This window comes from Lentilactobacillus kribbianus, from assembly GCF_013184075.1.
GTDB classification, from domain to species: Bacteria; Bacillota; Bacilli; order Lactobacillales; family Lactobacillaceae; genus Lentilactobacillus; species Lentilactobacillus kribbianus.
Genome location: NZ_JABEQQ010000002.1, coordinates 57,544 through 172,886, shown reverse-complemented (window position 1 = coordinate 172,886; position 115,343 = coordinate 57,544). Strand labels below are relative to the sequence as shown.

Sequence of the window (115,343 nt, the reverse complement as noted above, 5' to 3'; positions counted from 1 at the left end):
ACTAGGTGCTATTAGACACCAAGGGTTTATTCCTTGGGACGATGATATGGATGTAGCCTTATTACGTCCAGATTACGAAAAGTTACTTAAATTAGCCCCAAACTTGCTTATTGATCAACCATTCTTTTTACAAACACCAGTATCTGATCCTAATTATGCGTTGAGCTACGCCAAGTTATTGAATCAAAATACGTATATCGAAGAAAAAAATAATTTTAATTTTGCACGAAAAGGAATTTTTATAGATATTTTTCCATTAGATATAATTCCCAATTCAACCGCTCAATTAAAAAAACAAATTAATGATATTAAAATAATAGATAGTCGTCTTTTTATAAAATTGCGCTACAATCTAATTGAGACCCCTATTAGACGGTTTAAGACTGACTTAACTACCGAACAGCAAGAGTCTGCTAGCATACTTAAAAAAAGACGTAAACTTCTCTTTAACGAATATAATCAGCAACCCATTGAAGACAATACGCATTTTAAAAATTTAGCTTCTCAGTATAATTATGATCAAGAAATTTTCACTTATCAACAAGTAACTGATACGATAAAAGTTCCATTTGAAGATACTGAAATCACCATTCCAGCTGACTATGATGCAATTCTAACACAATTATATGGCGATTATATGAAGCTACCACCGGAAAATCATCGGGTTGCTAAACATATTTCCAAATTAATTATGGACAACCAAGAATTTTTAGCCTAAATCGAAAGGAAACCTATCCATGTTTAATAAAAATGATGCTCGTTTTGCCAGTTATGGAATTGTCAATACATTACCTGATGACGCCATTGATTTTATTTGGCACATAATTGACAATGATTTACAGGGTATTTTTCCACTCTCTAATTTAGTAAAATTAGACCTAGTTAATTTTCAAAATAAATTATCCTATGACTACATTGATGGTGATAATTTAGTAGCCACTTTTGATTCACCATATCCATTCAGTAACGATTATCCTCAATCGATAGTTGTTTATGACAATGGTAACCAACAAATCATTGCTTTGCCTAATGAATTAAATCTATAAGGCCTATCCTAAATGATTTTCTTTTAAGATAGTATCCACTTCCGCTTGAGCTTCAGGAGTTTTAACCCACTCTTCAAAGTGATCCATAGATTCATCTGGCATGGTAAAATTTTGATTAACCCACTTCTCATATTTAATGACATGTGCAGAGTGAGGAATGTTTAACTGCAAAATGCGAACGCTTTTAATAAATCCTCGTTCTGCTGCTAATTCAGCACGACCATTTTGAACCATATTACTAATTTCGATGTATGAACTACCATCATTTCTGGTAATTTCTTCAATCAACGTTAGAACTTCATGACTTTTCATTATTCAACCTTCTTCCAAGTTAAAATATTAAACGAAAATAAGACGGTGGTCAATCGACCACCGTCTTATTTTTAGAGAGAAAGAGAATTGATTAAAAGGTATTATTTATTACCCTAGTAACAATATAACGAACTATGAAAGCGCTGTCAATAGTTAATGTTAAAAAATCGCTTTTCAGCGACTTTATTTAAACATCAAGTGTTGCAACGGATGCAGAATTAATGAAGGATCAGTAATTACATGTCCCAATGAGTAACCTGAAAAATTAACTAGACAGAAGAAAATTAAAGCAATCAATACTCCCCAAGTTAATATTTGAGAACTAACTGGCATCTTTTCACTAATCACTGAACCATAAAAGGTTTTATGAACCTCAGCCGGAACTTTTTTGTTACCGGGTTCCTCGGCCTGTAATTGCTCAGTAACCTGTTTTTCATATGCTTGAATACTGAAGTTTTTTTGAATATTTTTTTGTTCACGTTGAAATTTAGATTTTTCCTTCTTAGAAAGGCCTCTAAACATCTTAATAAACTTACGATATTCACCAGTAACTTCTTTAGTTTCACCAATCATCTTTAGTTGACCATAATTAATCCAAGCAACTCGATCACAAAGTAATTCAATTTGCTTTAATGAATGACTAACAAAAATGATGGTTTTACCTTTAGCTTTAAACTCATTGATTTTATCCACACATTTTTGATAAAAAGTATCATCACCCACCGACAAAGCTTCATCGATGATTAAAATATCGGGTTCAATATGAACCGCAATAGAAAATCCTAACCGTGACTTCATCCCACTAGAATAACTTTTTACTGGTTGATCCACAAAATCACCGATATCAGCAAAAGCAATGATGTCAGGCATCATTTCATCAATTTGCTCATTGGTTAATCCTTGCATCAATGATTTTAATCGAATGTTTTCTCTTCCCGTTAAGTTACCACGTAGCCCAGCATTGATAGCAACAATTGAAGTTTCTCCCCGAACGTCCACTGTTCCAGTTGTTTGAGGAATAATACCGGAAATAATGTTGGATAAGGTGGATTTACCAGATCCGTTCACCCCGATTAACCCAACGGCTTCACCAGGCATAATCGTCATAGTAACTCCCATTAAAGACCAGAAATTAGGAATTTCATGATTATTCAGTGAGAAAAAAGAACGTAGTTTTTCAGACTGAGTTTTAAATAATTGGTACTTTTTTGTTACATTTTCAACTTTTATTTTATAGTCAGTAGTTTCAGTTGTCATTTTTTCTTCCTATAATCATTTTTTGTCTTATTTTTTACTCTATTAGATTATACCAAACCTACTTAAATTAAAAGGTTTTCAGGTGATTTTTTAATCTTTTAATAACTTATTTTCCAGCTTGAATTCTTTACCTTGCTGATCAGCTTTTTTAGCACTATCCTCTTTAAATAGTTGCTCGGTTTTATCAATTTCTTTTAAATCATCTGGATTAGCAGTTATTCGGCGCATATTAGTTTGGACGGTTTTATTAGTTGTATCATCACCGATAGAATCATCCACTCCGGCAGCAATTTGTTGATTAATATCTAACGAACCGCTACTGGTGCTGGAATCTAACTTAGTTAAATCATACTTTTGAATCACCTTAGTTAATTTATTACCATAATTCATATCAGTTGCATATTTGGAAGATAATGCTGTGGCAGCATCAACGTAACTAACCGTATTTTCTGTCCAAGTTCCATCATAGTAATCCGGATCAGAATCAATGCCGTTACGCAATATTTTAGCATTATCCTCAATCGATTCCTTGACTGATGGATATTTCTTGAACTGTGCATTAACGGTATATCGTTTGCCTTTTCCAGTGTATTCTGCCGTATTCATCGTTACTGAATTACCTTCAAAGGCCCCTTTAATTCCAAAGTAATTATTACCATCAAGAGCTAATTCTGATTGCCCCCAATTACTCTCTAAAATAGCTTGAGCCATCATTACCGACGCATATAAGTGATTTTTATGACTAACAGTAACTACAGGTTCCTTTATGCTGTTAATAAAATCTGTTTCAGTACTAGCATGAGAAGCTACTGGCATAAAGGCTGCCAATATCATTCCAGCCATACCGGAGAAGCAGACTAATGTTTTAAATAAACGCTTTTTCATCAAATAAAAAAACCTCCGTTAAAAATCGTACGTTATGTTCACTAAACTATTATAGCATAACGTCAAATCGATAACTTTGGTTCTGTTTGATAAATTTCTTAATGGATATTTTGCAATTCACTGGCAGCAGCTTCATCTAAAATGACAGTCACATTAGGATGATTTTGCAATACACTAGCAGGTACATCTTCTGTTACTGGACCTTGAAGCGCCTCTTTAATAATATGTGCCTTTTCTGTTCCGTAGGCTTCTAATAAAATATGCTTAGCACCCATAATCGAAGCAATTCCCATAGAATATGCTTTTTGTGGCACATCTTCTTTTCGTTCAAAGAAACGTGCATTAGCTTCAATTGTTGATGGAGTTAAATTTACTTCGTGAGTTAGTGAATCAAATGGTGTACCAGGTTCATTAAAACCAATGTGTCCATTATGTCCAATCCCTAAAATTTGTAAATCAATTGGATGAGTTTCAATTAAATGATTGTAATCATTAATCACTTTAGTAGCATCGGGGTTGGTACCATCAGGAACATAGGAATGTTTGAAGGGTTTTTGATCAAATAAATGCTTTTGCATAAAATAACGATAGCTTTGATCATTATCTGGAGTTAAGCCAACATATTCATCTAAATTAATGGAAATTGCTTGACTAAAATCCACATCACTATTAACCAAGGCATCATAGGTAGTCATCGGGGTACTACCAGTAGCAAGTCCAAAAACTGTGGCTCCTTGTGCTAAAGCATCTTTAAATACTTTGGCTCCAACTTGACCACCTAACTGTGCATTTTTTTCAACAATGATTTTCATAAAGTCATCCGCCCCTCTTATTTCGGTATAGTCCAATAATAAAACATCTAGACCATTTTTGCAAATAAAAAAGAATCCAAAACGGATTCTTTTTTTTTTATTCAACGGTAACACTCTTAGCTAAGTTACGTGGACGATCAACATCCAAGCCCTTATTAAGACTAGTGTAGTATGCCAGTAATTGTGCTGGTACCACACTTAATAATGGCATGATTAACTCATCAACGTCAGCAATTACGATAGTATCGTCAGCATTGGCCACCCCTTGGCGAGCAATAGTCATCACCTTGGCACCACGAGACAATGTTTCCTGTAAATTACTGCGAGTTAAGCTAGCAGTATCATCTTGAGTAATAATACCCACAACTGGAGTATTTTCTTCAATTAAGGCAATTGTTCCATGCTTTAATTCCCCGGAAGCAAAACCTTCAGCTTGAACATAAGAAATTTCTTTAAGTTTAAGGGCTGCCTCAAGTGAAACAAAGTAATCAATTCCGCGACCAATATAAAAGGCTCTAGTAGCTGGTACAAAATATTCTTTAGCTAATTCTTCAACTTGATCTTTTTCATCGATAATAGCTTGCATCCCAGTAGCCACTAGTCCTAATTGTTGTCGTAAATCAAATTCTTCAGCAACAATTTGTTCCTTAGCCATACCAACCGCCTTAGCTAAAATAGCTTCAACTGCAATTTGAGCCGTATAAGCCTTAGTGGAAGCTACGGAGATTTCTGGACCAGCACCCAATAGCATAGTATAAGTTGCTTCTCGTGATAAGGTTGAATTTTGAACATTGGTAATAGTTAAACTCTTGTAGTCACCAGCATTAACGTTAACTAGTACTTCACGACTATCTGCCGTTTCACCACTTTGAGTCAAGAAAATAAAGAATGGATGTTCACTAAGCAATGGCTTTTCGTAAGCAAATTCTGAAGCAACGTGGACTTCAGTTGGAATATGGGTTAATTTTTCAAATAATTTTTTACCCACTAATCCAGCATGGTAACTAGTACCAGCACCAATAATGTACAAGCGATCAGCTTGATTAATATCTTCAATTAAAGCTGGATCAACGGTGGTTTTTCCAGATTCAAGTAGGTATGTTTGTGCTAACTTACGCATTACGTTTGGTTGTTCATCAATTTCTTTTAACATGTAGTATGGGTAAGTACCTTTATCAGTATCTTGAGCGTCCATTTCTACATGGAAACTATCACGATCAACTTGGTTACCAGCTTGATCAATAATTTCAACAGATTGTGGTTTGATAGTAACCACTTCGCCATCTTTTAATTCCAAAAATTCATGAGTAACGTTAATCATTGCTAAAGCATCGGAACAAACAACGTTGCAACCTTCGCCTAATCCAACTAATAATGGACTCTTATTTTTAGCTACGTATAAAGTATCTGGATCATTACTATCAATAAGCAAGAAAGCGTATGAAGATCCTTTCTTCAGTAGAGAAATTGATTTTAAGAAAGCTTCTTTAGTAGTTAAATTCTCTTCACGAACAAATTTATCAACTAATTGAACAAAGACTTCCGTATCAGTTTGGCTGGTAAAAGTTACGTCGCTTAAGTATTCTGCCTTAAGTTCCTTAAAGTTTTCAATCACACCATTGTGTACCAAATAAAAACGATGATCTTCAGAAACTTGGGGATGAGCATTAGCAACACTAACACCACCATGAGTGGCCCATCGAGTATGACCAATTCCTGTTGACCCGTGAACTTCTGGTCCAACGGCAGCAGTTAAATTAGCAATTCGACCTTTTTCTTTAACTAAATAATCTTCACCATGTAAATCATTAACATAAATACCAGCTGAATCATAACCCCGGTATTCCAATTTTTGTAATCCCTCTAATAAAATAGAAACTGCATTGTCATTTCCTGTAACTCCAACAATTCCACACATAATCAATTCTCCTAGTATTAAAGATTGGTATATACACTTATCATTAGTTAACTTTACTTCGATATGTTTAATTTAACCACATAAATAGCTTTTGTCAATCTTTATCATAATTATCATTATAGATCATCGTAAATTGGTCTACATCATGCAAAAATAGCATTAAAAAAAGCAATCGGTTTCAATTTGCTATAAAAAAAGATTAATCAATTACTTGATTAATCCTTTAAAATAATTTATTCAATGCCAATTTCTTTAGCAACTACATCGGCAATTCTTTGAGTATAACTGTCGACCAAGTCTTGGGTTGGAGCTTCAGTCATTACGCGCAATAATGGCTCAGTTCCACTAGGCCGTACCAGAACCCGTCCGTCACCGTTCATTTCTGTTTCAACATCGTTAATTACTTGTTTGATAGCTGGATTATCCAAGGCATGTTTTTTATCACTAACCTTAACGTTAATCAGGCGTTGTGGATAAACTTTGACTTCACCAGCTAGTTCAGAAAGTGGTTTGCCAGTTTCTTTCAAAATAGCTAATAATTGAAGACTAGTTAACATGCCATCACCAGTGGTATTAAAATCTAGAAACACTATATGCCCTGATTGTTCGCCACCTAAGTTATAACCGTCTTCATTCATCTTTTCAACAACGTAACGATCACCAACTTGAGTTTTAACACCCTTTAGGCCTTCTCGTTCCATTGCTTTATACATTCCCAAATTACTCATAACCGTGGTAACAATTGTATCTTTTTTCAATCGACCACGTTCAGCCAGGTATTTACCACAAATGTACATAATGGTATCACCATTGATCAAATTACCTTTTTCATCCACTGCAATACAGCGATCACCATCACCATCAAAGGCAATTCCTACTTGAGCGCCTTCTTCAACTACCATTTTTTGCAGTTGCTCTGGATGAGTAGACCCCACTTGATCATTAATATTTAAACCATTAGGCGTGGTGGCCATGGTTTTAAAATCTAATTCCAAATCAGCATATAGATTGGTAACTAACTTGCTAGTAGCACCATTAGCTGCATCTACTGCTACTTTAAGACCAGTCAGATCAGTTGAAATAGTTTGTTCCAAAAAGTGAATATACTTCTGGCTACCTTCCCGATAATCATTAATAGTTCCTAAGCCTTCAGCAGCTGGCTTGGGTAAGTTATCTACTGGATTTTCTAAAATGGCTTCAATTTCTTCTTCCATAGCATCAGATAATTTATAACCATCACCACCAAAAAACTTAATTCCATTATATTCAACTGGATTATGAGAAGCGGTAATCATGACCCCGGCGTCTGCTTCTTGGTTTCTCACTAGATATGCCACCCCCGGAGTGGTGATTACCCCTAAATCTAGGACTTCGATACCAACCGATAGTAATCCGGCTACCAAAGATTCTTTTAACATTTGACCAGAAATACGAGTATCTCGAGCAACTAAAACTTGTGGTTGCTTACGTTCAGAGTGGCTAGTCAATACATAACCACCAGCTCTTCCACAACGATATGCTAGATCTGGCGTCAATTCTTGATTGGCGATCCCGCGAACACCATCAGTTCCAAAATATTTCATCTTTAATTCCTCAATTTCTTCATTAATTATTCAGTTGATTTTTCAATCTTAACTTGGATTGAGTCTGGTTCAAAACCAGCAACTTTATTTAGTTTAGCGTCCAATGTGACTCGCTTAGTTTTGGTCTGAGAAACATCACTAGTATTGACCTTAACTAATACTTCCTTTAGGTCAGCTAATTGACTATCAGTTCCAAAAACCTTTACCCGTTCAGTAGTGGTCGATAATTTTACTTTATCGCTAGAACCAGTTTGTCCTTTAGGCTCTAATTTAACTGGTACTTCCTTACTTTCACCAGACGCAATTGGTAATTTAATATTAGTCGTCGCTGGTGTAATGACTACATTGACGGTTTTTCCATTCGCGTCCAATGCTTCAATCACTGCTTGACTATCAACCGTTGTTTTAGCATTTTGCGGTATATTTAGTTTAGCAACCACTGAGGTCACTTTATTAATAGAATCTTGTGCCCCTGTCACCTTTACAGTTTTAGTATCAGTAGTAACCTTGCCAGCCGTGTAACCGGTAGCGATATTATTTTTATCATATTTTACTGTCAACGGATAGCTAACCGTCTTTCGCGGTTGCACATCAACATTAATCTTAGCTGGTTCAAAACGATAACGCAACTCACTATTGAGACCTTCTTGCTGAATCGAAACTGTATGATGCCCAATTCCCAGCTTTGACAAATCAGCATAAACCTTGAAATTTTGCGTATTAGCCGTTGTTGTCACCAATGCAGCTGGTCCCGTTAAATGAACTAAAACTTTTTCTGGATAACCAGTCACAAAATATTTGTTACTATTAACCGTCAATGATAATGGTACCGAAACGGTAGCACTCTTCGTGGAACTCAACTTAATAATTTGATTTTTTCTATTAGGATCTCTAGTGGAATTAACTTTTGAACTGTCGGCATAGACAAATAATAAAATGGCAAAAATTAAAGCTAAAATTCGCATAGACCACTTATTATTAAACATATTCTTCAAATTAATTCCCCCCTCTAAAATGAGTATCAATGTAATTCGAAATGGTTTCTAATAAATTTTTATGACCACTATCACTCGGTGCCTTAAGTAATTGCGTTCTAAAGTATTTCAAATAATCTTCTTGAGTCATGCCTCTAAACAACTCATTATTTTGGGTAATTGAAACCTCACCAGTTTCTTCAGACACCACCACCGTCATGGCGTCAGTCAATTCAGAAATGCCAACCGCTGCTCTATGTCTAGTCCCTAATTCTTTAGGAATTAAATTACTTTGTGATAAAGGCAAATAAGCTGCTGCTACGGCAATTCGATTTCCTTGAATAATAACTGCCCCATCGTGCAAAGGCGTGTTGGGAATAAAAATATTAATTAATAATTCGCCACTTACATCAGCGTCTAAAGTAATACCGGTCTCAATATAGTCTTCCAAACCAGTATTCATTTGGACTGTAATTAAAGCACCGATGCGTCGCTTAGACATATATTGAATCGCCTTATCCAAAGCCTCAATTAATTGATTAGCTGCCTCATTTTCTTTATTAGTTTTGGCAAATAAGGAGCCTCGACCTAAGTGTTCCAAGCCTCGTCTAATTTCCGGTTGAAAAATAATAACAATTGCAATAACACCCCAATTAATTACTTGGTCCATAATCCACGACACAGTGGTTAAGCCAACGTACCAACTAACTAATTTAAAAATGACAATAATAATGATACCTCGAAGTAATTGAACGGCCTTTGTCCCCTGAACCATTAAAATTAGTTCATAAAGTATAAACCACACCACTAAGATATCGATTAAGTTGATTAAATTTTGTAGGTTAAAAATACTGGACCAGTCCATGGCAACGCTCCTTTTATTTTCTTCAGATTTATTATATCATTGGAACGCTAGTCCACGAAATTTATCCATTGATTTTAATCGATTTATCAAGATTTTATAAAAAATAGTTATTATCGAACCAATCATTAGCAATTTAGTACCATATAGCGTTTAATAGGAGTTGCAGAGAGAAGGTCTACTTATGAATACACAATTGAAATGGTCAATCAGATTGTTTTACGTAATTTGGTTAATTATTTTATTTTTATTGGCTAAACCACCCTTTAATTTCTTAGTTTTGAATACCTTTTTGGCATATATACCAATTGAACTAAGTTTTCATATCGGCGTTAATAAACCCAAAAGCGGAATTCTCTTTTGGCCGTTAGTAATTATTTGGCTATTATTCTATCCCAACGCTCCTTATTTATTAACTGACTTATTTCACCTCTCCTTGTTACAACCATACGGGGCTAATGGTTTATTACGCTTAGATTTAAACATGTGGCTAAACTTTACCCTTTTAATCGTTAGTGCTATTCCGGCCACGATTATTGGCATGTGGGGAGTTAAACAAATTAACGACGGCGTCATTAGTAGATTACATATGAATCAAAAAATAGCTCCCTTAGGAATTACCATTATTTCTATATTGTCAGCTATTGGTATTTTTATTGGCCGCTTTTTAAGAATTCATACCGTTTACTTATTTATTACTCCGGAACTTTTTATTAAACCCATTTTAAATATGTGGAACCAAAGTTCTATTATTTTTATTGGATTATTAACTATTGTACAATTAGTAATTTATTGGGCCTTGTTTATCTTTAAAAATGGACAAATTAATCAACCTACCAAATAAAAAAGCCTCATATCAAATGATATGAGGCTTTTTTCTATTCAGAACTATCTTCAGACGAACTCATAATCAATACAGTTTCCGAGTAATTAATATATTGTCTTAACTTAGTAGCCATCGACCAGTTAATTCGGCCTTGTTCCAGCAAAATTTGAACCCCTTCTCGTTCAGCCGACAAAGCACGCACTCGTAAGGCTTGGTATAATTCCTCGCTTTGCACATTTTCAGCCTGTTGTCTCGGATTATCATCAGCACGTTCAATTTGATTTCGATAACGAACAATCAAATGATAAACTGATTGACTTTCAAAACGATGGTTATCAATATCTTCGCGGGCTAAGTATTTGGCCAAGCTTTTAATAGCTCCCTTAGCTTGTTCCCGTTGAGCTAGAGCTAATTCAGTTAGTTCGGCATCACTACGTTTTTTACGATAAAATCGAATTAACACCCATTTTCTTAATTGTCTAAACCAATAAAATAGATCACTCCGGCGATGATTACGACGTTGAATATAAGAATCCATCAACTTATTTTCCTGATGATTTAATTGTTTTGTAGCAATTTGAAAAGCTTTTTCTGAAATTCGTTTATCGTGCCACAGCTGTTCTAATGCTTGATGTTCACCAGCTAAGGCCACTCGACGTAAGGCCACCTCATCAGATAGCACGCGATTCATGGTTTCCTTATCTTTCATTTGTAATTGCAAATTTCTGATTAAAAATTGATAATCCAAGATCAAGTCAAAAACTTCACGAGAATTATAATCGCGACGTTCTTCTTCAATTCGTTGAACTGCCAATTGCATAATATAAATTCGGGCTTCATCTTCACTAATCAAGTTAGCAGTCTCAGCCGGATCAGCATCAGGATGATTAGCTTCATCATCTGCAGCAGACGCTCTAGTTAAAAAGCCGGTAGTTCCGGCTGATACTAATGGCAACGTAATCGTAGCTGCTACTAAACTAATAATGATTACACCAGCCGCGATGAATAGCATTAATGACCGTGATGGAAAATCTGCTCCGGAATTTAATACAATTGGTACTGATAAGACTCCGGCCATCGTTACGGCACCACGAACTCCAGATAATCCAGCCAACAAAGCCGTTCTAAAGCTATCCCGAACCGTCTGTTGCCCCTTAAAATTCTTTTTAGTGAAATGATTCCATAGTTGGTAAATAAAAATCCAAGCCACTCGAATTAATAAAATTACCAGCCACACTATGAATGATAAAAAGATCGCTCCAAAAGTGTTAATCTGATCATTTTTAATTAAATTAGTAGTAGCTAATGGTAATTCAACACCTAAAATTAGAAAAACTACTCCGTTTAACGTGTAAATAATAATATCCCAGGTCCGCTCTCTAACTAACGTTAATTCCGGTTCGTTTTTAATGCCACCATTATAAATATGAGAAATAATACCCGCCGTTACGACCGCAATGACCCCAGAAGCATGCGTTAATATTTCGGTTAGTAAGTAAATAACAAATGGGGTTGTAATTTGTAATACCGTGATAAAGATAACATCGTTAATGCCTTCTTGATAGAGCCACTCTTCTAGTAATAAAATAGCGATCATGATAACAGCACCCATGATGAACCCCATAATACTGATATAGCCAAAATCTAAAGTGGCGGCTTGTAACGAAAAGAACCCTGTCACTGTTGCCGCAATAGCATATTTAAACGCAATCAATCCACTTGCATCATTAATGAGACTTTCACCACTTACTAAATGCATAACGTTATCCGGTAATTTTACTCGTTGCGAAATAGATTGAACTGCCATCGGATCAGTTGGTGATAAAATAGCGGCCAAAGCAATAGTCACCGATAACGGCATCGTTGGAATTAACCAATGAAAAATAAATCCACCAGCGACCGTGGTTAAAAATACTAACCAAATAGCGTTAGCCATAATTGGCCCTCTTAGTTCCCAAAGTTCTTTTTTAGGAAATCGACGACCATCATTAAACAATAACGGCGCCACAAATAGCAGTAAGAACCAATCAGTATTCAGTTGAATATCTGTGTGGAAAAAAAGAGCCGCCAATAATCCTAATACTACTTGAATTAAACTAACTGGAATCATTGGAATGAAGTGATCCAAAATATTGGATAATAACACTAAACAAATTAGTAAAATTGCTCCTTCAATAATTTCCAATTTGGATTCCTCCCTTATTTTTTAGCAGGATCAGTTCCCAAAATCCGGACTTCTGTTTCCAAATGAACTTGAAATTTATCATAAACGGTTTCTTGAACGTGTTTAATAACATTCATATAATCTGTTGCGGTGGCACCACCAACATTAACAATAAAACCAGCATGTTTAGTAGATACCTGAGCACCACCAATTTGAAATCCTTGTAAGTCTGAATCATGAATCAACTTACCAGCATAGTATCCTTCTGGACGTTTAAACACACTACCACAAGATGGTAATTCTAATGGTTGGCGAGCTGCTCGACGAGCATTTAATTCATCCATTTCGGCTTGAATATCAATTGGATTACCTGGTTGTAACGCAAAAGTAGCGGTTAAAACAATTTCGTGGTCATCTTGGACGCTACTATGACGATATCCAAAATCTAGTTCTTGATTATTCAGCTCTCTTATTTCGCCAGTTTCAGTAATCACTTTGGCCGCACTAACGACATTTTTGATTTCACCACCATAAGCCCCGGCGTTCATAAAAGTTGCACCACCAACACTACCTGGAATTCCTGCGGCAAATTCTAATCCAGTTAATGAAAAACTTTGCGCAATTTTAGTAACCTCAATAATAGCAGCACCAGCTTGAGCGATTAATTGATTACCATCATGAATAACTTTAATCATTTTGGTTAAAATCATTACTAATCCGCGAATGCCACCATCTCTCACAATTAGATTACTGGCGTTACCAATAACCGTCACGGGAATAGCTTGATCTTTAGCTGCCTCTAAAATTTCCTGCACTTCTGTTTCAGTTTCGGGAAAAGCCACAATATCGGCGGGCCCTCCGGTTTTAGTATGGGTGTATTTGGATAATGGTTGGTCTAAATACATTTCGATATTAGAAAATTGGTCTTTAAATGATTGATAATTTTTCATTGCCTTCGTCCCTTATTTTATTATTATTCTATTTTACTTGATTTTAACTGCTAATCAAACTGTTCCTGTTTAAAACTTGCTTCTACTGCCAAAAATTACTATAATTTTTAAGATACGAGGTGATAATATTGAATTTTGTTGCACTAGATTTTGAAACCGCAGCTAGTAAACGTGCTAGTGCCTGTTCTATCGCTTTAACTGTGGTTGAAAATGATCAAATTGAGGCTAAATTTTACTCATTAATTAATCCGGAAATGGATTTTAACTGGCGTAATATTCAAGTACACGGAATTACAGCTAATGATGTAGCTGATGCCCCAACGTTTCCAGAGGTTTGGCAACACATCTCAGCATTATTTGAAACCCAACAATTAATTGTAGCCCACAACGCTACCTTTGATAATAGCGTTTTAAAACAAACACTGCTGCGTTATGATTTACCAACTTTTAGCTATCCAACCCTAGATACCGTTAAAACCTCTCGCAATTTATATCCGGGATTTAGTAATTATAAGTTAAATACCGTTTGTGATGAATTAAATATTGAGCTAACTCATCATCACAATGCCCTAGATGATAGTATCGCTTGTGCTAATATTTTAATTAATCAGGACCAAAAATTCGGTACCGATAGGCTGAAACCATTTATCAAAATGCAAAAAAACTAGTAATGATTTAATCATTGCTAGTTTTTTTTCGCAACATATTAAAAATCACTTGTTCATTTTTAGATTGCTTATTAATCATTTCAAAATCAAAACGTTTATATAAATTAACCGCCACCGTATTAGTCTCATATACTTGCAAACTTAGTTCATTTAATTGACTAAATGAATCAAACCAATCAACCGCCAAATCAACTAAAGCCGTCCCAATTCCATTGTGTTGGAAGTCAGCAAGAACCGCCACGCCTAATTCACCTTCAACGCAATTAACCTGATCTACTGTTACGATACCGATTAATTGGTTATCATATTCTGCTACTGCTAATAGATTGGTTTTGGTTTGATTAATTAAATCAATTTGACGTGCTTCCGTAGCAACATCAATTTGACGTAAATCCGTATCAACCATAAAAGTATCTGATTCTTGCGTTAACTGCTTTAATAATGTCAGCACTTGACTTGCATCAACTGCATCTGCTAATCGTAATTCAACCTCAGCCATTTTATTTATCCTCGATTAATTGATCAATTAAATCTTCATAGTGTTTGCCAAATGGTTCAATAATAAGTTGTCGATAATTTTCTCCTTGAGTATCATCCCGTCGAAATGATAATTTTAAATAATTATCTGGTAACTCCTCTTGGACAAATTGTGACCATTCAATAACAACTACCCCATCACCATTAATGTATTCTTCTAATCCCAGTTCATCACCACCACCATTTTCTAGGCGGTAAACATCCATATGATAAAGCGGCATTCTACCAGTTTGATATTCTCGAACAATGGTAAATGTGGGACTTTTAACCGGACGTTTAATCCCTAGTCCAACGGCTAAACCTTTAGTAAAGGTAGTCTTGCCGGCCCCCAAATCACCATCCAATAATAATAAGTCTCCTGGTTGTAATTTATCGGCTAATTGCTCACCCAAATGGGTAGTTTCTGCGGCCGAATTTAATTGTATTATTTTTTTCATTTAGTGTTCCTCGATTACTTATAAATAGTAAAATCCGAACCTCCCGAAATCGGGCTGTTCGGATTTTTATTTTACACGTTATTAAAGCGCTTGGGTAGCAGTAATGATTGCTACTTTATAAACGTCTTCTTCATTAGCACCACGTGACAAATCAGAAACTGGTTGGTTAAGACCTTGTAAGATAGGACCAATAGCTTCAAAGCCTCCCAAACGCTGAGCAATCTTATAACCAATGTTACCTGATTGAAGTTCTGGGAAAACAAAAACATTAGCGTGACCTGCTACCTTAGAACCAGGTGCTTTCTTTTCTCCGACAGATGGTACAAAAGCGGCATCAAATTGTAATTCACCATCTAATGGTAATTCTGGTGCCTTTTCTTGAGCAATCTTAGTGGCTTCTTGTACTTTAGTAACCATATCACCCTTAGCTGAACCCTTAGTAGAAAAGCTTAACATAGCAACCTTAGGATCAATATCAAATAATTTGGCAGTATTAGCACTTTCTATCGCTACTTCTGCCATTCCATTAGCATCTAAATCAATATTAATGGCACAATCAGCAAATAAATAGCGTTCCGCATCCCGTTGCATAATAAAGGCGCCACTAATGAGCTTAACTCCTGGCTTAGTTTTAATGATTTGAAGAGCTGGCCGAACGGTGTCTCCAGTGGGATGGTTAGCTCCTGAAACCATTCCATCTACCTTGCCCATATAAACCATAGTAGTTCCAAAATAATTAGGATCTTGAAGCCACTGACGAGCCTTAGCTTCATCAGTCTTTCCCTTACGACGTTCAACAATAGCATTCACCATTGTATCAATCACGTCACTAGGTTGGTGCAAATAATCAACTACTTCCAATTGAGTAGTATTAATTTTATTATCAGTCGCAATTTGGTTAATTTGATCAGGATTACCCAATACAACTGGAGTAACTAAATTATCACTTGCTAAACGTGCGGCGGCACCTAAAATTCTAACATCGTCGCCTTCTGGAAAAACAATTTTGATATTCTTGCCATAAATTTTGGCCTTCATACTCTCAAATAGTTCCATCGTAAATCCCTCCATGATAAATAGTAAGTTTTAAATTATTGGTTCACTCGTTCAGGTAATTGCCAATTAATTGGCGTTTCACCATAATTAATCAATGCTTGGTTAGTTTTAGAAAATGGTTTAGATCCAAAAAAACCGCGATATGCAGATAATGGGCTGGGATGAGCAGATTCAATAACCGTATTTTTAGTAGTATCGATTAATTTAATTTTATTACGGGCCGCTCTGCCCCATAAAATAAAGACAACTGGTTCTGATCGCTCGGAAAGCTTTTGAATGGCATAATCAGTAATTTGTTCCCAGCCTTTCCCCTGGTGGGAATATGCTTGCCCATCTCTTACCGTGAGTACCGAATTCATCATCAATACCCCTTGCTTGGCCCAATCTACTAAATAACCATCTTGAACCGGTTGAACCCCCACATCTGCTTGTAGTTCCTTGTAAATATTTAACAATGAGGGTGGAATTGCCACTCCTGGTTGCACTGAAAAGCTTAATCCGTGCGCTTGATGGTAACCGTGGTATGGATCTTGTCCTAAAATAACTACCTTAACCTGACTAAATGGAGTTAAATTAAAGGCTTCAAAAATATGATTCATATCGGGATGAATATTTTGAGTATTATATTCATGAACCAAAAACTTGCGTAACTGTTGATAATTATCTTTTTCAAATTCTGGTTCCAAAATTGGCCACCAATCATTATGAATAAACGGTTTCATCCTTAACACCTCGCCTTTTATTGTACCATAATCATAAATCATTTTCAGTCCAGAAATTATTTAGAGAACGTGTTAGAATTAAGCCCAAAAGGAGGACTAGCAAAAATGACGCGAGCGTTGACTTTTAACCAAACCGAATTGGATCAAACCCAATTTGCCAAAGTAGCTGATGGCTACCACGACACCAAATATTTCATTATGGGAACATGGGGATTAATTGGTGATGGCTTCATTGTTTACTCATTAACTGGTGATCCTCTGGCCGAAATTAAACAACTGACCATTGGTAATAATGCCAAATTCGAATTGAGCATTGAAAATCAAACCATCGCAATTGCTAGGCTACACATTACTGTTTTAAATCAAGAATTTATTTACCTGAAACACGAAAACATCTTGGTAACAGGTAATTCTGTCACCCAAAAATATAATTTTTTCAAAGGTCGACATCAAATAACTAAATTAGAGCGACTGGATAATGATGCTACTTTTATTCGTGAAATAACTACTGATCAAATTGAGACAGAGCCAACCACTATCTGTATTGCAGCAATGCTAGGTCATCCTAGAATGAAAATCTCTCCCCACCATAAAATGAATAATCAAGTTAATTATGGTATCTAAAAATAACATTCAATCAAAATCAAATCACGACTACATCACTGTTTTGTATATAAAATATAAAAAGGTTACGGCAAATTATCAGTTTTGCCGTAACCTTTTTAATAATGCTTCAACACTCGATCAATTTGTCGCTTTTGATCACGTTTTTTAATATCTTCTCGTTTGTCGTATTCGTGCTTTCCAGTAGCTACTCCAATTAATACTTTAGCAAAACCATCTTTAATGTACATTTTCAAAGGGACAATAGTAACACCTTTGTCCTTAGTATCATTGCCTAGCTGTTTAATTTGCTTTTTATGCAGAAGTAGTTTGCGATTTCGCAAAGGATCATGGTTAAACTGGTTACCTTGTGCATACTCACTGATATGCACATTCATCAACCAAGCTTCTCCATTTCTTACCTGCACAAAACCGTCTTTTAAGTTCACCCGTCGATCTCTAAGAGACTTGATTTCCGTACCAGTTAATACCATCCCAGCTTCATAAGTATCGCTAATGGCATAATCATGACGTGCTTTTTTATTTTGAGTAATTAAATTATCATCTTTAGGATTAGATTTATGTTTAACCATACACTCACATCCCTTCACTCATTAATGTTTAGAGCGATTATTTGATTGACGCTTATTGTTACTATTACGGTTACCATTATTATTGCGGTGTTGATTATGTCCATTGTGATTATTATGTCCACGATGGTCATTATTACGCCGTTGGTGGGTTCGTTTCGGCAAGATATCACTAACCGGCGTATCTTCTGGATTAACAATATCAAAATCAACTGCACTGTGTTCAACGTCAACATTAACCACTTTCACCCGAATTGGTTGTCCCATTTTATAAGTTCGGTGGGTATTACGACCAGACAAGGCCATAAATTGTTCAACGTATTCATAGTAATCGTCCTTCATACGACTGATGTGAACTAATCCTTCAACCGTGTTAGGTAATTCCACAAACATTCCGAATTTCAACACAGAGCTAATGACAGCATCAAATTCTTCGCCAACATGATCAGCCATGTATTCTGCTTTCTTCATCGCATCAGTATCTCGTTCGGCATCTATGGCTCGTCGTTCAGTTTCAGAAGTATGCACAGCAATTTCATCTAAAACATTGGCAAATTTTTGCTTGGTTTCATCGTTAATACCATTATCTTCGTAGTAATGAATCATCCGGTGAACCATAGTATCTGGGTAACGTCGAATTGGTGATGTAAAGTGGGTATAATATGGCGCTGCCAACCCAAAATGTCCTAACGACTGATCTGAGTACTTAGCTTGTTTTAGACTTCTTAACATCATAACTGAAACCATCGTTTCCTCAGGTTGACCAGCTACTTTTTTCAAAATATTTTGTAATGTTTTAGGCCGAATGTGTTCTGGATCACCTTTAACATTAATACCAAATGCCGTTAAGAACTCATAGAATTTTCTGATTCGATCAGCATCAGGAGTTTCATGTACTCGATAAATAAATGGTACATGAGCTTCGAAATAATGTTGAGCGACAGTTTCATTAGCAGCAAGCATGAATGATTCAATCATTCGTTCTGCCAAGCCCCGTACTCGAACCTTAATATCAATAGCATGTCCTTTTTCATCAACAATGATTTCTGCTTCTCGATCATCAAAGTCAATGGCACCATGCATTTTACGATTCTTGTAAAGAATACGGTGTAAATCAGCCATATCATCAAACATTGGGACGAGTTCTTCATATTTTTGTCTAGTTTTTTCGTCATGAGCTTCAATGATCTTATTCACATCAGTATAAGTCATCCGAGCTTTAGACTTCATTACACTAGGATGAATCCGTTCTTTAACTACGTTACCATTAGGGTCAATTTCCATTTCACAACTCATGCATAGTCGTAAAACCCCTTCATTAAGAGAACAAATACCATTAGAAAGTCGTCTTGGCAACATTGGAATTACTCGATCAGTTAGATAAACTGATGTTCCTCGGCGATAAGCTTCCTTATCAATGGGACTACCAGGAGTAACATAATGACTCACGTCAGCAATATGAACTCCTAAATGATAGTTACCATTTGGTAATTTCCAAACGGTAACGGCATCATCCAAATCTTTAGAAGATTCACCATCAATGGTCACTAAGTTTTGGTCGGTAATATCTTCTCGGCCTTCCATTTCTTCTGGTAAAACATGATCAGGAATTCGATCGGCAGCTTCCAAAACATCGGTAGGAAATTCTGCCGGAATATCGTGGGCATAAACGACCTGTAAAATATCAATACCGGGATCATCAACAGAGCCAATCACTTGATTAGCAATTCCGACCATATAATCAGGATGGTCAGCATTGGGATATTCTGTAATTTGGGCAGTAACGACTTCTCCCGGTGTTGGTTTAATTCCAATATCATTAATATAAAAATGATACTTAGAAATCTTTTTATCCGTTAATTTGACTTGACCATAGTAGCCATGATCATCATCAGTTTGATCAAAAGAACCCACTACCGTTTCATATTTATGTTCAGTAATCGCTACCACTTTACCTTCTGGGCCACGATCGGATCCCGCTGCAGCTGGACGAGTAATCTCGAACTGCACTGTATCACCATTTAAAGCGTACATTGTATTATCAGGTGCCACGTATGCATCTGGTTGGTTTTCATCATAAGCGATGAAACCAAAACCTTTATCATTTGCGTGAAAAACTCCTTCTAACTTACGTTGTTCTGGATTTAACTGGAAGCTACCATTATCGGTAACTACCACAATTTTTTCGCGTTCCATTGTAGCTAATTCTTGAATAATTAGCTTAAAAGCTGCCGAACCATGATACTTTAATACATCCGCAATTTTTTCTACGGAAAAAGTATTGTCCGGATAACTTCGGAGCACGTTTTCTATTTCTAATTTTAAATTATTATCTTGCAATCAATTATCCTCATTTACTTATAATTTTGATTAATAAATTCACTTAAATCGTTTTCTAATTGTTGATGAGCTGAATTTACAGTTAACATATGACCTGCAGGGTAGGTATGAAATGTAACTTGGTTTGCTGGTAATGCCTCAACAACCCGCTGTCCACTATTAGGGTTAATAACTTCATCTGCTAATCCCTGCCCCACAAAATAAGGTTGTTTCATTAAATCTAAGTCATTAGCTACTTGATGCGCAAATTGGGCAATTTCAGTCAAACGTTTATCAACATTTTCTTCTAACCACTTCAACTTTGTTGCTGCAATTTGTTCATTGACTTGATATTTTTGATAATTAGCTTTTGCCATACTCATAAAAAGATTATGAACGTTAAAATGATCATCACTAATGATTGGTGAACCAAATTCGCCACCCATTAATAAGTCCGGATTATGCTCTAAAGCCCAGGTAGCAAAAATACCACCTAATGATATTCCGAAAACACTAATAGAATCCATTTTTTCTGATTTCATAAATTCAATAGCTCGTTGTGTATCCTGACACCAGGATTTCACAGAACCATTGGCTAATATATCGATAAAATCGCCAGTTCCATGGCCAGTAAACATTGGAGCATAAACGGAATAATTTTGCCTTTCTAAGTGTCGTCCTAACATACGAACATCATTAGGATTACTAGCAAAAGCATGTAGTAAAATAATCCCTTTTGATCCATGTTTAAAATAAAATGAATTCGGTTTTTGAATCATCATTAAGCCCCCAGTCATCCAACACTTCTAATTATAATAAAAAACCTCCCGTATTGAAACAGGAGGCTTTCACTAATGTGATGATAACCAAGCTAGTCCTAATGCTAGGGCAAAGAAAAGAATTCCTAACACAAGAGTAACTTTTTGCATAAATGCTTCAAACCCACGCGGCTTTTGTTTAGCAAATAAATCATCTGCTCCACCTGTTAAAGCTGACATGGCATCATTAGTTTTTGAAGGTTGCATTAATACTGCAATTATGATCAACACGCAGTCAATCAACAATAATGTTAACAATAAATTATACAAATTGAAGCCTCCTAAAAATCACTCGGCCGTTCTCTACTCTGTTCAATTTACCACATTTCGGTTCTTTTAGCTACTATTTTATTCGATTAATGAATTAAAGCCATAATCGTTTTTCGTGCTTTAGAAACATCAGCATCTTGAATTTCAATGGTTAACAGGTCCCCTGCATGGATTTGAGAAGACCCAGTCGGCGCAAATTCTTTTTCACTTCGTTTCACTTTAGTAACTAAACAGTGCTCTGGCCAAGCAATATCTTTCATTAACTTACCATCAGCTAACGCCCCTACAAACACAGATTGTGAGATGGTAATGGTTTTGGTTCCTGGTAAACGTTTATTCAGTAATTGATGCAACAAAGAATAATAAATTGGGGCACCACTCAACAGGTCAACTACTAAGTAAGCTACTAGACTCACTAAAGCTAAACTAACTAAATGAGTTAATGATCCCACCATTTCAGTAATTAGTAATACTGCCGTAAACGGAGCCTTACTAACACCAGCAAAAAAGCCTACCATTCCTAAAATAATGAAGCTAGTAATTAAGCTGGCACTAATTAAATTAGCTCGAACTAACACCGTCGCAACGATTTCTCCAGTAATGGCACCAATACAAAGCATCGGCAAAAAGATGCCACCGGGCATTCCCGATCCATATGAAAAAACCGAAAAGATAAATCTAAGCACTAAAACGCCAAACAAGGTGGTTAAAGCTGGTATATGAACCTGGTTAGCCGATTGCAAAATAATTTGACTACCGCCACCTAACAAATAAGGGACATAAAAGCCAACTGGGATAACTAATATCAATGGAACGAGTCCCCAATATTGATTAGGTAAATGTTTTAAGCGCCGGTAAATCCAAGCGACATTTAATGTAGCCCATTGATATAATCGTCCTAATAAGCCTAAAACAATCCCTAAAGTAACCACCCAGCCTAGTTGACCTACAGCCAAGCTATGACTAGGCATTGCTAGTACTGGCTTTAAGCCAAATACTTTCAAAGCAACGCCATCAGCTACTACCGCTGATGTTAGTGACACCACCCAAATATTGGTCGAAAAATTAGTAAAGATTTCTTCCAAAACAAACATCACACTGGCTAAAGGAGCATTAAAAGCAGCACTTAACCCAGCAGCAGCCCCACTGGAAATCAGTACCTTGCGATCACTGTTTTTAACCTTTAAAGTTTCGGCAATTCCTTGCCCCACTGTTGATCCTAATTGAATAGAAGGCCCCTCTCGACCCAAAAACAGACCACTACCAATAGCTAAAATACCACCAATAAACTTTCGCCATAAAACTGACCACCAATGGTAATGATATTCATCCCGTAATTGTCCTTCTACTTGAGGAATACCAGAACCCTTAATTGCTGGTTCTTGTTTTTCCAAATTTCCCACAATAATAACAACAGCAACATTAATCATCCAAATAATTACCAGCCACCACCAATTATGATGAGCCCTTTGAAAAGCTTGGTGAAACCAGCTAAGATTGGTTTGAATAGTTAACCGAAATATAGAAACAATAATACCACTTATAATACCAATAATTATTCCTAGACAAACCAGTTTTAATTGATGAAATTTTTTCTCATTCAATTTGTCTTCATTCCTTCACTTAGGTTTCTAGAATATAATCATACCATAAAATTAACTAAACTTATGTCGAACTCCGCCTAATATCAATAATCCGATGAAAATTAATTTTATCCAACCGGGAACCACTCGCTCGTTTGTTTGCGGCAATTTTTGCTGATGTCCTTTATTAGAAATATTCTTTTTAAGTTGTTCATCTTTTTTGAGCGTTCGTTCTTTTCTAGCTTTTGCCAATTTATCCGTCCTTAAATTAATTTGGTGTGGCTTGATGTTTTTATTTGCTGCTTGTTTAAGCGTATTTTTGGATTTTATTTTAGTGTATTCAAATTCTACCGGTTTTGACTTTAACGAATTAAGTTGAATTTGTTGTTGAGGTTGTTTACAAAAATAACCATTTATTTTCTTCGCGGAAATTGTAATCAGATCATCAAAATTCCCCTTAACGGTTTGATAAAATAGTTCTTTGTCTTTATATCGACCAGTTACCACAACCGCCATCTGCTGTGGTTGATAAAATACTTGCAGTGTACTGGTTAAAGGCTGGTATTTACTATGATTAAACAAATAACCTTCAAAAGAGGTTACCATATTTTGTTGCAATTGTTTCATTTCTATCTTGGTAACCAGTTGCTGTTCTTGTTTTAATAATTTACCAGTCGTACTCAGATATTTAATAGTAATTAACAATCGTTTTGGTTCAACTGGCTGTTCTGGCAATGGTAATTCTGGTAATTGGGGTAATTCCGGATCAATGGGTCGCTCTGGAATTTCTGGTGTAATAGGTTCAACTGGTTTTTCCGGCTCAACCGGCGGAGTAATCGGCTCACTGTCACCATCTGTTATCTTATCTTTATGGTAGTTAATGTTTAATATCAAATTGGCGTTATCAATAACTCCAGTTAAGTGTTTAAAATCATCCAACTGATAACCCGTCACTTCTGGAGCCATAATTTTATACTGACCATCGATGGTTCCCAGCGTTAATACTTGCGGGGTAGCAATATCCGCTATTTCATCATTATTAAAGTGAGCCGTCACTGTAGCAGAATGCCCTCGATAGTGAGCATCTAAACGACCACTGGTTCCCGGTAACAAAAACGGTGGAAAATGATCTAGTAAATCGTAGCCTTCGATTTGAGGTACTGGAAATGGGTCCCCATAATGACACGAAACAGGCTTACTAAAACGCATATTGGTCTTTTCTTGACCATCGGTATCAGTGGTAGTTAAATATTCACGAAAAATCAAACGCACGTCTTTTTCTGAATTAGTGGCCGCCTGTACCGATAATCCAGAACTGGTCAATGATAAGAAAAAGATTAACCAAATAAATATTTTCTTCAAAATAAAAAACCTCCTTTTCGTCTTAAAGTTAAGTACGCAAAAGGAGGTTTAATGCTGCAAAAAAGAACGACCAAAAGTCGTTCTTTTAGATTAATTATTTGTTGATAATATCTTGACGAGCTTCTTCAGACAAGTTGTAGAATGCATTGATTCCCTTGTATTCAGAAACTGTACCAAGTTGATCTTCAATTCTCATCAATTGGTTGTACTTAGCGATACGTTCACCACGGCTCATTGAACCAGTCTTAATTTGACCAGCGTTAAGAGCAACAACCAAGTCAGAAATAGTAGTGTCTTCAGTTTCACCAGAACGGTGAGAAATGATAGCTGTGTAACCAGCTTCACGAGCCATTTCTACGGCATTAACAGTTTCAGTTAAAGTACCGATTTGGTTAAGCTTGATTAAGATAGAGTTGGCAACGCCACTCTTGATACCTTTTTTAAGGTAATCAGTGTTGGTAACAAACAAATCATCACCGACGATTTGAACTTTTTTACCAAGGCGTTCAGTAGCCATTTGCCAATCAGCCCATTCATTTTCATCCAATGGATCTTCGATAGAAATAACTGGGTACTTGTCAACGATGCTTTCAAGCAAGCCAACAAATTCATCAGCAGTGTATGACTTACCGTCACCAACAAGGTCATACTTCTTAGTTTCAGCATTGTAAAATTCTGATGCGGCACAGTCAAAGGCAATAGCAAAATCTTTACCCGGTTTGTAACCAGCACGTTGAATAGCTTCAACCAAGATTTCAAATGGTTCTTCGTTGTTCTTCAAGTCAGGAGCAAAGCCACCTTCATCACCAACAGCAGTTGAGTAACCGCGTTCGTTCAACAAGCTCTTCAAGTTGTGGAATACTTCTGAACTCCAACGAATTGCTTCAGTTACTGAAGGAGCACCAACAGGCATGATCATAAATTCTTGGAAATCAACCTTGTTGTTAGCGTGCTTACCACCATTAATAACGTTAAGCATTGGAGTTGGCAATACGTGAGCGTTGAAACCACCAAGGTAGTTGTATAAAGGCATGCCAAGTTCATCAGCAGCAGCACGAGCAGCAGCTAAAGAAACACCTAAAATGGCATTAGCACCTAACTTACCTTTGTTAGGAGTACCATCTAACTCAATCATAGCCTTATCAATAGCTAGTTGGTCAGTTACATCGTAGCCAATGATTTCTTTAGCAATGACGTTGTTAACATTATCAACTGCTTTAGAAACTCCCTTACCCATGTAACGATTCTTGTCGCCATCACGAAGTTCAACAGCTTCGTGTTCACCAGTAGAAGCACCGGATGGAACGATTCCTCGACCCATTGCACCTGCTTCAGTATAAAGTTCAACTTCAACAGTTGGATTACCGCGAGAGTCTAAGACTTCACGAGCATAAATATCAGAAATAATTGACATATTTTTTTCTCTCCTTAACCAAAGTCATGATCTTAAACAAGGTTCAGTTCAATTCTATTAGTTTGTGCAAAAAGTTTCAATACAAAAGTATTCAAATCCTAATTATTTTCTTGAAAATTAGCCAAACGGACGAATGAATCCGGTTTCAAACTAGCGCCACCGGCTAATACTCCATCAATATCTTTTTGAGCCAAGATCTTGTTAGCATTATCATCATTAACACTACCACCATAAAGTACCCGAACTTGATTGGCTACTTCGTCAGAATATAAATCAGCAATCGTTTGACGAATCAAATAACAACCTTCTTCGGCTTCTTCAGTACTGGCTGTTTTACCACTACCAATAGCCCAACTAGGTTCATAAGCAATAATTACTTGACGCGCTTGTTCAATATCAACACCTTTCAAAGCAGCAGTAACTTGACTAACTACCCAAGAAATATGATTAGAAGACTCACGTCGACCCATTGTTTCATCACAACAAACAATCGGAATCATATGATTTCTAAAAACTGCTTGAACTTTTTTGTTGATGACATCATCAGTTTCATTAAAATACTTGCGCCGTTCAGAATGACCCACAATTACATGGGTAATTCCCATTTCAGCTAATGCTTTAGGGCTAGTTTCACCAGTATAGGCCCCTTCATCTTCATAAAAACAATTTTCGGCACTGATAATCAGCGGTGAACCCTGATTATTTCGCAACATCGTCTCCAAAAATAACGGCGAGGCTGCAATGGCTGTTTGAACCTCATCGGGATTAGGTAACTTTCCCCGAATTGCATCCAAAAATTCAACCGATTCAGTAACCGAAAGATTCATCTTCCAGTTTCCAGCAATAAATGGTATTCGCATAATTTATCATCCTTAGTTTTAGACTATACAGCTAATTCTACCATAAATTACAAAAACTTATTTTTAGATGCACAAAAAGGCGCGGAAATACCGCGCCTTTTGTAGCTTAATTTAATTAATTATTTATTATCAATGGCTGCAATTCCTGGCAAGGTCTTACCTTCAAGGTATTCAAGAGAAGCACCACCACCAGTAGAGATATGAGTCAATTGACTAGCAACGCCTAATTGTTTAACTGCGGCAGTAGAATCACCACCACCAACAATTGTAGTTGCATTTGATAATGTACCAAGGTATTCTCCGATTTCAAGAGTTCCCTTAGCGTAGTTAGGCATTTCAAAGACACCCATTGGTCCGTTCCAAACAACAGTCTTAGCATCTTTAAGCACGTCCTTAAATTCAGCTACTGACTTAGGACCGATATCTAGAGCCATCCAACCATCAGGAATTTCGCCTTCTACAACCATGTGTTCAGCGTCATTACTAAAGCTCTTAGCTACAACACTATCAACGGGAAGCACAATCTTGTCGCCACCCTTTTCAAGAATGTTTTTAGCCATTTCGATCTTATCTTTTTCAACAAGTGAATCACCAATATTCATGCCCTTAGCAGCATAGAATGTGTAAGTCATTCCACCACCGATAATAATCTTATCAGCTTTTTCGATCAAGTTTTCGATAACACCGATCTTATCAGAAACCTTAGCACCACCCAAGATAGCAACAAATGGACGTTCAGGATTATTAACCGCATCACCTAAGAATTGGATTTCTTTTTCCATTAAGAAACCGGCAGCTACTGGCTTGCCGTCTTTACGCATAGCATCAGCGATACCAGCGTTTGATGCGTGAGAACGGTGAGCAGTACCAAACGCATCGTTAATGAATTCATCACCTAATGAAGCCCAGTATTCACCCAATTTAGGATCATTACCGGATTCACGTTTAACGTATTCACCGTTAACAACATCTTCATAACGAGTATTTTCTACTAATAAAATACTGCCATCAGTCAAATTATCAATGGCTGCTTCCAATTGAGGTCCTTCAGTAACTGGAACAAATGTTACTGGCTTATTCAAAAGGTTTGAAAGTCGTTCTGCTACTGGACGAAGTGACAAGGCTGGCTTATCATCTTCTTTTTTAATTCGGCCTAAGTGTGAAAATAAGATTGCTTTACCATTGTGGTCAAGCACATATTGAATAGTTGGTAAGGCTGCTTGGATTCGATTATCGTCACCAATTACCCCATCTTTAATAGGAACATTAAAATCAACACGCATTAACACTTTTTTGCCATTTAAGTCCAAATCGGACACAGTAAGTTTAGCCAAAACGTCAACCTCCTAGTTTTATATAATTGTTGTAATAAAACAAAAGACGAAGAAGATACCTCCCCGTCCTTTGCTCATTAATCAATATTATTAATTATTAAAGAGTTGCAAATTTCAATAAAGTACGAACCATGTTGCAAGTGAAGCCCCATTCGTTGTCGTACCAAGCAACAGTCTTAACTAATTGCTTGTCACCGGCAGTAGTAACTTCAGTTTGGGTTGGGTCAAATACTGAACCGTGATCATCATCAATAATATCAGTTGATACGATTTCATCTTCGTTCCAGCCAAATGCAGGGTTGTCAATTGTGTGCTTCTTGATTGCTTCGTTAACTTCGTCAGCAGTAACTTTCTTATCAAGAATTGAAACCAATTCAGTCAAAGAACCGTCAATAACGGCAACACGTTGTGCGTGACCTTGAAGTTTACCATCCAATTCAGGAATTACCAAGCCAATAGCCTTAGCAGCACCAGTTGAATGAGGAATAGTGTTTACACTAGCAGTACGGTTGTTACGCTTCTTCTTACCGCGAGGGCCATCAAGAATTTGTTGAGTAGCAGTGAAAGCGTGGATAGTAGTCATAGTACCAACTTCTAGGCCAAATTCTTTGTTCAAGAAGTAAGCCATTGGTGCAAGACAGTTAGTAGTACATGAACCAGCAGATACGATTACATCGTCTGAGTCCAAGATATCCAAGTTAACACCAGGAACAACAGTCTTAACAGGGCCAGCAGGAGCAGAAATCAATACCCGCTTTGCGCCGGCGTCGATATGAGCTTGTGCCTTTTCTTTTGAAGTGTAGAATCCAGTACATTCAAGTACGAAGTCAACGCCATCATTAGCAACCCAAGGAAGATTTGCTGCATCTTTTTCAGCGTAAACTGGGATTTCCTTACCATCAACAACGATACCCTTGTCAGTTGAAGAAACTTCACCAGGGAAAGTGCCGTGGGTTGAATCATACTTAAGTAAGTATGCAAGCATTGAAGGAGTTGTTAAATCGTTAATAGCAACAACTTCGATGTCGTTAGAGTTTAATTGGTGAATCCGCTTGTATGCCAAACGACCAATTCGACCAAAACCATTAATACCAATTTTTACAGTCATACTGTAATTTCCTCCTTTAGGAAAATAGATAAATGTCAAAGTGACTCCAACATTGCAGTCGCTTAAAATGAAACCAAAGTCAGCGAATTAATTCACAAACTATCTTAATCCGTCTCGAGTAATTGGAATCATTACCCAAGGAAAAGTATATCAGAACTAGCGATAAATGCAACGAAAAGCCATACTAGTAAGCGTTTTCAACTAATTATTTATTTAACAACTTGAAATTCATTCTGATTTCTTGTATATTGGTTGTTGTGCTCAAATAATATTTTATGCGTCTGTAGTGTAATGGATCGCACGTAAGATTCCGGTTCTTGAGATGAGGGTTCGATTCCCCCCAGACGCACTCTAGTAAATCAGCTAACTAATTTTTAGATAGCTGATTTTTTGTTATTCTTTAAAAAAGCAGACAAAGTGTTTGACCTTTTTTGACCAAACGAGTATTATATTCTCATAAACTTAGTAAAGCTAAGCTTTAAAACAAATGCAAGGAGGCATTCGGAATGAATTTAGTGCCAACCGTAATCGAACAATCATCTAACGGCGAACGAGCTTATGATATCTACTCACGCCTATTAAAAGATCGCATCATTATGTTATCAGGTCCTATTGAAGACGATATGGCAAATGCCATTATTGCCCAATTGCTCTTCTTAGATGCTCAAGATTCTGAAAAAGATATTTATCTTTACATTAACTCACCTGGTGGTGTGGTTACTTCTGGTATGGCCATTTATGATACCATGAATTTCATCAAATCTGATGTTCAAACCATTGTCATGGGAATGGCTGCCTCAATGGCTAGTGTTTTAGCTTCTTCGGGTACCAAAGGCAAGCGTTTTGCATTACCACACTCACAAATCTTGATTCACCAACCATCTGGTGGTGCACAAGGACAACAAACTGAAATTGAGATTGTTGCCGAAGAAATCTTGAAGACTAGAAAATTAATCAACCAAATTTTGGCTGACAACACTGGTCAATCAATTGAGACCATTAATCGAGATACTGAACGTGATAAATACTTATCTGCTCAAGAATCTGTTGACTATGGTTTGATTGATGCAATCATGACTAATAGCAGCGAACAAAAATAATCACCAAATAAAAAAGGATTGCCTTTCAGGCAATCCTTTTTTATTTGTCTACTATAATTTAGCAGCATATTCATTAATTTTACGTAACCGATGATTAACTCCTGATTTAGAAATTGGTCCTCCCGGAACTAATTCCCCCAATTCTTTTAAGCTCACTTCTGGATGAGTCAAGCGAACTCGGGCAATTGATTGTAATTTAGGTGGTAATTGATCCAAACCAACACTTTCATCAATTAATTTAATATTTTGAATTTGTTTAGACGCCGCATTTGCTACTTTATTCATATTAGCATTTTCACAATTAACTAACCGATTAACTGAATTTCTCATATCTCGGACAATTCTAACATCTTCAAATTTTAGCATTGAACTAGTGGCCCCAATTAATTGCAAGAAATCAGCTATTTTTTCGGCTTCTTTTAGATAAGTAATGAAGCCACTTCGCCGTTGGGTCGTTCGCGCTTTTAATCCATAGCGATTCATCATTTCAGCAATCATATGATTATGATTTTCATACAATGAATAAATCTCTAAGTGATACCGCGAGGTTTCTGGATTATTTACTGAACCACCGGCTAAAAAGGCTCCACGTAAATAGGAACGAATTTGAATATCATCGTCAAATAAGCTATCAGGGACTCGTTCTACAATCTGAGTACCATCAAAAATACCTAAATCATCTAATAACTCCGTTACGCGTTCATTGACTCGTAAAATATAGAGGTTATTTTTCTTTAATTTCATTTTTTTTCGAACGCTAAGTTCACCTGTAATACCGTAGAACTTAGATAATAATGAATACATTCTCCTAGCAATCGCCGGATTTTCTGATTGCACATTTAACACAAAATGGTGATCAGAAATTCCTAAAGCCCCATTCATTCTAATTAATGCCATTAACTCCGCTTTAGCATTTGCTTTGTGAACGGTTAATTCAGTTAGTTCTTTTTTTACTTCACTAGCGTAAGACATACCAGCCCTCCTAATTCATTTAGCAACCATCATTAGTACGGCCAATCAAGTTTAAGAGCTCATCAGCAACTTCACGGCCATTATGAAAAGCACCGTGATCACGTAATTCTAAATAATCAGCTGAAATCACTCGACATCCCATCGCCTGTAACCCAGCAAAGTCATGTTTCACTGGTTGCGCTACTTCGTCCCATTTTTGGTGGTCAATATAGGCGGCCGGAACTTCCTTATTATTAACCAATACCGTATTAATGAAGTTTTTACCTAAATGCTCATTTAATACTCGAACATGATCAGCTTCCGTGAAGTTTTCAGTTTCTCCCCGTTGGGTCATGATATTACAGATATAAACTACATCTGCGCTGGTTTCCATGACTGCTTCACCAACATTATCAATCATTAAGTTAGGTAAAATGCTGGTAAATAAACTTCCTGGTCCTAAGACAATTTGATCTGCGTTCATGATTGCATCAACTACTTCACTCACTGCTTCTGGTCGATGCGAACCATCAGTTGTTTCAACCCACACCCGTTTAATTAACTTACCAGCGGCGCTGATTTCTGATTCACCGCTTAAGAAGGTACCATCACTAAACTCAGCATTTAATTCTAACGGTTCATCAGCGGCCGGATAGATATGCCCATCGACTTGCATCATTTTGCTTAATTCTTGGACCGCAGTAAAAATACCGCCCCGCATTTCAGAGAGTGCAGCAATAATCAAATTACCTAATGCATGTCCCGCAAAAAATTGATCATCACTGCGAAACCGATATTGGAAAAGTTGTTTTTCAATGTCTGGTAAATCTGATAAAGCTACCATCACATTGCGAATATCTCCTGGTGGCACGACGTTAATATAATTACGTAGGGTTCCAGAAGAACCGCCATCATCGGCAACCGTGACCACTGCAGTAATATCTACATTTCTATTCTTTAAGTTATTTAAAATAACCGGCAATCCTGTTCCCCCGCCGATTACCACGATTCGTGGTCTGTGGGTTAAAATCTCATTCATAAGTTAACCTTCTTTATTGTTTGTGTCGTTCAATGTCTCGATGACTAACATTAACTGGATAATGATCAATCAAATCCTTAGCTAAGCGTTCAGTCATGGCCACTGATCGATGCTGTCCCCCAGTACAGCCAATCGCAATCGTCAAACTTGATTTTCCTTCCGCTTCATATGCTGGCAAAGTGGTTTTAATCAATTGACTAAATTGTTGATAAAAAGTTTCAGCGCCGTTAGATTCTATTACAAATTGATAGACATCGTGATCTAACCCGGTCTTATTTCTCATTTCTAAATCATAATATGGGTTAGGTAAAAAGCGAACATCCATGATAATATCGGCATCTAGTGGTGCGCCATATTTAAAACCAAATGACATCACTTCAATATGAAATGGATGAGTACTATTTTCAGATTCAAAGGTATGAGCCAATTCTTCTCGTAAATCTTTAGGTGATAGATTAGTAGTATCAATCACTAAATCAGCGGCTTCTTTCACATCCGCTAGTAATTTACGTTCAGTTTGAATTCCATCAATAACTCGACCATCACGAGCCAACGGATGTGATCGTCTGGACTCTTTATAACGTGATACTAACTTAGTATCAGACGATTCCAAGAAAATAATTTCCACATTATCTTCATCCTTGGCTTTTAAATCCGCATACATTTCAATTAAATCATCATAAAATGCACCTGAACGAAGATCCATGACCAACGCTACCCGATTTAAGTCCCGTTCGGATTGAACTAGATTTTTAAATCGTGGTAATAACGAAGGGGGCATATTATCAACGCAAAAATAGCCTAAATCTTCAAAGGTTTGCATGGCAACTGTTTTCCCAGCTCCACTCATTCCCGTTATAATCACAAATTGATTATTAGATTTCATTCAAAAGATCCTCTCTTGTCCAAAGTTCTTTCAGTATAACACACCGGGTGTGTCTTTTTCACCTATTTAATAAAATAAAAAGGAAGTCCTTATTATTGGGCTTCCAATTCTTGATCATGTTTTATTTTGGCTTTGAGATATTGACCAGTATAACTGTCGTTTACTTGGCAAATCTCCTCAGGAGTTCCAGTAGCTACTACTTGACCGCCACCAGCACCACCTTCTGGACCTAAATCAATTAAATAATCCGCTGACTTAATGACGTCTAAATTATGCTCAATAATTAAGACGGTGTTACCTTGATCAACCAACTTTTGTAACACAATTAATAGTTTACGAATATCTTCGGTATGAAGTCCAGTAGTGGGTTCATCCAAGATATAGAAATTATTTCCAGTAGAACGCTTATGCAATTCTGCTGCTAATTTCATTCGTTGAGCTTCACCACCAGACAAGGTAGTCGCTGGTTGACCTAAAGAAACGTAGCCTAAGCCAACATCTTGAATGGTTTGCAACTTTCTAGTAATTTTAGGAATGGCTTTAAAAAATTCTAGCGCTTCGTCAACCGTCATAGCTAAAACATCGGCAATATTTTTACCTTTGTATTCCACTTCCAAAGTTTCAGCATTGTAGCGTTTACCATGACAAACTTCACAAGGTACATAGACATCTGGCAAAAAATTCATTTCAATTTTTAAGATACCATCACCATGACAAGTTTCACAACGACCACCCTTGATATTAAAACTAAATCGCCCCTTTTGATAACCACGTAATTTAGCTTCATTAGTATTAGCAAATAAATCACGAATATCATCAAAAACACCGGTATAAGTGGCCGGATTACTACGTGGGGTTCTACCAATGGGAGTTTGATCGATACTAACTAACTTTTCAATATCCTTATAACCACTAATACTGCGGTATTTTCCTGGTTTTTCGGAATTATGATTGAGCTTTTGGGCTAAAGCTCTTTTTAAAATATCATTCACTAACGTTGATTTACCAGAACCAGAGACACCTGAAACCACTGTTAATGTGCCTAAAGGAAATTCAACCGTTAAATCCTTCAGATTATTTTCAGCAGCACCACTTACCTTCACTTTTTTACCAGTGATTTGGCGTCGTTTCGTAGGTAATGGGATAAACTTGGTACCAGCCAGATATTGCCCCGTAATAGAGTCCTTAGCTGCTGCCACTTGTTGGGGTGAACCAGTAGCCATGATTTGCCCCCCTTGTTGTCCCGCACCAGGGCCCACATCAATAATATAATCAGCTGCTCTAATTGTATCTTCATCATGTTCTACTACAACCAACGTATTACCAATATCACGCATTTTTTGTAGTGAGGCAATTAAGCGATCATTATCACGTTGATGTAAACCAATGGATGGTTCATCTAAAACATATAATACCCCAGTCAGATTGGAACCAATTTGAGTCGCTAACCGAATTCGTTGGGCTTCGCCACCAGAAAGGGTTCGTGCTGCCCGAGCCAGGGTTAAGTAATCCACCCCGACATTTCTAAGAAATGACAAGCGATCACTAATTTCTTTAATGATTGGTTTAGCAATCATCTTGTTTTGTTCACTGAACTCTAGTTTATTAAAGAAATCGAGTTCATGATTAATATCTAACGCCGAAATTGCAGCTATGTTTTGATTTCCTACCCGTACTGCTAATGCTTTTTCATTTAAGCGAGCCCCATGGCAAGTTTGACAAGTTAATTCCGTCATATAATTTTGCATTTGGTTACGGGTAAAGTCACTACTAGTATTGTGATAGCGCCGGTCAATATTATTAATAATACCTTCAAATGGCGCATCGGTTTCACGTACACCGCCAAAATCGCTTTCCAAATCAAAATGATATTCAGTAGTACCCGAACCGTATAATACTAGTTTTTGTTGTTCTTTACTTAGCTTATTAAATGGCGTGTCCATATCAATCCCAGCCGCCTTACAAAATTGTGCCAGCATGCTAGGGTAATATTTGGAACTACCTTGACTCCAGGGTTCTAAGGCTCCCTCATTAAGAGTTTTAGTTTTATCCGGAATTACTAAATCAACATCGACTTCTAATTTGGCCCCAATACCATCACATTCTGGACAAGCACCAATTGGTGAATTAAACGAAAATAGACGTGGTTCAATTTCTCCCACCGTAAACCCACAAATCGGACAAGCATAGTGTTCAGAAAAAATTAATGGTTCTTTTTCGCCTAAAAAGTCCGCCACGGCATAACCGCCACTCAGTCGTAATGCAGCTTCTAAGGAATCAGATAAGCGATTATTGATGCCATCCTTTACCACAATTCTGTCAATCACAATTTCAATATCGTGATTCTTATTTTTAGCCAAATCAATATCATCATCAATATCATAAAGCTCACCATCAACTCGAACTCGAACAAATCCTTCTCGTTTAATTTTTTCGAAGACCTTTTTATGCTGACCTCGTTTGCCTCGCACAACGGGAGAAAGAATTTGCAATTTTGTCCGTTCCGGCAATGCCAAAATTTGAGCAATCATTTGATCAATTGACTGACTAGAAATCACCGTACCATCATTAGGGCAGACTGGGACGCCAACTCGCGCCCACAGTAGCCGAAAATAATCATTGATTTCAGTAACGGTTCCCACCGTAGAACGGGGGTTTTTAGATGTCGTTTTTTGGTCAATCGAAATCGCCGGACTTAATCCATCAATTGAATCAACGTCTGGTTTATCCATTTGGCCTAAAAATTGACGGGCATATGAAGACAAGCTCTCGACATATCGTCGTTGGCCTTCTGCATATAAGGTGTCAAATGCTAGTGAACTCTTACCAGAACCTGATAAACCGGTCATCACCACTAACTTATCTTTAGGGATATCCACATTCACATTTTTTAAATTATGGGCTCTTGCCCCACGAATACTTATTTCTTCAATTGGCACTTATTTGCCTCCAATTACTTGCTGTCTGCTTTTAGTTCCATAATTGTATCACGTAAATTAGCTGCTTGTTCAAAATCAAGTTTCTTAGCCGCTTGACGCATTTCCTCACTAAGACGATCTAACATGGCTTGTTGATCCTTTTTAGACATAGCCTCAAAGTCACTTTCCACAAAGTCATCTTTTTCATTTTTATTAGTATTTTCGGTACCAGCACTAATTAACGCTCGAATTTCTTTTTTAATAGTATGTGGCGTAATACCATGTTCTTGATTGTAAGCAATTTGAATGCTTCGGCGTCGTGCTGTTTCATCAATTGCCGCTTTCATAGAATCGGTAGTTTGATCAGCATACATAATAACAGCACCATTTTCGTTACGAGAAGCTCGACCAATTGTTTGAATTAATGATCGTTCATTACGCAAGAAGCCTTCCTTGTCAGCATCTAAAATGGCTACTAAAGAAACTTCAGGCACATCTAATCCCTCTCGTAACAAGTTAATTCCAACTAAAACGTCAAATTTACCTAACCGAACGTCGCGAATAATTTGGGTCCGTTCCAAGGTTTTAATATCCGAATGCAGGTATTGGACTTTAATGCCCAAATCTTTTAGATAATCCGTTAAATCCTCTGCCATTTTTTTAGTTAAGGTTGTAACAAAAGTACGTTCATCTCTATCAATTCGTTTATTGATTTCTCCCACCAAATCATCCATTTGTCCCATAATCGGTCGGACTTCAATGGTTGGATCCAACAATCCCGTTGGTCTAATAACTTGTTGTACTACATCATCAGTTTCAGCCAACTCATATGGTCCTGGAGTGGCGGACATATAGATAACTTGGTTAACGTGTTTTTCAAATTCTGTTAATTGTAATGGTCGGTTGTCTAACGCACTAGGAAGGCGAAACCCATAATCAACTAATTGCTGTTTTCTGGCCCGATCCCCGTTGTACATCCCCCGAATTTGGGGCATAGTTTGATGAGATTCATCCACAACTAACAAAAAATCATCAGGAAAGAAATCTAAAAGTGTATATGGTGGTTCACCTGGTTTTCGTCGATCCATAAACCGCGAATAATTTTCAATCCCAGTGGTATATCCCATTTCTCGCATCATTTCAATATCATACGTAGTTCGTTGTTTTAATCGTTGAGCTTCTAATAACTTACCCTCTTTTTCAAATTTGGCTACTTGTTGATCGAGTTCAGCCTGAATTTCTGGCAAAGCGACGTCCATCACATCATCATCAGTTAAAAAGTGAGTTGCCGGAAAGATTGCAACGTGTTTACGATCGCCCAAAACTTCCCCAGTCAAGGTATCGATTTCTCGAATTCGATCAATTTCATCCCCAAAAAACTCTACCCGCAATGCATGATCATCCCGTGAAGCTGGGAAAATTTCAACGACATCACCATGAACCCGAAAACGACCACGTTGAAAATCAATATCATTACGTTCAAATTGAATGTTCACCAAATCTCGTAACAAGTGATCTCGCTCTAATGTTTGGCCGACACGAAGAGAAACCACATGATCTTGATATTCATGTGGATCACCTAAGCCAAAAATGGAAGAAACTGAAGCAACCACAATGACATCATTGCGTTCCAATAAAGAACTAGTAGCAGAATGGCGTAATTTATCGATCTCATCATTAATGGAAGAATCTTTTTCAATGTAAGTATCACTCGAAGGAACGTAAGCTTCTGGTTGGTAGTAATCATAGTAACTGACAAAATACTCTACCGCATTATTGGGAAAAAACTCCTTAAACTCCCCATACAGCTGTCCCGCCAAGGTTTTATTATGAGACAACACTAGTGTTGGACGGTTGACTTCTTTAATCACATTAGAGATGGTAAAGGTTTTTCCGGTACCAGTGGCACCTAATAAGATTTGTGCTTTTTTACCATCCTCAACACCGGAGACTAGCTTACTAATAGCTTGAGGCTGATCACCAGTAGGTGTATAAGCAGACACCAAATCAAATGTTTTGTCATCTTGTCGTTCAATCATTCTATGTTACCCCCTTTTTATCGCTTGAAATCACACCGATAATTCTACCATACGAACATACTTTCGCCAACAATTTCTGCTTAAAAAAATAGGTGAATTAAACGGGCAAAAGCCTCCTTTAATTCACCTACTATATTCAAATTTATTTATGAGCTTCAATATATTTAAAAGCTTCTTGACCGGCTAAACCACCATCACCAATAGCGGTGGTAATTTGACGCAAATCTTTTTTACGAACATCACCAATAGCATAAATACCTGGAATACTAGTAGCCATATGATCATCGGTTACAATCCAGCCATCTTTATCGGTAATACCCAAGTTTTCAAACGACTTGGTCATTGGTAACAAACCAACATAAATGAAGACACCGGAAGCATCAATGATTTTTTCCGTGTTAGTTTGATTATTAACGACCCGAACACCAGTAACCTTGTTTTCATCACCCAAAACTTCGACAACATTTGAGTTCCATACAAAGTTCATTTTATCATTAGCAAAAGCCCGATCTTGTGAAACTTTTTGTGCTCGTAATTGATCACGACGGTGAATAACCGTCACTGAGTTAGTAATTTGAGAAAGGTAAATTCCTTCTTCAATGGCTGAGTCACCGCCACCAATTACCACTACATCCTTATTTTTAAAGAATGCACCATCACAGACAGCACAGTAAGAAACCCCACGGCCACCATATTCTTCTTCACCAGGAATTCCTAATTTTTTATATTCGGAACCCGTGGCAATAATGACCACTTTAGCCGTAATTTCTTCGCTATCAGTTTTAACTAGCTTAGTATCACCCAAATCTTCAATAGCTTCTACACTACCATAAACGTATTCTGCCCCAAAGTTGGTGGAGCTATTGTACATGGCTTTAGCTAGGTCTGGTCCTAAGATTGATTTAAATCCCGGGTAATTTTCAATTTCTGCGGTGTTATTCATTTGACCACCATAAATTCCGCGATCAATCATAGCCACCGAATAATTGGCCCGTGAAGCGTACAGCGCGGCAGTCATCCCACCGGGTCCTGCACCAATAACGACTACATCATAACTTTTAGCCATTTTAGGATCCTCCTTAACAGACTTTCTTAACGTCTGGAGATAGCTTACTATTAATAATCAAAATTGTCCAGTTTTTTACTTAGATTTCTTATCAGCATCGTTAGCTTCATCTTCAGCCGATAATTCAGCTCCCAATTGCTTAATATAACTACGTAGTCCGGTAGCAATTTCTGGGTGGCGTAGTCCAAAAATAACGTTAGTTTTTAACCAGCTCAACTTATTACCAGTATCATAACGTTTGCCCTTAAATTCATGTGCAAACACCCGTTGAGTTTTATTTAAGGTATCAATGGCTGTCGTTAATTGAATTTCACCACCAGCATCAGGTTGGGTCTCTTCCAAGATACTAAATATTTCTGGAGTTAATAAATAACGACCAATGATAGCCAAATCGCTAGGAGCATCTTCTGGCTTAGGCTTTTCTACGAATTGTTTAACGTTAAATAACCCTGGTTTAACTTCATGAGTAGGGTCAATAACTCCATACTTAGAAATGTCTTTATGCGGTACTCGTTTCACGGCTAATGTCGAAGCTCCAGTTTCTTCAAAGCTATCCATTAATTGCTTAGTCAACGGCACCTTATCTTCCATGACATCATCACCTAATAAAACAGCGAAGGGTTCATTACCAATGAAGCTCCGAGCAGTATAAATGGCATCGCCTAAACCACGTGGGTGTGATTGACGAATGAAGTAAATGTTTAAATCATTGGTCTTTCGAATTGATTCAAGCATCTTATCCTTATGCTTTTCTTCCAAATTCATTTCTAATTCCGGATTAGAATCAAAATGATCTTCAATAGAACGTTTACCTTTACCAATTACGATAATAATATCTTTGATACCCGCTTGTTTAGCTTCTTCCACGATAAATTGGATAGTAGGTGTATCAACGATTGGTAGCATTTCTTTAGGCAAAGCTTTAGTTTCTGGTAAGAAACGGGTCCCCAACCCAGCGGCCGGAATAATTGCTTTAGTTACTTTTTTAGTCATCGTTTGTAAAACTCCCTATTTTTATTCGATTTCAGCTTTACCATCACGAGTCATTGTTTCATCAATAGCTTCGCTAATGTTTAAGCCTTCATATAATACTTTGTAAATTGCGGCCACAATTGGCATTTCTACGCCTCGTTGTTGAGCCAATTCATATGCAGCCTTGGTTGTAGCAATTCCTTCAATTACCATTCCCATATTATCAACTACTTCATCAAGAGAATGACCTTCACCTAATGCATTACCAGCCCGCCAGTTTCTAGAATCAGTACTAGTTCCTGTGACAATAATATCACCAACTCCAGACAAGCCGATAAAGGTTAACGGATTGGCGCCAAATGATGTCCCTAGACGTGAAATTTCAGCTAATCCTCGCGTTAATAAAGCGGCTTTAGCATTATCACCATAGCCCAGGCCATGAAGAGCGCCGGCACCTAAGGCTACAATATTTTTTAAGGCAGCGCCAATTTCGACTCCAATCACATCCGAATTAGTGTAAACCCGGAAGTAATGGTTCATAAATAGTTGTTGTACGTGTTCTGCTGCCTCTTGATCTTCACTGGCAACAGTTACTAAGGTAATATCTTTACGAGCGACATCTTCAGCTTGACTTGGACCAGATAATACTGCAATGGCTTGCCGATTTTCTGGTGCAATTTCTTCAGCTAACACTTGTGACAAACGTTCATACGTGTTGGCCTCAATTCCTTTAGAAGCATGAATAATAATCGGTTTTTGTTGATGTTTCTTTAAAAATTCACCGACTTGGTGTGCCACTCCCCGAGTGACTTGAGTAGGCACTACAAATAAAATATCATCAGCGCCATCGATAGCCTCATCTAAATTATTATAAGCAACGATGCTATCCGAAAAGGTAAAATCTTTAATATATTTTTTATTTGTATGTTCTTCATTAAATTCTTGAACTTGCTTCTCATTGTATGACCATAGCCGAACTTCTGAGCCGTTTTCATCTAAGACACTTGCTAAAATGCTGCCCCAAGAGCCAGCCCCTAAAACTGCAACTTTATCTGTCATATCGTTTTCTCCTTGTTATCGTTAACGTTGCGACCATCAAGGTACCATGGATTTTGATCGTGAAGTCGCCGGTAAATGAAAATTGCTAATGCTCCGGTAAATAATAAGATAGATAGTCCTTGAGAAACTCGCAAACTACCAATCATTAAGCTATCTGTACGCATTCCTTCGACAAAGAAACGACCAAAAGAATACCACATCACGTAACTCAAAAAGATTTCACCTTGTTTAAATAATTTGGGATTATGACGAAGTGTCATCAGTACCAAAAAGCCTAACATACTCCAAACCGATTCATACAAAAAGGTTGGTTGACGGTATAGTCCGTTAACATGCATCTGATTAATAATCCAATTGGGCAAATGTAAACTTTGTAAAAAAGCTAGATTGGTAACCTGACCAAAGGCTTCTTGGTTCATAAAGTTACCCCAGCGACCAATAGCCTGACCTAAAATAACCGTTGGCGCTGCTACATCTAACATCAACCAAACTGAAATAAAATGAGAACGACAATACCAAATCACCATAATCATCGCCCCAATTAAGGAACCATAAATAGCAATTCCACCGTCCCAAATACGAACAATTTCATCTAAATGTTTAGAATAATAGCCCCATTCAAAAATTACATAATATGCTCTAGCGCAGATCAATGCCGCTGGCAATGCCCATAAAATCATATCATAAATATTATCTGGATTAATTCCTCGACGTTGGCCTTCACGAGTAGCCAATATGGTAGCTAATAAAACACCACTAGCAATAATAATACCATACCAATGAAGCGGAATTGGTCCCAAATTAAAAGCAATGGGGTTAAGTGCTAATTGCATGATCACTCTTTGGCCCCCTTAGTTTTTTCATCATGATCGTTTTTAAGGGCTGCTTCGTTGTCCTTAGTAATTTCAACATCATGTTTCAGTTCATTAGTATCTTCTTGACCATTTTTTTGGATTAACTTGTTCAAATTACGATCAAAGGTTTCCGTTGCGTCATACCCCATTGATTTGGCACGGAAATTCATTGCTGCCGCTTCAATAATAATAGCCAGATTCCGACCAGTTTTAACCGGAATTGTAATTTTAGGTACCTGAACATCAAAAATAGAAACATTTTCGGTATCATTGCCCAAACGATCATAAGCTTCTTCTTTAGAATAATTAGCTAAATGAATAATAAAGGACACCTTGGTCCGGCTACGTACCGCCCCGGTACCAAATAAGGTCATAACATCAATGATACCAATACCGCGAATTTCTAATAAATGTTGCAAAATAGTTGGGGCTGTTCCCATCAAGGTTTGCTCATCTTGTTGGTAAACTTCAACCCGATCATCAGCAATTAAACGATGGCCTCGTTTAACCAATTCCAATGCGGTTTCACTTTTACCAATACCACTGTCACCAGTAATTAAAATCCCAAGACCATAAACATCAACTAGCACACCATGGAGTGATTTTCTTTCTGCCAATTCATCATCTAAATAATTGGTCATATTAGATAATACTCGTGAAGTAGTTAATTTAGTACTCAATACTGGAATATGGGCTTCACTAGCCGCTTCGATTAACTCTTCTGGCGGATCTAATTGCGTAGAAATAACAAATGCGGGGGTTTCTGGTTGACACATCTCTCGCATGTAAGTCAATAACTGTTCGTGTTCTAACTTTTTAGCATATGAAATTTCGGTAATTCCTAATAATTGCACCCGTTTAGCCGGATAGTAGTTAAAGAATCCCGTTAATTCCAAGCCGGGACGTGAAATATCACTAGTTGAAATTTTACGTTCTTTCAGATATTCCTCTCCATAATACACGGTTAAGCGCGAGTTTTTTACAAGGTCGTATACGCTGACACTATCTGCCACAAAAAAACCTCCTCATGATGCTTAAATTCTTTCCAATTTTATCACTTTTCCTACTTTTAGTCCTTGGTACCAGCCATATTAATCACAATATCAATAATTGACATTGCAATTGCTACTAACATAGCCACCCCAAAAGACGAAAATGAAAATCCGGATCCTACAAAAAAGGACGTTAACTCCAGCATAAAACCATTAATGACTAAACTAAACAACCCTAACGTCAAAATATTAATTGGTAACGATAGCAGTTTAATCACCGGCTTTACTAATACGTTTAAAATGGCCAATACTAAAGCAGCCCCAACCGCTACCCAAATGCTAGAAACATAAAAGGCAGTCGGAAAGAAACCGGCTATTGCAATAAAAATAATGGCATTACCAATAATGGTAGTTAAAAATTTCAATTAAATTCCTCATTTCTTCACATCGTGTTCCTCACCGTGAATAATTTTTCGATCCTTGGATTGATTAGTTTTAGGTGAATTATTAAAAACAGAATTAAAGTTAGGCGAACCTTGATTATTGCCTTTATCTGCACCTTCTGGAAGCACAATCGCTAAAACAATATAGGCAATCAATGCCAACCAACCAATCCCAGGAGTTAAACAAATAACAATAAATAATAAGCGAACTAAATTAGCATTCCAACCTAACTGTTCTGAAATTCCTCCTAAAACGCCTGCTAACACATAGTTAGAGCGTGAACGGGTGAATTTATATTTTGTTTTCATTGAGAACTCCTCCGATCTTTAACTACTCTAAGATTATCCAAAAAAAGTACTGTAATCAAGTATACAGTACTAATTAAGCGTTTTTTTAAGGTTCTGTTTAGTAGTTATCTAATTCAATTAATTTACCAGTAGCTAGGTAAATACTCCACTCAGCAATATTAATCCCATAATCACTAATTCTACCAAGGTCTTGAGCAATTTTTAAATAACCGATACTCGTATTAATAAGGGTTGGATCATCTGCCACGGCTTGATAACTAGCACTGGCAATTTCATTATATAAATCATTAATAGGACCATTATAAGTAGTAGGAATGGTGCGAGCTTGGCTTAAGTCAGCTTGATTATATGCATCCATTGCGATACGTAATTCTGCACTTACTTCTTCTACCATTTGCCAAATATTACGCTCAATTTCTGGAATTCGCTGTAATTGCGCAAATTTAATGGTGCGGTGGGCAATATTTCTGGCATGATCACCAATTCTTTCAACGTCGGTAACGGCCTTTAATACCCCTACCACTTGTCGTAAATCGGTAGCAACGGGTTGATACAATGCCATAATTTCAAATGATTGTTTTTCTAGTTTCAATTGTAATTCATTAATTTGAGTATCATTAACAATAACTCGATTGGCTAATTCTACATCATGATTAACAAATGAACGGCCTGCATTCATTGTTGCTTCGATAGCTAGGGCCCCCATCTCAGCAAATTGTGAGGTTAACGTAGTTACTTTCTGTTCTAAAATTGTCATGGTTTTCCTCCTAACCAAATTTACCAGCCAAATAATCAGCAGTAGCTGTCTTTTCGGGATTTAAAAACATTTTCTTCGTAGCCGCAGCTTCTACTACTTGACCATCCATAAAGAAAACGGTTTTATCAGAAATACGAGAAGCTTGCGCTAAATTATGAGTCACCATAATAATGGTATATTCTTTTTTCAGATTAATTAATGTCTCTTCGATTTTGGCACTAGATATTGGATCTAAGGCACTAGTAGGTTCATCCAGTAAAATGATTTTGGGTGAGACAGCTAAAACCCGCGCGATACAAATTCGCTGTTGCTGTCCACCTGAAAATGATAATGCATTAGTATGCAATTTATCTTTTACTTCTTCCCAAACGGCTGCTTGTCGTAAGCTTTTTTCTACCTTTTCATCCAATAGCTTTTTATCTTTTACGCCGGCTAACCGCAGTCCAAAGGCGACGTTATCATACACTGAAAACGGAAATGGATTAGGTTGTTGAAAAACCATACCAATTTGCTTTCTTAATTCCACTAAATTGGTGTTAGGAGCATAGATATCTTGTTTTTCGTAAAGAACTTCGCCATCTATTTTGACGCCATCCACTAAGTCGTTCATTCGATTCAAGCAGCGTAAAAAGGTTGATTTACCACAACCAGATGGTCCGATTAACGCTGCAATTTGATTAGTTTCAAACTGTAGATTGATTTTTTTTAATGCTTGAAAATAACCATAAAATAAATCAAGTTGTTTTGATTCAATGATCACTTCTGCCATCCGTTGACCCTCCTAACCAAAATTGCCGGATAAATAATCGTCCGTTAGTTGTATCTTAGGTCTAGTAAATATCTTATTAGTCTTGTTGTATTCTACTACCTGACCGGCATTAAAGAAAACTGTGTAGTCACTAACTCGAGCTGCTTGTTGCATATTGTGAGTCACAATAATGATGGTATATTGTTCTCTTAATTGTTTCATTGTTTGCTCTAATTGCGCCGTTGAAACTGGATCCAAAGCACTAGTAGGTTCATCCATTAACAGAATTTCGGGTTTAACTGCTAAAGCTCGTGCAATACAAAGACGTTGTTGTTGTCCTCCCGATAAGGCTAGCGCACTTTGATGTAGTTTATCTTTTAACTGATCCCAAACAGCTGCTTGCTTTAACGATGTTTCTACAATTTCATCTAATGCTGCTTTCTTGGTAATACCACGACGCTTTAACGCAAAAGTAATATTGTCATAAATAGATTTAGCAAACGGATTGGGTTGTTGAAACACCATACCAATGCGCCGGCGAACTTCATAAACATCAATATCTGGTTGATTGATATCAACCCCATGATAATCAATCGTTCCCGTTACTTTGGCTACTTCGTCGTTCATACGATTCAATGATCGCAAATATGTCGATTTTCCTGACCCAGAGGCTCCAATTAAGGCTGTAATTTGATTTTGCTTGAACTGAAGTGAAGTATCATTAATTGCGTGATATTCATCATGGTAATAAACATTTAAAGCTTCAGTAGCTATAGCCATGGGTTCGTTGGCTTCAAATGGATAAAAATATTGTTCATCAGTATTAATGTTTTTCATCTTATCCTCCTATTTGGCCTTAGCCGAAGTCATCTTCATAAATAAACGACGGCCAATAAAACGAGCTAAGAAATTAAATAACAAGATGGCTAATAGTAGTACTGCAGCGGCACCTGCTGATTGTTGGGTTACATCAGGCATAATCCCTTCCGAATTAATTTTCCAAATATGCACAGCCAACGTTTCAGCTGGTCGCATCGGATTGAGTGGACTAGCTGCATTAAACGGATTCCAATCAGTAAAGTCCAGTTGAGGAGCACTTTGACCTGCAGTATAAATTAATGCGGCTGCTTCACCAAAAATACGGCCCGCAGAGAGAATCACCCCACTGATAATATTAGGTAAAGCGGCTGGTACCACAATATGGATAATCGTTTCAAATTTAGATAAACCAAGTCCTAAGCCACCTTGAAGTTGGGCCTTATCTACACCAGCTAACGAATCTTCAATACTACGAGTTAATAACGGTAAGTTGAACACGGTTAACGTTAAGGCCCCGGAGATAATGGAAAATCCATAACCAAATTGAATCACAAAAAGCAAGAAACCGAATAAACCTACCACTACTGAAGGTAATGAACTAAGGATTTCGATACTAGTTCTTAAAACACTAGTTACCCAATTTTGTTTAGCGTATTGGTTTAAGTAAATAGCCGCACCTAGAGCAATCGGAAAAGAAATAATCATCGTAAGAATTAAGAGATAAAAGGAGTTAAATAATTGCATCCCAATCCCCCCACCAGCTTGAAAGGGTTTGGAAGCGCCAGTAAGAAAATGCCAATTAACGTATGGTAATCCCCTGGAAAAGATATCAATTAGCAATAACGCTAAGATCAAAACTACTACTAAAGTAATAAAGTGAATCATCATTAACGCGATTTTATTTTTACGTTGATTATCAATCATTTCTTAAACGCCCCTTTCCGTCCAATCAGATGGATTAATAAATTAAAGAATAATGACATCAAGAGCAAGAGTAAGGCTAATGACCATAATGCGTTATTTTGTAGGGAGCCCATGACCGTATTTCCCATTCCAGCAGTTAAAACCGAGGTCAATGTTGCTGATGGTGATACCAAGTTATGCGGCATCAATGCGGCATTTCCGATCACCATTTGAACAGCTAGTGCCTCACCAAAGGCTCTTGCCATTCCAAATACCACTGCCGTTAGTATCCCTGGGGAGGCTGAACGCAGTACTACTTTCCAAATAGTTTGCCATTGAGTTGCTCCCAAAGCTAGCGAGGCTTGACGATAATGATTAGGGACTGATTTTAATGCATCCACTGTCATAGAAACAATGGTCGGTAAAATCATTACGAATAAAACAATGGTCCCTGCTAAAATGCCAAAGCCACTACCTCCAAACAAGTGTCTGACGGCCGGTACGACCACCGTTAAGCCGATAAATCCATAAACCACCGATGGAATTCCGACTAGTAATTCGGTAACTACTTGCAGTACTCCAGCTCCGCGTTTAGATGATAGTTCCGTCATATAAATGGCTGTTCCCACCGCAAAAGGCGTGGCTACTAACGCTGCTAGTAAAGTTACACTAAACGATCCCACGATCATCGGTAAGGCACCAACGGCTGGATTACCGGTCGGGGTTTTTCCACCGGGATTCCAAAACGTGGAAAATAAGAAATCACTGATTTTAATTTTGTCATTAAAAAACATACTAGTACCTTTAATTAAAATAAAGCCAATGATGCCTAGAACTACTACCATAATTAAAACTAACATCATGATACTAGCCAACTTCCCGCGTTGTTCATATTTAGCTGTTTTAGATTTGGTATGTAACTGCTGTTTTAATTTGTTGTCCATCAGTCATCACTCCTTACTTAATTGGCCTTGCCAATTTCGTTGATATTTCATCGAATCCACATCAATGTAACCCATCTTGGCAAATAAATGTGTTTGAATTTCTTTACTGTTAAGGTAGGTAATAAATTGTTTTGTTAATCCAGTGGCTGGACCATCAGTATAAACGTGTTCATAGGCCCAAATTGGCCAACTATTATTCTGAATATTTGTTTTGGTTGGTGCTACGTGATCCAGCTTTAATGGCTTTACAGAATCATTAACGTAACCTAATGCCAAGTAACTAATTGCTCCTGGCGTAGTCGATACAATTTGGCGAACCGTTCCAGAAGAATCTTGCTCTTGTGCGGTGGCACTGGTTTTACCCTTCAGGCCATATTTTTCAAATGTATTTCTAGTACCACTACCCATTGTCCGATTAATCAACGTAATTTTAATATTTTTACCACCAACTTGTTGCCAGTTAGTGATTTTGCCGGTAAAAATAGCTATTAACTGTTGTTGAGATAAATTATTGACGCCAGTGTCTTTATTAACCACTGGAGCAATTCCTTCTACTGCAATTAAGTGATCAACTAATTTGGTTGAGTTAATATCACTTTTTTCTTGTGCGAAAATATCAGAATTACCCATTTGAACAGCTCCGTCAGCAATTTGACTCAAGCCAGTGCCGGAACCACCACCTTGAACATTAATAGTGGCGTTGGGATGATGATTAGTATACTGCTCTGCTGCTGCTTCAACTAATGGTTGAAGTGCCGTAGAACCTACTGCCGTGATAGCTTCATTTTTTCCACTAGTCTGATCTCTGGTCTGATAAGCTGCAAATAATCCACCAAATCCTAATATTAAAATTATAATAGTTACTATTTTTTTACGACTCATCATAGCCCTCCTTTACTGTATTTATAATGTATCAAGGCTACGTAAAGATAATTTGGTATGAATGTAAATATTTGGTAACGAAAAAAGCGTCGACTATTGTCGAACGCTTTAATCATTAATATTCACATTAATAGTGGTGCCTTGATCCAACTGACTGCCTATGGTAACTGTACCACCAGCCGTTTTTACAATTTCGGCTACAATAGCTAAACCCAAGCCAGTACCACTAATTTCTTGCTTACTATGAGATTGATCTGCTCGGTAAAAACGTTCAAAGACCCGTTTTTGTTCAGTGGGTTTAATTCCAATGCCGGTATCACTCACGCTTAGTTGCCAACCATTAGTTGTTTTTTGTGCATTAACGGTGACTGACCCATTGGGACGATTATATTTGACCGCATTACTAACCAGATTACGAATTACCCTAGTCAAACCTTGTTCATTAGCATTCACCATGAACCCTAATGGCACCTTATTAATTAATTTAACCTGAATTTTATCAGCTACCGGCTGTCGTTTAATTAATTGCTGATGAACTAATTCGTGTAAATCAATCAATTTTTTTGTCACATTTTGCTGAGTTTGGACATGAGAAATAGTTAAAATGTCATTTACCAATTCAGTTAATTGCTGGCTCGAATCGTTAATCTCATTAAGAAAATCATTGAGAATTTCAGGATCGTCTTTAGCCCCATCTAGCAAGGTCTGGCTAAACCCAGCAATACTAGTTACCGGAGTTTTTAATTCATGACTGGCATTTCTTAAAAAATCAATCTGCGTCTGTTGGGCCCGTAAAATATCCGTAATATCATACAAAATGACTAAGATGGATAACAAATCGGTTTCGTTTCGATAAACCCGAACTTGTGCATCCCAAACTTGGTCTCTAGCCATAATTGAAATCAACTGATGACTATCCTGATTGAATTGAATGGCATGATTAATCATTGATAGTAATTCAGCACTTTCGATATCTTCCGTGAAATGGTGTTGATTATCAGCAATGTAATGACCTAACATTTCCGCCATTTTTTCATTGCTTAAAACTACTTCTTGTTGACTATTAATCACCAAAACTCCAGCGGGTAAATATTTTAATAACATCTGCCATTCACCATTACGTTCTGCGTGTTTTTGCTGTCGTTTAATTACCATTTCTTGTAATTGGTTCAAAGAATTGTGCAATGGCAAATACTCACTAGCATCAGTCCCTAATACCGCTGGGGCCGTCTTATGGTCAGTGAGCGCATTAATTCGTTCGTTAATAATTTGTAATTCTTTATTCGAATGAACTAGCAACAGTTCGCCTATTAAAATCTCTATTATGGTGATAATTAAAGTTACTCCACTGGCTACAAATAACTGGTGCATATTTAATGAAAGTAACTGCCAATAAAGAACTAATCCCAACAAATTACAAACCACTAACAGTCCCATAATTTTTAATCTTTTTTTATTCATTAAATTCACCAGTATTTAGTAAATAGCCGAAGCCGCGAACTGTTTTAATCAACTGGGGATGTTTCACGTCTAATTCAATTTTTTCACGTAAATGAGCAATTTGCATATCAACCATCCGACTATCGCCTACAAAATCAGTGCCCCAAATTTGCTTCAAAAGTTGTTCTCGGGAAAAAACTTGATTAGCATTTTTAAGCAAAAAGGTAAGTAACTTAAATTCTTTAGGCGTCAATGCCACTAACTTGCCTCTTATTGTGGCAGTAATGGTTGTTAAATTAAGTTTAATGGGACCACCGACCAATAAATTGTTGCTTGTATCTTCCGATAATAAATCATTCGGCTCTGAATTCAACCGTCGCAAAACTGCTTTAATTCTGGCTACTACTTCACGGGGACTAAACGGTTTAGTAATATAATCATCTGCGCCCATTTCTAAGCCAAATACCCGATCAAATTCCGCCGTTTTGGCCGTAATTACAATTACCGGTACATTGTTACCACGTTGCCGTATCTGCTTTAAAACCTCTTCCCCACTTATTTTGGGAAGCATTAAATCTAACAAAACAATATCGATTGGTTCATTGTCAACTAACACCAAGGCTTGTTGACCATCATTTGCAGTTAAAACATTAAAATTAGCCTGCGTTAAGTTATAACTCAATAATTTAACAATGGCCGGTTCATCATCAACAATTAAAACAGTTTGCATCCCGACGCCCCCTAATTACTTATTAGTTGGGAAAGTTTCAATACCAATTTCATGTGTCGCTCCAACAAAGATAGCAGTTTCGGTAATCTTTAATTGATCATTACGATCGCGAACCTTTAGATGACAGTAAGTGGCATTTTCAATTAATGCCCGATAAAATTCGGTTTCATTAGTTACCGAAATATTGTTAACTTCCAGAATGATATCGCCAACTTGTAAATTCATTTTAGCAGCTGGACTATTAGGTTGAATTCCAATAACTCGCATTCCGTTAACTACCTCACTATTAGTGAAGTCAGTGTGATTATCGTTCATTTTAGCCCTTAATTCAACTAACCAACAAATAATCACTAAAACAGCTAACATAATTGGCCACCAACGAGGTCGCCAAATGGTCACTCCAGTTAAAATGATCCCTACTCCTGCTACCAATTTTAATGAATGAGAAAGACGTTGAAAAAATTCAACTGGTAACATTTTTTTAACCGTCATTGATAGACCAATTAACAATGGCAAGGTCAAAAATGCAAATTGATGATTACCAATAGTCAGTAACGGCCAAAAATGTTGATTGGTAAACCAATCACCAGGTACCAATACAACTAAAGGGACTACCGTTAATTCCCGAAACTTATAACTGGCCACCATCGTGTTTCGTCGATTACGTTGAACCACTGGCGATAAATGCGCCGTATTTCTGTTAACTATCACACTTAACATGCCAATCGCCATGGTGGTTAATGCAACAATGCCAACACCACTGGAATTGATATTTTGCGTTGTTTGTCCCAGTAACCCCATTGTCGGTAACTCAAACCAACTAAATATTTGATTAGCTAACATAATCACCGTGGTTAGGGCAATTGGTAAAACAGTGGTTGCCGGTGCAATTACTAATAATACTGCCGTTACTATGCCATATAACAATACCCATTCTGTTGGTAAAGTTAGACCCAATATTAAACTAATTAGTGAACCTAAAATACCCAACACTATCATAGCTTGAAAAAAATGTTGTCCTTCGTAAAAATCGCTTTCTACAGCCGAGTGAAATAATTTTCGTTCACGTTTAATACGTTGTCGATAATTACCATAAACACGTAATGCAGCTAGCCACACGAGGGGTTGAATTAACCAAAAGATGATTCCAAATAAAAATTTCATTACTATTACCCTTACCTATTTTGTTTTATTGTCCTTATGCGGGATTACTATTCTTTAATTGCCATTGCAGGTAAGCGTTGATAAATGGATCTAGATCACCATCCATGACCCCATTAACATTAGCCGTTTCCTGATTGGTTCGATGATCTTTAACCATGGAGTATGGCTGAAAGACATAAGAGCGAATCTGAGAACCCCAACCAATATCTAGTTGCTCACCTTCTAGTTGGGCCTTTTCTTTAGCCTTCTTTTCTTCTTCTAACTCGTACAGTTTCGATTTCAACATATTCATCGCCGTTTGCCGGTTTTGCAATTGCGAACGTTGGGCCTGACTAGCTACCACAATGCCCGTTGGTAAATGCGTAATTCGAACTGCAGAAGAGGTTTTATTAACGTGCTGCCCCCCTGCACCACTAGCTCGATAAACATCTACTTTTAAATCGTCTGGATTAATTTCAATTTCCACATCATCGGCTAATTCTGGCATAACGTCAACGGACGCAAACGATGTGTGCCGCCGGTTAGCTGAATCAAAGGGTGAAATTCGAACTAATCGATGAACTCCTTTTTCAGAACGTAAATAACCGTAAGCATCTGCACCACTAATTAAAAGATAGGCACTTGAAAGTCCTGCGACTTCACCGGCTTGATAATCAAGCATTTCTACTTTGAAATCATGTTGTTCTGCCCAACGGGTGTACATTCGTAACAGCATTGAACCCCAATCTTGTGATTCAGTACCCCCAGCTCCTGGGTGAATTTCTAAAATGGCATTATTATGATCATATTTGCCATTTAATAATAAATGTAGCTGATAGCTCTTCACTTGTTCGGTAAGTTTCGTTAATTGCTCAGTGACTTCTTCTGCCAAACTATCATCTGGTTCTTCGGCATATAAGTCCACCATGATTTCTGTGTCTTCTAATAATGAATTTAGTTGAAAAAAACGATCAAATTTACTTTTGAGTTGATTAGTTTCATCAATAACTTTTTGAGCTGCTATATTATCATCCCAAAATCCGGGTTCGCCCATCTTAGCTTCATTAATCGAGATACTTTCACTTAAACGGTCTAAGTCAAAGTGACCCCCTAAAACCATTGATGGTTTCTTGCATTTTTGCCAATTGTTTTTTTAGTTCAGAAATTTCTAACATAATTATTGTCCCTTCTTTTTGAACTTTTCACAAAAAAAGGACCCAAACGATTAACTGGTAATCATTGAGATCCTTTCTTGTAAAAATATTAATTACCGTTGCATATTTTGGCGAATTTCGGCTTTCATAAACAAACGAGTAGTATCGTAATCGATATCTGCAACCATTTCTTCAAACATCTTATAACCTTCGCGTTGATATTCAACCAACGGATTTTGTTGACCATAACCACGAAGCCCAATTGATTGACGCAATTGGTCCATCGCATCAATATGATCGGTCCAATGAGAATCAACAACCCGTAAGACAACCACTTTTTCAAATTCTAACATTTGTGATTCATCATAAAGTTGTTCTTTCTTTTGTTGGTAGACCTTATCGGCTAAGCCCATCAAGAATTGTTTGATTTCATCGGCACTCTTATTTCTTAAATCATCCATACTAATTTGATCTGGACTGACCATAGCACTAATTGCAAAGTCCAAGATAGTTTGAAGTTCCCAGTCTTCTGGTTTGCCTTGAGTATGCAAATCAACAATTCTAGAAACGGTTCGCTCTACCATTGGTTTAACTACCCAATCAAGTGATTTGGATTCTTCGATAACTTCTTGACGTTCACCGTAAATAACTTCACGTTGTTGCAGCATAACATCATCATATTGCAACACGTTTTTTCTGGAATCATAGTTATTTCCTTCAACTCGTTTTTGAGCTGACTCAACTTGCTTAGTAATCATCTTAGAACGAATAACTGCATCGTCACCCTCAACCTTCATGCGATCCAAGAAGTTCTTAATTCGTTCTGAACCAAAACGAAGCATTAAATCATCTTCTAATGACAAATAGAATTGTGATAATCCTGGATCACCTTGACGACCGGAACGGCCTCGTAATTGGTTATCGATCCGCCGAGATTCATGACGTTCAGTCCCAATAACAGCTAAACCACCTAGTTCAACCACCCCAGGTCCAAGCTTAATATCAGTACCACGACCGGCCATGTTCGTAGCGATGGTAACCGCTCCTCGTTGTCCAGCGTTCATAACAATATCGGCTTCTTTGGCATGATTCTTAGCATTCAAAACTACGTGCGGAATATTAGCTTCGTCTAATTTTTGTGATAAATACTCGGAAGTTTCCACGGCAACCGTACCAATCAACATTGGCTGTCCCTTTTCATGCAACTCTTTGACTTTTTCAATTACTGCATGGAACTTAGATTCCAAGCTAGGGTAAAGTAAATCAGGTTCGTCAATTCGAGCGACCGGTTTGTTAGTTGGTACTGAAATGACTTCCATATTATAAATTTCACGGAATTCTTCTGCTTCTGTTTTAGCAGTACCCGTCATCCCGGCTAGTTTTTTATACATCCGGAATAAGTTTTGGTAAGTGATGTTAGCCATCGTTTTACTTTCTTCTTGAATCGTAACGCCTTCTTTAGCTTCAATAGCTTGGTGAAGACCATCAGAGAAACGGCGACCATCCATAATTCGTCCAGTAAAGGAATCAACGATTAAGACTTCATCATCTTTAACCACATAATCTTTATCAAGCATCATGATGTAATTAGCCCGTAAGGCTTGATCCAAATGATGCGTTAAAGCCGTATTATCAGTATCATAAAGATTTTCTAGATTAAAGTATTTTTCAGCCTTTTCGATTCCTCGATCGGTCAAAGAAACTGTTTTGGTTTCTAGATCCACCTTGTAATCGTCTTTATCAGTTAATGTTTTAGCGAACTGATCGGTACTCATATAAAGTTGTGAACTACCTTCAGATTGACCTGAAATAATCAATGGAGTACGGGCTTCATCAATTAAAATTGAATCCACTTCATCAACAATGGCAAAGTTTAATGGACGTTGAACCATGTCATCTTTATAAACCACCATGTTATCTCGAAGATAATCAAAACCAATTTCACTATTAGTAGAATAAGTAATGTCAGCCGCATAGGCTTCTCGTTTCTTATCTGGCGTCATTTCGTTAGCGTTAACCCCAACTGAAAGACCTAACCAATTATAAAGTTCACCCATTTCCTCTGCATCCCGGGCACTTAAGTACTCGTTAACAGTAACAACATGAACCCCTTTACCAGCAAGCGCGTTTAAATAAACGGGCATCGTTGCCGTTAAAGTCTTTCCTTCACCAGTCTTCATTTCAGCAATATTACCTTCATGAAGGACAATTCCCCCCATAATTTGAACGTGGAATGGATAAAGGCCTAAAACTCGCTTAGCTCCTTCACGCGCAACCGCAAATGCTTCTGGTAATAAATCATCAAGGGTTTCACCAGCTTGGTAACGTTGTTTAAATTCTGGCGTTTTCGCTTGAAGTTCTTCATCGCTTAGTTTTTCGTATTCGTCAGCGTAGCTCCCCACTTCGTCGGCTAATTTACTAAGTCGTTTAAGTTCGCGCTTATCACTTTCGACCCATTTTTTTAACAAATTTGCCATCAATAAATTCCCTTCTAAACTTGTTTTTATCATTTTAGTTTTTCATTTGATTACTACATACCTACTTATTGTATCATTGTCGTGTGTTGATGAAAACTAAAACAATGTTGTGTTTTGATTAAATCTAACTGTTATTTGTAAAATAAAAAAGGTTCTAGCAACTCGCTGTGAGTCACTAGAAAACCTTCTTTAATTAAACACCTATTCACCAGTCTCGATTAAGCCATAGCGACCATCGTTACGACGGTAAACAATATCAATGTTTTCAGAATTAGCGTCTTCGTAGATGAAGAAATCATGTCCAAGCATGTTCATTTGTAAAATCGCTTCTTCATTATCCATTGGCTTTAAGGATAAACGCTTAGTTCGAACCACTTCAAATTGTGATTCATTGGCTTCTGCTTCCGCCTCAGTTTCAGCTACTACGTTAGCATTAGCAAATTCGATATTCTTGTAGCCCTTTTCTCGAGCTTTTCGGTTAACCTTAGTCTTGTACTTTCTAATTTGGCGTTCCAACTTATCCGTAACCAAATCAATGCTTGCATATAGATCGTTAGAAACTTCTTCAGCTCGCAATGTTAGGTATGGTAAAGGAATAGTGACTTCCACCTTGGCTTGCTTATCTGGATAAACCTTTAGGTTAACATGGGCAGTCGCTTCAACATCGTTGCCAAGGAATTTTTCAATTTTACTAATTCTCTTTTCAACGTAATCCCGAATAGACTGGGTCACCTCAATATTTTCGCCTCTAATATTAAATGTAAGCATAAAAATCTCTCCCTTCACCATATTATTATGGTAACGATAGCTGCTTCCTATCGCTTTCTATGGTTCTAGTATAATTGAAAGCGTAATTATTAACAAACATATTGCCTAAATTATTAGCGACAAAGGGTTAAGCCGCTAACAGACCGGGCTCCTGCTGCCTGAATTAGATTAGCAGCATGGCGAATCGTAGTGCCAGTTGTATAAACATCATCAACAATCAATACATCTTGATTTAAAATTACCGATTGAGCTGATGCAATAATTTGAAACGGTTGTGGTGTTTGCAGTCGTTGCTGCCGATTTTTTTCCGATTGAGCAATAATTTTTTTCTTTTTAATTGGCATTAAAACATCATAATAATTTACCTTCTTGAACCAGCCGGTAACTTGATTAAATCCCCGGTGTTTTATGGTATCTACACTAACGGGAATGGGAATGATTACTTTACGACTTGCCCGAATAACTTGACTCAGTTCATTACGAAATACCTGACGTAATCGGTAATCTCCAATAAACTTATAGCGACTCATATATTCTTTCATGGCCGGATTATATTCGTATAAAGCTTTATTACTAAATTGATGGCCATGCTGACGCCAATAATGACAATCACTACAAACATCTACTTGTTTCAGCAATCGACCACAATCCAAACAAGTTTTTTGGTTAGTTAATGAGACAAAGGATTGAGTACAATTAGAACAAATCACTGGCATGACTATCGACCGAAACGAAAAAATCATATTTAAATCTGCTACCGCAGCAATTGTCTGGTCGCACAATAGACATTTATTCAACTGGGTGGGCCCTCCGATTCATCATCTTGATTTGAGCATTAGCACGTCTGATATTAGTAACTAAGTGAGCCCCGAAAAAAAGCACTTGTCCCGTTGGTCGACTCTTTTTTCGTCCCACTCGACCAGCCATTTGAACTAACGCTGCTGTAGAAAAAACTTCATCATCAGCGCCCAAGACCAATACATCAATACCGGCAAAGGTAACCCCGCGTTCTAAAATGGTAGTCGTAACTAAGAAGTTCAATTCATGATTGCGCATCTGTTGCACCTTAATCGCCCGATTTTTATCGGTGGCATGAACCGTTGCATACTTATCGACAAAGTGTAATTTTTCAAGGGCCTGCTTAACATCCGACAAATCCTTTACATGAGGGACAAATAATAAAAAAGGTCGCTTAATTTGCATTAGTCGTTTTATTTCCTTCACTAGTCTTTTTGGTAACTGATATTGCTGTAATTTTTGACGCCATTTAGCCGTTTTAATAAAAGTAATGGTGGGTAATGGATAACCATGAAAGCGCCTAGGTAAATAACTTACTGCTAATTGTTGCCGTTGTACTTTTTGAATTAATGCCGGACTGGGAGTTGCTGTTAAAAATATTTGCGCACACTTATCTTTAGCTGCTTGAGATAATGCAAAATGTAACTGTTCATTGCCAGCCAAGGGAAAAACATCCACTTCATCAACAATCAAAACATCAAAAGCATGGTAAAATCGATATAGTTGGTGCACTGTGGCCAATACCAATTGAGTGTATTGATAACTGGCAGCTGTATCACCATAGAGCGCAATAAATGATTGCTGGGGAAAAGCGGATTGAAGTCTAGGAGCTAATTCCAAAATAACGTCAATTCGGGGGGAAACGATCCCGACGCGTAGTTGGTTAGTTAAGGCCCAAGTCAGACCGGGAAATAACATTTCGGTTTTACCAGCTCCGGTAACTGCCCATAATAAACGGGAATTTTTAGATTGAATACTTAGTAACACTTCTTGGGCGGCTTGTTCTTGCTGAGATGTTAGTTTTCCTTGCCATTCACACTTTTTTGTTAAATCATGAAACATGTTCGGTTCAGGTAAAGAAACTAATTGGTCTGTAGTCGTTAAACGTCCTAACTGAATACAACTATGGCAATAATACTGGCCATTGGGGAGTGTCTGATAAACCAGACTATTACATCGTTGACATCGCCAACGATGACGATTTTTTTGAATTGCTTGACGTTTGCAAAGAGCATTATTATTGAGTAAATTCGACTTTATTTGATGCTGACTTACCTGACGTCCGTATAAATCCGATAGTGTTTTAATCATAAAAATTAACCTCTAATCTTACATACGTAAATAAGTTACAAAAACTAGGAGAAAATTCATGTCAAAACCATTTTTAACCATTGCTGATACCGGACAATATGAAACCAATATCAAAAAATCTAGATTTATTTGTAGTCTAGCCCCAGTTGCTACTGAAACAGCTGCTAAACAATTTATTGCTGATGTTGTGGCCGCTAATCCCAAGGCCAATCATAACTGCTTCGCCTATTTATTAGGTAATGACGATCATATTCAACGTGAAAGTGATAACGGTGAGCCTGCCGGCACGGCTGGTGTTCCTATTTTAGAAGTGTTAAAACGAAATGAACTACATAATACCGTTGCCGTGGTAACGCGCTATTTTGGTGGCATTAAATTAGGTGCCGGTGGCTTAATTCGCGCCTATAGTGGTACTACTGCAGCCGCCATTGAAAAAATTGGAATTGTGGCAATTGTGGAATATCAACTAATTGATATTCAAATCAACTACGCTCAATTAGATTCTTTAAATTATTTTTTGACCACTAATAATATTGTTATCAAAGATACCCAATATACTGACAAAATTATTGTCACTATTGCCGTTCCAGTTAGTCATCAAACAGTAATCACCGATCAAATTTTGGATTTACTTAGTGGCAATGTCACCTTTCAAAAGGGTGCCATTGAACCTACTGCTATTTCTTATGATAAATAAAAAAACTTCCAAATATTTGGAAGTTTTTTTAATGACTATTTTTACTAGTAGTACTCTTAACAATCTTATTAATCCAATTAAGTAGTGGTTGGCGATCTTTACCTACCAATCCAATGGTTTCGACAAATAATTCCAACCCAATCAATACTGCAATAGTTAGCAATAATGATCCCCACAGTGTTGAAATTGGATAAAGCAAGGAAATAAAAGAGAAGATTAATGCAATACCATATATTACTAACACCGTTTGGCGATGAGTTAAGCCTAAGCTCATCAATCGATGATGCAAATGCATCTTGTCAGCATGAGTAATGGGCTCTCGATTTAATAAGCGTCTGAAAATGGCGAAGATTGTATCGGTAATCGGCACCCCTAAAATCATTACCGGAATCAAAATAGCAATGAAGGTAGCATTTTTCAAACCAAAAAGAGAAAAAATTGAAATCATAAAACCGATAAACAAAGAACCAGTATCACCTAAATAAATTCGAGCTGGAAAAAAATTATATGGTAAAAAACCGATACAAGAAGCTACTAGTGCAAAAATCATCACTGAAACGAAAATATTACCGACATTAAGAAAAAACATCCCAGTAATCCCCATGGTACTTAAAGCAATAATTGCGACCCCAGTAGCCAGGCCATCTAAGCCATCTATTAAGTTAACCGCATTAGTAATCGCCAAAATCCAAATTAATGTAATTGGCAAGCTAAGCCAGCCTAAGTGATGAATGGTAATAAATGGCAGCGTAATCGCCCGCATTCTAACGCCAGCAAAGAAATATACCCAAAGAGCCGCCAACAAAATTCCTAGGATTTTTTGTTTGGGTTTTAACTCATAGATATCATCAATTAAGCCGGTCGCGATAATAATGACTTCTCCACCAAATACTCCCCAAAGAATTTTACTAGGAATTTGGTTACGCAACAGTACCATTGTCGAAAACGTGAAGGCAATAAAAATTGCGAGTCCCCCTATTGTAGGCATCGGAACCTTATTAACCCGGCGCTTATTGGGCACATCTACTGCCCCAATTTTAAAAGCGAATTTTCGAACAAATGGGGTCAAAACTGCTGAGATAATCATGGTTGCAACTAATGAAACAATGATTTCAAATCTCAAGATATTAACCTCAAATTCATTTTAGTATTTAGAATAATTATACAAAGCAAAATATGCAATTACAAGCTTCCAACCGTTTTACTACAATTACTTAAGAATTGTAAATAGCACAAAATAAATTTCTGAAATTTATTAAGCATAACTGGAAAAGATTTGAAAACGTTTTTTTAATAATTGTTTTTAAATAGTTTACTGATATAATTGAGCTATAGGGACATACTAATATGAAAGGTGGTCTTCTTATGAGTCAAAATTCGTCAACTGAACCAAAGGCAGCACCAGTTCTAATTCAAATGGGAATTTTTGCTGCTATTCTTTTTGTTTCCAGTCTTATTTCACCTCTGTTTCCAGCTAATTTTCCGGTTCCTACACCGGTAATTGGTTTAATTTTATTGTATGGGCTATTAGCCTTCAAGATTATTAAACTGGAATGGGTTGAAAAGTTCGCTGATTTCATGATCGGGTTAATTGCCTTCCTGTTTGTCCCTTCAGGAATTGCCCTTACAGCGAGCCTCGACGTTATGAAGGATCAAGGTATTCAACTTATTATCGTCATTATCCTTTCAACAATCATTTTACTTGTTGTAGTTTCATTTGTTACAGCCGGAATGATGTGGGTAGTGAAAAATGTCTTTCACCAAAATACTGACATTTCCGAATAAAGGAAAAAAGGAGTGTTATGGATAAATGCAAGCAGAAATAATTAAGTTCTTAGGAACCCCAATTTTTGGTATTTTTCTTTCAATCGCCGTTTTCTTAATCGGTAAATGGCTCTTTAAGATTTCTAATGGTTTCTTCTTATTTCAACCATTATTTGTCGGAATGGTATTAGGAATCTTAATTCTGGTCTTGATGGCTAAGATGTTGGGTGTAGGTACTACTTGGTTCTACACCAATGCATACTTACCGGGAGGATCGCTTATCATTTGGTTTTTACAACCAGCGACAATCGCCTTTGCGATTCCACTGTACCGCCGAAATGATATCGTTAAACGATTCTGGCCAGTTATTATTCTTTCATTAATTATTGGGCTATTTCTTTCTGAATTCGCTATTTATGGTGTTTCTAAGTTATTTGGGTTGGATAACGCAGGGATTGCCTCGATGTTACCACAAGCCGCTACTACAGCTGTGGCCATGCCAATCGCTGGTGCCATTAAAGGTATTCCAGCTGTTACTGCGATGGCCTGCATCGTCAATGCCGTTATCATCTATGCCTTGGCCGATTGGCTCATTAAGCTCTTCCACCTCACCGATCCAATTGGTGCTGGTTTAGGACTTGGAACTGCCGGACATACGGTTGGTTCCGCCAAAGCCTTGCAATTAGGTTCCATTCAAGGATCAATGGCTTCTATCGCTACAGTTATTATTTCAATTGTAGCTGATATCGTTGTTCCATTATTTGCAAAGCTGGTTGGTTTAATTTAATAAATAAATATTTAAAAAGCATCCTCATTCGAGGATGCTTTTTTAGTGCCTTTACTTAAAACTATTATTTTTTATCTTAATATTTTTAATTTCATGATCAGTAAAATTAATTTTATGATTAGTACCAATGAAAAGTGGCGCCACTTCATCGACAATATCGGCAAACTCTAAACCATACCAATCAGCTGGGTTAGTAGTGATGTTTTGTAACCCAATTCGTCCATCAATTAACAGCCGCTTCCAATTTGCAAGCTCTTCGGTTGGTAAGCCCTTGGCTCTGTCGCGAATAATAACAAATTTAAAGTCTCCCACCTTACGACCAGCAACTGTTGTGTATTTTGGTGTTTGAGGGTCAATTACTTTTTCAGCTAATAAATCAGCAATAATTTGTCGAAGATATTTATTAACATGTTGAGAACACCTAAAACCCAAATAAATTTGAACCGAAACTACATCTCGAGTGCCCATCATATCAACAACATAACGCTGTTCGTAAGGCTTATCAGTCTCATTAACCGTTATGAACCAGTAAACTTGAGCTCGTTTGGGTTGTTTATCAAAAATAGAATATAAAACCGTTCTCTTAATTAAATATCCTGGTTTTACTCGAGTTAAATAAACTAAATTGGCAGCAAAATAAGGAATACTTTCATCATGAGCCAATTCACTTAATTGATCCGTATAATCGGTTAAGTTAACGGATTCACTTTGATATTGATAATACTCTCGAATCTTATTACCAAAGTACCAAACCACCATTACTCCTAAAATAATCAGCATGATGATTAAAGTAATATATCCTCCATGCACAAACTTAACTAAACTAGCAATTAAGAAAATCGATTCAATCACGCCAAAGAAACCAGCTACTAAGAAAGCCCTAATTCGATTGGTGTGCATTGATAAGAACTCAAACAACAAGATGGTTGTCATTAACATTGTCACCGTAATTGCTAACCCATAAGCAGCCTCCATGGCTTTACTAGTTCTAAATAACCATACGACGCTTAAAGTCACAATACATAAAAACCAGTTAACAAAAGAAATATATATTTGACCGCGTTCATTAGACGGATGGGTGATGGCCATTCTAGGCAGAAATTTCAAATTAATGGCTTCATGAACCAACGTATACGACCCGGTAATTAACGCTTGTGACGCAATAATAGCTGCTAACGTTGCTAAAATAATGGCGATTGGTCGTAAATTATGATTCAACATTTCATAAAATGGATTAATGGTTGCTGCATTAGCAAATTGAGCATCCTTGTAATGTGCGAGTAACCAAGCTCCTTGACCAAAATAATTTAACATTAACATCGAATAAACAAACGGCCAGGTTAGATAAATATTAAATTTACCCACATGTCCCATATCTGAATATAATGCTTCGGCACCGGTAGTTGCCAAGAAGATACTGCCTAGTAAAAAAATACCTACCTTGTTAGTCGGTGAGAAAAGAATTTTAATTCCATAAATTGGTGAAAGGGCCTTGAGAATTTCTAAGTGTCCTCCCATATGTATCAATCCCACAATTCCTAAAAATGCAAACCAAAGCAACATGACGGGACCAAAAGCATTTCCAATCTTAGCGGTTCCAAATTGTTGAATCATAAATAGTAACAATAAAACCGTTGTCGTAATCAACAATACCACAATTTGTGCGTTACTAAATTGAATCCCCCAAAAATTTTGCCCTTTCAGTCCTTCTACGGCCGAGGTCACCGTCACCGCTGGTGTTAATGTACCATCAGCTAACAGCGCTGAGCCGCCAATTAAGGCCGGAATAACTAGCCAAGTACCACGATGATGCACTAACGCATATAATGCAAAGATGCCACCTTCACCGTTATTATCAGCTCGCATAGCCAAAACCACGTATTTAATGGTTGTTAGCAACATAAGTGTCCAAAAAATCAATGAGATGGAACCAATAATATATTCTGGCGATAAGGCCGATACTTTTCCAGCATCAGCAATAATCGCATTCATTACATACAACGGTGATGTTCCAATATCACCATAAACAATTCCTAATGTAATTAAAATACCAGCAATCGTTATCTTTTTCCTAGCTTCCATGATAATGTATCCTTCCACCAAGTATAGTTTTAAGTTTTTACTGATCGACAGCTATAATATTCCTCTAATTTGAAAGCGTCAATAACATTACTGATAAATTAAGCCGAAATCTTTAAAAAACTTTTTATTCCTGCCATAAAACGCCCACAATCAATAAAAAAACGACCCCTATCAAATTGATATGAGGTCGTCAAAATTATTAGTATGAACTTAATGAACTACTCTTTAAGGTGATAATTATAAGTAGCAATAATCATATTTTGTCGTGAATTTAAGGTTGCTCGTAAACGTAACCCGGTTTGGTTATGCAAGATTTGCTCCCAACGATGTTTAGGAACAAATTGTGGTACTAACACAGTAGTGGAGTAGTTACGATCTTCTGCCCGTTTAGCAATCACATCACAGAAACGCAAGGTTGGCTGTGCAATTGAACGATAAGACGAATGAATATCGACAAAACGCACATCTGGGAATTCTTTCTTAAATTCTTCAGAGGTTTCCTTTTCTTTTTCTGGATTAGAATCAAACGAAACATGCATTGCAATAACGTAATCACCGATTGATTGTGCGTAGCTAATCGCTTTTGAAGTTACCCTAGTAACACCGCTGACCAAAACAATGACGGTTGAACCGTCAAAATGATGAGTGTTGGCAATTTTATGGGCTTCTTCTTCCACTCGCAGTTGTTCAGCCACTCGAATATAGTGGCCATGAATTTTATAGAACATTCGCAAAATAATTGGCATCACAATTAGATATGGCCAAACATTTTCGAAACGAAGTAAGAATAAGAACACTACCAGTGCTAGTGAGATAAAAGCTCCCACAAAGTTAATTGTGGCCTTTAGCAACCAGTTTCTACCCTTATTCCGACGCCAATGAATGATCATTCCTGATTGTGACAAGGTAAATGGCACGAACACCCCAACCGCATATAGTGGAATCAATGAACTAGTCTTACCACCAAATAAAATGATTAAAGCAATGGCTCCAATGGCCAATGAAATAATCCCGTTAGAATAACCCAACCGATCACCCTTATCAAGATAAGCGTGAGGCAAGAATTTATCTTTAGCCAAATTATAAGCTAAAATTGGAAAGGCAGAGAAACCAGTATTTGCGGCCACAGCCAAAATCATCGCTGTTGAAAGTTGTAGGAGATAATAGATCGCTCCATGGCCAAAAACGCCTTCACCAATTTGGGAAAGAACCGTTTCATGACTACTTGGGACAATTCCCATGTAATAACTCAAATAAGTAATTCCACCAAAGAATACCGCTAAAATAGTCGCCATAATAGCTAACGTTGCTGAGGCATTATGACTTTTCGGTTTCTTAAAGTTAGGTACCGCATTACTAATCGCTTCCACCCCAGTTAAGGATGATGAGCCTGATGAAAAGGCCCTAAAGAAGAGCACTAATGTCATTCCTTGAACTTGTTGGTTAATTTGGGCAGCCGCATGATACTCAATATTACCAGTCAGAATGTTATATAAACCATAAACAATCATAAAAATGATCATAATAATAAATAAATAAACTGGTAATGTCAAAAAGCTAGCTGATTCTCGAATACCACGAAGATTTAACAACATAATACCAACAACAATCAAACAAGAAATTAAAACTTGATGACTATATAACGCCGGAATAGCAGACGTTATGGCTTCAGTTGCTGATGTCGTGGAAACAGCTACTGTCAGCATGTAATCCACTAATAAAGAGCCACCTGCAACCAAACCAGCCCCCTGGCCCCAGTTGGTACTTGCAACCACGTAGGCCCCTCCACCTGAAGGATAAGCATGAATGATTTGTTGATAAGATAACGTAATGGCTGCTAATAAAACTAGCACCAAAGCCGCTACCCAGACTTGATACATCAAGGCTGCCATTGATAATGTGATCAATACAGTCGTAATTTGCTCCGTCCCATATGCAACTGATGACAATGCATCAGAAGATAACAGTGCTAATGCCTTAAACTTAGTTAAAGCTTGACCACCTTCATCAGCGGTTTTTAAAGGCTTTCCAATTAAAACCCGCTTTAAATAATGCCACATAGCAAATAACTCCTTTAACCTCTGTTAAAATTTTAAAAACTCCACGGATCGTCTCCTATGCAGTGTCTCGAACCCTAGAATCATAATACTAAATAATTATAAACACAAGCTATTATTCTATTAAACCACAAATAATTAGAAACAACAAAAAAACGCCCATTCGGACGTTTTTTTGTTAAAGCTATTAATATTAAAACTACATACCCATTCCGCCAGGCATTCCAGCAGGAGCCATTGGACCATCATCAGTCTTTGGTTCATCAGCAACTACTGCTTCAGTGGTTAATAATAATGCGGAAACAGAGGCAGCATTTTGAAGAGCTGAACGAGTTACTTTGGTAGGATCAACGATTCCGTCATCAATCATGTTTTCAAACTTACCATTAGCGGCATTGTAACCAATACCTGGTTTTTCACCCTTAAGTTTTTCAACAATCACTGAACCTTCAACCCCAGCATTTTCAGCAATTTGACGTACTGGTTCTTCTAAAGCACGAAGCACAATCTTAACACCAGTACCTTCGTCACCGTCAGCTTCAATCTTGGCCACATCAGGAATAGCATTAATTAAGGCAGTACCACCACCAGATACGAAGCCCTCTTCAACCGCAGCACGAGTTGCGTTTAAGGCATCTTCAATCCGATATTTCTTTTCTTTTAATTCAGTTTCAGTAGCAGCACCCACACGAATAACTGCAACCCCACCGGTCATCTTAGCTAAACGTTCCTTTAACTTATCACGGTCAAAGTCTGAGCTAGTAGCTTCGATTTGATTTTTAATTTCATCAACACGAGCAGCGATTTGATCTTTGTTACCAGCACCTTCAACGATCATCGTATTATCTTTAGTAACGTTGACCTTACCGGCTTGGCCCAATTGATCAATAGTGGTGTCTTTTAAGTTAAGACCCAAATCGTCAGTAATGACAGTTCCACCAGTTAAAACAGCGATGTCTTGTAGTTGTTCCTTACGACGATCACCAAAACCAGGAGCTTTTACAGCTACGACGTTAAAGGTTCCACGCATTTTGTTAAGAACCAAGGTTGGAAGAGCTTCACCACCGATATCATCGGCAATGATTAACAATGAACGACCTTGTTCAACAATTTGTTGAAGTAATGGTAAAACATCTTGGATATTAGTAATCTTCTTATCAGTTAGCAAGATATATGGATTATCCAAATTTGCTTCCATTTTTTCGTTGTCAGTTACCATGTATTGTGACATGTAACCACGGTCAAATTGCATACCTTCTACAACGTCTAAGCTAGTATCAACTCCACGTGATTCTTCAATTGTAATTACGCCGTCATTACCAACTTTGTCCATTGCGTCCGCAATCAATTCACCAACTTCTTCGTTAGCTGAAGAAATTGAAGCGATTTGAGCAATGTCATCTTTTGATTTCACTTCATGTGACATCTTGTGAAGGGAATCAACGGCTGCCCGTGTAGCCTTTTCGATTCCGCGACGGATTCCCACTGGGTTAGCACCAGCAGTAACGTTTTTCATTCCTTCGTTTACAATGGCTTGAGTTAAAACAGTTGCCGTAGTGGTACCATCACCAGCGACATCATTAGTCTTAGAAGCCACTTCAGAAACTAACTTAGCCCCCATGTTTTCAAAATGATCTGGTAAATCAATTGCCTTGGCAATAGTGACACCATCATTAGTAATAGTTGGAGTTCCTGCAGTTTGTTCCAAAACTACGTTGCGGCCTTTAGGACCAATGGTAGTTTTAACGGTATTTGCTAATTTATCGACACCCTTAAGCATAGAATTACGGGCATCTTCTGAAAATTTAATTTCTTTTGCCATGTTTCTATTCACCTCAAAGTTTTCTTTTTATTATTAAAATGGATTAAAAACTATTCCACGATTGCTACAATGTCTTTTTCATGTAGTACTAAGTATGATGTTTCATCATAATTAACTTCTGTACCGGCATACTTATCAAACATAACAATATCACCGGTTTTAACTACTGGAGCGACCTTTTGGCCGTTATCCAAAACGCGACCATCACCAACAGCTACTACTTTACCTGTTTGTGGTTTTTCTTTAGCATTACTTGCTAAAACGATACCGCCAACGACGGTTTCTTCTTCTTCTTGCGTTTCAATGATTACGCGATCTCCTAATGGTTTTAACACGTTAACCCCTCCATCATTTTAAACATTATTAGCATTGTTAGCACTCTTTTGTTAGTAGTGCTAAACACTGTTTATAATATATAATCATTTGTCCGCAAATGCAAGTCTTTTTACCTGAAAAATAAAAAACCCAAGCGTTTTCAATGTTATCAAAACGCTTGGAAATTAATTATTCATAATTATCAATAAAGTAAATTAGAGTTTGTAATTCATTAGTTAAATCAACATTTTGTACTCGAACATTTTCAGGTACTGCTAATCGTAACGGTGTAAAGTTTAAAACTCCCTTAACGCCACTTTCAACAGCCTCGTCAGTCACTTCTTGAGCTACAGCCGTTGGTACTGTTAAAATAACCACTTGAATTTGTTGATCACGCAATTGTTGCTTTAATTCTGTCATGGGATAAATGGGCACCCCAGCTTGAATTGTATTAACGATTTTGTCGTTAACATCAAATGCAGCTGAAATACGAACATTGCTGTCTTTATGAAAATTAAAGTTTAACAAGGCGTGGCCTAAATTACCAACCCCTACTAAAGCAACGTTAGTTAAATGTCCTTGATTTAAAATTTCAGTGAAAAAGGCTAACAAATTATCAACATCGTAACCATATCCGCGTTTACCTAAAGCACCAAAATAGGAAAAATCACGTCTGATGGTAGCAGAATCAACCTGAACTGCATCAGCTAACTCCGTTGAAGAAATTCGTTTAGTACCAGCATCATGTAAAATATTTAAATAACGATAATAAATCGGCAACCGTTTGGCTGTTGCCTTAGGAATGTTTTCAGCAACCACTTGTGAATCCTCCTGCATATGTATTTATATTTTATACTTTGTGAAAATCTCTTTAGCGTCTATTTTACCATATTCGGCTATTTTGTGAAAATTAATTCAATTTTATTGTTCATTATTTCCGCCAGCAATATGATAAAATATAGAGATTAGCATAGTCAGAAAGGAATTTCATCGTGATAATTCTACAAGCACAAGATATCGCCAAACGTTTTGGCGCAGAAACTTTATTTGATAACGTCAATTTAACTGTACAAGATAATAGTCGAATTGCCCTAGTTGGGCGTAACGGAGCTGGAAAATCCACCTTGGTTAAAATGATAATGGGAGTTTCCAATATCGATAGTGGCCAAATTACTGAAAAAAAAGATTTAACCATCGGTTACCTAGCTCAAGATACTGGATTACAGTCTACTAAAACCATTTATGCCGAAATGGAATCGGTTTTTGAACCATTAAAACAAATAGAGCAACAAATTCACGAAATCGAGCAACAAATGGGTACTACCACCGATACCAAAGAATTAGAACAACTATCAACTAACTATGATCGCCTGCAGACGCAATTTAGTGACCAAAACGGTTATGGTTATCAAGCAGAAATTCGTGGTGTCTTACATGGCTTTGGGTTTGATAGCGATAGATATGATCACAAAATTAGCGAACTATCTGGTGGTCAAAAAACTCAATTGGCCTTAGCCAAATTACTTTTAGAACAGCCCGAATTACTGATCTTAGACGAACCAACCAACCATTTGGATGTGGAAACCATTACTTGGTTAGAAGGTTACGTTAAAAAATATAGTGGTGCGTTATTGATCATTTCTCATGATCGTTATTTCTTAGACCAATTAGTCAATGAAGTCTATGAAATGGCCCACCACACGCTTCATCATTATAAAGGTAACTATACTAGTTACGTGGAACAAAAAGCGGCGATTGAAGTTCAACAGACCAAGGCCTATGAAAAACAACAATCAGAAATCAATAAATTACAAACATTTGTGGACAAAAATATTGCTAGAGCTTCATCATCCAAGCAAGCCCAAGCTCGTCGTAAACAACTCGAAAAAATGGAACGATTAGAAAAGCCAACTGCCGATGATAAAGTAGCTCGTTTCGCCTTTACCGGCAGACGCCAAAGTGGCCATAATATCTTAAAAGTGACGGATGCAGCCGTGGGTTATGACCAGCACCCCCTCGCAGAACCTATTAATTTAGAAATTACTAACAACCAAGCGGTAGCTATTGTAGGCCCCAACGGTGTCGGTAAATCAACCCTTTTAAAGAGTATCTTAGGAAATATTCCGTTAATTCATGGAACGATTAATTGGGGCACTGGCGTGGATATTGGCTACTACGATCAAGAGCAACAAAATCTCCATCCGGCCAAAACCGTTTTAGCTGAATTATGGGATGATCATCCAACCACTCCTGAAAAAGATATTCGCAGCATCTTAGGCAGTTTTCTTTTTTCTGGTGATGATGTCGCTAAATTAGTGGGCGATCTTTCTGGTGGTGAAAAAGCCCGCTTACTTTTAACCAAGTTGGCGATGCGCCATGATAACTTTTTAATTCTCGATGAACCTACTAACCATTTAGATATCGATAGTCGAGAAGTCCTAGAAACAGCCTTAAACCAATTCACCGGTACTATTTTATTTGTATCTCATGATCGTTACTTTATTAACCGTGTAGCTACTTCCATCACCGAAATTAGTGCTACTGGTAGTACTAATTATCTAGGTAATTATGATTATTACGTTGAGAAAAAGGATGAACAATTAGCCCTTCAAGCCCACAATGAGGAATTAAATGCACCAACAGAAAAATCAGTGGCACAACCAACTACTAATTACGCTATTAATAAACAGGCTCAAAAAGAACGGCGTAAAATAGAACGACAAGTTAAGTCATTAGAACAACAAATGGAACAACTAGAGCAGCATAAAGCCGAATTAGCAGAACAAATGGCAGATACGGCTCAAACTGACTATCAAGAATTGGGCAGATTACAAGACGAAGTCGCAGCTACCCAAACTGAAATTGACGAAGTAGAACTCAATTGGACCGAAACAAGCCTAAAATTAGAAGAATTTGACCAATAAAAAAGCAATTCCATTTACTGGAATTGCTTTTTTATTCTGTTGGTTCCAACCATTCAAATTCTAGACTGGGAACTGCGTTCAAGCTGGCATCAGCAAAAACCTGATGACGATATAATTCTTCACCAACTGCTCCAATCATCGCCGCATTGTCACCACATAAATTAAGTGGTGCTAATACCAATTTAGTATTAGTAAACGCCTCTAATTCTTTTGTTAAACGACTCCGGATTCCTTTGTTAGCAGCCACTCCACCAGCCAAGATTAACTGCTTAACTGGAAATTTCGTTAATGCTTTAACCGTTTTATCGGCTAAAACATCTACTACTGCAGCTTGAAAACTAGTAGCTAAATCAGCCTTATTTAAGGTCTCACCAATTTGGTCAGCATGATGAACCGTGTTAATAAAAGCACTTTTTAGTCCACTAAAGCTAAAATCAAAGTTATCCTCATGATCCATGGCTCTTGGAAAATTAAACGTATCCTTTCCTTGATGAGCCAATTCATCAACTTCTTTACCAGCAGGGTAATTAATACCTAGAACCCGCCCAATTTTATCATAAGCCTCACCAGCAGCATCATCTCTAGTTTCACCAATAATTTTAAAATCATTTTCTGTGGCCATATAAACTAATTCCGTATGCCCACCAGAAACTACTAAGGCCAGCGCTGGAAATTCAATCGGTTCAACAAATCGAGCCGCATAAATATGGCCAGCAATATGATTAACCGGAATTAATGGTAAATTATGGGCCCAAGCTACTGTTTTAGCAGCAGTTACTCCAATAAGCAAAGCTCCCACTAATCCTGGACCATACGTCACGGCCACTGCATCTAGGTCGTCATAAGTGACCCCTGCCTCATTCAAGGCATCTTGAATACACAAGGTGATTTCTTCAATATGATGACGGCTAGCAACTTCTGGGACTACTCCCCCAAATCGTTGATGACTCTTAATTTGAGTTGCGACGATGTTAGATAAAATGCGATTACCATTTTCGATTACCGCCACTGACGTCTCATCACAACTCGTTTCAAATGCTAATATTAAATTTCGTGCCAAAAGAACTCTCCTCTATTCCTCAATCCCAGGTTCTTCGGTTAAATCCATGACCATATCAATGGCATCTTCATGGTCATCATTATAATAGCCTTTTTTAATACCGGCTTCTCTAAAACCTAGGTCCTTATAAAGACTACGAGCTTTTTCATTACTAACTCGAACCTCTAACGTAACTTTATTAAATTCTAATTCACGGGCTTTTTTAACAATTTTGGCAATCAAAAAATAACCTAATCCGTGATCTTGGAAATTAGGTGCTACTGCCACATTCGAAATATGGCAATCTTTTGTTTCAAAGTTCAAATTACAACCAATAAAGGCTACTAACCAATCATTTCGACGTAACACCAAGTAAAAGCGGTCCTGTTTACGAGAAATTTCATTTTGAAACGCCTTGTCATCCCATGGCGTTTGCCCCCCATAAACAGCTCGTTCAATGCCCAATATTTCCGGAATATCAGGAATCACCGCTTTGGCTAGAAAATAGTCTAGCCCATTAATCGTCACCTCGTGATTTTTAATATCTAGGTACCGATCTCGGAGCCGATCTTCCTTATTATCAAAATTTTGGTTCAGCCAATTTTTAAACTTTTTCCACATAATTACCATCACCCGCTTCAGGATGTTCCTTTCGCCAATCCGCTTCTGCTTTGGTTAATCTTAAATAATTAGGAACCACTGTGCCAACTACTTTGACTGGTTCCAGTTGCTGGCCATAAATTCCTAACTTTGCTGCATTAGGAATATTCATTAATTCTGATCTAAAAGAAATTCGTTCGCCTAATTGTTCCTTCATTATAGAAGTAAAATTATTAATTTCACCCAGCGCAATGATAGGTAACGTCTGCTGCTTTAACTTAGGCAACCAATCAACTAAATTAATATGTTGATCTTCAATCACCGGTATTAATTCGTTATCGTGCCACCGATACAACCCAGTAAACATATTTTGATTACGTCCATCAAAAATAGGATTAATCAAAACATCTGGGCGACTTTCGTTTAACGCTAGTGATAATAAGCTAGAAACGGTGACTATTTCGATATTTAAAGTGGAACTCAAGGTTTTAGCCAAAGTAACCGCCATACGAATTCCCGTATAAGAGCCAGGGCCATAAGCAACAACTATTCGTTGTAGGTCTGTAGGTGTTAATTCAGCTCTAGCGACTAATTCTTCCACAATCGGTAGTAAAAATTCCGCGTGTTTTCTGTGAGTGGTCAACGTGGTAGTGGCCAATAATTGTTTTCCATCCAAAACGGCCACGGTTAACGGCCGATTAGACGTATCGATTGCTAATGTAATCATTTTTTACCCTTTCTCGGTGGAACGCCATTTAATTTCTGCATTAGCAGACACAGTTTCACCATCTTTTATTTCATGACGGGAAATGGTCTGCTCTTCGTTCTTTATTAATTGAAGATGGCTATCAATCATTTCGCCATAGCGAACCTCATTTTCGAAACGAATATCAATATGTTCCGGCGTATGAGTCGCTAAAAAGGTTAATGGTAACGTGTCGGCCACCCATTCTAAGTAGTGAGCATTATTAACATGACCGTTAAAGTCAATATCGCTGTAGCGAACTTGATACCGTTTTTGTTTCGTAATTTCAGTTAAAGTAGTGGGTTTTGGTAACCGTGGTATCCGTTTTACCGCCTCAGATTCATAAGCTGCCACTATTTCAGTAGGAATTGAAACTAATTTTCGAGTTTTTTCATTGATCATGACCCAAATACTTTGTACTTGAACAATTCGATTACCGGCTTGATCATTGATCCAAAATTTTCTAAACGCAAAAAAACGATTGTAAGAAGTCCCTTCAGTCGTAATTGTAATATTTTCATCAACCTTAGGCATCCGGACCACATCGATAGAATAAGAAGTCACAACCCAACCGAGATCGTCTTGACCTAATACTTCGTGACCAACCCCCAAAAACCGACTTTGACCTTCCGAAGCCAATACTAACACGTTTAACAACATAGCCATTGTCATTTGGTTAGTGATGTCACCTTCATAATACAAAACTTGATGGTTTATTTGGTATTCTTTCGCCACTTTTTTCCCCTCTTAATCTATGTTATGAAATTGATTATACACGGATTGGCGCTTTAAGTTACGTTCTTTAGCTACCGTTTTAATGGCAGCATTTACTGCCATTCCTTGTTCGATATATTGTTGGATCTGTTCAGTAACTGGTAACAAAGAAGTTGGTTCATCTGCTAACACTTCAGGATGGTCATTACCAGCGACAATAATGACGAATTCTCCGCGAATTTGTTCTTCATTCGCCCATTGCAATAACTCAGCGAGCGTGCCCCGAATAAATTCTTCATGTTTTTTAGTTAATTCTCGACCCAAAGCAGCCTGCCGATTTGGTCCAAATTCACTAACGAAATTCTTCAATGTTTTTTTGATTCGATGCGGTGCTTCATAATAAATACTGGTAACTCTTACCTGAGCTAATTGTTTTAATTCCGCTCGTTGTTCTTTATCCTTACGCGGTAAAAAACCATAAAAATAAAACGGCTGAGGTTCAATGCCAGACGCAATGAGCGCAGTTAATCCAGCATTAGCTCCTGGTAGTGGTACAACTGGAATATTTTCACTAACACAAGCTTTTACTAATTCTTTACCAGGATCACTAATAGAGGGCATCCCGGCATCACTTACTTGAGCAATCGAAATACCGGCTTTTAGCTTGGCCACAAATTCAGGAATTCGTTCAGCCGTATTATGCTCATGAAAACTAATTTGGTGGGTTTCAATTTGAAAATGATTTAACAGTTTTTGCGTGTTACGGGTATCTTCAGCTGCAATTAAATCAACTGTTTGCAACGTTTCTACTGCTCTAAATGTCATATCCCCCAAATTACCAATCGGAGTGGGCACCAAATACAGTGTCCCTAATTGCCCATGATTATCAAAACTTTGTTGTGTTTCCAATTATTTTCTCCTAACTAACGCCGCCCGTAAATTATGTCCATACAAAAAATACAATCTTCGCCATCCTCACGGTGTTTACCATAAAATTGACTGCAAACATGAAAACCTTCATTATATAGGTTCTCCAGATTTTGCCGTGATTGGGATAAATGTTCTTCGCCATCATCATCTTTAGCTTCCATCTGGTTAATTCGCTCTCGTAAATGCTGATTTTCAATTTCTAGTTCGGCATTTTCTTCCAACACATTGGTTAGTGATTCATGCAAACTAACAAACTGACTAGTTACATGGGCCAGTTCTTCTTCCACATCTTGCAACGCCTGGTAAGCATCTTTTCTATTCAATTCTACCACCCTAACTTTTTCATTTACTGAATAATGTCAATATTTTTAAGGTTTTGGCTTCCAAGATATTTTGAAAGCCAACATTTACATCTAAAGCCGCGTTAATTGTCAACAACTCATCGATTGCTGCTAATAATTGACTGGTAGTAATTTGACTAGCCACCTTACTAATCACTGGTTTAGCGGATTGAAATCTAATCGAATCAAGTGCAGCCGAATTGTATTTACATAGTAAGGTATCTTGCCAAATAGTTACTATTAAATCAAGGGCTAACCGTTGCTGCGTGCGGTTAGTTAGTAACGGCATAATTTCCATTTGAACAATGGGTAGCGCTAACTTATTACCTGCTGTTAAATACTCAAACCACTTAATTAATTGATTACTAAGTTTATAAAACCAATCGTCTTGAACCCACTCTTCAATCTGGGGCAAACTATTAGTTAATGATAAAAGTAGATCACGTTGACTAGGTGGTACCCCTAAATTTGTTAATGATTGAATGAGTAACTGATTGTCTACTCCGTTAAAATCTACTACTTGAGTTCTAGAAACAATCGTTGGTAAAATCAGTTGTTTTTCCGGGCTAATCAAGAAAGTAGTGACAGTACCTATGGGTTCTTCGATGAATTTAAGTAAACTATTGGCCGCTCCGACTGTCATCTTTTCTGCATTTTCAATAATAAAAACTTTTTGGCTTCCTTCAACAGCACTGGTAGAAAATTCTGCTTTAATATGTCGAATTTGGTCCACCTTGATACTGAGACCATCTGGCTTGGTCATCACCACATCCGGATGCTCACGAGCCAAAATTCGACGACATTCGGTACACTCACCACACGGGCGATTATCAATCACATTAGTACAAAACAGTCGCATCGCAATGAGCATCGCTACTTCTAGTTCACCAGCACCGACCTCACCTGTAAATAAGTAAGCATGCGATAAGTGTTTTTGCTGCACTATTTCCATAAATTGCTTCACAATTTCTGGTTGGGTTTTACTGATTTCTTCAATCATTTTTGACTCCTAAAATTGGTGAAAAGAATCCAATGGGACCACCATCACCGTTGCACCACCCACTTGAACTTCAATTGGAAAAGGTTGATCAACTGGCTCATTACTTAAGGTGACTGGTGGGGTCATATAACTTTGTCGAGCCGAACAGGTTTCTTTGATTAAATCTAAAACTTTAGGAACCCGTTCTTCATCAATTGCTACAAAAAAGGTACTATTGCCCGCTCTTAAAAAACTACCGGCAGTAGCGAACTTTGTCGACATAATATCATGGGCAATAAAAACTGATCTTAATTTACCTGCATCTTTATCTTGAACAATTGCAATTACTAATTTCATCAAATTTCCTCCTCAGTAAAATACTCTGGAGCAACTAATTTTAGTTGATTCATGGTCGCTTCAACTACCAGCTTTAATGGCTGGGTAGCATCAATGATAATGTAACGGTTTGAATCAGCCAAGGCAAGGCGATCATAAGCAGCATGAACCCGTTCATAAAAATCAATTGTTTCCACGTCTAAGCGATCAATTTGCTCTTGACGATGAGCAGCAATACGTTTTAAGCCGACCTTCACCGGGATATCAAAATAGATAGTTTTAAACGGCAAGACCCCATCAGTAGCAAATAAGTTAATATCGGCCACCTTAGTTTCTCCAATTTTTCGACCGGCCCCTTGATAGGCAATAGAACTGTCAACGTAACGATCACATAGGACTAACTTGTCATCTGCTAACGCCGGCAAAATAGTACTAACTAAGTGTTGGCGACGAGAAGCCGCATATAACAAAGCTTCAGTTCTAATATCCATAGTGGTATTTTGGCGATTTAAAATTACTTCGCGAATCTGTTCTGAAATAAAATCGCCACCTGGTTCTCTTGTAATTAATAATTTTTGTTGCAGTTGTGGAGTTAGTCGTTTAGCAACCGCGTTGAGAACCGACGTTTTGCCAGCCCCATCGGTTCCCTCAAAACTGATAAATTTCCCCGTTTGCATAGTACTAATTCCTTTCATTTCCATAAAAAAAGAGCGATTATTCCCATCTTCAATACCAGCGGATATTTACATGTTCGCTTGCTCGGTACGGGATTATCACTCACCTTTATTTAATATTATTCAAACGTTTCTGAATCATGATTAATGACTGATGACTGAATAGTATGGTTACGCACCTGTCTTATTCGAGCTTCTTGGTAAATAAAAAAATATTTTTGCTTAGCCAGTTGCGTTTCCAGCTCTAAATCCTGGTCAACTTTGCCATCGGCCACAGCACGTTGAGTCTGTTGATCATGATCCCAATCTTCTTTTAAGTCATTAACTAATTCGAGTAACCGTTCATCATAATCAGTTTTGACATTATAACGATGAAAAAGTGATAAAAACATGGCTATCTCCTAAATTTCAGTCCGACCTTCAACGGCCTTAAATAACGTCATTTCATCAGCATATTCAATATCAGCTCCAACCGAGAGTCCATGAGCTAATCTAGTCACCTTAATTCCCGCCGGCTTAATCAAACGACTTAAATACATAGCAGTAGCTTCACCTTCTGGCGTAGCATTAGTAGCGACGATAACCTCTTTAACCGCTTGATTTTGTTGTAGTCGGGTAATCAAAGATTTTACGTTTAAGTCTTCTGGTCCCTTACCATCAATTGGTGAAAGCACCCCATTTAATACGTGATAAAGGCCATGGTACTCGTTCATTCTTTCCATCACCATTACATCTTTTGGTTGCTCAACTACTAAAATTTGAGATTGATCACGAGTTTTATCAGTGCAGATTTCACACGGATCGGCTTCGGTGATGTTACCACATATGGAACAGAAATGAAGATCATCCTTAGTCGCTACTAACGCTTTGGAAAAGTTCTTAACGTCAGTTTCATTCATATCAATAGTATAAAATGCCAAACGAGTGGCCGTTTTACTACCAATACCAGGCAGCTTCATATAACTATCAATCAACTTCGCGATTGGTTCTGGATATTGCATTTAATAACCTTCTTTATTATTACATTCCCGGGATACTGTTTTTATATTTACCATAAGTATCTTCAGTGGCTTTTTCAACTTGGCTTAATCCGTCATTAACTGCTGTTAATACTAAGTCAGCCAACATTTCTGGATCATCTGGGTCAATAGCTTCCGATTTAATGTCTAAATCAACTAATTTGCGTTGGCCATTAAAAGTAGCACTTACTAAATCACTAGGGGCTTTGCCAATAAAGGTTTGTTCGTTTAACTTAGCCTGTTCATCAGCCAATTGAGCTTGCATTTTTTTCATTTGCTTCATCATTTTGTTCATGTTCATACCGTTCATCATAGAAAATTTCCTCCATATTATTAATCATTTTTAATTTCTAAGACATCCATCCCAAACAAGTCTTTGGCCTTAGCCACGATAGGTTCTTCTTTGGGAGTCATCTCATCGCTTGGTTGGGATTTATCTGTTTTGGGTGTACCGGTTTGAGTTGCCGGTGCTTTGTGGTTAGCCAAATAATCTTTTCTAATTTGTGGCCATTCACTATCAGGGACAAATACTACCTTTAAAGATACCCCTAACAAACGATCTAAGCCATTTTCTAACGCATCCACTAATTCTTGATCAGATTGAGCTTTTTGAAATAAAAAGGAATAATCAAAAGCCACAATAACCCCACTATCACTCGCCGCAACTGGCTTTGATACGTGCATTACTGCTCGTTGCGTCACCGAAAGCATATTCATCAAATCTGTCCAGACACTTTGTTGTTGCTCTAAATCTTTTCTAGTAGCATGATCTAGAACCGGATAGACTTGTTTTAATGATACCGTTGGTCCTTTATTGCCTGCCACACGGGGCTTGGACTTAGTTTGAGGAGCAACTTTAGCGGTAGTTATCGGTGCCGATTGCACCTTAGCTAATTGTTGCTGTAAATCACTAATTTGTTGTTGCAAATCAGTCACTTGTTGTGCTAATTGAGAGTCGTTAACCGGTGTAGTCTCAACTGTATTATTAGGTTGCAGATGAGTTAATTTAACCGTTAAAACTTCCAAGTACACGTCTGGATGGGTCGTGTATCTCATTGAGTTTGCCACATCATTAAGTTCATCAATCATTTGATAAATCTTTTCGGCCGCAATTTTTTCACTCAACTGTTTGAAATCATCATCGATAATTCCTAATTCCATTTCAGTGACCATTTCAGCATCCTGTTGAAATAATAACAAATTTTGACAATAGGAGGTTAAATCTTCAATGAATCGTTGGGCATCTTTACCTTCATTTAAAACTGCTTGAACCGTTATTAGAGCCGCTTTGGTTTGTTGCTGCGTCACTTGTTTTAAATAATCCAATAATAATTGATTAGTGACACTCCCAGTAACTTGCAAAGCGTTCTCATAGGTCACCGTTCCATCACCATAAGACATCGTTTGATCCAAAATGCTTAACGCATCTCGCATTCCTCCCTCAGCTGCCTTAGCAATGACTTTAAGGGCCTGATCGTCGTAAGATACTGTTTTTTGCTGCAAAATAAATTGCATTCGTTGCAAAATATCAACGGCTTTAATTCGTTTAAAATCATAACGTTGGGTCCGCGAAATAATAGTGGCCGGAATTTTATGTGGTTCCGTAGTTGCTAAAATAAAAATTACATTAGCTGGTGGTTCTTCTAAAGTTTTTAATAATGCGTTAAAAGCTCCAGTCGATAGCATATGAACTTCATCGATAATATAAACCTTGTAATCAGCCTGAGTGGGAGCATATTTCACTTTATCTCTGATATCACGAATCTCCTCCACCCCATTATTTGAAGCGGCATCAATTTCAATGACATCATTTAAGCTACCTTCATTAATTGCCACACAGGTTTCGCATTCGTTACAAGGCTCACCATCTGTTAAATAATGGCAATTGACCGCTTTCGCAAAAATTTTAGCTGCAGAAGTTTTCCCGGTTCCCCTTGGACCAGTAAACAAGTAAGCGTGACTTACTTGTTTCGTAATGAGTGCATTTTTTAACGTTTTAGTAATTATCGTTTGTCCCACAATTTCGTCAAAACGTTGTGGCCGCCAAACTCGATACAAAGCTTGATAACTCATTACAATTAACTCCTTTTTTTAAACTCAATTCCATTAAAACATCTAAATAATTATAGTATGAAATAGTCATTTTGACCATGCTTTGAACCGAAATAAAAAAACTCCCAGCTAATAAGCTAGGAGCTAAATGGCAAAAAACAAGAGACACAAAGTCAAGAATACTTAGTGCTGCTTCCTTCCGGATCTGACACGGTTCGTAAATCAACTTTTGCCTCAAGGCCTTACGGCAAGAATAATCATAACTTATTTTCTGGAAAAATGCCAGTTTTTTTCTGTTTTTCTTGTTTATGCCGCTTTCGGGCAGCTTTAAAAAAGTTTTTCATTATTTGACCAGCTTCCTCTGCCATGATTCCTTCTTGCAGTCCTACTTGATGATTCAAACGATCATCTTCTAGTACCTCGTATAAGCTTTTAGCAGCCCCAGCCTTTTGGTTACGGGCACCAAAATAAACATTACTTAATTGGGCGTTAATAATTGCTCCCGCACACATGACACAAGGCTCAATAGTGACGTATAAATCACAATCAATAAGTCGCCAACTATTTAAATTTTGATTGGCTTCTTGAATAGCTAATACTTCAGCATGGGCAGTAGCATCTTGCAGGTGTTCACGTAAATTATGACCTCTGCCAATGATTTGATCATGATGAACCACTACCGCCCCAATTGGTACTTCTCCAATTAAAGCTGCTTTTTGGGCTTCTTGTAATGCTGCTATCATATACTTTTCGTTCACAGTTTAATCTTCCTTGATGCTTTCTAAAATATAATACCCTTTACTTCGTTTTAGAATGCGGCAATTGCCAAAGACCTGTTCCATCAACTTTTGAGCCGAAGGAGCACCTTGCTTTTTTTGCAACACCACTGTGAGCCGGCCACCTGTAGTTAAATGATCATAGGCTCCGGCAATCATAGCATCCACTACTTTTTTACCGGCTCTCACTGGTGGATTGGTAATAATTGCGGCAAATTGGGTATTTGGTACTTGATCGTAAATATCACTAACATGAATCTTAACGTTGTTTACTTGATTATTGGCGGCATTTTGTTGTGCTAATTCAACTGCTCGTTCGTTAATATCCACCATCTCAATTTGGCGATCCGGTAATTCCGTAGCTAAAGTGATCCCTAACGGACCATAGCCGGTTCCCAAATCCAAAAGATCACCACTAGGTAAATCAACTAGCTCAACGTTATCAATTAATACCCGACTACCATAGTCCACTCGATTTTTAGAAAACACTCCGTTGTCCGTAGTGAACGTAAAGTGGTGCCCTCTTAAGTCATAAGACCAAGAATTTAACTCGTGTTGAACGATCGGATTACTAGAATAATAGTGTTGCTGTTCGGTCATATTTTTATCTCTCCAAATTTTTAAAAATTAGTTTAACGGTTACAATCGCCATATATAGTGTTTTATTACAATTTAATCACAATATATGGTGTGCTTTGGAATTGCTTTTTACTTTATTTGGTGTAAACTGAATTCATAACAAACGTTTCGAAAAAGGATGGTGAATTCAAAATGGCAAAAGTAACATTGTACTCAAAAAATAACTGCATGCAATGTAAGATGACAAAGCGTTACCTTGCAGAACATAACGTTGATTTTGAAGAACACAACATTAACGAGCAACCTCAATTTATCGATTATCTAAAGGACCGGGGATTTCAATCCGTTCCCGTAGTTGAAATTGAAGGCACTCCTGCTTTTAGTGGTTTCCGTCCTGATCAACTTCAAGCCGTAGCTAACTAAAAACAGCTCAGTGATTTTAATTTTAACATAGATACGCTACTAGCAAACAGGCGAAACCAAAATTTGGGATCGCTTATTTTTTTTAATAAACGAAAGCGGGTTTTTCAATGTCATTAAGCAAATTAGAAAATGTTACTTACTTTGATTTAAATAACCAAATTAATATCCCTGTTAATGGTCAAATTCCATTACAAAAAGACCAAGAAGCCTTGGCTGCCTTTTTAAAAGAAAACGTTGCACCCAACATGGTACAGTTTGACTCGTTACAAGAACGATTCGACTACTTAATAGATAACCAATACTATGAGGCTGATTTTGTTAACAAATATCCGTTTGAGTTCATTGAAAAGCTATATGCTTACTTAAATGAAACGGATTTTCACTTCAAATCATTTATGGCTGCTTACAAGTTTTACGCACAATATGCGCTAAAAACTGATGATAATCAACACTATTTAGAAAGTTTTATCGATCGGGCTGCTGTTAACGCCCTTTACTTTGCTAATGGCGACCAACAGTTAGCAATGGATCTTGCCGCTGAAATCATTAATCAACGTTATCAACCAGCCACCCCTAGTTTTTTAAATGCTGGGCGCAAGCGACGTGGTGAGCTAGTTTCTTGTTTCTTAATTCAAACTACAGATAACATGAATACGATTGGCCGCACAATTAACTCAGCATTACAACTTTCCCGAATTGGTGGCGGGGTTGGCATTAATTTAACTAATCTACGGGCTGCTGGCGACCCTATTAAACATATTGAAAATGCCGCTTCTGGGGTTGTGCCAGTTATGAAGTTACTAGAAGATAGTTTTTCATACTCTAATCAATTGGGACAACGTCAAGGTGCCGGCGTAGTTTATTTAAATCTGTTTCATCCTGATATTATTTCCTTTTTGGGAGCTAAAAAGGAAAATGCCGACGAAAAAATTCGTTTAAAAACACTATCCTTAGGTGTCATTGTTCCGGATAAGTTTTATGAACTGGCCGAAAAAAATGCAGATATGTATCTATTTAGCCCATATGATGTTGAACGTGAGTATGGTCAGCCATTTGCTTACATTGATATCACTAAAGAATACGATCACTTAGTGGCTAATGACAAAATTAAAAAAACAAAAATTAAAGCCCGTGATTTAGAAAACGAAATTAGTAAATTACAACAGGAATCGGGTTATCCTTACGTAATTAATATTGATACGGCTAATCAAACTAACCCAATTAATGGTAAGATTACTATGAGTAATCTATGTTCTGAAATTTTACAGGTACAAACTCCTTCTACCGTTAACGATCGGCAAGAATATACTCAGTTAGGTAAAGATGTTTCTTGTAATTTAGGATCTACAAATATTAATAACCTAATGACTTCACCAGATTTTGGTCACTCGGTTGAAGCGATGGTCCGTGCCTTAACTTTTGTCACTGATAACTCAAATATTGACGTGGTACCTTCCATTCAAAAAGGTAACCGCGAAGCTCATTCAATTGGTTTAGGAGCCATGGGGCTTCATAGTTTCTTAGCTCATAATCATATTGATTATGGTTCTAAAGAGTCAATTGAATTTACTAATACTTATTTTATGTTATTAAATTACTGGACACTAAAAGCTTCTAATCAAATTGCCAAAGAACGAAACGAAACCTTTGTTGATTTTTCTAAGAGCAAATATGCCGATGGCAGTTACTTTACTAAGTACTTAAACCAGTCATACGCTCCAGTTTCTGATAAAATAAAAGCATTATTTGGTGATATCTTTATCCCTACCGAAAATGATTGGCGCGCTCTACAACAAGCAGTCATGCAAGATGGTCTTTATCACCAAAATCGATTGGCCGTGGCTCCCAACGGTTCTATTTCATATATCAATGATACTTCGGCTAGTCTACAACCGATTATTAATCGCATTGAAGAACGCCAGGAATCTAAGATCGGTAAAATCTATTATCCAGCTCCTTATCTTTCTAACGATACCTTGCCATATTATCAATCAGCTTATGATATTGACATGCGTAAAGTAATTGATATTTATGCCGCCGCTCAAGAACACGTTGATCAAGGAATGAGTATGACCCTATTCATGCGGTCAACCATTCCCGCTGGACTATATGAATGGAAAAATGGTCGAACCGATAAAATGACCACTCGGGATTTAAACATTTTAAGAAACTACGCCCATAATAAGGGTATTAAATCAATTTATTACATTCGAACGTTTACCGACAATAACGAAGAAGTCGGGGCTAATCAATGTGAAAGTTGTGTAATCTAAGGAGTAAATTATGACAGAAAATTATCGTGCAATTAATTGGAACGCAGTCGATGATGCCATTGACAAAGCCACTTGGGAAAAATTAACCGAACAATTTTGGTTAGATACCCGAATTCCATTGTCTAATGATCTTGGCGACTGGCGGACGTTGGATGATGATCATAAATGGGTAGTTGGTCATGTGTTTGGTGGATTAACCTTACTCGATACCCTCCAATCTCAAGAAGGTATGGCTTCTTTACGTAAAAACACCGTGACAATGCATGAAACTGCAGTCTTGAATAATATTCAATTCATGGAATCCGTTCATGCCAAAAGTTATTCATCCATTTTTTCCACCCTTAATTCACCAGAAGAAATTGATGAAATTTTTGATTGGACTGATACTGAAGAATTCTTACAAAATAAAACTATTAAAATTAAAGATATTTATCAAAACGAAACCAATCCCCTAAAGAAAAAGGTCGCCAGCGTTTTTCTAGAAACCTTCCTCTTTTACTCAGGCTTTTACACACCACTTTGGTATCTCGGTCACAATAAACTGGCTAATGTGGCTGAAATCATTAAATTAATTTTACGAGATGAATCTGTGCACGGTACCTATATTGGTTATAAATTTCAAATTGGTTTTAACCAATTATCAGAACAGGAACAAAGCGAAATGAAAGATTGGATGTACGACTTTATGTACCGCTTATACGGAAACGAAGAAAAATACACCCACTTACTTTACGACCAAGTTGGTTGGACTGAAGATGTTTTAACTTTCATCCGTTATAATGCTAATAAGGCCCTTATGAACCTTGGCCAAGATCCACTCTTTCCGGACACTAACGAAGACGTAAATCCAATTGTTATGAACGGTATTTCTACTACTACCGCTAACCACGACTTCTTTTCTCAAGTGGGTAATGGATACCTACTGGGACAAGTTGAATCAATGGAAGATGATGACTATAATTTTGGTAAAAAATAAATAAAAAACACCACTATCTTAAAGATAGCGGTGTTTTTTTAATCTTCATAACCATTAGGATGGGTTTGAGTCCATTGCCAAGCTGTCGCAATGATTGACTCGACGTCATCATATTGTGGTTGCCAATTTAAAATCTCTCGAGCAGCCTGACTAGCTGCCACTAGCGTACTAGGATCACCAGCTCGTCTTGGTCCCATTTCCGCTGGAATTGGTTGACCAGTTGCTTTACGAGCCGCTTGTAACATTTCCAAGTTAGAAAAACCGGTTGATGAGCCTAAATTAAACGCCTGACTATTATTACCTTCTCGCAAATAATTTAACGCTAAAATATGGGCATCTGCTAAGTCCATAACGTGCACGTAGTCACGAATACAAGTGCCATCAGCCGTATCGTAATCATTACCGTAAATAATTAATTTATCGCGTTTACCAGCAGCCACCTCTAAAATAATTGGTACCAGGTGCGTTTCTGGATGATGATCTTCACCAATGCTACCGTCTGCTTTAGCACCGGCCACATTGAAATAACGTAATGCTACAAACTTAATTCCATACGCAACGTCACACCAATGCATAATTTGTTCCATCATTAACTTGCTAGCACCATAGGGATTAGTGGGCTCTTGATCCGCATTTTCACTAATAGGAACTGATTTGGGCTCACCATAAGTAGCAGCTGTAGAAGAAAAAACAATTTTTTTAACATCGTGATCTTTCATTACTTCTAACAGAGTAATAACGCCACCAGTATTATTATCGAAATATTTTAACGGTTCTTGCATCGATTCTGGAACAATTGAAAAAGCGGCAAAATGAATCACCCCTTCAACATTTTCTTGATCAAAAACTTGATTCATAAATTCTTTATCTCGGACATCACCTTCATAAAAACGAGCTTTTGAATTAACGGATTGACGGTGACCAGTAATTAAGTTATCAACTACCGCTACATCTTCGCCGGCTTCCACTAAACGATCCACCGTATGAGAACCAATGTAACCAGCACCACCTAATACCAAAACTGACATTCTACTTCCTCCAATTATCTATGTATGAACCTATTTTGCACTTAATTGAATTTTTTGGCAAATAAAAAAAGCCTACCATAGTGGTAGACTTTTTTAGCGAAATTACTTAAGAGTAACTACGCCACCAACTTCTTCAAGTTTAGCCTTGATGTCGTTAGCTTCGTCTTCAGAAACGCCTTCTTTGATGATTGAAGGTACGCCATCAACAAGACCTTTAGCATCTTTCAAGCCAAGACCAGTGATTTCACGAACGGCCTTAATAGCCTTAACCTTTTGGTCACCAGATTCAGTCAATTCAACATCGTAAGAATCCTTAGCGCCATCATCAGCACCAGCAGCACCAGCAGCAGCTACAGGAGCAGCAGCTGAAACACCGAATTCTTCTTCGATTGAGCTAACTAAGTCGTTTAAGTCAGTAATTGAAGCTTCTTTTAATTGAGCAATAATGTTGTCTTTATCAAAAGCCATTGTATTTTCCTCCATATAATTGGAATTTATTGTTGACTAGGCAGCGTCGCCATCGTCAGATTCTTTTTTTTCTGCAACTGCCTTAACGGCGTATGCAACGTTACGTACAGGTGCTTGAAGAATATTTGCCAATGTAGACAATAGTTCTTCGCGACTTGGTAAAGTAGCGTAGGTAGCAATTTCTTCTACTGAAGCAACCTTGCCGTCGATAATACCACCTTTAAGTTCCAAGGCTTTAGCAGTCTTAGAGAAGTTGTGCATTACCTTAGCGGCAGCGATTGGATCGTCAGAACCAAATGCAATAGCAGTTGGTCCAACAAATGTATCCTTTAAATCATCAAAGCCAGCTTTTTCTGCAGCGCGTGTCAAAATCTTGTTTTTGATAACTTTCATTGAAACGCCAGATTCACGTAATTGCTTACGTAATTCAGTAACTTCGGCAACAGTAAGTCCCCGGTAGTCAACTACAACAACTGATGATGCGTTATTGAATTTTTCAACAACTTCATCAACTAATTTAGCTTTAGTAGCAATAGCTTGTTCACTCACGAATTTCACCTCCCAAAATTTTCGTTGGGATTTAATAAAAAAATCCCTATGCCGCCAAAAAGACATAGGAAAGAAACTTTTTCCTCGGCAGGAATAATTAAGGCTTGCGCCTCCTGAGTCTTAGGGCAGATATATAACAGATAGAATCATACCACATGGTTTGACTATCGTCAATATAGGGATTTTTTCGAGAATTAATTCCAACTAGTGCTAAGAATTACATTGCGTCGATATCAAGTTCGACACCAGGGCCGAATGTTGATGAAATCGAAACGTTTTGGATGTAAGTACCACGAACAGCAGCTGGACGGGCACGAACAATAACGTCAGCAATGGTCTTAATGTTACCAGCCAATTTGTCGGCATCAAATGATACCTTACCAACTGGGACAGCAACGTTTCCGTCACGGTCAGTCCGGTAAGTAACCTTACCAGCTTTAGAGTCTGAAACGGCCTTCGTTACATCCATAGTAACAGTACCAGTCTTAGGGTTTGGCATCAAACCTTTAGGTCCCAATACTCGACCAAGACGACCAACTTGAGCCATCATGTCTGGAGTAGCGATAGCAACGTCAAAGTCCAACCAGCCATCTTGAATTTTTTCAACTAAGTCAGCTTCACCAACAAAGTCTGCACCGGCTGCTTCGGCTTCTTTAGCCTTATCACCCTTTGCAAATACGACAACAGTTTGTTCTTTACCAGTACCATTAGGTAGAACAACTGCTCCCCGTAGTTGTTGATCAGCTTGTTTAGTATCAACGTTTAATTTAAATGCGATACTTACTGTATCGTCAAATTTAGCAAAGTCAATTTTTTTAACTAACTCAACTGCTTCTGACAAAGCGTATTTCTTATCTTGATCAATTTGCTTTACAGCATCTTGATATTGTTTTCCTCGTTTACGAGCCATGTGTGTTTTCCTCCTTGCATTGTGGTATAACGGTTAAACCTCCCACGTGACGCGTCAGCAACGCATCGTAGGTACATTTTTGGGTTAAATAAAATTAACCTTCAACAACGAAGCCCATGCTTCGTGCAGTACCTTCAATCATACGCATAGCTGCTTCAACGTCAGCTGCGTTAAGGTCTTGCATTTTAGTTTCAGCGATTTCTTTCACTTGATCCTTGGTTACAGTTGCAACCTTGTTAGTGTTAGGTTCGCCAGAACCATGTTCAACGCCAGCAGCTTTCTTGAGCAAAACAGCGGCAGGTGGGGTCTTAGTAATGAAATCAAACGAACGATCTTCATACACAGAAATAACAACTGGAATGATCATACCTGCTTGATCAGCAGTACGTGCGTTAAATTCCTTAGTAAAGCCCATGATGTTGATACCTGCTTGACCTAAAGCTGGTCCAACTGGAGGGGCAGGTGTTGCTTTGCCCGCAGGGATTTGTAATTTAACAATGTTAGCTACTTTTTTAGCCACGAGACATACCTCCTTAAGTCCGTGTGTGGTAATTGGAGATTAAAATTTCTCCTCCCACGTTTATCGTATGCAAAAAACATACTACATGAGTATACCATAACTTTTTAGTTTCGACAATTTTTATTAGATAATTGGATCGATTTGGTTAAATTTCAATTCAGTACTGGTTTCTCGACCAAACATATCAATATTAACCTTCAAACGCATCTTTTCATTATCAATTTCGGTTACTTGACCAGTTAAACCAGTAAAGGCGCCGTCAACCACTTTAACCGTATCGCCTTCTTCAACGTCCAATTGTTCATGACGGGCATTCATGCCGATCATCTTCAAAACGTGATCAATTTCATCTGGTAATAATGGAGTGGGCTTACTACCTTGACCATGAGAACCCACAAATCCAGTAACTCCTGGAGTATTACGAACCACATACCAAGCTTGATCTGTCATAACCATTTCTACTAGCACGTAGCCTGGGAAAGTTTTATCCATTTTAATTTTATCTTCCCCACTTTTAGTGGTTTCATGTTCTTCTTGTTCTGGCACAACTACGCGAAAAATATTGTCTTCCATTCCCATAGATTGTTTTCGACTATCTAGGTTCATTTTAACTTTATTTTCGTATCCAGAATATGTATGTAACACATACCATTGTTTTTCAGCTGATTCGACCATATTGTTCTCCTTTACTAAATGAAATCAAATAAAAAAACCTGTATGAATACAGGTTCGACAACTCATATTTATATTATAGCAAACATTTTTTAAGATGACTACGCCATAAACGAGATCAACCATTGAAACAACCAATCAAAGAAGCCTAAGAAGGCAGCCATAATAATAGATGTGCCCACAACAGTGGATGTATCTCGCCGTGTTTGAGCGGCATTTGGCCATGTTACTTCTTTCATTTCTTGAACAACGCTTTTAAAGAAATTAATTAATTTCAAGATGTCTCCTCCTTAGGTTACTTGGTCTCTCGATGCAGCGTATAACCGCCACAATGTTTACAAAACTTTTTTACTTCTAATCGACTTGTTCGCCCCGGTTTGGCAGGAATCGTATAATTTCTTGACCCGCAAACCGAACAAGCTAATGCTACTTTTTTGTGAGCCATTTAACTTCCTCCTGACAATCATTAAGTATTCTAGCATTGATTAGCAACAACGTCAATCAATGCTATCTCGATACTTGTGTTTACACCGTTCAAACGCGTTCACTACTGCTCTGGATTGCGGCGATACATTAGTTTGGGACAGCATTGCTAAAAATGCTTGTTGTTCTAATGGTGAAAACCGTCGATAGGCCATATTTAACGAGTCATGTAAAACAGTTGTGGCTTCTGGTGAAACACTATTTTTATCAATAACTAAATCATCGTAGTAATCAGGATGCGCTTCTAAAGACGCAATCGCCTCTTTAGGAGCTCTTTTTTGAGCCTGAGTGGCTCGGATTAAATCAATAATTCGATTTCGCAAATTTCGTTTATAAAAACTGCCAAAGGTAACTTGTTTGGTCGGATTGAAACGTTGAGCCGAATGAAACAATACTAAGCGTGCCTCTTGGTACCAATCATCTTTATCAAAACCAATAATAAAGAATTGACTGCGTAAACTATTAACGACCGGTTGGTACATTAAAAATAATTGTTTCAAGGCCAAACTGTCACCCTCAGCCACTAATTGGATTAAATCAATTTCGTCATTCGTCATTTTTAACGACTCCCTTTTCAAAAGTAGTCTCAGAGTAAATAACGAAACCGTTTTCAGCAAGCGAACGCTTGTTTTAACAGGTAGTACATGCTTTTCACAAACTACATTACTATTAATTAATCAATATCAGTCATTATCATGATGCCGTTGACTTAAATCTTCCCGTAATTTTTCCAACGCCAGTAATTGATTTTGGGTAAATGTAGTTCGACCAAAAACAATTCCCTGATCAAAAATTTCCTGAGTTTGTCGTTTAACTTCACTTCTTGCTCGTTTAACATCAGCCAGTAATTCTCGCGCCGGAATTCTTAAAGCTCCGGCCGCAAAAACCGTCCATTGCTCAGCCTGATCACTGGTGGCAACCGTTACTTGCACAAACCGGCTTTGTTTGCGGCGAGCTAACGCTTCGATATAACTATCTGCAGTTTCATCCTTGCTGGTCCAAATGATCTCCATGTCATATTTTTCAAAACTTTTAGAATTACCGGGAACATACATCGCATCAAAGACCACAATCATATTTAAATCTCGGTATTTTTTATATTCTGATAAAGTTTTAATTAATTGATCACGAGCATCGGCCAAGCGGTTAGCCTGTTTCAGTTTATTAAGTTCCGGCCAATTGCCAATCATATTATAGGCATCAACAATCAATAAATCTTCTTTCATCTTTTGACCCCCTAGCTTAACGGGTGACGAGTATTATACCCCTGATAAATTAAGACGCTAGCCGCCACACTGGCGTTTAGGCTTTGAATATCGCCAACCATTGGGATAGTTAGCATTTCATCTACTTGTTTTTTCACTAGTGGTGAAATTCCTTTGCCTTCATTACCAATAATTAGGGCTGAAGCGCCGCTAGCATTCCAACGGCGATAATCAGTCCCCTTCATATCAGTACCAAAAATCCAAACGCCACGATCTTTAAGCTCTTTAATCGTATTTGTCAAGTTAGTCACTCTGGCAACGGGTACTCGTTCAATCGCACCAGCCGAAGTTTTAGCTACCGTTGCCGTTAGCCCTACTGCTCGATGCTTAGGAATAATAATGCCATGAACGCCAGCGGCATCGGCAGTTCGAATAATAGATCCTAGATTATGGGGATCTTCAATATTATCCAAAATAATCAAGAATGGTGTTTCATTCTTAGCCGCAGCATTATCAAACAAATCATCAATCTCAGCGTACTTAAAAGCCGCTACGCCAAGGACTATGCCTTGGTGATTTTGATGATGGGTCATTTGATCTAGTTTTTGTTTAGGGACTTTCGAAATTACTAATCGTTTTTTATTAGCTAACTTAATTGCGGTTGCAATCACCGGTTCATTTTCATTAATTCCCGTCTGCAAAAATAATTTGTTAGCCTCTTGATCTGATTTTAATGCCGAGACCACCGGATGACGGCCAATAACGAAGTCGGTTTCATTAGTCGGTGTTGTTTCATTTGGTTTCATGGCTTAATTTGCCTCCTTCGACCTGTTCAATACACCATTGTGCTAGTTCAGCCAATCGTGTCGTCTGTTGACTAAGATATAAGTATCCCATTAATGCTTCAAAACCGGTGGAAATACGGTAAGTAACAACATCAGTATTCTTAGCATGAGTATAACTTTTGGCGTTTCTCCCTCGCTTAAAGTAATCCCACTCAGTTTCACTTAAAATATCTTGAGCTTCCATTTGTTTAATTAACGCCGCTTGGGCCTTAGCAGAAACATAATGAGTGGCAACATGCTGTAATTTATTAGGCTTGGTTAAGCCTTGTTCGATTAGGTGTGCTCTAATATAGACCTCATAAGCGCCATCGCCCATATAAGCCAAAGCTACCCCATTAAGTTGTTGATAGTTTTCCATTAAAGTTTAAGATTCCTTTCTGAATCGGGTTCCTTGCGGAGTATCTTCTAAGATAATGCCCTCAGCCTTTAATTGTTCACGAATTTCATCGCTACGAATAAAGTTCTTATCCTTACGTGCCTGATTTCGTTCAGCAATCAATGCCTCAATTTCACTATCGGCCAGAGCCACTGCCTGAAGTTGTACCCCAAAAATAATGCTTAAGTCTTGTAAATTATGAATTAAAAATTGCAAGGTATCAGCAAAAACCACTTCTCGACTAGTATAAACGTTTGCTAATTTGGCAAGTTCATATACTGCCGCAATCCCATTTTGAGCATTAAAATCATCATCCATCGCATCAGTAAAATCGGCCAATACCTGCCGAGCTTCTTGCTCGATTTTAGGATCGTTACCTGCTTCAGCTCCGGCCATTCGGTAGTTCAAATTGTTAAATGCTGTTTGCAATTTCTTTAAATTACTTTTAGCTTCTTGCAAACTAGCATCATTGTATTGAATTGGTCGACGATAGTGGGTAGTTGACATCAATAAGCGAATCACTTCGCCATCAACTTCTTTTAATAAATCATGTACCGTCACAAAGTTACCCAATGATTTACTCATCTTTTGATTATCATCACCAACCGTGACAAAACCATTATGCATCCAATATTTTACAAATTGTTGCTGAGTTTTCGCTTCACTTTGAGCTCGTTCATTTTCATGATGCGGAAAAATTAAATCTTCGCCACCGCCATGAATATCAATGGTGTTACCCAGATATTTAGTAGACATCACTGAGCATTCAATATGCCAGCCTGGTCGTCCATTTCCCCAAGGCGAAGGCCATGATACTTCTCCATCAGTAGCTTTTTTCCACAAAGCAAAGTCTACTGGATCTTCCTTAGCAGCAAACTCACTATCAACGTCAACGTGTTGACTAGCACCTACTTCTAGATCATCAATATTTTTGTGAGATAAAGCTCCATACGAAGGAAATTTTCTTACCCGATAATAAACATTACCGTCTTCGTTATAAGCATAACCGTTATCAATTAAGTTCGAAATAAACTCAATAATGCCATCAATATTGTCCGTAGCTCGTGGATTAGCAGTGGCCGTTTCGACATTTAACGCCTTAACATCTTCAAAAAAGGCCCCAATATATTTATCAGCAATCGCTTCTACCGTTGTGTTATTTTCCTTGGCTGCCTTAATCATTTTGTCGTCAACATCGGTAAAGTTAGATACATAATTAACTTGATAGCCTCGATATTGTAGGTACCGTCGAATCGTATCAAAAGCAATTACACTTCTAGCATTACCAATATGAATGTAATTGTAGACCGTGGGCCCACAGACATACATATTAACCACGCCGGGATTTAAGGGTTCAAATGGTTCTTTTTGCCGCGTTAAGGTATTAAAAATTTGTAACATGGCTGCTCCTCGTTTTTACTGTATTTATTAAAAATAATAGCACAAATTTTGGCAGACTCCCAATGGTGTCCTCGTTGAAACTAAAAAATCCCGTTAATTCAACGGGATTAATTAGTGAACCAATATTTTAAAATTAATTATTTATTATCAATTTGCTTTAAAGTTTGAGCAACATGTTGCAATGATTTTTCTTTACCAATCAATTCAATTGATTCTGGTAATTCAGGACCGTGCATTTCATGTGTAATGGCAATACGAATTGGCATCCACAATTTCCGACCTTTAATTCCAGTATCTTTTTGAATTTGTTTAATCATTTGGAAAATTTGAGTTTTATCAAAAATAGCAATTTGAGGCAATCGTTCTTGCAACTCATGCAAGACAACCGGTGCGGTTTCATTAGAAATTTCTTCTAAGGCTTCACCAGTAACTTCTTCTGGTTCATGGAAAAAGACGTCCGCCATCTCATTAATTTGGGCCATATAACTCATTTGTTGTTTATAAACATTAATTAATTTACGAGCCCATTCAATGGTCTTAGCATCAGGATCAGCTTCAATATTACCAGCCTTGATAAGTTGTTGTAAGGCTAAATCCATCACAACATCTTCATCACTAGATTTAACATATTGATTGTTAATCCATTCTAGCTTCTTGGAATCAAACTTAGCTGGTGACTTACTTAGACGAGTTTCGTCATACATCTTAATGAAGTCCTTAATTGAAAAGATTTCATCTTCACCAACTGGTGACCAACCAAGTAAAGTAATGAAGTTAAACATGGCTGCTGGTAAGTAGCCTAAATCACGATATTGTTCGATAAATTGGAGCACGGTTTCATCACGTTTACTTAATTTTTTACCGGTATCAGCACTAATAATAAGACTCATATGACCAAACTTAGGAGCATCCCAGCCAAATGCATCATAAATCATCAATTGTTTAGGCGTGTTAGCCACATGATCATCACCACGGAACACGTGGCTAATCTTCATCATATGATCATCAACGACAACGGCAAAGTTATAAGTTGGCATGCCATCTCGTTTAGCAATAACAAAATCGCCACCGATACTGTCGGAATTAAAGGAAACATTGCCTTTAACAATATCATCCCAAGCATAAGTATGATCAACTGGTACACGGAAACGAATAACAGGCTTAAGTCCCTTAGCCTTAGCTGCCTCAATTGCGGCTTGCTTTTCTTCTTCGTTCATTCCAGCATATTCATATTCGTAATGTGGCATTTCACCACGAGCTTTTTGCGCTTCTCGATCAGCTTCGAGTTCTTCTTCAGTTTTGTATGATTCGTAAGCTTTATCTTCATCCAATAATTGTTGAATTAATGGTTGGTAAATTCCTTGTCGTTCTGATTGACGATATGGTCCGTATTCACCTGGATTATCTGGACCTTCATCCCAATCCAATCCTAACCATTTCAAATTTTCTAATTGGCTGCGTTCACCATCAGCAACATTTCGTTTAGTATCCGTATCTTCAATCCGAATAATAAACTTTCCTTTATTGTGTCGTGCAAATAAATAGTTGAAGATGGCTGTTCTTGCGTTTCCAATATGCAAGTGTCCAGTAGGACTTGGAGCATACCGAACTCGAATTTTATCGTTTGCCATTATTAGCGCCTCTTTCTACATCATAATAATAATCAATGTTTCCAGTGTACAATGAAGTTTCCAAAAAATAAAGGTTGTTCAAGGATAAAGCCACTTAGATGCTAGATTATTTATGATTGTTATTCTTTTTAGTCTTGGTGGTAGATTTGTGATTGCTGTTTCCATTTTTGCTATTATTAGCAGGCTTATCAGTAATTCCCTTAATGGAGTGTTCCGGTTTGGCAAAAATCATTTTTCCAGCGTCAGTCTGAATGGCACTTGTAACAATAACGTCTAAGTGTTCATTCAAGAAGTAACGACCATCTTCCACCACAACCATAGTACCATCGTCTAAATAAGCTACCCCTTGTTGCCGCTCCGTCCCGTTTTTAACAACTAACACATTCAGTTTTTGTCCGGGCACAATTTTTTGGCGTAAGGCGTTAGCCAAAGCATTGATATTAAAGACTTGCACGTTTTGAAATTGAATAACCTTGTTTAAATTATAGTCATTAGTAACAATGACTCCATTAACGTCTTTAGCGAGTTGAATTAACTTACTATCAACTTCATCAATTTCTTCATAATCGCCTTCATAAGCCTCGATGGGCATCAAGTTTTCACTTTGCAATTTGTTTAAAATATCTAGCCCTCGACGACCCCGTACGCGTTTAACACTATCACTGGAATCAGCAATATATTGTAATTCATACAACACAAAATTAGGTACTAACAATGTTCCTTCTAAAAAACCAGTTTTGACGATGTCATAGATTCGCCCATCAATCAAAATATTAGTATCCAAAATTTTGTAATGATGGTAATTTTCATCCAGTGGCTTATCAATAATTTGTTCCCCATCTTTTTCAAAACTACCATCAGTCTTTTTCTTAGACGTGAACAAACGACGAAAACGGCCACTTTGAGTGGTTCCCAATCGTAGCCCCACATAGCCAAAAATCAGCATCAAGATCACCGGAATCATAGTATTGATAAAAAAGGTATGGGCTCTAAATAAAACAACGGAAATTAAAATAGCCACAATTAAACCAATAATCATCCCGATAGTTCCAAAAATCAAAGAAACCGGATTTTGTTTAGCTAAATCTGCTTCTAGTCGATCAACTACTTTTAAAACTTGGCCATCTAATAATAAGGAAATAATATAAAAAATAATTGCTCCCAAAATGGCGTTTGTAAAAGTATTATTAATCAAAGTACCAAAACGAACCTGAAGAATCATCCAAAAAATGGGGAAATAACTAGCCCCAATGGCGCCTCCGGCAATTGCAAAAATTATTCTGACAATATTTTTTCTTTTCAAGTGATCACCTTCTTTTTTCTATTTCCAGCTAGCCCAATGCTACTTTAATAGCTTGAGCTAAGGTGGCTACCCCAATAACTTCGATACCAGTTGGTGGGGTCCAACCTTTTAAATTATTGGATGGTACAATAATTCTTTCAAATCCTAACTTAGCTGCTTCAGCCACTCGTTGTTCAATTTGAGTAACTCGCCGCACTTCACCAGTTAACCCAATTTCACCTACGTAACATTCAGCAGGATTTGTCCCTCGATCTTTGTAAGATGAGGCAATACTAATAGCCATGGCTAAGTCAATCGCTGGCTCATTTAATTTTACACCACCAGCCGCTTTTAAATAAGCATCTTGATTTTGCAAAAGTAATCCTGCGCGCTTTTCCAAGACCGCCATAATTAATGAAACTCGATTACGATCTAGACCAGAAGCCGTTCGTTGGGCATTACCAAAAACTGATGGCGTAATTAAGGCTTGAATTTCCACTAAGATTGGACGAGTCCCTTCCATTGAAACCACAATGGCAGAACCATTAGCGTTTTTTAGTCGTTCTTCTAAGAAAATTTCAGACGGATTTGTTACTTCATAGAGACCACCTTCACGCATCTCAAAAATTCCCAGTTCATTAGTAGAACCAAAACGGTTCTTAACTGCTCGTAAAATGCGATATGAATGATTCAAGTCACCCTCAAAGTAAAGAACAGTATCTACCATATGCTCTAAAACTTTAGGTCCTGCAATGGTACCGCCCTTAGTCACGTGACCCACAACAAAAACTGTCACTCCCTGACCCTTGGCAATTTTCATCAGATCAGAGGTGACCTCTCTAATTTGGGCTACCGAACCAGTAGCCGATTGAATTTCTGGCTCCTGCATTGTTTGCACTGAATCAATAATAACTGCATCCGGTTTTAAGTCGTTAATAGTAGCCTTGATTTCGTCCATATCTGTCTGTGGATAAATATAAAGCTGTTCACTATTGATATCTAGTCGTTGAGCACGCATCTTAATTTGACTAGCACTTTCTTCACCAGATACATATAAAATCTTGCCATGACGACTTAATTGACTGGAAACTTGTAATAATAAAGTGGACTTGCCAATACCAGGGTCACCACCGATTAGTACTAGCGAACCCGGGACCACGCCCCCTCCTAGTACTCGATTTAGTTCTCCCAAATCAGTTTTAATACGTTGTTCATTAGTAAAAGAAACTTCTCCTAATAATTCCGGTTTAGTAGTCGCACCACCAATTCTTCTTAAAGTATTAGTACTACTGGACTTGCTTGGAGCCACTTTTTCTTCAACCAAAGTGTTCCATTCCCCACAGTTAGGGCAACGACCCAAATAACGGGGTGATATGTAGCCACAGTTTTGACAAACATATTGTGTTTTTACTTTTGCCACAAAAATCCTCCTGAATATCTGTTATTGTCCGGACGAACCAAAGCCGCCAGAACGTGATTGTTTTTGATCATTTGCATCACTATCAGCCAATAAATACGGCATAAAGATGCCTTGTCCAATGCGATCACCCTTTTGAATATGCATATCAGTGATACCCATATTCACCATTTGGACAAAAATTTCGCCTTCGTTACTTTCATTATCATAATAATCAGCATCAATTACCCCGATACCATTAGGCACCACCATGCCACGCTTAAGTGGATTACTAGAACGGTTAGCAATAATTAAAACCTCATTGTCTTGCATATATGCCTTAATCCCTGTAGGAATCAAAAATGGTTTTAAAACTTTTTTGGCAGCATCTAATTCAGCTGTGGTGGCTGTCTTTTCATGGCGAATAGCTGCTAAGATTTTTAAGAAATTTAATTTCCAAATTGATGGTAATACCATATCAACAGCACTTTCAAAATCATAGCCGGCAGCGTTTTTCGTTGCTCGTTTTGGCAAGTTAATTTTTTGATCTTGGTACTTGGTTACCACTTTAAATCCGCGGTTCATCAAATCACCCTTTCTTGTCGTTAGTTTTAATTATAAACTAAGTCCGGCAACTTTTATATTAATTGACAAATCTTAATAAAACTTGCAAAATGGCAATGAGTAAAACCTTTCAACCCAATTAAACTGGAGGAAATAACATGAATCAAGACGAACTAAAACAACTAGTTGGTGAAACTGCTGCTAAATATGTGGAAAATAATACCGTTGTCGGTCTAGGAACCGGCTCAACCGTTAAATACCTTGTCGACGCCCTTGGGAGACGAGTGGCTGATGAAGGTCTTTCGATTGTTGGGGTGCCAACTTCTGATCGGACCGCTGATCAAGCTCGTGCTTTAGGAATTACTATTAAAGATGTTGACGACGTTGATCACATTGATTTAACTATTGACGGTGCTGATCAAATTGATAAAAATTTCCAAGGTATCAAGGGTGGCGGAGCTGCTCACCTTTGGGAAAAAATTGTAGCAATCAACTCTGATAAAAATATGTGGATCGTTGATGAAAGTAAAATGGCTGATGAATTAGGTTCATTCCCACTTCCACTAGAAGTGATTCCTTATGGTAGTACCCAATTACTTAAGCGCCTTGAAGCAAAAGGTTACCATCCTGAATTTCGGATGAAAGATGGCCAACACGTCTTAACTGACTCTAAAAATTATGTGATTGATTTGCATATGGGCCACATCGATCATCCCCATGAATTGGCCAAAGATCTTGACAGTATGACTGGAATCGTTGAACATGGTCTCTTCTTAGACTTGGTAAATACCGTCATTGTTGGACATGAAGATGGTCCTGAAATCTTAGAAGCTAGATAATAACATTTTTAAAGTCGTTTATTTTTAAACGGCTTTTTTATATTGTCATTTCGCGGTACAATGTATTCCATTATCAAATAATCAAATCGGAGGAATTCTTATGACTAGTGAAATCAGTTTGGACCAAATTAATCAATTTCAAGCTAATTTAGATAACCGGGCCGACAGTAAGGTTTTAGAACGCGCTGTCACTCACCAAGGAATTTTAGCTACCAGCGCCGATTTTATTTCTGATGCAACCATGAACCCAGTATTTTCTATTGATCTATCCACTGGTGATGTTGCCGATCAAAAACAAAGTGGCCGTTGCTGGATGTTTGCCGCTTTAAATACCATGCGCCATCGTTTAATGACTCAATTCAAGGTTAGTGATGATTTTGAGCTCTCCCAAAATTATGTTAATTTTTGGGATAAATTTGAAAAAGCTAACTTTTTCTTAGAAAACGTCTTAAAAACAGCCAATGAACCGCTTGACTCACGTAAAGTAGCTTGGTTAATGGCTACACCACAGCAAGATGGTGGCCAATGGGATATGCTTTGCGCCATTATTGAAAAATACGGAATTGTTCCTAAGTATGCTATGCCAGAAACTTTTAGCAGTTCTAAATCTGCCCAACTCAACAAATATTTAAACCTTAAACTGCGTCATAATGCAGCCGTTCTTCGCGAATTAGTGGCTGGGAACGCTACCGATACAAAAATTGCTACTACTAAAACTCAAATGATGGAAGATATCTATCGAATGCTAGTTTATACTTTAGGCGAACCCACTCAAAGTTTTGATTTTGAGTACCGTGATAAAGAAAATAACTACCATATTGATCAACAAATGACCCCCAAAGACTTCTATAACAAGTACGTGGGAGTGGATTTAAGTGATTACGTATCTTTAATTAATTCCCCTACAGCCGATAAACCTTTCAACAAAACTTATACCATTGAAATGTTAGGTAACGTTGAAGGCGGACGTCAAGTTAAACATTTAAACTTAGAAATGGATGAACTCAAACAATTAGCCATCAAGCAATTACAAAATGGTGAAACAGTTTGGTTTGGTAGTGATGTTGGTCAAAGTTCTGATTCGAAAAAGGGCATTATGGATACTAAACTCTATGCCCCTGATCAATTATTTGATACTGATCTTTCATTATCTAAGGCAGCTCAACTAGATTATGGTGAAAGTCTAATGACTCATGCCATGGTTATCACCGGTGTGGACTTGGTTGATGGTCAACCAACTAAGTGGAAAGTAGAAAACAGTTGGGGTAAAAAAGTTGGTAACAAGGGTTATTTTGTAATGAGCGATGCTTGGATGGACCAATTTGTTTACCAAATTGTGGTTAACAAAAAGCTTCTTTCTAAAGAACAACAAGAAATTCAGGCTAGTGAACCAATTGTACTTGCTCCATGGGATCCAATGGGTGCTTTAGCTTAACTATAATAAAAAAGCTTGTGATTCAGTTAAAGACTGAGTCGCAAGCTTTTTTATTATTCGTTAATTTCTGGTTTTTTATCTACTTTAATACCCAATTCTTCCAATTGAGCATCACTAACTACTGATGGTGCTTGAGTCATTGGTTCAATAGCTTTAGAATTCTTTGGAAAGGCAATTACTTCTCGAATATTACCAGCACCGGTAAGTAAACGAGCAAATCGATCCAACCCAATAGCAATTCCGCCATGAGGTGGGAAACCTAGCTTCAAAGCGTTAAGGAAGTAACCAAATTGGGCATAAGCACTTTCCTTAGCGAAACCAAGGGCTTTAAACATTTTTTCCTGTAATTCGGCAGTGTGAATTCGAATTGAACCCCCACCTAATTCCAAACCGTTTAAGATGATGTCATAACTTTGGGCGTGAGCTTGATGAGGATCTTCACCATCATCTAAGAAATGTTCATCACCTTCATTAGGCGCTGTGAATGGATGGTGAGCAGCAACCCAGCGTTGATCACCTTCATCGTATTCAAACAATGGCCAATCAATTACCCAAAGGAATTTGTAAACATTTTCGGGAATTAAATCTAATTCAGCCGCAACGTTTAACCGTAACGCTCCTAAAACATCTGAAACTACTTTAAAGCGGTCAAAGACCATGAAGATAACGTCGCCTTCTTTAGCGCCTAAGCGGTTAGTTAATTCAGCAAAAATTGGATTAAGCATCTTACCAGAGCCACCACTAAATTTATCAGCACCAACCTTAGCCCAAACTAATCGTTGTACCCCATAACGATCAAGATATTGTTCTTTAGCATCAATGGCTTTACGTGAATACTTATCGGCAGCACCAGGAGCCACAATTGCCCGAGCTAAAACTTCATGATCAGTATTTTCAAAGACCGGCGTAGCAATATCATTTTCAGTAATTAATTCAGTAACATCTTGAATTTCCATACCAAAGCGTGCATCCGGTTGATCAGTACCGAATCGGTCCATTGATTCTTGCCAAGTAATTCGTGGAAATGGCAAAGTGACATCAATACCTAATGTTTTTTTCATCACATTTTGAATCATGCCTTCAGTAAAGTCCATGATATCGTGTTGATCCATGAATGAAGTTTCCACATCAATTTGGGTAAATTCCGGTTGACGGTCTCCCCGTAAATCTTCGTCTCGGAAACAACGAGCAATTTGGTAGTAACGATCAAAACCGGCGCCCATTAATAATTGTTTATATTGTTGTGGTGATTGTGGCAAAGCATAAAAATGACCTTTAGAAACTCGACTAGGTACCAGGTAATCTCTGGCCCCTTCTGGTGTTGATTTCGCCAAATCAGGCGTTTCGATATCTAAGAAACCATTGTTGTCAAAAAATTCACGGGTAGCTCGTGTAATTGTACTCCGCATTTTAATGTTTCGTTGCATACTTGGTCGACGCAATTCTAGATAACGATATTTCAATAATAAATCTTCGTTAACTTCAGTATTATCGCGAACTTCAAACGGTAGAGTTTCACTGGCATTTAGTACTTCCATACTAGTTACTTCAACTTCTACCTTACCACTTTTAATGTCGTGATTTTCTTGTCCTTGAGCCCGATTAACAACGGTTCCCACAACTTTAACCACGTATTCATTACGAACTTCTTTAGCAACAGCAAAAGCAGCTTGATCCTTATCTTCGTTAAAGGCTAATTGAACAATTCCTTCTCGATCTCTTAAATCAATAAAAATCAACTTTCCTAAATCCCGACGTCGGTCAACCCAACCAAATAAGGTTACCGTCTGGTTCAAATATTCTTCATTGACTAAGCCGGCATATGTAGTTCTTTGCATTACTGGTCCATCTCCTCTAAATTTGTTGGTGATCGCTTTTAAATAAAAAAGCCCAGTACGCCAAAATAGCGTACAAGGGCTCACGAGCGGTACCACCTTGAAAATAACTCATAAAATAACGCTCTTCGTATTTTGAGCGGGTCAAGTATCTCTACTCAACCTCCTGTTAAGATTGTCTTCGCGCGATTGGTCAAACGGGTTCTCACCATATTCCCGCTCTCTGAATGGACTTTTTCGGGCTACTAAATTCTCGTCACCGGATTCATATTCGTTTTTATATTACCATTTTTAACCATAATAATAAATAGTTTTCAATCGAGTTCTATTTTAGCAATCGTTTAGTCTTAATTTCAAGTTGAGCATCAAACTCATATACGATCGGTTCGCCATTGGGAACTTCGATACTGGCAATATCATCATCAGAAATATTTTCTAACAATTTAATTAGGGCTCGTAACGTACTGCCATGAGCCACCAGTAACTGGTTGTGCCCCGCCAATAAACGAGGGGCAATTTGATCCTGCCAATAAGGGATTAGTCGTTGCTGGGCCATTTGCAAACTTTCGCCTAACGGAATTTTAACCCCCAGTTGCTCATAGCGTCGATCTTGATCTGCAGTTGTCAATAATGGTGGTACCGTTGTAAAGCTACGGCGCCATTCATGTAACTGCGCTGCCCCCACTCGCTTTTTAACTTCGGCTTTATTTTGGCCCCGAAGTGCGCCATAATGCCGTTCGTTTAACCGCCACGACTTGTGTTCGGGTAACCATAGTTGATGGCTTTTCTCCATTACAATATTAGCCGTCATAATTGCTCGTTTAAGCATTGAAGTATGTACATCACTAAATTGAATTTGACTAGCAGCGATTAACTGACCCGCTTGTTGAGCTTGTTGAATTCCTTTAGAGGTCAAATTCACATCGCTCCAACCGGTGAAAACATTATCGCGGTTAGCTTGACTTTCACCGTGTCGCATAATCATAAGGGTTACCATTGAACTCACTTCCTAGCAATTAGTTTGTGTTTATTCTAACAAACTATTTACCTTTTGGAACCTTTTATGCTATCTTTTCTTGCCGCTGGTTATCTGTAAACGAAATTATGGACCCCACAATTAAAATGAGAATACCAACAATCATACTAGTGGTTAAGTGTTCATGAATCGAAATCATCGCTAAGATAGGTGCCAAAGCGGGTTTGATAAAGAAAACTAACGATGCCAACGCCACGCTCCCTTGTTCCATTGCTAGAAAATAAAAGGCAAATCCGCCACCAGTGATACAAACCCCGATGACAAATAATACTAAAAAGTGTTCTGGTGTAACGTTTTTGAATATAGGAATGTTGGCAAATGATTGCCCCCAAGAGCGCTGATTCAACCAGCGACTAATACCTTTCACATGGCTTAATAACACTAAAATTAATAACTCCACTGAACCAGCAATAAAGGTGTAAGCCATCATAGCTACCCCACCAAGATCACTTTTTAATCCCGCCCAACGGGCAATAATACTATAAAAACCAAAGGTTAACGCAGATAATATACCTAAACTAGTTCCAATCGGGTTCACCAAATTAGTAGGATTAACAATTACAACTAGGCCAATAATAGTAACAATTAACGAAATTACTTCTGCTCGATCTAAGTGTTCGTGAAGCAGTAAAAAAGCAAATAATAACGCAAAAACTGGATTACTACTAAATAAAACTGCTACCGTTGCTGGTTGATCATAAACAATTGCTAACTGATATAAAGTCATACTAACTACTACACATAAAAAGCCAGTTAAAGAGAACATTAGCCAGTCAAAAACAGTTAATTTATGATCAGTTACTTTTAAAGCATAATTAGCTAACGGCAACAAAACGATTCCACCAATAAAAAACCGTACTAAGTTAAGCTGAATGGGATTATATAAGCCAGCCACTGTCTTTAAGACGATTTCCATAGAACTAAATAAAATAGTGGAAATTAATATATAAATATACGTTTTTTTCACTAGACAAATTCTCCTTATTTTTTAGTAGATAAAAATTATAAATACATTAGAATTACAATAATAATTGTAGCACAATTACCATTGAACTTTTAACGCTATAATGAATCAAGTTAACCGCTTTCTATAAATAATGTTAAATAATCGTTAAAAAAAAGATATTATTCACCCTCCCTTCACAAATTTGCCATATAATTCTTTGTATAATTTCATAAACGAGGACTTACTATGCCAGAAAAAAATGATAAAGATTTCGACCAAGTCTACTCAAGAAGATCAGACCGAAAGCCTCATTATCAACAAAATAAAAAACAAAAACGGCGCAAAATTGGCTGGACTATTTTTGTTATCTTTTTGTTAATTATGGGGAGCGGTTTACTTTGGGGCTATGGTGCTTACAAGAAGGCTAAATCAACATTTCAAGGAACCTATGATTCAACTAATTTGAAGAAATCACGAAACGTTTCAGCGGTTATTAAAAAAGGCAAACCGATTAACATTTTGCTTTTAGGAACCGATACTGGAGCACTCGGTCGGCATGATACCGGTCGAACCGATACAATGATCTTAGCAACTTTGAATGCACAAAAGAAAACCGTTTACCTAACTAGTATCGCTCGTGACACTAGAGTAACGGTACCCGGTGATTCTATGCCATACGAAAAAGTCAACGCTGCATACACAATTGGTGGTGCTGGTACTGCGGTTGAAACAGTACAAGACATGTTGAACGTTCCCATTGATTTTTACGCTATCATCAATATGGGAGGCCTAAAGACGATGGTTGATTCCGTTGGTGGTGTTGAAGTTAAACCGCCACTAACCTTTAGTTATGGTTCAGTTAGCGTTACTAAGGGTAAAAAAGTCACCTTGGGTGGTAAAAAAGCATTGGATTACGCTCGGATGCGTGATGATGATCCTAAGGGAGACTATGGTCGCCAACAACGACAAAAACAAGTTATCCAAGCTTTAGTGATGAAAGATATGAATATTGCTTCCGTTACCCGCTATAAAGAAATTTTAGATTCCTTAAAAGGTAACTTTAAATCAGACTTAAGTTTTGATGACATGTTGGCCATTCGCGCTAAGTACGGCGATGCTACTCACCATATTAAATCCAACACTCTTCAAGGTAATGATGCAATGATTGATGGAATTGCTTACCAAGTTGTTTCAAGTGATGAATTGTTAAAAACTACCAACAAGATTCGTGAAGCCCTAAATATCTCTCAAAAGAACGAATTATCTGCTAAACAACAAGCTACCGTCGATACTACCTCTACCGGTAATGACACAATGGCTACGGCTACTAACTACGGTCAAACTAATAGTTACGCTACCGGATATTAAAACCAAAAGAGCCAATCAGAATATTCTGATTGGTTCTTTTTTATTTATGATAACGAACAATTAATTTAGGATCTAATTTACGATTTAAAACGTGGATAACCTTTTTAGTTTTATTAGTCAAAAAATTAAATTTTTTACCATCCTTAGTAATTACATAAAATCCTCGAAAAAAGCGGTTAAATGCAATTTGTACTTGAACCTGTTTAATTTGATTAAATGGAATTTGAATAAACCCATTCTTAAATTGCCGTTCATATTCCAAACCATTATTGCCAACCGTTAAAGTCCCAGCTTTATAATCTATCTGATCACTCGTATAGCTAACGTTAATGGTTAACTCATTAATTTCATTTAATGCTGAATGAGGTTGCATTCCTTTCAATTGATTCACTCCTTAAGGAAAGGAAAAAGTCTGGTCCAAAAGGGCACCAGACTTTTCTTTTTTAAAGACCTAAGATACCAGACCAGTATCCTAAAATACCAACAACGAACAATCCTAAGATAATCCAAATGGCATTGACCTTACGACGTAAGAGCCAAATACAAATAAATGTCAAAAGTAATGGCATTAAACCGGGTAACAACTGATTGAAAATATCTTGCAAAGTGGTTATTTTAACTTTTCCGTCAGTTTTAATTTTAGAAATTACCATTGGGAAATTCATGTTAGTCCAACGTGGTACCAAGACTCCCATGATAAACATCCCCAGGATAGAAGCCCCTTCAGTTAATTTCTGAAGTAAGTTACCACCAATACTAGAAGTAATATCGGTCCCTGAGCGATAACCCATTTGTTGAGTTCCCCATTGAAAGCCTAACCGTAATGCGTTCCACACTACGAAGAAGATGATTGGTCCTAATAAACCACTACCACTCAATGCTAAACTGGCAGCAAAAGAACCTAACACTGGTCGAGCGGTACCCCACCAGATTGGATCCCCAACCCCAGCAAGTGGTCCCATCATTCCGACCTTCACACTGGTAATGGCAGCATCATCAATATCAGCACCATTAGCCCGTTGTTCTTCCATGGCCAAAACAACCCCAGTAATAGCTGGTTGCATGTAAGGATGGGTATTAAAGAATTCCATGTGCCGTTTCATTGCGGCAATTCGATCATCCTTTTCGGGATATAATCGTTTAATTGCTGGGGCCATAATATACTCAAACCCTAGATTTTGCATACGTTCATAGTTCCATGATGCTTGTTCAAAACCAGCACGCCAGAAAGTACTAACAAGGTCACCATGGGTTAATTTTAATTTTTGATTGTCTGCGTTTGAAGCAGTTGCATTATCAGCCATTTTTTACCCTCCTTATAAGTCTTCTAGCTCACGATCTAGTTCATCTTCAAGAGAATCGCCAGAACCGCTGCCACCTTCAACAGCAGCATTTGAGTTATATTTTGGTGTTAATTGCATGTAGATTAAAGCAAAACATACCCCGATAATCCCCATTGCAATTAAGTTTAATTCGCTAACCGCAGCTAAGGCAAAGCCAATAAAGAACCATGGCCATAATTCATTAGTTGCCATCATATTAATAACCATGGCGTAACCAACGGCTACGATCATCCCACCACCAATGTTTAAACCATTGGTGATGACCTTAGGAATTGAATTCATTGCAGCTTGAACAGTAGTAGCACTAGCTAACATAAATAACCCTGTAGGTAAGGCAATTCGTAATCCTTGTAAACTTAAAGCAGTCAAATGAATTCGTTCCATTTTACCAATATTACCTTCAGCAGCAGCTCCATCGGCAGTGTGAACTAATCCCACCACGATAGTTCGTACTAAAATAGTCAATAATTGACCGGCAACTGCTAGTGGAATTGCGATGGCAATCCCATCATGAACAGAAAGATGAGATGGGCCACAAACTAGCCAAGCTGAAACTACTGAAGCCAAGGCTGCATCTGGAGCAATAGCGGCCCCAACGTTCATCCATCCTAAAGTAATTAATTGAAGAGAGCCTCCCAATGCGACCCCGGCAGCAATATTACCTGTTGCAATTCCAACTAAAGTACAAGCTACAATTGGTTGATGAAATTGCCATTGATCCAAAACACCTTCCATACCAGCTAAAAATGCAATTAATAAAACCAGTATGATTGTAATGACTGACATAAAATTTTCCCCTTTCTGGGATAATTTTTTAAAATAATTTCTAAACCACTTATCAGTTTCCTGATAAGTAATAAAATAAATCTAAAATCCTTTTTTGGTTAATAGATCAACCATGTTTTGCTTTTTATCAGCTGGAACTTTTTGAGCAAAAACGTCTAGTCCATCGTCAGCCAATTGGCGAATTTGACTAGCAATTTCATCATTCACAGCAATGGAATCATTAACCATAGTCATGCCCTCAGAAAAAGCAATACTACCAATATCAATTCCAGTCTTAGAAAAATCGACCCCACCATCTACTAAACGAACCATATCAGCTACGTTTTCAGTTAGTAGTAACGCTTTGAATACATCAAATCGAGGATCTTTATTAATTTGAATCATTTTATCAACCGTAATCACATTAGCTTTTACTCCGGGAGGTGCTGCTTGAGTAATTAAGGTCTTACGTAATTTGTCTTTTGCCACCGTATCCGAAATAACTAAAATTCGGTTGGGTGTAACAGCTTTAGTCCAGGCAGTAGCCACTTGTCCATGCAAAAGACGACTATCTACTCGAGCTAAACGAATATCCATTGTCATAGTAAATCATCTCCATCATCTTCAGCTAAATCCAAGTGTTTAACCCCTTCTTTAGCGGTTTCTTCTAAGTGCGGTACGATTTCTGCCAAGCTCATTGTTCTGGAAGCATAGGCTTCAATTAACATTGGCAAGTTAAGACCAGTCATTAATGCCATTGAATCCATATGTTCTGCAACAATTCGACTAGCAGCATTAAATGGTGAGCCACCCCAAAGATCCACTAAAAATAAGACCTGAGCGTCTTCACCAAAGTCTGCTAAAGCAGCATTATACTTGTTCAACAAATCGTCTGGTCCCTCATCAGGCATAAATGAAACCCCAGCAACATTTTCTTGTTTGCCGAAAATCATTTCAGCCGATTGCATAATCCCGTCTGCAAACTTACCATGACTAGCTACAATAATTGATAACATCACATTCACCCCTCTCTAAAAAGTATGTAATACATCAAAAAACAGATACGATAATTTCTTTATAATTCATCTATTAAGAAACTTCGTACTCTAGTATTTTATCATAAAAAAGCGCTTTCAACTATCATTTTCAAAAAAGTTTTCACATTTCAACTGATTAGTTAGTTGAAAAATGCAAAAACTCAAATAATTACTACTGTTATTGGTTAAAAATTACAAATTCACCATATCTATTGGTTTTTGGAGCACAAAATCAGCCTGTTTAAAACGAGTATCAACAGGAGTACGCCAACCAGCCAACGCGAAATAAACCCCGGCATTATGTGCTGCTTTTAAATCATAAACTGTATCTCCTACATATACGGTTTCTTTAGGTTCGGCCGCTAATTTTTCTAAACCTTTTAAAATCATATCTGGAGCTGGTTTTCCCTTCTTAACTTCATCAGAAGTGACCACCTCATGAAAATATCGATTTAAACCAATTGGAGTAAAATCACGTTCAAATTCATTTTTGAGCTTTGAAGTTGCAATCGCTAATTTTTTAGTTTCATTTAATTGCGCTAAAGCTTCAGGAATGCCTTCAAAAATAGTCATTTCTTGTTGATAATCAGGAATTTTACGATTCCATTGTTCCAATACTTGTTGGGGATTAATAACATTTAATTGTTCTAATGCATCTTTAGCAGTAATACCAAAGGTAGCTTCAGCCTCAGCATAAGTAATCTGATACCCATTGGCAATCAAAACCTCATACAATGGTTTTATATACATTTTTTCCGTATCAATTAATGTTCCGTCAATATCAAAAATGAAATTTTGCATTTAGCTTCTCCTAATCTCTAATAATTAAATTTACTGTAGCATGAAATACCTGAAAATCCCAATTTAACTTTCACTCTACCTGCTAAATTTATTCTTTTCATTTTCAAGATTAAGTAGATATAAAAAAAGAGGCAGCCAAAGGCTGTCCCTTTTTTATCTTAATACCAGTTATGTGCTAACCAGAAGCTCTTAGCATTTTGCCAAGAGCCATAACGACCCATTACATAATTTTGAGCTACCTTTTCTTGGTTAGCTTTAGAAAGATCACCATTTAAGTAAGTCAATTGTAGTTGATATTTACCATAACATGAACCATTTCTAGCCGTATATGAACCACCAGATTCACGTTGTGCAATCCAATTTCTAGCAGCCGCTTCTGCTTTAGATAACGTTGGTACAACGCTCTTTGATTGTAAATAATTACTCAAAATCCAACCAGAAGCTGATCTACTGCCATTATGAACATAATAGTAAACATATTTCTTAGAACCCTTTAAAACATTAGCTTTTTTAGTCACAGTCCAAGTAGTATGTGGATAATTTTTTAAATAATGAGTTGCTTTACTAAACTTAAAAGTTTTAGTACCAGTCATAACAAAGTTATAAGTAGCCCCCTTACTACTCTTTCTTACGTACTTGGCATTTTTAACACTTGTAATTTTAGTAATAGATTTTTTAGTAGCAGCGGCAGACGCACTGTTATTGTTGGACATCAACATCATTGAAAATGTAGCTACTGCAGCTAAACCTAATTTTGTTAGTTTATTCAATGTATTCATTCCTTTTTTATTTTTTATATTATGGATTCGCTTAATCACCTTAACAATTTTATTATAAGCTTCTTTGATTAAGGAGAATTTGCAGAAATAATACAATTTGGTGACAATTAATAATTATAGTTATATAAAAAGCCAGAAATAGATTCCTAATACTGATACTTTTATTGAGCCAGAATTCTATTGTTATTACTTATTTTTTATTAGATAATTATATGGTGATGTTAAATATTTTGAATTAACTATAAAGCCAAGACCAATGCCACTGATTGTCGTTAAAAGCCGGGGAAATATCGATTGAAAGAGAAATAGAGCAAAGGAGTTTACCATGAATAGATTTATTGCACTTATATTTGTTATTTTATTTGGTTGGTTAACATATAGATTCTGGCAAAAAAGAAACGACCGTAAAAGAAAGACTAAGAATGTATTGTTGTCTATCTTATTTGCTGTTTTAACTTTAGGTTCATTTGGCAATGTTATGTCTGGCGACACCACCCAAGAGGCACAACCCAAGCAAGACAACGTATCTCAGCATGCCAGTTCCACTAAAGAACATAAAAAAGTAGACAGTAAAAAAGCAACGGCACCGAAAAAAGTTACTCAGTCGCGATCAAAAACAAATACTGAGCCAACTAAAGCAATTATTGATACCGATCATAAAGTGGTTCTTGCTAAGTTAATAAAATATACTGATAGCCAATCAGCTGGGCCTACCAAAAATTATTATTGGGTGAACGGTAAGTCTAAATTAACTGGTTTTAAAAATTTAAAAGCTGGCGATTATCATTTTGCTTCAGACAGTCAGGGGCGAGCAGCAACAGCTAAGGCCGTACTTACCTACTCTGAATATCAAGCATCTAAAGGTTCACGCCAAGGCGCACCTTTAGATCCACCAGCCTGGCCTAGTGCTAATCCCAAAGTAGCTATTAGTTATATTTTAACTGGCCGTACTTATCACGGTTATCTTTACAACCGTAGCCATTCTATTGGTGATAGTTTATTAGGTGAAAAATCTTATACATCTGAAAATAACTTCACTACCGGTACCCGACCTCAAAACGTTGGTGCTGACCAAAATGGCGGTATGAGATATGCCGAAGAAACGGCGGAAAATTATTGGGATACCCATACTAATACTAGTAATACCATTAATTACGAAACTACTCCTGTTTATAAAGATGATGAAACCATTCCTCGTGGATCTATTATTAACCTGAAATCATCTGATGGTAGTCTCAACACTGAAATAGTTGTGATTAATTCTGTTGAAGGTATTGATATAAACTATAGCGACGGCAGTAATAATGCCAAACCCCTTGTAACAACTCAGAAAAAAGCACCTCAATCTCATGCTCATGATACTAATCAGACTGATACTTCAGTAAAATCTGATACTGATAGTTCAGATAACACTAGCAGTAATGATACCAGTAACACTGATTCTAACGAAGATGGTTACACCACTAGTGGTTCTTGGTCAGTGGCAGAACCGGGAATGGTCTTTGTATCTGATACCCAAAAATATTATTCTCGAGTTAAAAATCCCGGGAATTATGAATATATTAGTGAGGATGCTGCATTAAGTAATGGTGCCCAACAAGCGCCTCGTGGTAATGAGTATGCTCGACCTTAAATAACCTATTTTCCGTATCTGGTGATCTCAACATGGTTCGATTCCGTGTACGGGATTAAATTGAACGTTGACTCTTAAATATTTTTGATTTAGAAATAGTTTCAAATCATTACATCGATTTTAAGTAAACAAAAAAGTCCGGAATAACAGGTATTTACCCGCTATCTCGGACTATTATCGTACACTTTTATGCGGCCAAGAGGGTTCGAACCTCCACCCGGGTAAATCCGGACAAGATCCTTAATCTTGCGCGTCTGCCAATTCCGCCATGGCCGCATCAACAAGAAATATTATACCAAAGTAAATTCTTGTTGGCAAATCTTTTTTATTCGCCGCGGACTGTTGCTCCCTCTTGATCCACTGTCAAAATGCGGAGACTTCCGTTTAAGTTGAGTTTTTGCAATGCCATTCTTAATTCCACTAATTTGGTATGTTCACCAAACGTGGCAATAGTAGGACCTGCTCCACTCAAATAAGTACCATAAATACCTAATTCATGAGCTTTTTCTCTAATGACATCTAATTCGGGCACTAAATCTTTACGATAAGGTTCATGTAGTTGATCATCTTCTACTAGTGGCACTGCTTCATCCCACTTACCCTGACAAACCAGCCCCACAAAAACATTGGTTAAGCTACTAGCTCGTACCGCCGTTTGATAATCAATGGTTTCTGGTAATTTTTTACGACTATCAACTTCACTAATTCCATCTGGACGAATGTAGAATAACGCTTCTACCTTAGGCATCTGGGCATTAACTACTTTGGCCTGTTCACCGTCAAAAGTGGAAATAGTCATATTACCTAATAACGCTGCCGAGACGTTTTCGGCATGCCCCTCTAACTTGGCCCCCAAGTTGATTTCATCGGCCACACTTAAATTCAATTCGCCTAAAGCATTGGCAATTAAAATCCCTGCCACCACTGCAGTGGTACTCGAACCTAATCCATGGGCAATGGGAACATCGGAAATAACCGTTAATTGGTGTGGATGAATAGTAGGATCCACTTTTAAAATAGTTTGTACCATTAAATTATTTTCGTCGTTAGGAATACCACTACCCAAGGCATGATTAACCTGCCATTTTTCGGTGGCTTCTTCTACGATCACGGTGTAGTAAAGATGAAATGCTATTCCAATTGAGTCCATTCCTGAGCCAACGTTAGCCGACGTTGCTGGAACTCTAATAATAATTTTTGCCATGGCATATCCTCCCTGCTCTTTATCTCTTTATTATAAGCTACTTAGCCACAGTTATTAAGTTTAATTTACCATGACATTTGCCACAACAATACTTAGCCAAGTTGATTTTTCGTTGGCGCTGATATTGTTGGCCACACTGAGTACAAACGTAACTCCATTTTTTAGTACGTACTTGCCGTCTAGAAGTCACCGGCGCATAACGACTACCACCCACCGCTTTTAATAACTGCTTGAACGCCATATCACGATGATTGCTAGGCTGACCGGTTAAATGCAAATGATAATGACATAGTTCGTGCTTAATCACGGCTACTAAATTATCCCGTGAAAACTCAGTTAACATTAAAGGATTAATATCGATATTATGCGTTTTTAAATTATAACGACCACCAGTAGTTTTTAAGCGTCGATTAAAATAAGCTTGGTGTTTGAATGGCAACGCAAAATATCGGGTAGAAATTTGTTCTACCAATGCTTGTAATTGTTGATCAGTCACACTTATTCCTTTCCAATTATCAATTTATGCTTTTAAAGCTGTTATATCAATGGTCAAAATCAAATGTACCACATATGTACCACAAAACACTTTAAAAATCATATTTTTTAGAATTATTTGCTGTTTTAATTCATCGTTTTTTACTTTTACGGTTTAGCTTTATTAGTGGTGCCAGTTGAGAAAACTTGGTACTTTAGTGCCAAGATGAATCAACGTCTTGGGCGACCACCCTTTAGTAAATAACCGTAACCTCTACACCTCATTCAACGAATGAAGTGCAAGTCAGCGATGTTCCTAGAAGCTTGTTACTTTAGTGACGAGTAGTTCACATAGTAGAAAAACAAAATAGTCCAAACTTGCCTCATTAAAAACGACAATGTAAAAAAGCCCCCAACCAATTAAGGTTGAGGGCTTTCTATATTTTCTATTTAACCATTTTAACTAGGTTTTTATTGGCTGTGAAGTGAGTTGTATGTCCAGCGTGAACAAACACTGGCGCACCACTGCCGTTCGTGCGATAACCTGATACCTTTAAAACACTACCTTTTTTAACGTGGTTTAATCGCTTACCAGTCTTGGAGTAAGTGTTAATTCCACCATTGGTAATGACTTTTACCTTTTTAACTTTGGAGCTTGAGTAATAGGCAGTCAAATCTTGAGCAAGCGCCCAACCGATTGGCGTGTTACCGTTGTAAACCAGCGCTGCTTGATTAGACTTACTAAATCGAACAGATTTAACTTGCTTGATTTTTAGATTTACCTTAGTCAAGCTATCGTCAATTCGAGTTCTTGGACTGTATAGGATAGAACGTTTAGAAAT

General features: G+C 37.5%; 117 protein-coding genes, 2 tRNA genes, 1 other RNA gene, 1 pseudogene and 1 other annotated feature (2 of these 122 only partly in view). Of the genes and pseudogenes, 18 read left to right on the top strand and 103 right to left on the bottom strand.

The genetic code is table 11. From position 1 onward, the window contains the following. Together HII32_RS05540 and HII32_RS05535 are read left to right on the top strand one after the other, a co-directional pair. A protein-coding gene (locus tag HII32_RS05540; RefSeq protein ID WP_172189164.1) for a LicD family protein crosses the window boundary here: on the top strand, nt 1–718 show its 3' portion. Its footprint begins 113 nt before the window's first position; the window shows 718 of its 831 coding nt (coding positions 114–831); its start codon lies beyond the left edge, outside the window; its stop codon occupies nt 716–718. A 19-nt stretch (nt 719–737) separates the two neighbouring features. After that, complete coding sequence (locus tag HII32_RS05535; RefSeq protein WP_172189162.1) at nt 738–1,046, top strand: DUF960 family protein; 309 nt, start codon at nt 738–740, stop codon at nt 1,044–1,046. Between the two features lie 3 nt (nt 1,047–1,049). Here HII32_RS05535 and HII32_RS05530 read toward each other — a convergent pair whose 3' ends face one another. The 8 genes from HII32_RS05530 to cdaA form a co-directional block, all read right to left on the bottom strand. Continuing rightward, the gene (locus HII32_RS05530; protein ID WP_172189160.1) at nt 1,050–1,358 is read right to left on the bottom strand and encodes a hypothetical protein; all 309 of its coding nucleotides are present in this window, start codon (nt 1,356–1,358) and stop codon (nt 1,050–1,052) included. A 183-nt stretch (nt 1,359–1,541) separates the two neighbouring features. After that, a complete protein-coding gene (locus HII32_RS05525; protein ID WP_172189158.1) occupies nt 1,542–2,615 on the bottom strand; it encodes an ABC transporter ATP-binding protein in 1,074 nt (357 codons plus the stop codon). A 90-nt stretch (nt 2,616–2,705) separates the two neighbouring features. After that, a complete protein-coding gene (locus HII32_RS05520) occupies nt 2,706–3,500 on the bottom strand; it encodes a glycoside hydrolase family 73 protein (protein ID WP_246224871.1) in 795 nt (264 codons plus the stop codon). Between the two features lie 98 nt (nt 3,501–3,598). Then, nucleotides 3,599–4,312 (bottom strand): glucosamine-6-phosphate deaminase, encoded by a 714-nt coding sequence (locus HII32_RS05515; protein ID WP_172189156.1) that lies wholly within the window; start codon nt 4,310–4,312, stop codon nt 3,599–3,601. Between the two features lie 97 nt (nt 4,313–4,409). Continuing rightward, the gene (gene glmS, locus HII32_RS05510; RefSeq protein WP_172189154.1) at nt 4,410–6,230 is read right to left on the bottom strand and encodes a glutamine--fructose-6-phosphate transaminase (isomerizing); all 1,821 of its coding nucleotides are present in this window, start codon (nt 6,228–6,230) and stop codon (nt 4,410–4,412) included. Nucleotides 6,231–6,463: 233 nt separating this feature from the next. Continuing rightward, entirely contained in the window at nt 6,464–7,813 is a 1,350-nt protein-coding gene (gene glmM / locus HII32_RS05505; RefSeq protein ID WP_172189152.1) for a phosphoglucosamine mutase, read from the bottom strand. Between the two features lie 26 nt (nt 7,814–7,839). Further along, nucleotides 7,840–8,808 carry a CdaR family protein gene (locus HII32_RS05500; RefSeq protein ID WP_425483271.1) on the bottom strand — a complete coding sequence of 323 codons (969 nt, stop codon included), beginning with the start codon at nt 8,806–8,808 and terminating at the stop codon, nt 7,840–7,842. 1 nt (nt 8,809) lies between these two features. After that, a complete protein-coding gene (cdaA, locus tag HII32_RS05495) occupies nt 8,810–9,652 on the bottom strand; it encodes a diadenylate cyclase CdaA (protein WP_172189150.1) in 843 nt (280 codons plus the stop codon). A gap of 181 nt (nt 9,653–9,833) precedes the next feature. On the opposite strand from cdaA, the gene HII32_RS05490 reads away from it, so the two are divergent. Continuing rightward, complete coding sequence (locus tag HII32_RS05490; protein ID WP_172189148.1) at nt 9,834–10,493, top strand: DUF1361 domain-containing protein; 660 nt, start codon at nt 9,834–9,836, stop codon at nt 10,491–10,493. Between the two features lie 34 nt (nt 10,494–10,527). Here the strand turns inward: HII32_RS05490 and HII32_RS05485 are convergent, their stop codons facing one another. Beyond that, nucleotides 10,528–12,660 (bottom strand): cation:proton antiporter, encoded by a 2,133-nt coding sequence (locus tag HII32_RS05485; protein WP_172189146.1) that lies wholly within the window; start codon nt 12,658–12,660, stop codon nt 10,528–10,530. 14 nt (nt 12,661–12,674) lie between these two features. Beyond that, entirely contained in the window at nt 12,675–13,589 is a 915-nt protein-coding gene (murB, locus tag HII32_RS05480; RefSeq protein WP_172189144.1) for a UDP-N-acetylmuramate dehydrogenase, read from the bottom strand. 128 nt (nt 13,590–13,717) lie between these two features. Between murB and HII32_RS05475 the strand changes: the two genes are divergently transcribed. After that, nucleotides 13,718–14,257 (top strand): 3'-5' exonuclease, encoded by a 540-nt coding sequence (locus HII32_RS05475; RefSeq protein WP_172189142.1) that lies wholly within the window; start codon nt 13,718–13,720, stop codon nt 14,255–14,257. 7 nt (nt 14,258–14,264) lie between these two features. Here HII32_RS05475 and HII32_RS05470 read toward each other — a convergent pair whose 3' ends face one another. From HII32_RS05470 to HII32_RS05455, 4 genes are all read right to left on the bottom strand, one after another. After that, nucleotides 14,265–14,756, bottom strand: coding sequence for a GNAT family N-acetyltransferase (locus tag HII32_RS05470; protein WP_172189140.1), 492 nt, complete (start codon nt 14,754–14,756; stop codon nt 14,265–14,267). A 1-nt stretch (nt 14,757) separates the two neighbouring features. Beyond that, nucleotides 14,758–15,231, bottom strand: a complete 474-nt coding sequence (tsaE, locus tag HII32_RS05465) for a tRNA (adenosine(37)-N6)-threonylcarbamoyltransferase complex ATPase subunit type 1 TsaE (protein WP_172189138.1) — start codon at nt 15,229–15,231, stop codon at nt 14,758–14,760. Nucleotides 15,232–15,312: 81 nt separating this feature from the next. Then, nucleotides 15,313–16,287: a phosphate acetyltransferase gene (gene pta / locus HII32_RS05460; protein WP_172189136.1), complete on the bottom strand. Its 975-nt coding sequence runs from the start codon at nt 16,285–16,287 to the stop codon at nt 15,313–15,315. Nucleotides 16,288–16,322: 35 nt separating this feature from the next. Beyond that, the gene (locus HII32_RS05455) at nt 16,323–17,009 is read right to left on the bottom strand and encodes a uracil-DNA glycosylase (RefSeq protein ID WP_172189134.1); all 687 of its coding nucleotides are present in this window, start codon (nt 17,007–17,009) and stop codon (nt 16,323–16,325) included. Nucleotides 17,010–17,114: 105 nt separating this feature from the next. On the opposite strand from HII32_RS05455, the gene HII32_RS05450 reads away from it, so the two are divergent. Continuing rightward, nucleotides 17,115–17,633: an LURP-one-related/scramblase family protein gene (locus HII32_RS05450; protein WP_172189132.1), complete on the top strand. Its 519-nt coding sequence runs from the start codon at nt 17,115–17,117 to the stop codon at nt 17,631–17,633. A 98-nt stretch (nt 17,634–17,731) separates the two neighbouring features. On the opposite strand, the gene smpB is transcribed toward HII32_RS05450, so the two are convergent. The 10 genes from smpB to gap all read right to left on the bottom strand — a co-directional run bounded on the left by smpB (nt 17,732) and on the right by gap (nt 29,270). Continuing rightward, nucleotides 17,732–18,205 carry an SsrA-binding protein SmpB gene (gene smpB / locus HII32_RS05445; RefSeq protein WP_172189130.1) on the bottom strand — a complete coding sequence of 158 codons (474 nt, stop codon included), beginning with the start codon at nt 18,203–18,205 and terminating at the stop codon, nt 17,732–17,734. 21 nt (nt 18,206–18,226) lie between these two features. After that, on the bottom strand, nt 18,227–20,542 hold the full coding sequence (gene rnr, locus HII32_RS05440; RefSeq protein WP_172189128.1) for a ribonuclease R: 2,316 nt from the start codon (nt 20,540–20,542) through the stop codon (nt 18,227–18,229). Between the two features lie 14 nt (nt 20,543–20,556). Continuing rightward, nucleotides 20,557–21,300, bottom strand: coding sequence for an alpha/beta hydrolase (locus HII32_RS05435; protein WP_216655654.1), 744 nt, complete (start codon nt 21,298–21,300; stop codon nt 20,557–20,559). Nucleotides 21,301–21,372: 72 nt separating this feature from the next. Then, nucleotides 21,373–21,609, bottom strand: coding sequence for a preprotein translocase subunit SecG (gene secG, locus HII32_RS05430; protein WP_172189126.1), 237 nt, complete (start codon nt 21,607–21,609; stop codon nt 21,373–21,375). A gap of 86 nt (nt 21,610–21,695) precedes the next feature. Beyond that, a complete protein-coding gene (locus tag HII32_RS05425) occupies nt 21,696–23,213 on the bottom strand; it encodes a ClC family H(+)/Cl(-) exchange transporter (RefSeq protein ID WP_172189124.1) in 1,518 nt (505 codons plus the stop codon). A 51-nt stretch (nt 23,214–23,264) separates the two neighbouring features. After that, a complete protein-coding gene (locus HII32_RS05420) occupies nt 23,265–24,554 on the bottom strand; it encodes a MucBP domain-containing protein (protein ID WP_172189122.1) in 1,290 nt (429 codons plus the stop codon). A 94-nt stretch (nt 24,555–24,648) separates the two neighbouring features. After that, entirely contained in the window at nt 24,649–25,968 is a 1,320-nt protein-coding gene (eno, locus tag HII32_RS05415) for a phosphopyruvate hydratase (protein WP_172189120.1), read from the bottom strand. Between the two features lie 98 nt (nt 25,969–26,066). After that, nucleotides 26,067–26,828: a triose-phosphate isomerase gene (gene tpiA / locus HII32_RS05410; RefSeq protein ID WP_172189118.1), complete on the bottom strand. Its 762-nt coding sequence runs from the start codon at nt 26,826–26,828 to the stop codon at nt 26,067–26,069. A gap of 119 nt (nt 26,829–26,947) precedes the next feature. Beyond that, entirely contained in the window at nt 26,948–28,162 is a 1,215-nt protein-coding gene (locus HII32_RS05405; protein ID WP_172189116.1) for a phosphoglycerate kinase, read from the bottom strand. 97 nt (nt 28,163–28,259) lie between these two features. Continuing rightward, nucleotides 28,260–29,270, bottom strand: a complete 1,011-nt coding sequence (gap, locus tag HII32_RS05400; RefSeq protein WP_172189114.1) for a type I glyceraldehyde-3-phosphate dehydrogenase — start codon at nt 29,268–29,270, stop codon at nt 28,260–28,262. A 277-nt stretch (nt 29,271–29,547) separates the two neighbouring features. Between gap and HII32_RS05395 the strand changes: the two genes are divergently transcribed. Continuing rightward, a tRNA-Arg gene (locus HII32_RS05395) sits at nt 29,548–29,619 on the top strand. Nucleotides 29,620–29,776: 157 nt separating this feature from the next. Continuing rightward, complete coding sequence (gene clpP / locus HII32_RS05390; RefSeq protein WP_172189112.1) at nt 29,777–30,370, top strand: ATP-dependent Clp endopeptidase proteolytic subunit ClpP; 594 nt, start codon at nt 29,777–29,779, stop codon at nt 30,368–30,370. Nucleotides 30,371–30,421: 51 nt separating this feature from the next. Here clpP and whiA read toward each other — a convergent pair whose 3' ends face one another. The 26 genes from whiA to HII32_RS05260 form a co-directional block, all read right to left on the bottom strand. Continuing rightward, nucleotides 30,422–31,342, bottom strand: coding sequence for a DNA-binding protein WhiA (gene whiA, locus HII32_RS05385; protein WP_172189110.1), 921 nt, complete (start codon nt 31,340–31,342; stop codon nt 30,422–30,424). Between the two features lie 19 nt (nt 31,343–31,361). Then, nucleotides 31,362–32,360, bottom strand: a complete 999-nt coding sequence (locus HII32_RS05380; protein WP_172189108.1) for a gluconeogenesis factor YvcK family protein — start codon at nt 32,358–32,360, stop codon at nt 31,362–31,364. A 13-nt stretch (nt 32,361–32,373) separates the two neighbouring features. After that, nucleotides 32,374–33,246, bottom strand: coding sequence for an RNase adapter RapZ (gene rapZ / locus HII32_RS05375; RefSeq protein ID WP_172189106.1), 873 nt, complete (start codon nt 33,244–33,246; stop codon nt 32,374–32,376). Between the two features lie 92 nt (nt 33,247–33,338). Next, nucleotides 33,339–36,179, bottom strand: a complete 2,841-nt coding sequence (gene uvrA / locus HII32_RS05370) for an excinuclease ABC subunit UvrA (protein ID WP_425483282.1) — start codon at nt 36,177–36,179, stop codon at nt 33,339–33,341. A gap of 20 nt (nt 36,180–36,199) precedes the next feature. Continuing rightward, nucleotides 36,200–38,203 (bottom strand): excinuclease ABC subunit UvrB, encoded by a 2,004-nt coding sequence (gene uvrB / locus HII32_RS05365; protein ID WP_216655653.1) that lies wholly within the window; start codon nt 38,201–38,203, stop codon nt 36,200–36,202. Nucleotides 38,204–38,345: 142 nt separating this feature from the next. Continuing rightward, complete coding sequence (gene trxB, locus HII32_RS05360; protein WP_172189102.1) at nt 38,346–39,269, bottom strand: thioredoxin-disulfide reductase; 924 nt, start codon at nt 39,267–39,269, stop codon at nt 38,346–38,348. A gap of 75 nt (nt 39,270–39,344) precedes the next feature. Beyond that, nucleotides 39,345–40,262 (bottom strand): UTP--glucose-1-phosphate uridylyltransferase GalU, encoded by a 918-nt coding sequence (gene galU / locus HII32_RS05355; protein ID WP_172189100.1) that lies wholly within the window; start codon nt 40,260–40,262, stop codon nt 39,345–39,347. A gap of 21 nt (nt 40,263–40,283) precedes the next feature. Next, on the bottom strand, nt 40,284–41,300 hold the full coding sequence (locus HII32_RS05350; RefSeq protein ID WP_172189098.1) for an NAD(P)H-dependent glycerol-3-phosphate dehydrogenase: 1,017 nt from the start codon (nt 41,298–41,300) through the stop codon (nt 40,284–40,286). Then, the gene (lgt, locus tag HII32_RS05345; RefSeq protein ID WP_172189096.1) at nt 41,297–42,133 is read right to left on the bottom strand and encodes a prolipoprotein diacylglyceryl transferase; all 837 of its coding nucleotides are present in this window, start codon (nt 42,131–42,133) and stop codon (nt 41,297–41,299) included. The genes HII32_RS05350 and lgt overlap by 4 nt, the downstream gene beginning before the upstream one ends. A 2-nt stretch (nt 42,134–42,135) precedes the next feature. Next, on the bottom strand, nt 42,136–43,167 hold the full coding sequence (gene hprK, locus HII32_RS05340; protein WP_172189094.1) for an HPr(Ser) kinase/phosphatase: 1,032 nt from the start codon (nt 43,165–43,167) through the stop codon (nt 42,136–42,138). A 56-nt stretch (nt 43,168–43,223) separates the two neighbouring features. Then, nucleotides 43,224–43,571, bottom strand: a complete 348-nt coding sequence (locus tag HII32_RS05335) for a phage holin family protein (RefSeq protein ID WP_172189092.1) — start codon at nt 43,569–43,571, stop codon at nt 43,224–43,226. Between the two features lie 9 nt (nt 43,572–43,580). After that, on the bottom strand, nt 43,581–43,898 hold the full coding sequence (locus HII32_RS05330) for a PspC domain-containing protein (RefSeq protein WP_172189090.1): 318 nt from the start codon (nt 43,896–43,898) through the stop codon (nt 43,581–43,583). Nucleotides 43,899–43,995: 97 nt separating this feature from the next. After that, entirely contained in the window at nt 43,996–44,655 is a 660-nt protein-coding gene (phoU, locus tag HII32_RS05325; RefSeq protein ID WP_172189088.1) for a phosphate signaling complex protein PhoU, read from the bottom strand. Between the two features lie 10 nt (nt 44,656–44,665). Next, complete coding sequence (gene pstB, locus HII32_RS05320; protein WP_172189086.1) at nt 44,666–45,424, bottom strand: phosphate ABC transporter ATP-binding protein PstB; 759 nt, start codon at nt 45,422–45,424, stop codon at nt 44,666–44,668. A 12-nt stretch (nt 45,425–45,436) separates the two neighbouring features. Beyond that, a complete protein-coding gene (gene pstB / locus HII32_RS05315; protein ID WP_172189084.1) occupies nt 45,437–46,240 on the bottom strand; it encodes a phosphate ABC transporter ATP-binding protein PstB in 804 nt (267 codons plus the stop codon). Nucleotides 46,241–46,249: 9 nt separating this feature from the next. Then, a complete protein-coding gene (pstA, locus tag HII32_RS05310) occupies nt 46,250–47,110 on the bottom strand; it encodes a phosphate ABC transporter permease PstA (RefSeq protein WP_425483281.1) in 861 nt (286 codons plus the stop codon). A gap of 32 nt (nt 47,111–47,142) precedes the next feature. Further along, on the bottom strand, nt 47,143–48,069 hold the full coding sequence (gene pstC, locus HII32_RS05305) for a phosphate ABC transporter permease subunit PstC (RefSeq protein WP_172189082.1): 927 nt from the start codon (nt 48,067–48,069) through the stop codon (nt 47,143–47,145). A gap of 6 nt (nt 48,070–48,075) precedes the next feature. Beyond that, the gene (locus HII32_RS05300) at nt 48,076–48,951 is read right to left on the bottom strand and encodes a phosphate ABC transporter substrate-binding protein PstS family protein (protein WP_172189080.1); all 876 of its coding nucleotides are present in this window, start codon (nt 48,949–48,951) and stop codon (nt 48,076–48,078) included. A gap of 108 nt (nt 48,952–49,059) precedes the next feature. Beyond that, a complete protein-coding gene (locus HII32_RS05295; protein WP_172189078.1) occupies nt 49,060–50,412 on the bottom strand; it encodes a sensor histidine kinase in 1,353 nt (450 codons plus the stop codon). Then, complete coding sequence (locus HII32_RS05290) at nt 50,405–51,121, bottom strand: response regulator transcription factor (protein WP_172189076.1); 717 nt, start codon at nt 51,119–51,121, stop codon at nt 50,405–50,407. Before HII32_RS05290 ends, HII32_RS05295 begins: the two co-directional genes overlap by 8 nt. 15 nt (nt 51,122–51,136) lie before the next feature. After that, nucleotides 51,137–52,285: a PDZ domain-containing protein gene (locus HII32_RS05285; RefSeq protein WP_172189074.1), complete on the bottom strand. Its 1,149-nt coding sequence runs from the start codon at nt 52,283–52,285 to the stop codon at nt 51,137–51,139. Nucleotides 52,286–52,319: 34 nt separating this feature from the next. After that, nucleotides 52,320–53,439, bottom strand: a protein-coding gene (gene prfB / locus HII32_RS05280; protein WP_216655651.1) for a peptide chain release factor 2 whose coding sequence is annotated in 2 segments (ribosomal slippage) — nt 52,320–53,375 and nt 53,377–53,439 — 1,119 coding nt in all. Because the reading frame shifts where the segments join, the coding sequence is not laid out codon by codon here. Between the two features lie 92 nt (nt 53,440–53,531). Then, complete coding sequence (gene secA, locus HII32_RS05275; protein ID WP_172189070.1) at nt 53,532–55,895, bottom strand: preprotein translocase subunit SecA; 2,364 nt, start codon at nt 55,893–55,895, stop codon at nt 53,532–53,534. Nucleotides 55,896–56,096: 201 nt separating this feature from the next. After that, nucleotides 56,097–56,663, bottom strand: coding sequence for a ribosome hibernation-promoting factor, HPF/YfiA family (gene hpf / locus HII32_RS05270; protein ID WP_172189068.1), 567 nt, complete (start codon nt 56,661–56,663; stop codon nt 56,097–56,099). A 113-nt stretch (nt 56,664–56,776) separates the two neighbouring features. Further along, nucleotides 56,777–57,460 (bottom strand): ComF family protein, encoded by a 684-nt coding sequence (locus tag HII32_RS05265; RefSeq protein ID WP_172189066.1) that lies wholly within the window; start codon nt 57,458–57,460, stop codon nt 56,777–56,779. Continuing rightward, nucleotides 57,453–58,772, bottom strand: a complete 1,320-nt coding sequence (locus HII32_RS05260; protein ID WP_172189064.1) for an ATP-dependent helicase ComFA — start codon at nt 58,770–58,772, stop codon at nt 57,453–57,455. Before HII32_RS05260 ends, HII32_RS05265 begins: the two co-directional genes overlap by 8 nt. 58 nt (nt 58,773–58,830) lie before the next feature. Here HII32_RS05260 and HII32_RS05255 point away from each other — a divergent pair, with 58 nt between their 5' ends. After that, nucleotides 58,831–59,469: a YigZ family protein gene (locus tag HII32_RS05255; protein WP_172189062.1), complete on the top strand. Its 639-nt coding sequence runs from the start codon at nt 58,831–58,833 to the stop codon at nt 59,467–59,469. 28 nt (nt 59,470–59,497) lie between these two features. On the opposite strand, the gene HII32_RS05250 is transcribed toward HII32_RS05255, so the two are convergent. Further along, nucleotides 59,498–60,592, bottom strand: a complete 1,095-nt coding sequence (locus tag HII32_RS05250; protein WP_172189060.1) for a glycosyltransferase family 4 protein — start codon at nt 60,590–60,592, stop codon at nt 59,498–59,500. A 242-nt stretch (nt 60,593–60,834) separates the two neighbouring features. Between HII32_RS05250 and HII32_RS05245 the strand changes: the two genes are divergently transcribed. Both HII32_RS05245 and HII32_RS05240 read left to right on the top strand, forming a co-directional pair. After that, nucleotides 60,835–61,254 carry a CidA/LrgA family protein gene (locus HII32_RS05245; protein ID WP_172189058.1) on the top strand — a complete coding sequence of 140 codons (420 nt, stop codon included), beginning with the start codon at nt 60,835–60,837 and terminating at the stop codon, nt 61,252–61,254. Between the two features lie 25 nt (nt 61,255–61,279). Beyond that, a complete protein-coding gene (locus tag HII32_RS05240) occupies nt 61,280–62,020 on the top strand; it encodes an LrgB family protein (RefSeq protein WP_172189056.1) in 741 nt (246 codons plus the stop codon). 51 nt (nt 62,021–62,071) lie between these two features. Here the strand turns inward: HII32_RS05240 and HII32_RS05235 are convergent, their stop codons facing one another. The 5 genes from HII32_RS05235 to HII32_RS05215 form a co-directional block, all read right to left on the bottom strand. Then, the gene (locus HII32_RS05235; RefSeq protein ID WP_172189054.1) at nt 62,072–64,102 is read right to left on the bottom strand and encodes a KUP/HAK/KT family potassium transporter; all 2,031 of its coding nucleotides are present in this window, start codon (nt 64,100–64,102) and stop codon (nt 62,072–62,074) included. Nucleotides 64,103–64,320: 218 nt separating this feature from the next. Continuing rightward, nucleotides 64,321–66,162, bottom strand: coding sequence for an APC family permease (locus tag HII32_RS05230; protein WP_172189045.1), 1,842 nt, complete (start codon nt 66,160–66,162; stop codon nt 64,321–64,323). 196 nt (nt 66,163–66,358) lie between these two features. Further along, nucleotides 66,359–67,981, bottom strand: coding sequence for a chaperonin GroEL (gene groL / locus HII32_RS05225; protein ID WP_172189043.1), 1,623 nt, complete (start codon nt 67,979–67,981; stop codon nt 66,359–66,361). A gap of 50 nt (nt 67,982–68,031) precedes the next feature. Continuing rightward, complete coding sequence (groES, locus tag HII32_RS05220; RefSeq protein WP_172189041.1) at nt 68,032–68,316, bottom strand: co-chaperone GroES; 285 nt, start codon at nt 68,314–68,316, stop codon at nt 68,032–68,034. 169 nt (nt 68,317–68,485) lie between these two features. Next, nucleotides 68,486–69,133, bottom strand: coding sequence for a redox-sensing transcriptional repressor Rex (locus HII32_RS05215; RefSeq protein WP_172189039.1), 648 nt, complete (start codon nt 69,131–69,133; stop codon nt 68,486–68,488). 155 nt (nt 69,134–69,288) lie between these two features. On the opposite strand from HII32_RS05215, the gene abc-f reads away from it, so the two are divergent. Further along, nucleotides 69,289–71,220, top strand: a complete 1,932-nt coding sequence (abc-f, locus tag HII32_RS05210) for a ribosomal protection-like ABC-F family protein (RefSeq protein WP_172189037.1) — start codon at nt 69,289–69,291, stop codon at nt 71,218–71,220. Nucleotides 71,221–71,251: 31 nt separating this feature from the next. Here the strand turns inward: abc-f and tsaD are convergent, their stop codons facing one another. The 16 genes from tsaD to HII32_RS05130 all read right to left on the bottom strand — a co-directional run bounded on the left by tsaD (nt 71,252) and on the right by HII32_RS05130 (nt 82,025). After that, entirely contained in the window at nt 71,252–72,280 is a 1,029-nt protein-coding gene (tsaD, locus tag HII32_RS05205) for a tRNA (adenosine(37)-N6)-threonylcarbamoyltransferase complex transferase subunit TsaD (RefSeq protein ID WP_172189035.1), read from the bottom strand. Between the two features lie 12 nt (nt 72,281–72,292). Beyond that, on the bottom strand, nt 72,293–72,880 hold the full coding sequence (gene rimI / locus HII32_RS05200; protein ID WP_172189033.1) for a ribosomal protein S18-alanine N-acetyltransferase: 588 nt from the start codon (nt 72,878–72,880) through the stop codon (nt 72,293–72,295). Further along, entirely contained in the window at nt 72,864–73,586 is a 723-nt protein-coding gene (gene tsaB, locus HII32_RS05195; protein WP_172189031.1) for a tRNA (adenosine(37)-N6)-threonylcarbamoyltransferase complex dimerization subunit type 1 TsaB, read from the bottom strand. The genes rimI and tsaB overlap by 17 nt, the downstream gene beginning before the upstream one ends. A 3-nt stretch (nt 73,587–73,589) precedes the next feature. Continuing rightward, nucleotides 73,590–74,339: an acyl-ACP thioesterase domain-containing protein gene (locus HII32_RS05190; RefSeq protein WP_172189029.1), complete on the bottom strand. Its 750-nt coding sequence runs from the start codon at nt 74,337–74,339 to the stop codon at nt 73,590–73,592. Between the two features lie 12 nt (nt 74,340–74,351). Next, nucleotides 74,352–75,227, bottom strand: a complete 876-nt coding sequence (gene rsmI, locus HII32_RS05185) for a 16S rRNA (cytidine(1402)-2'-O)-methyltransferase (protein ID WP_172189027.1) — start codon at nt 75,225–75,227, stop codon at nt 74,352–74,354. Between the two features lie 14 nt (nt 75,228–75,241). Next, entirely contained in the window at nt 75,242–75,571 is a 330-nt protein-coding gene (locus tag HII32_RS05180) for a DNA replication initiation control protein YabA (RefSeq protein WP_172189025.1), read from the bottom strand. Nucleotides 75,572–75,590: 19 nt separating this feature from the next. Continuing rightward, nucleotides 75,591–76,589 carry a DNA polymerase III subunit delta' gene (gene holB / locus HII32_RS05175; protein WP_172189023.1) on the bottom strand — a complete coding sequence of 333 codons (999 nt, stop codon included), beginning with the start codon at nt 76,587–76,589 and terminating at the stop codon, nt 75,591–75,593. A 9-nt stretch (nt 76,590–76,598) separates the two neighbouring features. Continuing rightward, complete coding sequence (locus HII32_RS05170; RefSeq protein WP_172189021.1) at nt 76,599–76,925, bottom strand: cyclic-di-AMP receptor; 327 nt, start codon at nt 76,923–76,925, stop codon at nt 76,599–76,601. Further along, the gene (gene tmk / locus HII32_RS05165) at nt 76,925–77,581 is read right to left on the bottom strand and encodes a dTMP kinase (protein WP_172190002.1); all 657 of its coding nucleotides are present in this window, start codon (nt 77,579–77,581) and stop codon (nt 76,925–76,927) included. The genes HII32_RS05170 and tmk overlap by 1 nt, the downstream gene beginning before the upstream one ends. A gap of 116 nt (nt 77,582–77,697) precedes the next feature. Beyond that, nucleotides 77,698–77,970, bottom strand: coding sequence for a YaaL family protein (locus HII32_RS05160; RefSeq protein ID WP_172189019.1), 273 nt, complete (start codon nt 77,968–77,970; stop codon nt 77,698–77,700). 9 nt (nt 77,971–77,979) lie between these two features. Beyond that, the gene (gene recR, locus HII32_RS05155) at nt 77,980–78,579 is read right to left on the bottom strand and encodes a recombination mediator RecR (protein ID WP_172189017.1); all 600 of its coding nucleotides are present in this window, start codon (nt 78,577–78,579) and stop codon (nt 77,980–77,982) included. A gap of 19 nt (nt 78,580–78,598) precedes the next feature. Continuing rightward, nucleotides 78,599–78,910 (bottom strand): YbaB/EbfC family nucleoid-associated protein, encoded by a 312-nt coding sequence (locus HII32_RS05150; protein ID WP_172189015.1) that lies wholly within the window; start codon nt 78,908–78,910, stop codon nt 78,599–78,601. 20 nt (nt 78,911–78,930) lie between these two features. Further along, a complete protein-coding gene (dnaX, locus tag HII32_RS05145) occupies nt 78,931–80,670 on the bottom strand; it encodes a DNA polymerase III subunit gamma/tau (RefSeq protein ID WP_172189013.1) in 1,740 nt (579 codons plus the stop codon). Nucleotides 80,671–80,803: 133 nt separating this feature from the next. Beyond that, nucleotides 80,804–80,890, bottom strand: an RNA gene (ffs, locus tag HII32_RS05140) — signal recognition particle sRNA small type. 16 nt (nt 80,891–80,906) lie between these two features. Next, on the bottom strand, nt 80,907–81,392 hold the full coding sequence (gene tadA / locus HII32_RS05135) for a tRNA adenosine(34) deaminase TadA (RefSeq protein ID WP_172190000.1): 486 nt from the start codon (nt 81,390–81,392) through the stop codon (nt 80,907–80,909). An 18-nt stretch (nt 81,393–81,410) separates the two neighbouring features. Beyond that, the gene (locus HII32_RS05130) at nt 81,411–82,025 is read right to left on the bottom strand and encodes a class I SAM-dependent methyltransferase (RefSeq protein ID WP_172189011.1); all 615 of its coding nucleotides are present in this window, start codon (nt 82,023–82,025) and stop codon (nt 81,411–81,413) included. Nucleotides 82,026–82,196: 171 nt separating this feature from the next. Here HII32_RS05130 and nrdH point away from each other — a divergent pair, with 171 nt between their 5' ends. From nrdH to nrdF, 3 genes are all read left to right on the top strand, one after another. Beyond that, nucleotides 82,197–82,427, top strand: coding sequence for a glutaredoxin-like protein NrdH (gene nrdH / locus HII32_RS05125; RefSeq protein ID WP_172189009.1), 231 nt, complete (start codon nt 82,197–82,199; stop codon nt 82,425–82,427). Nucleotides 82,428–82,534: 107 nt separating this feature from the next. Then, on the top strand, nt 82,535–84,700 hold the full coding sequence (gene nrdE, locus HII32_RS05120) for a class 1b ribonucleoside-diphosphate reductase subunit alpha (RefSeq protein ID WP_172189007.1): 2,166 nt from the start codon (nt 82,535–82,537) through the stop codon (nt 84,698–84,700). Between the two features lie 10 nt (nt 84,701–84,710). Beyond that, nucleotides 84,711–85,676, top strand: a complete 966-nt coding sequence (gene nrdF / locus HII32_RS05115; protein WP_172189005.1) for a class 1b ribonucleoside-diphosphate reductase subunit beta — start codon at nt 84,711–84,713, stop codon at nt 85,674–85,676. 38 nt (nt 85,677–85,714) lie between these two features. On the opposite strand, the gene galE is transcribed toward nrdF, so the two are convergent. The 17 genes from galE to HII32_RS05030 all read right to left on the bottom strand — a co-directional run bounded on the left by galE (nt 85,715) and on the right by HII32_RS05030 (nt 99,027). Then, nucleotides 85,715–86,704, bottom strand: a complete 990-nt coding sequence (galE, locus tag HII32_RS05110) for a UDP-glucose 4-epimerase GalE (protein WP_172189003.1) — start codon at nt 86,702–86,704, stop codon at nt 85,715–85,717. Nucleotides 86,705–86,806: 102 nt separating this feature from the next. Further along, nucleotides 86,807–87,172, bottom strand: a complete 366-nt coding sequence (gene rplL, locus HII32_RS05105; protein WP_172189001.1) for a 50S ribosomal protein L7/L12 — start codon at nt 87,170–87,172, stop codon at nt 86,807–86,809. A 36-nt stretch (nt 87,173–87,208) separates the two neighbouring features. Beyond that, nucleotides 87,209–87,721, bottom strand: coding sequence for a 50S ribosomal protein L10 (rplJ, locus tag HII32_RS05100; RefSeq protein ID WP_343034665.1), 513 nt, complete (start codon nt 87,719–87,721; stop codon nt 87,209–87,211). 28 nt (nt 87,722–87,749) lie between these two features. Further along, nucleotides 87,750–87,864 (bottom strand) — a sequence feature (ribosomal protein L10 leader region). A gap of 74 nt (nt 87,865–87,938) precedes the next feature. Then, nucleotides 87,939–88,631, bottom strand: a complete 693-nt coding sequence (gene rplA / locus HII32_RS05095; RefSeq protein WP_172188997.1) for a 50S ribosomal protein L1 — start codon at nt 88,629–88,631, stop codon at nt 87,939–87,941. A 94-nt stretch (nt 88,632–88,725) separates the two neighbouring features. Continuing rightward, the gene (gene rplK, locus HII32_RS05090) at nt 88,726–89,151 is read right to left on the bottom strand and encodes a 50S ribosomal protein L11 (RefSeq protein WP_172188995.1); all 426 of its coding nucleotides are present in this window, start codon (nt 89,149–89,151) and stop codon (nt 88,726–88,728) included. 123 nt (nt 89,152–89,274) lie between these two features. Further along, nucleotides 89,275–89,826 carry a transcription termination/antitermination protein NusG gene (nusG, locus tag HII32_RS05085; protein WP_172188993.1) on the bottom strand — a complete coding sequence of 184 codons (552 nt, stop codon included), beginning with the start codon at nt 89,824–89,826 and terminating at the stop codon, nt 89,275–89,277. Nucleotides 89,827–89,924: 98 nt separating this feature from the next. After that, nucleotides 89,925–90,101 carry a preprotein translocase subunit SecE gene (gene secE, locus HII32_RS05080; RefSeq protein ID WP_172188991.1) on the bottom strand — a complete coding sequence of 59 codons (177 nt, stop codon included), beginning with the start codon at nt 90,099–90,101 and terminating at the stop codon, nt 89,925–89,927. Nucleotides 90,102–90,118: 17 nt separating this feature from the next. Then, entirely contained in the window at nt 90,119–90,268 is a 150-nt protein-coding gene (gene rpmG / locus HII32_RS05075) for a 50S ribosomal protein L33 (protein ID WP_172188989.1), read from the bottom strand. Nucleotides 90,269–90,320: 52 nt separating this feature from the next. Further along, nucleotides 90,321–90,863 carry a sigma-70 family RNA polymerase sigma factor gene (locus tag HII32_RS05070; protein ID WP_172188987.1) on the bottom strand — a complete coding sequence of 181 codons (543 nt, stop codon included), beginning with the start codon at nt 90,861–90,863 and terminating at the stop codon, nt 90,321–90,323. A gap of 126 nt (nt 90,864–90,989) precedes the next feature. Further along, nucleotides 90,990–91,532 (bottom strand): YacP-like NYN domain-containing protein, encoded by a 543-nt coding sequence (locus HII32_RS05065; RefSeq protein ID WP_172188985.1) that lies wholly within the window; start codon nt 91,530–91,532, stop codon nt 90,990–90,992. An 11-nt stretch (nt 91,533–91,543) separates the two neighbouring features. After that, entirely contained in the window at nt 91,544–92,317 is a 774-nt protein-coding gene (rlmB, locus tag HII32_RS05060) for a 23S rRNA (guanosine(2251)-2'-O)-methyltransferase RlmB (protein WP_172188983.1), read from the bottom strand. Further along, complete coding sequence (locus HII32_RS05055; RefSeq protein ID WP_172188981.1) at nt 92,304–92,714, bottom strand: Mini-ribonuclease 3; 411 nt, start codon at nt 92,712–92,714, stop codon at nt 92,304–92,306. The genes rlmB and HII32_RS05055 overlap by 14 nt, the downstream gene beginning before the upstream one ends. A 6-nt stretch (nt 92,715–92,720) precedes the next feature. Next, complete coding sequence (gene cysS, locus HII32_RS05050) at nt 92,721–94,133, bottom strand: cysteine--tRNA ligase (protein WP_172188979.1); 1,413 nt, start codon at nt 94,131–94,133, stop codon at nt 92,721–92,723. A gap of 137 nt (nt 94,134–94,270) precedes the next feature. After that, nucleotides 94,271–95,764 (bottom strand): glutamate--tRNA ligase, encoded by a 1,494-nt coding sequence (gene gltX / locus HII32_RS05045; protein WP_172188977.1) that lies wholly within the window; start codon nt 95,762–95,764, stop codon nt 94,271–94,273. Nucleotides 95,765–95,870: 106 nt separating this feature from the next. Further along, a complete protein-coding gene (locus HII32_RS05040) occupies nt 95,871–97,067 on the bottom strand; it encodes a PIN/TRAM domain-containing protein (protein ID WP_172188975.1) in 1,197 nt (398 codons plus the stop codon). A gap of 28 nt (nt 97,068–97,095) precedes the next feature. Next, entirely contained in the window at nt 97,096–98,466 is a 1,371-nt protein-coding gene (gene radA, locus HII32_RS05035; RefSeq protein WP_172188973.1) for a DNA repair protein RadA, read from the bottom strand. Nucleotides 98,467–98,487: 21 nt separating this feature from the next. Then, entirely contained in the window at nt 98,488–99,027 is a 540-nt protein-coding gene (locus HII32_RS05030) for a dCTP deaminase/dUTPase family protein (RefSeq protein ID WP_172188971.1), read from the bottom strand. 137 nt (nt 99,028–99,164) lie between these two features. On the opposite strand from HII32_RS05030, the gene rpiA reads away from it, so the two are divergent. Together rpiA and HII32_RS05020 are read left to right on the top strand one after the other, a co-directional pair. Next, complete coding sequence (gene rpiA, locus HII32_RS05025; protein WP_172188969.1) at nt 99,165–99,845, top strand: ribose-5-phosphate isomerase RpiA; 681 nt, start codon at nt 99,165–99,167, stop codon at nt 99,843–99,845. 100 nt (nt 99,846–99,945) lie between these two features. After that, nucleotides 99,946–101,280 carry a C1 family peptidase gene (locus HII32_RS05020; RefSeq protein ID WP_172188967.1) on the top strand — a complete coding sequence of 445 codons (1,335 nt, stop codon included), beginning with the start codon at nt 99,946–99,948 and terminating at the stop codon, nt 101,278–101,280. 53 nt (nt 101,281–101,333) lie between these two features. On the opposite strand, the gene aspS is transcribed toward HII32_RS05020, so the two are convergent. The 3 genes from aspS to HII32_RS07920 all read right to left on the bottom strand — a co-directional run bounded on the left by aspS (nt 101,334) and on the right by HII32_RS07920 (nt 105,118). Beyond that, entirely contained in the window at nt 101,334–103,118 is a 1,785-nt protein-coding gene (aspS, locus tag HII32_RS05015) for an aspartate--tRNA ligase (protein ID WP_172188965.1), read from the bottom strand. 322 nt (nt 103,119–103,440) lie between these two features. After that, nucleotides 103,441–104,112: a 2,3-bisphosphoglycerate-dependent phosphoglycerate mutase gene (locus HII32_RS05010; protein ID WP_172188963.1), complete on the bottom strand. Its 672-nt coding sequence runs from the start codon at nt 104,110–104,112 to the stop codon at nt 103,441–103,443. 64 nt (nt 104,113–104,176) lie between these two features. Beyond that, nucleotides 104,177–105,118 (bottom strand): EamA family transporter, encoded by a 942-nt coding sequence (locus tag HII32_RS07920; RefSeq protein WP_172188961.1) that lies wholly within the window; start codon nt 105,116–105,118, stop codon nt 104,177–104,179. 225 nt (nt 105,119–105,343) lie between these two features. Here HII32_RS07920 and HII32_RS05000 point away from each other — a divergent pair, with 225 nt between their 5' ends. Beyond that, entirely contained in the window at nt 105,344–106,465 is a 1,122-nt protein-coding gene (locus HII32_RS05000) for an LCP family glycopolymer transferase (RefSeq protein ID WP_172188959.1), read from the top strand. A 40-nt stretch (nt 106,466–106,505) separates the two neighbouring features. Here HII32_RS05000 and HII32_RS04995 read toward each other — a convergent pair whose 3' ends face one another. The 7 genes and pseudogenes from HII32_RS04995 to HII32_RS07935 all read right to left on the bottom strand — a co-directional run. Next, nucleotides 106,506–106,838, bottom strand: coding sequence for a DUF956 family protein (locus HII32_RS04995; protein WP_246224884.1), 333 nt, complete (start codon nt 106,836–106,838; stop codon nt 106,506–106,508). A 70-nt stretch (nt 106,839–106,908) separates the two neighbouring features. Further along, the gene (locus HII32_RS04990) at nt 106,909–107,769 is read right to left on the bottom strand and encodes a PTS system mannose/fructose/sorbose family transporter subunit IID (RefSeq protein WP_172188955.1); all 861 of its coding nucleotides are present in this window, start codon (nt 107,767–107,769) and stop codon (nt 106,909–106,911) included. 12 nt (nt 107,770–107,781) lie between these two features. Next, on the bottom strand, nt 107,782–108,594 hold the full coding sequence (locus HII32_RS04985; protein WP_172188953.1) for a PTS mannose/fructose/sorbose transporter subunit IIC: 813 nt from the start codon (nt 108,592–108,594) through the stop codon (nt 107,782–107,784). Between the two features lie 81 nt (nt 108,595–108,675). After that, complete coding sequence (locus HII32_RS04980) at nt 108,676–109,176, bottom strand: PTS sugar transporter subunit IIB (protein WP_172188951.1); 501 nt, start codon at nt 109,174–109,176, stop codon at nt 108,676–108,678. After that, nucleotides 109,173–109,589 carry a PTS sugar transporter subunit IIA gene (locus HII32_RS04975; protein ID WP_172188949.1) on the bottom strand — a complete coding sequence of 139 codons (417 nt, stop codon included), beginning with the start codon at nt 109,587–109,589 and terminating at the stop codon, nt 109,173–109,175. Before HII32_RS04975 ends, HII32_RS04980 begins: the two co-directional genes overlap by 4 nt. A 213-nt stretch (nt 109,590–109,802) precedes the next feature. Continuing rightward, entirely contained in the window at nt 109,803–110,411 is a 609-nt protein-coding gene (locus HII32_RS04970; RefSeq protein ID WP_172188947.1) for an HAD family hydrolase, read from the bottom strand. 158 nt (nt 110,412–110,569) lie between these two features. After that, nucleotides 110,570–110,791 (bottom strand): annotated as a pseudogene (locus HII32_RS07935) (aggregation-promoting factor C-terminal-like domain-containing protein); the annotation flags it as partial. 724 nt (nt 110,792–111,515) lie between these two features. On the opposite strand from HII32_RS07935, the gene HII32_RS04960 reads away from it, so the two are divergent. After that, complete coding sequence (locus HII32_RS04960; RefSeq protein ID WP_246224867.1) at nt 111,516–112,823, top strand: DNA/RNA non-specific endonuclease; 1,308 nt, start codon at nt 111,516–111,518, stop codon at nt 112,821–112,823. A 190-nt stretch (nt 112,824–113,013) separates the two neighbouring features. Here HII32_RS04960 and HII32_RS04955 read toward each other — a convergent pair. From HII32_RS04955 to HII32_RS04940, 4 genes are all read right to left on the bottom strand, one after another. Then, nucleotides 113,014–113,099 (bottom strand) — tRNA-Leu (locus HII32_RS04955). Nucleotides 113,100–113,148: 49 nt separating this feature from the next. Beyond that, nucleotides 113,149–114,027, bottom strand: a complete 879-nt coding sequence (thrB, locus tag HII32_RS04950; RefSeq protein ID WP_172188945.1) for a homoserine kinase — start codon at nt 114,025–114,027, stop codon at nt 113,149–113,151. Nucleotides 114,028–114,064: 37 nt separating this feature from the next. Next, the gene (locus tag HII32_RS04945; RefSeq protein ID WP_172188943.1) at nt 114,065–114,523 is read right to left on the bottom strand and encodes a SprT family protein; all 459 of its coding nucleotides are present in this window, start codon (nt 114,521–114,523) and stop codon (nt 114,065–114,067) included. 424 nt (nt 114,524–114,947) lie between these two features. Continuing rightward, a protein-coding gene (locus HII32_RS04940; RefSeq protein WP_172188941.1) for a GH25 family lysozyme crosses the window boundary here: on the bottom strand, nt 114,948–115,343 show its 3' portion. The gene runs 732 nt beyond the window's last position; 396 of the gene's 1,128 nt are visible here — the last part of the coding sequence; its start codon lies off the right edge, out of view — the gene reads right to left on this strand; the stop codon is at nt 114,948–114,950.

Bases quoted from the DNA above. Each gene is read 5' to 3' on its own strand.
- HII32_RS05535 (WP_172189162.1), top strand. From the start codon at position 738: ATGTTTAATAAAAATGATGCTCGTTTTGCCAGTTATGGAATTGTCAAT.
- HII32_RS05530 (WP_172189160.1), bottom strand. From the start codon at position 1,358: ATGAAAAGTCATGAAGTTCTAACGTTGATTGAAGAAATTACCAGAAAT.
- HII32_RS05525 (WP_172189158.1), bottom strand. From the start codon at position 2,615: ATGACAACTGAAACTACTGACTATAAAATAAAAGTTGAAAATGTAACA.
- HII32_RS05520 (WP_246224871.1), bottom strand. From the start codon at position 3,500: ATGAAAAAGCGTTTATTTAAAACATTAGTCTGCTTCTCCGGTATGGCT.
- HII32_RS05515 (WP_172189156.1), bottom strand. From the start codon at position 4,312: ATGAAAATCATTGTTGAAAAAAATGCACAGTTAGGTGGTCAAGTTGGA.
- glmS (WP_172189154.1), bottom strand. From the start codon at position 6,230: ATGTGTGGAATTGTTGGAGTTACAGGAAATGACAATGCAGTTTCTATT.
- glmM (WP_172189152.1), bottom strand. From the start codon at position 7,813: ATGAAATATTTTGGAACTGATGGTGTTCGCGGGATCGCCAATCAAGAA.
- cdaA (WP_172189150.1), bottom strand. From the start codon at position 9,652: ATGGACTGGTCCAGTATTTTTAACCTACAAAATTTAATCAACTTAATC.
- HII32_RS05490 (WP_172189148.1), top strand. From the start codon at position 9,834: ATGAATACACAATTGAAATGGTCAATCAGATTGTTTTACGTAATTTGG.
- murB (WP_172189144.1), bottom strand. From the start codon at position 13,589: ATGAAAAATTATCAATCATTTAAAGACCAATTTTCTAATATCGAAATG.
- HII32_RS05470 (WP_172189140.1), bottom strand. From the start codon at position 14,756: ATGGCTGAGGTTGAATTACGATTAGCAGATGCAGTTGATGCAAGTCAA.
- tsaE (WP_172189138.1), bottom strand. From the start codon at position 15,231: ATGAAAAAAATAATACAATTAAATTCGGCCGCAGAAACTACCCATTTG.
- pta (WP_172189136.1), bottom strand. From the start codon at position 16,287: ATGGAACTATTTGAGAGTATGAAGGCCAAAATTTATGGCAAGAATATC.
- HII32_RS05455 (WP_172189134.1), bottom strand. From the start codon at position 17,009: ATGAAACCGTTTATTCATAATGATTGGTGGCCAATTTTGGAACCAGAA.
- HII32_RS05450 (WP_172189132.1), top strand. From the start codon at position 17,115: ATGACGCGAGCGTTGACTTTTAACCAAACCGAATTGGATCAAACCCAA.
- smpB (WP_172189130.1), bottom strand. From the start codon at position 18,205: ATGGTTAAACATAAATCTAATCCTAAAGATGATAATTTAATTACTCAA.
- HII32_RS05435 (WP_216655654.1), bottom strand. From the start codon at position 21,300: ATGATTCAAAAACCGAATTCATTTTATTTTAAACATGGATCAAAAGGG.
- eno (WP_172189120.1), bottom strand. From the start codon at position 25,968: ATGTCAATTATTTCTGATATTTATGCTCGTGAAGTCTTAGACTCTCGC.
- tpiA (WP_172189118.1), bottom strand. From the start codon at position 26,828: ATGCGAATACCATTTATTGCTGGAAACTGGAAGATGAATCTTTCGGTT.
- gap (WP_172189114.1), bottom strand. From the start codon at position 29,270: ATGACTGTAAAAATTGGTATTAATGGTTTTGGTCGAATTGGTCGTTTG.
- clpP (WP_172189112.1), top strand. From the start codon at position 29,777: ATGAATTTAGTGCCAACCGTAATCGAACAATCATCTAACGGCGAACGA.
- whiA (WP_172189110.1), bottom strand. From the start codon at position 31,342: ATGTCTTACGCTAGTGAAGTAAAAAAAGAACTAACTGAATTAACCGTT.
- HII32_RS05380 (WP_172189108.1), bottom strand. From the start codon at position 32,360: ATGAATGAGATTTTAACCCACAGACCACGAATCGTGGTAATCGGCGGG.
- rapZ (WP_172189106.1), bottom strand. From the start codon at position 33,246: ATGAAATCTAATAATCAATTTGTGATTATAACGGGAATGAGTGGAGCT.
- uvrB (WP_216655653.1), bottom strand. From the start codon at position 38,203: ATGATTGAACGACAAGATGACAAAACATTTGATTTGGTGTCTGCTTAT.
- trxB (WP_172189102.1), bottom strand. From the start codon at position 39,269: ATGGCTAAAAGTTATGATGTAGTCGTTATTGGTGCAGGACCCGGTGGG.
- galU (WP_172189100.1), bottom strand. From the start codon at position 40,262: ATGACTAAAAAAGTAACTAAAGCAATTATTCCGGCCGCTGGGTTGGGG.
- HII32_RS05350 (WP_172189098.1), bottom strand. From the start codon at position 41,300: ATGACAGATAAAGTTGCAGTTTTAGGGGCTGGCTCTTGGGGCAGCATT.
- lgt (WP_172189096.1), bottom strand. From the start codon at position 42,133: ATGCAATTAGCACTTAACCCCATTGCTTTTAATTTGGGACCAATTCCG.
- HII32_RS05330 (WP_172189090.1), bottom strand. From the start codon at position 43,898: ATGAAAACAAAATATAAATTCACCCGTTCACGCTCTAACTATGTGTTA.
- phoU (WP_172189088.1), bottom strand. From the start codon at position 44,655: ATGACAATTTTAGAACAGAAAGTAACTACGTTAACCTCACAATTTGCT.
- pstB (WP_172189086.1), bottom strand. From the start codon at position 45,424: ATGGCAGAAGTGATCATTGAATCAAAACAACTTGATTTATTTTATGGT.
- pstB (WP_172189084.1), bottom strand. From the start codon at position 46,240: ATGAAAAACATTAATACTGATGAACAATATTTTTATCCATTTGAAGCC.
- pstA (WP_425483281.1), bottom strand. From the start codon at position 47,110: ATGATGATTCACTTTATTACTTTAGTAGTAGTTTTGATCTTAGCGTTA.
- pstC (WP_172189082.1), bottom strand. From the start codon at position 48,069: ATGGACAACAAATTAAAACAGCAGTTACATACCAAATCTAAAACAGCT.
- HII32_RS05300 (WP_172189080.1), bottom strand. From the start codon at position 48,951: ATGAGTCGTAAAAAAATAGTAACTATTATAATTTTAATATTAGGATTT.
- HII32_RS05295 (WP_172189078.1), bottom strand. From the start codon at position 50,412: ATGAATAAAAAAAGATTAAAAATTATGGGACTGTTAGTGGTTTGTAAT.
- HII32_RS05290 (WP_172189076.1), bottom strand. From the start codon at position 51,121: ATGCAAACTGTTTTAATTGTTGATGATGAACCGGCCATTGTTAAATTA.
- HII32_RS05285 (WP_172189074.1), bottom strand. From the start codon at position 52,285: ATGAAATTTTTATTTGGAATCATCTTTTGGTTAATTCAACCCCTCGTG.
- secA (WP_172189070.1), bottom strand. From the start codon at position 55,895: ATGGCAAATTTGTTAAAAAAATGGGTCGAAAGTGATAAGCGCGAACTT.
- hpf (WP_172189068.1), bottom strand. From the start codon at position 56,663: ATGCTTACATTTAATATTAGAGGCGAAAATATTGAGGTGACCCAGTCT.
- HII32_RS05260 (WP_172189064.1), bottom strand. From the start codon at position 58,772: ATGATTAAAACACTATCGGATTTATACGGACGTCAGGTAAGTCAGCAT.
- HII32_RS05255 (WP_172189062.1), top strand. From the start codon at position 58,831: ATGTCAAAACCATTTTTAACCATTGCTGATACCGGACAATATGAAACC.
- HII32_RS05245 (WP_172189058.1), top strand. From the start codon at position 60,835: ATGAGTCAAAATTCGTCAACTGAACCAAAGGCAGCACCAGTTCTAATT.
- HII32_RS05240 (WP_172189056.1), top strand. From the start codon at position 61,280: ATGCAAGCAGAAATAATTAAGTTCTTAGGAACCCCAATTTTTGGTATT.
- HII32_RS05235 (WP_172189054.1), bottom strand. From the start codon at position 64,102: ATGGAAGCTAGGAAAAAGATAACGATTGCTGGTATTTTAATTACATTA.
- HII32_RS05230 (WP_172189045.1), bottom strand. From the start codon at position 66,162: ATGTGGCATTATTTAAAGCGGGTTTTAATTGGAAAGCCTTTAAAAACC.
- groL (WP_172189043.1), bottom strand. From the start codon at position 67,981: ATGGCAAAAGAAATTAAATTTTCAGAAGATGCCCGTAATTCTATGCTT.
- HII32_RS05215 (WP_172189039.1), bottom strand. From the start codon at position 69,133: ATGCAGGAGGATTCACAAGTGGTTGCTGAAAACATTCCTAAGGCAACA.
- rimI (WP_172189033.1), bottom strand. From the start codon at position 72,880: ATGTGGAAAAAGTTTAAAAATTGGCTGAACCAAAATTTTGATAATAAG.
- tsaB (WP_172189031.1), bottom strand. From the start codon at position 73,586: ATGATTACATTAGCAATCGATACGTCTAATCGGCCGTTAACCGTGGCC.
- holB (WP_172189023.1), bottom strand. From the start codon at position 76,589: ATGATTGAAGAAATCAGTAAAACCCAACCAGAAATTGTGAAGCAATTT.
- HII32_RS05170 (WP_172189021.1), bottom strand. From the start codon at position 76,925: ATGAAATTAGTAATTGCAATTGTTCAAGATAAAGATGCAGGTAAATTA.
- tmk (WP_172190002.1), bottom strand. From the start codon at position 77,581: ATGCAAACGGGGAAATTTATCAGTTTTGAGGGAACCGATGGGGCTGGC.
- HII32_RS05160 (WP_172189019.1), bottom strand. From the start codon at position 77,970: ATGTTTTTATCACTTTTTCATCGTTATAATGTCAAAACTGATTATGAT.
- recR (WP_172189017.1), bottom strand. From the start codon at position 78,579: ATGCAATATCCAGAACCAATCGCGAAGTTGATTGATAGTTATATGAAG.
- HII32_RS05150 (WP_172189015.1), bottom strand. From the start codon at position 78,910: ATGATGAACGGTATGAACATGAACAAAATGATGAAGCAAATGAAAAAA.
- dnaX (WP_172189013.1), bottom strand. From the start codon at position 80,670: ATGAGTTATCAAGCTTTGTATCGAGTTTGGCGGCCACAACGTTTTGAC.
- tadA (WP_172190000.1), bottom strand. From the start codon at position 81,392: ATGATAGCAGCATTACAAGAAGCCCAAAAAGCAGCTTTAATTGGAGAA.
- HII32_RS05130 (WP_172189011.1), bottom strand. From the start codon at position 82,025: ATGACCGAACAGCAACACTATTATTCTAGTAATCCGATCGTTCAACAC.
- nrdH (WP_172189009.1), top strand. From the start codon at position 82,197: ATGGCAAAAGTAACATTGTACTCAAAAAATAACTGCATGCAATGTAAG.
- nrdE (WP_172189007.1), top strand. From the start codon at position 82,535: ATGTCATTAAGCAAATTAGAAAATGTTACTTACTTTGATTTAAATAAC.
- nrdF (WP_172189005.1), top strand. From the start codon at position 84,711: ATGACAGAAAATTATCGTGCAATTAATTGGAACGCAGTCGATGATGCC.
- galE (WP_172189003.1), bottom strand. From the start codon at position 86,704: ATGTCAGTTTTGGTATTAGGTGGTGCTGGTTACATTGGTTCTCATACG.
- rplL (WP_172189001.1), bottom strand. From the start codon at position 87,172: ATGGCTTTTGATAAAGACAACATTATTGCTCAATTAAAAGAAGCTTCA.
- rplA (WP_172188997.1), bottom strand. From the start codon at position 88,631: ATGGCTCGTAAACGAGGAAAACAATATCAAGATGCTGTAAAGCAAATT.
- nusG (WP_172188993.1), bottom strand. From the start codon at position 89,826: ATGGTCGAATCAGCTGAAAAACAATGGTATGTGTTACATACATATTCT.
- rpmG (WP_172188989.1), bottom strand. From the start codon at position 90,268: ATGGCTCACAAAAAAGTAGCATTAGCTTGTTCGGTTTGCGGGTCAAGA.
- HII32_RS05070 (WP_172188987.1), bottom strand. From the start codon at position 90,863: ATGACGAATGACGAAATTGATTTAATCCAATTAGTGGCTGAGGGTGAC.
- HII32_RS05065 (WP_172188985.1), bottom strand. From the start codon at position 91,532: ATGAAAGAAGATTTATTGATTGTTGATGCCTATAATATGATTGGCAAT.
- rlmB (WP_172188983.1), bottom strand. From the start codon at position 92,317: ATGAAACCAAATGAAACAACACCGACTAATGAAACCGACTTCGTTATT.
- HII32_RS05055 (WP_172188981.1), bottom strand. From the start codon at position 92,714: ATGGAAAACTATCAACAACTTAATGGGGTAGCTTTGGCTTATATGGGC.
- cysS (WP_172188979.1), bottom strand. From the start codon at position 94,133: ATGTTACAAATTTTTAATACCTTAACGCGGCAAAAAGAACCATTTGAA.
- gltX (WP_172188977.1), bottom strand. From the start codon at position 95,764: ATGGCAAACGATAAAATTCGAGTTCGGTATGCTCCAAGTCCTACTGGA.
- HII32_RS05030 (WP_172188971.1), bottom strand. From the start codon at position 99,027: ATGAACCGCGGATTTAAAGTGGTAACCAAGTACCAAGATCAAAAAATT.
- rpiA (WP_172188969.1), top strand. From the start codon at position 99,165: ATGAATCAAGACGAACTAAAACAACTAGTTGGTGAAACTGCTGCTAAA.
- HII32_RS05020 (WP_172188967.1), top strand. From the start codon at position 99,946: ATGACTAGTGAAATCAGTTTGGACCAAATTAATCAATTTCAAGCTAAT.
- aspS (WP_172188965.1), bottom strand. From the start codon at position 103,118: ATGCAAAGAACTACATATGCCGGCTTAGTCAATGAAGAATATTTGAAC.
- HII32_RS05010 (WP_172188963.1), bottom strand. From the start codon at position 104,112: ATGGTAACCCTTATGATTATGCGACACGGTGAAAGTCAAGCTAACCGC.
- HII32_RS05000 (WP_172188959.1), top strand. From the start codon at position 105,344: ATGCCAGAAAAAAATGATAAAGATTTCGACCAAGTCTACTCAAGAAGA.
- HII32_RS04995 (WP_246224884.1), bottom strand. From the start codon at position 106,838: ATGCAACCTCATTCAGCATTAAATGAAATTAATGAGTTAACCATTAAC.
- HII32_RS04990 (WP_172188955.1), bottom strand. From the start codon at position 107,769: ATGGCTGATAATGCAACTGCTTCAAACGCAGACAATCAAAAATTAAAA.
- HII32_RS04985 (WP_172188953.1), bottom strand. From the start codon at position 108,594: ATGTCAGTCATTACAATCATACTGGTTTTATTAATTGCATTTTTAGCT.
- HII32_RS04980 (WP_172188951.1), bottom strand. From the start codon at position 109,176: ATGACAATGGATATTCGTTTAGCTCGAGTAGATAGTCGTCTTTTGCAT.
- HII32_RS04975 (WP_172188949.1), bottom strand. From the start codon at position 109,589: ATGTTATCAATTATTGTAGCTAGTCATGGTAAGTTTGCAGACGGGATT.
- HII32_RS04970 (WP_172188947.1), bottom strand. From the start codon at position 110,411: ATGCAAAATTTCATTTTTGATATTGACGGAACATTAATTGATACGGAA.
- HII32_RS04960 (WP_246224867.1), top strand. From the start codon at position 111,516: ATGAATAGATTTATTGCACTTATATTTGTTATTTTATTTGGTTGGTTA.
- thrB (WP_172188945.1), bottom strand. From the start codon at position 114,027: ATGGCAAAAATTATTATTAGAGTTCCAGCAACGTCGGCTAACGTTGGC.